Genomic DNA, 114938 nt, shown 5'->3' on the forward strand with positions numbered 1-114938 from the left:
CCACTCTATTCTTCGCTGGCCACAAACCCCCTAAGCCTTTGGGCGCGGCGGCCGCCCCCCCCGGCCCCCCTCCCCCCCGTGTTCTTTTACGGCCTCCCCTCCCCCCCTTCCCCCCCGCCTTGGCCCTGACAGTGATTAGGCGGGTACCTGGAACCCGATTTTCTTGAGGGCCTCGACGCACGCATCCTGATCCTGTTGATAGTTGCCTCCGGAGATGCCGATCCCGCCGATCAATTTCCCGTCCTCCAGAATCGGATAGCCGCCGCCGACAGCGACCATCCGGGGCCGATAGGCCAGCGGCGCCACCTTGGGATCCTTGGTCACGTAGTCGTTCCAGACATGGGTCGGGTAGCCGAACGAGGCAGAACTCCAGGCCTTGTCGATGGCAACATCAACGGTGAGGAAAGGTGCGTCGTCGGTGCGCTCGAACGCGCGCAGGTTGCCGGTGGCGTCGACGACGGCAACGGCAGCTGGGATACCTATTGAGCGTGCCGCGGCGAGCGCCGCGGCAATGAGCGCGACTGCGGTTTCGCGGTTGATGGATGCGGTAGCAATGGACTTGGCCATCTGATTTCCTTAGCCGGCGGGAGATCCGGCCGGCTCTATTGGGGTTGGAAGGATACTGGGGGGTGCTCGTCAGAATCCTTCGAGGACGATCTTGCCTATTGACGTACTACTTTCGATGAGTGCGTGAACTGTCTTCAGGTTCGCGGCATTGATCGGCGACAGTTTCCGGGTCAGCGTCGTTCGGATCTTGCCGTCATCCACCAGCACGGCCATCGCATCGAGGATCTTGCCCTGCTCATTCATGTCGGGCGTGCCATAGATCGACCTTGTGAACATCAACTCGTGGTGAATCGATACCGCCTTGCGCTTGAACAACATGATGTCGAATACCTTGGGGTCGTCGATCAGTGCGAATCGTCCTTGCGGGGCGATCAGTTCGGCGATGTCGGCGGCATGCTTCTCGGTATGCGTCGTCGAGAAGACGAAAGCGGGGGCGCCAATGCCGAGCTCGGAAATCTGGGCCGCGAGGGGTCGGGAATGGTCGATGACGTGATGTGCCCCGAGCCCCTTCACCCACGCCTGGGTGTCCGGCCGAGAGGCGGTGGCGATGACCGTGAGGTCCGTGCGTTGACGAGCGATCTGGATGGCGATCGACCCGACGCCGCCGGCGCCGCCAATGATGAGGATCGCGGCGGCGGCACCCGGAACGGGTTTCGCCACATCCAGGCGATCGAACATTGCCTCCCATGCCGTCAACGTCGTCAACGGCAGCGCCGCCGCTTCTGCCCAGTCCAGCGAAGTGGGCTTTTTACCGACAATCCGGGCGTCGACGAGATGGAACTGCGCGTTGGTGCCGCTGCGCGTGATCGATCCGGCGTAATAGACCTCGTCGCCGGCCTTGAACTGCGTCACTTCCGAGCCGACCTCGCGCACGATCCCGGCGGCATCCCATCCAAGCACCTTCCAATCACCATCCGCGGGCGGTGAGCTGCCGCGAACCTTGTAGTCAACTGGATTGACTGAGACGGCCATCACCTCAACGAGGATGTCGTGTCCCGCAGCGACAGGCCGAGGCAAGTCGATATCAACCAGCGAGGCATTCTCGGCGATGGGTCCCGGAACCTTGTAACCGACTGCTTTCATGGGTGTCTCCAGCTTGATTAAGGTGCGATTGCAGTAAGAAGAACTGTGGCGCGTTCCGAAGTAATCACGTTTATTCCCTCGGTTGCGCTTCAGGCTTATAGCCTTTCGCGCACCGAATACCCGCTTTGGACCTACGCGCCATCGCCACCTTCAATGGCCTGCGCCACGGTCGCTCCAGGGAGTGCCAGCTCCGAAAAGTGTTGTCGGATGAGATCCAGCTTGGGATCGATGTAGAGGCGGCAGAAAGGTCTGCTCGGATCGGTTCGATAGTAGTTTTGGAAACGCTCGTCCGACGCCTTGAAGCTCCTGAAAGGAATGACGAGGGTATGCACCGGCTTGCCTGACTGTTCGGCGAAACTGGAAATAGCTCGCTCGGCCTCAAGCCGCTGATGATCGTCAAAGAGGTAGATCGCGCTGCGGTACTTGCCTCGAGGGGAGCGCGCTCTCGTCGCGGAGTGCGTTCTGAGGTGCACCTCGGAAAGCGTTTCCAACTGAATGACTGTCGAATCAAAGGTGACGATCACGCCCTCTGCCCACGTATCTGCAGGCGCGTCTGACTGGACAAATCCCTGGTCAACCTGAGTGACGCCGCGCAATGATTGGAACACGCCTTCCGTGCACCAATGGCATCCCCCGCCAAAGCCAGCCTTTGCGATGGTCACAGTCCATGCCTCGGTTCAATTCGACGCGTGGCTTTGCGCAGATCATTGCTCGGACCGGTGGCAGGACGCCTGGGCGTCATCGCTTATTCCTTCTGAACTATGGCTTGCAGGGGCAGAACGCGACGCTCCGCCCAGCGACAGCAACGTTTAGACGATGGATTCATATCCATCCGAAGTCCAATAACCAACGTCTATGCCTTCTATACCCCTGGCGGTACGCGCCGCCGTGGTGCGCTGGCATCTTCATGCCGACCCGTTGGCCTAGGCGTCCTATCGCCCGTCAGGGGTCAGGACGAAACCCCAGCACGAATGCCACGACCTTTTGGGTGGACATTTCGCAGGGCTTTAGTGACGTCTGATCTGACGCAACCCGATAGAGATTGAAGCTGACAATGTCTGTCCCCGCCAACTCCCTTGCAAAGAGGCTGTTGCGACGACCATCCTCGGATCGCTTAACGGTCACGCCGAAACGGCGGCCTTCGTACGCGCCCTCGGCGTATCCCTCCGGCATCGCTTTGAAGGCGGCATCGAAATCGGCGTGCTCCATCTCAGCTCACTCGTGTTGATCGTCAGAACGCACATGGCTTCTGGGAACTCGTGGCAGCCGTAGCAGATTAAACCGGGGGCAGCCCTCCAGCCGAGAGGCAGGCGCGAAGCCCATTGCAGTCTTGCCTTGCTGCCAGACTTCCCATCCCGTCGGACTATCTCATCACCGCGGACAGCCGAATCGGTGTCGGCGAACTACTTGGCCCGGACTGCAGTAGCTTAGTCTTGAGGTGGCGGCCGCGCGAGGAGCTCGTCAAGTCCGCCCGCGGCATCAAGATCAAATAGGTCGTCGCAGCCACCGACATGAGTGCCGTTGATGAAGATCTGCGGCACGGTGCCTCGGCCCGATGCTTCGACCATGGCCTGCCGGCGGGCTGGATCCGACCCGATATCGATCGATTTCCATTGCACGCCTTTCTCCTTGAGCAGCTCCATAGCCCGTCGGCAGTACGGGCACCAGCTCTTGGTGTACACGAGAACGTCTGGTTTCACGGTACGTTTCCCTTAGTCGATAGTCGAGGCAGAGCCTGTCGCGCCCAGACCCGGGGGTTAGTCATAGACCTGCCGTGGAGTCGTCGTACGGCATCTCACAGTTCGCAGACCCAAAGTCACTCCGGGATGCCGCTAGCGGGTCGTTCGCATGTCACTTCAGCCGTTGGACCACTTTGGGCTATCCGCCAGCACGTCGGCGGTCGTCAGCATGCTGGCGCGGTCAATTTACTGATCTCCCATCCATGGGCGCTCGAGGAGTGCAACCGTGCCTTGACCGCCATCGGCGCAAATGCTGACGATCGCGCGCGAGCCAGGAGGCATGGCCCAGAGCTCCTTCACCGCCTGGCTCAGGTCACGCGCGCCGGTCGCGCCAAACGGATGCCCAATGGCGACCGAGCCTCCGTTGGGATTGACACGGTCCCAATTGAAATCGCCCATTGCCGCCTGGACGCCGGCCTTTGTGCGCACCCACTCCGGGTCGGAAATAGCCGCCACGTTCGCTAGGACCTGGGACGCGAAGGCCTCGTGGATCTCCCAGAGCCCGATGTCGGCGAAGCTCAGTCGATTCCGGGCGAGCAGGCGAGGGATCCCATACGCCGGCGCCATGAGCAGACCTTCGGTATGGAAATCCACCGCAGACACCTCGTAGTCCACGAGCCGCGCGTAGGGCGTGCCCGTGGGGAGTCGGGCCAGTCCGGCCTTGGTGGCGACCCAGCAGCCGGCAGCACCATCGGTGATCGGGGAGCTGTTGCCCGCCGTCAGGCTCCCCTTTCCACTGTCGCGATCAAAGACCGGCTTGAGTGCGGCAAGCCGTTCGGGCGACGTATCAGCCCGGGGATTCGCATCGCGCGCCAGCTCCGGCAGCGGGATCACGAGATCGTCGAAGAAGCCACGCTCCCATCCCGCCACGGCACGCTGGTGACTCTTGAGCGCCCAGTCGTCCTGCGCCTCGCGCGTGACCTGCCAGGCCTTGGCTGTCTCCTCCATATGGTCGCCCATGGTTCGGCCGGTGATCCGGTTGGCCCAGCCCTTTGTGGGCAGCAGGTAGTCACGGGGGGTAAGAGCCTGGAGGGCGCCAAGTGCGGCCGCGGGATCGCTCGCAAATAGGTCCGTGAGTCTCTTGGATGCATCAGCCGTTAATGCGATCTGAGGACGGCTCATGACTTCGGACCCGCCGACCATCGTGAGTTCCGTTCCCCCGCCCAGCATCCCCGCCGCCGCGAACGTGGCCGTCATGCTGGTAGAGCAGGCCAGGACGACCGAGAACGCCGGCACCGTGGGACTGAGCTTGGCGTCCAGCCAGGTCTCGCGGGCGATGTTGCTCCAGCCCATGTTCGGAATCACTGTTCCCCAGACGAGCAGATCTGGCTCCGCCTGGGCCGCCATCGCCTTTACAACAGGGACCGACAGGGACACGGCGTCATAGGCCGACAACGGGCCTCCACCTCGTCCGAAAGGGGTTCGAAGGCCAGCGGCTACGTAAACGGGTCCGGCAAAACGAGTCATGTGGGTCTCCTACCTTCTTGAACTTGCGGAGGGGTATGGATGTATCAGGTGCCACTGAATACCTACGAAGCGCTAACGCGCGTGCAACGGGGCCAGGGATTGTTTAGCTGCACCCTGTTTGCCCGCACCGGAGAATCTGTTTGGGCCTTTCTAGAACGGAACCGGCAAGCTGCCTTTGTCATCGGCAAGAACATTGCAGACTGAATCCTGGGCTGAACATACAGACCTAGAGGCACTGAATTTGGCCATTTCCCACTAGCCGCCGTAACGCTCGGTTCGGACACTGGAGGCATCCACGCCTGCAAGCAGAACCGCATCCGTCGCGATATTGACGAAGCCGTTGGATCCACAGACGAATACGTGTGTAGGCATTCGGTCAAGCCGAGTCAGGATCTCCTGGACCATGGCGCCGTCGATCCGTCGCCCATAGTCCAAGCCTCGGGCCGGTCGCTCCCGCGTAATTGCCAAAGCCATAAGGAATGCCGGATCGCTGGACTCGATCGAATGAAGTTCTTCCGAGAAGAGAACGTCCCTTGCGGTTCGCGCAGAGAGGAGCAACGCGGTCGGCAACGTTTGGGCAAGTGAGTGGCGCTGACGAATCATCGCCATCAACGGCACGAGGCCAGATCCTGCCCCGATCAGCAGCACGGCGTCTGCGGCAGGCTTTGGCCAAAGGAAATGGCCTCCCAGCGGACCACGAAGTTCTATTTCGTCCCCGACGGCTGCGACGTCGTGGAAAAAGGACGACACCTCACCATCGGGCAAAAGCTCAATAGCGATCTCTATGATCGAGCTTGCGTTTGCAGATGACGCGATCGAGTAGCTACGCATTGCGCTGTAGCCATCGGGCGCGGTCAGCTTGACGTCGACGTGCTGCCCTGCGATGTGCACAAATGATCTGCTCAGCCGAAGGAACAAGCTCTTGATGGTCGGCGTTCGCTGCACGATCCCGACGATCACGCACGACTGCCACGGTATCTGCTGATCGCCGTTGTCAGTCATTTTTGTACCGTTGCTCGCGCCACGGATCGCCGTAGATGTGATAGCCGCGCAGTTCCCAAAAACCGGCCTCGTCACGCGTTGTGAACTGCAGAGCATTCACCCACTTTGCTGACTTCCAGAAGTAAAGGTGCGGCACCAGAAGCCGCGCAGGCCCCCCATGGTCGCGTGGCAGTGGCTTCCCGGCGTAGCTGAGCGCAACCATCGCCTTTCCCGAAAGCAGATCCACCAACGGAACATTTGTCGAGTACCCGTCGTAGCAGTGCGCCAGTACGAAGTCCGTGGGCCGGCCAAGGCCGGCGTCCGCAAGAATGTCCTCGATCAGCACGCCTTCCCACTCGGTATCGAGTTTGGACCAAGACGTGACACAGTGAATATCCCGAGTCACCTTGGTCTTCGGCAGGGCGTTGAACTGGCTCCAGTTCCACACCTTGGCGGGCTTCGGGCCGATCTTGACGGTGAATTTCCAATCGGCAGTATCAACGAGCGGCGTGGGTCCGGCTGACAGGACCGGAAAGCCTTGCTCGAGATGCTGCCCAGGCGGAACCCGATCCGCTTGATTGCTGCCCGAACCGCGGCCAGTGAATCCTCTGGTGACCATGGCGAACCTCCTTACGTGTCACGACAGAAAGGAACCGGTTTCATCACGAACCACTGCGCATTCCCTTCGCACAGGTCGCTGCCGGACGGGCAACCGGGTGAAGGCCAGAATAGCGGATGCCAAATATCAGTAGCTACCTTCCCCCGACGCAGCGAGCCACGCGCATCGCCTGGAAACCGTAGCATCCGATCGACACCATTGCCCAATAGCGACGGGCTATGTATTCGATAGCCCAGGCAGGGATTTGTGGCCTATCCCCAGTCAGCGTCTTAACAGCCGACAGCGTCCCTTTCCTTTGGCGGTATGGAACGGGGGAATGTCGCTCATGCCGCACAGCCCCTGATGTTCCGCCCCGCCGTGGAAGCTCGGTCAATGCAGCGCCGTGCAAAGCTGAATTTCTCGATGGCGCGCCGCTGACCAAACTGCGCCGTCGCCTTGCGGCAATCAGGCATGGAGCCTATGTCGCGAAGCTATTTCAAATGTTTCGCGCTTACCTTCATAGTCTCAGGCGCGGTTCTTACGAATCCCGAGAACGCCTCGGCTTGAGTGCCGACTTGGCGGATCAAGCGTACGTGAGACAAACCGCAGGGGCCTTCGAGCGATCGGCAAGGGCTGCTCGCTCGGATACTTGCCAGGGGTCTACATCAAGGGTGGAGAATCTAATGAACGTGTCCGAACGACAAGCACCTGAGCTTCGAGTGCAGCGATGGATTGGCGCCGACGGAGAGAGAATCGCACCTCTCAAACTGTCGGATCTGGGTGCAGGACCGAAGATCCTGTTCGCATTCCAAGACTGGTGCGGTGGCTGCCATTCCCATGGGTTCCCGACACTCCAAGCGCTGCATGCCGTCTTGAGCGACCAGGGCGTCGGATTTGCTGTGATCCAAACCGTATTTGAAGGAGCGCACGAGAACACCTTCGAGAGATTGCGACCGAACCAGGTCGAGTACGCGCTTCCTGTCGCATTTGGTCACGACGAGCCCCCGGCGGGATCGACGCATCCGACGTTCATGCAGGACTACCGAACCCGAGGAACGCCATGGTTCACGGTCATCGACGCGGGTGGTCGGATTATTCTCTCGGACTTCCGCCTGGATGTGGGTCGACTCGTGAAGGCATTGGAGCAGGGATAGTCAATGCGGCGATGGCTCACCCTGACCACTACCCACCTAGCGGTGCTCGCGCTAGGTTTTGGCGGCGGCATCTATGCCCTGCCTATCCTGACAGCTCCGGAAGCACCGGATGAAGAGGTACTTGATCGGGTCGCCGCGGAAACGCTCTACGCAGGGCGCTTCGTGCGCGACCTCAAAGGCAGCAATCGACTCCACTGGGGCGAAGGCGAGGTGCGTGTATCGCGCAGTCACATTGCGCACTTTGGGCGCCTAGCCCCAGGCCCCGACTACAAGCTCTATCTCGCCCCACGCTTTGTCGACACGGAGGCGGCCTTTCTCCGCGTCAAAGACGTATCGCGCCGCGTGGGAGACGTGAGGACGTTTAACGGCTTCCTAGTGGATGTGCCGACCGACACCGATGTTCGTGACTACACCACGGTCGTTATCTGGTGCGAGTCATTCGGTCAGTTCATCAGCGCCGCTGAGTACCAGGCCTCACGTCTTACTCGAGAATGACGAGCGCGTTGTATTCCGTCAGGCCGGGGTGTAACCCCGGCCTGAACTGGCTGTCTCGCGGGAGGGCTCGCCTCGCTTTGAGCAGGCGCCAGCCAGAAGAACGGGAGTAGATCTACTCGACACTTTCTACGGTGATGTTCCGGCCGTTGAACTGCACGGTCTCTCCCGCGCGTGCGCCTTCAATGGCCTGGAAGATCGGCGCCATTGTGGAGATGCCCATAAGCTCCTGCCCATGACAGTTGAACTGGCTCGTTGACACAGCAACCACAAAGTACCGGCCGGACAACTTAACGACGGCACCCTCAACGACGGTAGACTTCGGCCCGAAATCGATTGTTTCGAGCTTTTCAATTTTATCCGCATAGTCATGGAGCTTGTCATCAAGCCCTTCGGCGAGGTCGCTCGCGATTTCCGCCTGAGCGTGCTCGTCATTCTCGATCGGCTCGCTTCGATCAAGCCGAGCAGTCGATACGTAGCCTAGATACGTGTCGCGAGCGCTCTTCAAGGCCGCCGTTTCCAACGACAGCATCGTCTCTCTGATGTGGTCTTTGTTCCAGTTCACAATCACCTCGCCTTGTATCGCTATTGGAGCCGTCTGCCCGTCAGGATCCGCCGGGGACCGCCGTGTAATTGAGCTTTGTCATCCCGCCCACGCGGCTATTCATCGCTGACAAAGTCCTCTCCTTGATAAGGAGCTCGGATCAGCCTGGGGTCTCGGATGATGCTTGTGACCAGCCAAACATAGGTTTGCTCTGCGGTATCAAATCCGAGGATGCTGAAGGCACCGCCGAAGGGACATGCGGGAAAGTCGGGGAACCCTTCCCGAAGGACATAACGCTCGGGTTCTTGTTCAAACTCGCGCTTGTAGACCTTGCGCAGACCGTGCTTGCTCGGCACATCCCGGTCCCCTGTCGGCACCGTTTCTCGATGTGCCAAAAGCTGCTCGGAAAAGTCCGCATGGCAAATCTCGTCGAACACATCGAATGCGTCGATAAGGAGTCCCCGGTGCCCCGTCTTTGGGTCCGTGATCGCGTAGATGTTTGAAGCATCCTCCGCATCGTCGCCACTCTCCAGGCGCAGCGCAGCGTCCACACGCATAGAGCAAGCATCCAGTTTCGATCCGAATTCGAGATCGACGAGATGGCCATCCTTGACACGATACTCGCGGTCGTATCCCTTGGCGACGTACGACTGCACTGCGCTTATGACATCGGTCACTTGGGTGTTCATTGAGGCGCCTTCATCTCGCGTTGAATGGAGCGTGCGCCCGCACGGGGCGTGCTGTGGACTGCCGGAGGACGGCGGAGATGTTTGGGTACAGAATTCAAAGCCACTTTGCCTTCTTGAAGCGCAAGAAGAGGATGAGGCAGGACGTCGCCATGAGCCCAATCACGACGAAGAATCCGTAGGTCGCATTCAGGCCGGGCATGTGCGTGAAGTTCATGCCATATATTCCAGCGATTGCCGCCGGAACTGCCAGTACAGCCGCCCAAACCGCGAGCTGGCGGGTGATCCTACCCATCCTTTGCGCTTCCAGAAGACTGCTGAACTCAAAGACAGATGACAGGACCTGAAGTAGTCCGTTAACCATGGTCTGCACGCGATCAACGTGGTCCGCGACATCGTTGAAGTACGGCCTCACATCGGCGCTGATGCAGGGAAAGTGCCCGCGAACCAGCTTTCTGACCAACTCGGCCATCGCTCCGAGCGTACGCTGGAAGTGGGTGAGCTCGCATCTCAGTGCAAAGATGCGGGCGACGTCTTCTCGTCCGAGAAAGTCGCCAAGTGACCGCCTTTCCATTGCCAGGACGTCATCTTCGATCATTTCAAAGATGGGCAGATACTGGTCGACAATCCGGTGCAGGATCGCGTGCAACACGTAGTCGACGCCCTTTCCCAACAGCGCCGGCGAAGCCTCGAGTTGCTTTCGAAGGGTACCTAGCTCTCCGGCGTGGCCGTGCCGTACGGTGATGAGATGATTGTGACCGGTGAAGATTGCCATCTTCCCGTAGCGAATCGTGTCGCCTACCAGCTCGGCAGTCTGGGCGACGACGTACAGCTCATCGTTGTAGACCTCGAGCTTGGGCGGGCACAGCGGGTGCATCGCATTATCGATGGCCACCGGATGGAGCTGATAGGTCGTTTGTATCGCGTGAAGCTCCTCGGCAGTGGGGTCGTGTAGCGCGATCCAACAGAAGTCCGATCGACTCTTATCCCATTGGACGTGCTCGTCGAGCGCGACGTCCCTGATTCGCTTACCTTCGTTGTAATAGCAGGCGGCAACGATGCTCATGCCGGCCTCGCAGGGATCTTCAGACCCCGCTGTACAGCTGGTCGAGCTAGCCCACGACCGAGCCAGGCTTGGATATTCGAGTATTCGCTTAGCCCGACGATGTCGCCGGCACCGTAGGTTTCGATCAGCGCGTTTACCCAGCCGAGCGTCGCGATGTCCGCGATCGAATAGTCATCGACGATCCACTCGCGCCCTTCCAGCTGCCGATCAAGCACCCCTAGGAGTCGCTTGGATTCGTCGATATAGCGCTGTTGTGGGCGTTTATCTTCATAGTCCTTCCCGCCCCAGCGCAGGAAGAAGCCTAGCTGGCCGAACATCGGCCCGATGGCCGACATCTGGAAGAACACCCACGTCAGAGTTTCGTAGCGTTTGGCGGGTGCATTTGGGATGAGCTGGCCGGTCTTCTCGGCCAGGTAGATGAGGATGGCACCGGATTCCCAAACCGCAATCGGGCTCCCGCTTGGCCCTGCAGGGTCGATGATTGCCGGTATCCGGCCGTTCGGATTCAAGGACACGAACGCCGGATCTTTTGACTCGTTTTTGGAGATATCGACCAAGTGGGGCTCGTACGGCAAGCCGGTCTCCTCCAGCATGATCGAGACCTTGACGCCATTGGGCGTGGGAGATGCATAGAGTTGGATGCGCTCGGGATGAGATGCCGGCCAGCGCTTCGTGACCGGAAAGGACGAGAGATCTGACATGGTTCTGCGATCCTGGTGATGCGATGGCTGGGGACTGGAGAACTCAACCCTATCAGCACTGGGTTCGATAACCGCGCCGAAGAATGGCGCGGTTATCGATGACTGCGAGGAGGACGGGGGCTCAGGTCGCGACCCGCGAAGACGGTTCTGCCTCAGCCCCGGCCGATGACCGCACAAGGTCCCCGTTTTAGCGCTTGGGAAGAACCCAGTTGGAACGGGGAAAGTGGCACGTATAGCCGCCCGGCCGATTCTCCAAATAGTTCTGGTGCTCCGGTTCGGCCTCCCAGAATTCGCTCACCGGCTCGACTTCGGTGACCACCTTGCCATCCCATAGTCCGGAGGCATCTACATCGGCGATTGTGTCCTCGACAACGCGTTTCTGCTCCTCGTCGACATAGTAGATGGCCGACCGATAGGAAAGCCCACGATCATTGCCCTGGCGGTTCTTGGTTGTCGGATCATGGATCTGGAAGAAGTACTCCAGGATATTCCGGTAACTGGTCACCGCCGGGTCGAAGATGATCTCGATTCCCTCGGCGTGCGTGCCGTGATTTCGGTACGTGGCATTGGGAACATCGCCACCTGTGTAACCGACACGCGTCGAAACGATGCCCGGCTGCTTGCGAATGAGATCTTGCATGCCCCAGAAGCATCCACCCGCCAGAACTGCGCGCTGATGCATGTTAAGCCTCCTTGATCTGATCGAGATACTCGCCGTATCCCTCGCCTTCCATCTCGTCACGCGGGATGAACCGAAGAGACGCAGAGTTTATGCAGTACCGAAGGCCGCCGCGGTCGGACGGACCATCCGGGAACACATGGCCAAGATGACTGTCGGCATGTACCGACCTGACTTCCGTCCGCCTCATCCCATGGGCGCCGTCCTGAACCTCGTTCACGTTGGCCTGAACGATCGGCTTGGTAAAGCTCGGCCAGCCGGTGCCAGAATCGAACTTGTCCGTCGATGCGAAGAGCGGCTCTCCAGACACGACGTCGACGTAGATGCCAGGCTTCTTGTTGTCGTTGTGTTCGCCCGTGAATGGCCTTTCGGTACCCGCGTTTTGGGTGACCCAATGCTGCTCCGGGGTGAGACGGTCCAACGCTGTCTTTGACTTTTCAAACTTCACGATAGCCTCCGTTACGCATCCAGTGGGGCAGCCAAACTGTCGTTTGTGTTCCTAGTCAGTACAACGACTATCGCAGCGCGCCTTGGATTTATCCAATACGTGCAACGTATCGCGGCGATAGCATTGAAGCACTTCGCGATCTGATTCACTTTTGTTCGCCCCAGGTCGCCAGCTGCTGATACCTTGAGTTGACTATCACAGGTTTGGCGAGCGCCCCGATGAGGCTCTTCGGGTGCCTTGGGAGCGCAACCGCCAGCCGTCTGCAGGAGGTTCGTTGGTATGGCGGAGACTAAGTTTGCGTTTGTTGGCGTGGGCGGCTCCCAGCTTTCCGGGCATCTTGAACCGCCGGAGGGAACGCCGCGTGGCTGGGCAATCTTCGCGCACTGCTTTACGTGCGGAAAGGACAGCCGCGCTGCCGTTTACATCTCCCGCGCATTGTCTCGTGCTGGTATCGGTGTCCTGCGATTTGATTTCGCCGGCATTGGAGCCGGGTCGGTAGAGCCCGTCAGCTTCGCGTCGGACGTCGAGGACATTCGTTTAGCCGCAATGGCGATGACGGAGGCGGGGATGCCGCCCTCCTTGCTTGTTGGGCACAGCCTGGGTGGAACCGCTTCGATCGTGGCCGCGGCCGAGCTGCCTGGCGTGGCGGCGGTGGCGACGATCGGCGCTCCCGCCGACCTAGAGCATATCCTCCGTTTTTTCCGGCCGATTGACCTGGATACCATCGCCAGCGAGGGCGAAGCATCAGCAGAGATTGCTGGCCGAACCTTCGTGGTTCGCCGCAGCTTCCTACAGGCGGTTGAGGCGTTTGACATCGAGAAATCCATCGCATCGCTCCGGCGTCCTGTGCTGGTCATGCATTCTCCGCTGGATCAGGTGGTCGGCATCGACCACGCGTCGCGCATCTTCGTCGCATCCAAACATCCCAAGAGCTTCTTCTCGCTCGACACAGCGGATCACCTGCTTACGAGTGCTGCCGACGCGAACTACGCCTCGGCTATGGTGGCCGCCTGGGCGAGCCGCTTCCTTCCACTTCTCAAGACTGATCTTCCGCAGGTCGAGGTTGCGAAGGGAGTTGTCGCCACCGAAACCCTTGCGGGAAAATTCCAGCTCGAGATCCGTAGCGGCGAGCATACGTTCTTCGCCGACGAGCCAGCGTCGGTCGGCGGTCTAGGAACCGGACTATCTCCCTACGAGCTTGTGTCTGCCGGCTTGGCGGCGTGTACGGTCATGACCATGCGTGTCTACGCAATTCGCAAGGGCTTTCCGCTCGAACGGGCGAGCACGACTGTGCAGCACGAGAGGGTGCCGGGCATGATGCCGCCCGACCGATTTACCCGCACCATCACCCTCGATGGCCCGCTGAACGATGATCAGCGTGCTCGGATTCTCGCGATCGCTGATCGATGCCCGGTTGATCTGACCCTAGTCCGGGGTTCTGACGTTCAGACGGAGCTTTCAAGCGGCACTGAGACTGCGGTACCCGCGCCAGACTGAAACAAGCGCCTACCGGCTGCGTCCATTAACACGGCCGTTTTACGCCAAGTGGGTTACGGATGTAGTTTGCGTCTACCGTACTTCCCTAGCTGGACCTATTTCTCAATGGGGCACGTGCGCGACTGCAATTTCACACCTCTCGACCGGCAGTAATACCTCGATCGAGCAACTCTGCGTCGACGGGACAGTCCGTACACCCCTCATGGCAGCAGAGGCGACATATCCGGTAAGAGTGTTCAAGACTCTCAAGACGAGCGCGGAGGACACGTGCAGAGAGCTGGCCCAGGATCTTCATCTCCTCGTGGGTCAGAACGGCCAGTCCCTCGGCGATGATTTGGTCCCTTGAGTTCAAGACGTCGTCGCTGACCGCCTTGCCAGCACCCGTCAGATAGAGTGCGCGTGTACGTCCGTCAGTGGGATGCTCCCGGCGCTCGATCAAGCCTTCCGTGACCAGACGGTCAACAAGTCGAACCGTTCCTGCATGGGAGAGACCCACGCCCGCGGCCAGCATGCCTACTGACAGGCCTGGCTTGTGCGCTAGCAGTGCCAGCGCCGAGGCGGTGGGGCCTGCCTCGGGCGCACGCGAAGAACTGGCGCGAATGACGTCGTCGCTGATCATCAGCGCGAACGCCCCAAAGACATTGCGATCTTGGAGTTGAGTCATGGAGACCATATATATGTCCACCGCGCATAGACTGCAAGGGAATAGTGATGCTTTTAGGGCATCCGGGAACAGGGGCTAAGCGTATGCGTCCTGTCTTTTGTGCATATAAACAGTGAGTTGGGTGACCCCGCGGAGACCAGCCCGTCCGATGCGATTGGTATTGGCAATGCCTATCAGCTATGGACTCCTGATCCACTCCAGACACTATATGCACGCCGCATATAGATTCGAACGATGACTGGACCCGTCGGAGGACGGGCGCTGGCCAGACCCCCTGCCCTCGGGAGGCCGACCACCAGGTCGGCGGATTGCGCAGCCAATTGCTAAGAGGAAGGAGGGGGCATTGCCTCCTGGACGCGGCGGAACCGGGTAACGGTTTGCTTCAGATCCGAATCAGATCAGGGCGTAGCGAGATGAGTGCGCCAAGGCGTGGCTTGTCAGGCACTTGGAAATTGCGGCGGCGCGGATGGCCTATGAGGGGCAGCGCTGAAATGAGGTCGCGCAATTATGTGCCGCTGCGCTGTCCTTAGCGTGTGAGGACTAGTGGACGCGGAGCTGCTGCCCAAGCCGCGCGTCTTGCAGGGAATCTGAACTAGCTGCCCGTTTGCCACGTAGTGACTGCCCGTTGCATCGACCAGGCGGTTGGTCAGTGACCCGTGTCTTCGCCAGCAGCGTCCGCCGTAGCGTGCGTTGTCCCGGGCTTGTGATGCGCCGGTGCGTAGATGGTGTAGAGCTGCATAGACGCTTGGCCGATATTGGAGATGTTGTGCCAGGTCCCGGCGGGCACCAGCACGCACCATCCATCGGACACCTCTTGGTCGAAGGTGAGTTCATCCTTCTGCGGCCCCATCTGGATCCGACCCCGTCCACCGTCGAGCCGGAGGAACTGATCGGTATCGGCGTGCATCTCGAGGCCAATGTCGCTTCCCGGTGGAATGGACATCAGGGTCAACTGCAGATAGCTGCCACTCCATCTCACCGAACGATAGTTCGGATTATTGATGGTCTCACTCTCGAGATCGAACGCATGGGGCGCTGGGCCCAAGTCTGGAGTCTTCACGATCTCTCGTCCCAATGAATGAAGGTGGCGCCTACTGCCCCTTTCCTTCGCAGTGCCGAAGTTTGCGGGTGCAGGAAAGATGCGCTGCGCGGAGTGCGCAGTTACCTCGCTTCCAGCAAATACGCGACAATCTCCCCTCGCTTCTTCGCGTCTTGAACTCCCCGCGGGAAAAGGCCGCCCATTCGATTTCCAGGAATAAGTTCCTTGGGCTTCTCGATATGACTGGCGAGGTTCTCTGCGGTCCAAATCACTTCGGAGCTCGACATCGCAGGGGAGTATGCGTATCCGGCTGATGTCCCGGCCTTTCGGCCCGCCACGCCTGCCAGGGAAGGGCCTATCCCGCTTTCACCTGGGGTCATTGAGTGGCAAGAGGAACAATAAATCTCGAACGTGACCTTGCCGGCTGCCACGTCGCTGTCCGTATCCTGCGCTACGCCGACGACGTCGCCGCCCGCCTCCTGGGCTCCGGCGCCGCCGTGCCTGGCGGCACCGGCTTCAGGCTCGCCGACGATGATGTCCTTTGGAGCCGTTGCCTGGGCGTTGGGGCCGAGCGCCGGGTAAGCGTAGCTATATACCCAATCCGACTGCATCGCCGGAACGTGGCAACCTTTGCAATCCGTCTGGTAATTGCTCGATATCTGCTTCTTGGTGGCTGGATCAAACTCTGCCCAACCCCAACCATCACCCCACAGCGGATTCGATGGAAAGCGTTCGTTTGCATCCTTGACCATCAGAAACCACGTTTTGGTCTCATTGGCCCAGAACGCGTTACCGGTTGTATGTTTGGAGCCAACGGCCAACGTGACTTCCTTGACCAGCACGGCGCCATCAAGGAATCTGCCGGTCTCGTTGAAGTTAACCACGTCAATGGGGCGTGCATAGACGGAGTGGATGTCTGCCACTCCGCCATCACCCGTGACCGCCCAGGACCCAATGAACACAAACCCGCTTGGGAAATTGGCCGGAAACCCGATGTCTCCCGTTTTGCTGACGAAAGACGAGTACGGGTCCAGTTCCGCCTGTACGGGGTCACTCTGTTTGCATCCCCCTGCGCAAAGCAGTGCGGCGATCGCGACAATGCTCCCCGCTGCCATCCGCGAACCGATTCTGCTCATGCGACTCGCCCCCACTTCGTTCCCGCGCGCTCCCCATCCCGCGAAGAGGGCAGTCCATAACAGCCCTCTTCGCATGGACGATGCATGTCAGTTCGCAGCGACAGGCAGAGGTAGCGGGGCGAGGATCGATTCGTAGAGTTTGACGTAGACCATGTCTTCGTCGGCGTTGGCGATGTGGCAACCAGCGCACTCACCAACCGGCTTGACGGCTGCTTCCGCAAGATACGGGGGGGGTGCGTGATTGAAGTTGAAGTAGCCCCAATTGTTTGTATCCGCGAAGCGCTTGCTGTCTTTCACGGAGACATCCAGACCATTGACCGCACCTGGGAAGTAGCCGCGACCAGAAGGCAAAACGCGCGAGCCATCGGGGAAATCGCCTTTGGGATCGTCAACCAGTTGCAGTTCCTTGATCATCATCGTGCCTTCCGGCCACTTTCCGGTTTCCCGGTATGCCTTGAACGCCGCCGGCTGGACGTAGACATTGTGGAATTCCGGGAAGTTCGATTTTCCATCATTCAGGCCATGCGGTGTCAAAGGAGCTCCGATGAAGACCATCTCCCGGAAATCCTTGGGTTGGATCAGATGCCCCTCGGGCGACCAGACCGGCGGGATATCAATCTCCGGGTAGGCTGGATCCGATCCAAGCCCCGATGCCGGAGCGGGGGCCGCAGCCGCGACCACAGGAGCGGCCGACGCCACGCTGGGCTCTGCCGCTTGATTTGTGCATCCCGCAAGTACGAGGAATGACATCGACAGCGCGATGCATCCAAGACCGTTTTGGAATCTTGAGTGGTTGATGCTCATGGAAGTACTCCCCTAGTGGGCGCGACAGAAACGAGCGCACGCTGACTACTGAGAAGCGCCATCTCTAAGTCAAATAGTGCAAACGCATTGGAACGATGCCTTTAAAACATAGTCGGCTGCTTTCCGCTTCCAAACACGATTGCTAGCTCATAAGACGCTCCTTATGCGCCCTTGCTTGAGGGCTCCCTGGACACAATTGGGCGTATGTTTCAGGCGCGATGATCTGAGGTAATGTCGGGCGTGACCCGCTCTAGGAGAGTCCAATGCATATGACTGGCAGTCCCGTCTCGCCCGAGCAAGGCGAGAGTGATCGCGACAACGTTGTCCTACGCTGCGAGCGGTATCGAGAGGCGTTCTTGTTGTTGTTGAATGCGCCCTTTGAAGATCTGGACGACAGCCTGATGCGCATGTTGGCCGTGCTGGCGACCACCCTGGACGTCGACCGTGTTGGTCTGTGGCTGTTCACCGATGCTCCTCGCGGCATCCAGTGCGCCCACCAGTGGGACCGAGAGGTGGGTGGACCAGTTGTACCTGATGTCTTTCTTGCGAAGGACTATCCCCACTATTTTTCTGCCATCTCTAGCGAACTTCTGATTACGGTGACGGATACGCGCACGGACGCACGTACAAGCGAACTGTCACAGGACTACCTCGAGCCTCTTGGAATTCTCTCGCTGCTCGACGTCCCCGTTCGTGCGTTTGGTCGTTACCTGGGCGTGTTGTGCCATGAGCACAGGGGCACGACGCGACTGTGGACGGCGGAGGAGCAACACTTCGCCTCTGGCGTCGCCAATCAGATTGCGCTGGCTCATGAAAGGCATCAAGCAAGCAAGACCCAGCGGGAACTACTTTGGCGCTGTACTCATGATGAGCAGACGCAGCTTCCCAACCGGGCTTACCTTGATGGCGCGTTGCATGCCGCCGCGTCAGAGAACACTTCCGGCGTCACCTTAATTGTTACGTCTGTCGATCAATGCAGTTACCTGTTAGGCGCTTTAGACAATAGGACCATGGCCACCGTGGCGCAGCAGATTGCACAACATTTGCTGCGCGTGGCACCCGGTGATTGGCGCGTAACCAGGACGGCCCCAAATGAATTCGCGCTTCTCACTCAGAATAGCGATGCTGTCACGCTTACTCATGCGCTCCACACCTTGTCGGCTGCACTGAAACTTACAGTACAGGTTGGCAGGCAGCGCGTTCCTCTGACATGGAGTTCGGGCTACAGCCAACGAGAGCTACTGGCGCCAGATGACGTCAACGCGTTGATCAGCGAGGCGCAGCTGGCATCCGGCGCTGCGCACATGTCCGGCGGAAATTGCTTGGTTCAGTTTGATTCCGCGATGCGATTACGCCTGGCCGCACAGCTTGAGCTCGAACAGGAAATGCGAGATGGATTGGAAGCTGCGGAGTTTAGGCTTTTCTTTCAGCCTGTATTTAAGCTCGAGTGCGGAACTTGCGTGGCGGTAGAAGCCCTTCTTCGTTGGCAGCATCCGGAGCGAGGAGTGATTTTTCCTGATGCATTTCTTCCAGTCGCGCTTTCTTCTGGTCTTATCCTTGACCTAAGCCGGTTTGTCGTTCGGGAGGCATGCCAAAGTATCTCGAAGCTTCGCCAGCAGTCGGGGCTCACCGACTTGCAGATAGCAATCAACATGTCGGCTCCAGAGATCGTGGTCCCAGGCACCGTTGAACTCTTGGCTGACGAGTTGACTCGCGCGAATGTCACACCAGAGTCCCTGACGCTTGAGATTACCGAGTCCGCCTTGATACTCGATCTGGGCCGGGCTGCAGACGTGCTGTCCAGTATTCGTAACTCTGGGATCAAGGTTAGCTTGGATGACTTTGGCACAGCCTACTCGTCACTGTCCTGGCTTCGACAGTTGCCGATCGACAACGTCAAAATCGATCGCGGCTTCGTGGCAGGCATGATCGATGACCACCGTGATAGAGCAATCGTCGAGGGCATAGCCGCTCTGACAAGGTCTTTTGGGAGAGAGGTCATCGCAGAGGGCATTGATACGGTTGAGCAGCTTGCCGCACTGCGGGCTATTGGCGTGGAGTTTGGCCAAGGCTATCTTTTCTCTCGGGCAGTGCCGCTGGAGGAGTTCGTACCGACATTGCTGCACAGCTGCGAAACACTATTCTCCCCTGCCCCCGGAGCGCCACCCGGCTAGATGCTAGGGCGTTGACGCGCCCCCTGGCTATCCGCTGCCCGCCATGGACGGCCGGCACGCTGCGCGTATGCAGCGTCTGACTTGATTGTGGGTGCTGGTCGAGGTGGACCAGGCCGCTGAAGGTGACCGCGGCCTAGCTCATGTATCTGGCTACGGTCGCCTTCGGCCATAACCGGACTGGTTGCCGCGTCGTGCACCAATTCAAGGCGCCGCGGCTGTCTTAGGTCGCGAATGGTCCGGACAGCGCCCGAACTACGGAACGTAAATGCGAGTCTCGTAATTTACGAGAATCCGCCGCCAATTCCGTGATTGGACGTAGGATATTGTCCATGAGAGATTTTCCGGCGAGATTGAGGCAGCCATCGCTCCGTTGGAGGTCCGAGCGCAGAGTCGCCTCCCGACTCGAAGTGGTCATCGGGCACACGCGACGGCTGTAACTTCGTGCCGCCCTTCAGCGGCTGTGTATTTCGGCCCGGTTGAGCAACGAATCCGTTTGACGTTGACCACAGTCGGATCAGTTGCTGGTGCTGACCGGGGCCAGGTCTTGTTTCAGGCCACATCCGCTTCCGACCCGAAGCGGACATTCTCGTGCGCTGATCGCAGTTACCATCGTTGCCGGCAGATAGAATCGACATCGACACTAAGTGCTAGGTACAGAAAGCTATGACGACCGAAGCAGAAACGCTCGCAAACATCCTTCAGTGGTCTTCTGATAGTCCGGCCTGGCAGCGCGACGCACTGCGCCGACTGGCTACGCAACAGGTTCTAGGGCCAGCCGAAACTGACGAACTGGCTTCCATCTGCAAGGGCGACAATCCGGCGGCCCCGCTGGAACCGGGCCACCTTCGAGGCCCGAGCCGAGATCAGGGGGAGGTGTATCTGCGGCAGGTGCATGGCGTCCGGCATATCAATGCTCTGGCGCCCGACCAACGGCTGACGCTGCACCGTGTTGGATTGACGATCATCTATGGCGACAACGGTTCGGGAAAATCCGGCTACGCGCGGATTCTGAAGAAGGTGTGTCGCGCCCGTACGCTTGGCCGAGCCGAGGAAATCATCCCCGGCATCTATGACGCTGAACCAGGCACGCCGTGCGCCACGATTGAGTACGCCATTAGCGGCCAGAACCGCACGTGCGCTTGGCAGCTGGGGCAGGCAGCTGATGCTGCTCTTTCAGGCATCAGCGTGTTTGATTCCCGCACCGCGAACGTCCACGTTGATGAAATGAATGACGTGGCTTACACGCCGTTCCCGCTCAGACTGTTGGGCGATCTGGCGCAGCTCTGCAAGTCGGTTAAGGACAAGCTGGCAGTCGAGATTGCGCAGATAAAGGCGCAAACGCCCGAAGCAATCAGGACGCCGGTATGCAGCCTAGACACAGCGGTGGGCAAGTTCATGGCTCGGCTCGCCGCCAATACTGCGCCGGCGACCGTCGAGGCGTTGGCCACGCTCACACAGGCAGAGCAAGACCGACTGGCGCAGCTATCAGCAGACTTGGCTGGTGATCCAGCTCGCGTGGCGCGCCAGCTTATTGCATTGAAAACCAAGATTGAGGGGCAGATTGCACGCCTGGATCGGCTGTTTGCCTCGATCAGCGAAGATAACGCCAATAGCCTGCGCCGTCTTGCTGTTGATTGCGACGCCGCTTTTCGGGCCGCAGAAGCTGCGTCCAGCGCGATTTTCCGCGACGAACCGTTGCCGCAGATTGGTTCGGAGGTTTGGCAGGCGCTATGGGTCAGCGCCCGAGCATTCTCTGAGGTGGAGGCCTATCCCGAGCTGCAATTCCCCGTGACAGAGCCCGGCAGCGTTTGCCTGCTTTGCCAGCAGGAACTGACGCCGGTAGCCGCTGATCGTCTCAATCGCTTCGAGGTCTTTGTGCGCAACGACAGCCAGAAACGCGCCGAGGCTGCCCGCATCGCTTATGACCGGGCACAGGCGACGTTCAAGGGCGAAGCTGTTCGGCTGGCCGAGCTTGAGAGCATTGTGGTGACCGTCCGCGACGAACTGCGTCAGGAGGACTTGGCGCTCGAGATCAGGGGTGCGGCCATGCGCGCCTTGTGGCGTCATCGCCAAATCAGGCGACGCCACGCAAATCCAAGCGCCGCCTTTGACGTGCCCATTACGCATTATGCGCGTCAGGCACTAGTCGATCGAGCAGCGGGCGTTGAGACGCGGGCGAATGCCCTTGCAGCAGAGGCGGGCTCCCCAGCTCATGCTGTGTTAATTGCCGAAAAGACCGAGCTTTTGGATCGGCAATGGCTTGGTGGCATCAAGGCCGATGTTATGGCCGAGATTGGACGCAAGAAGAAGATTGAAGAGCTCGAGGAGGCCCAGCGGAGCACTGCTACCAACCGCGTCACCATAAAGAGCACTGAGGTCGCTCAGGCATTGGTGACGGACGCGCTACGCGCACAGTTTGCTAGCGAGGTGGCGAGATTCGAGATTGCTGACCTCGCTGTGGAACTTCGGCAGCAAAACAGCGCTCAGGGCATTCCGCGCTTCAAGGTCGCACTTACTCGGAAGCCCACGGCCGCGGTGGGGCAAGTCTTGAGTGAGGGCGAACATCGCTGCGTTGCGTTGGCCGCGTTCATGGCCGAACTCGCCACCACCGAGAACAAGTCCGGCATCGTCTTTGATGATCCCGTTTCCTCGCTCGACCACATGCACCGGGAGGCCGTGGCTAAACGCTTAGTTGCTGAGGCTGCTCATCGCCAAGTCATTGTCTTCACGCATGACTTGGCGTTCCTGTTCGAGTTGAATAGCGCGGCTGACGATGCGCAGCCCAAGCCGATGGTTGCAATTAGCTCCATCAGCCGGGGCACTGATAAGGCGGGCTTTTGCCGCAGCGAGCCACCATTCAAAGCGCGTCGGGTCAGCGATATCACCACAAGCCTGAGAAATCAGCTAGCGGGTGAACGCTACCATTTCGAACAAGGCAGTCAAGACGAGTGGCGAAAGACTGTCAAATCCATCGCGACAACGTTACGGGATACGTGGGAGATTGCGGTCGAAGAAGCTGTCGGTCATGTTATCCGGCGACTGTCCAACAAAGTGTCGACGCCTGGCTTGGTCAAGTTGACCGCGATCACGGTTCTAGACTGCGAGGCAATGCGGGACGGCTTTGGTCGCTGTTCCGAACTACTGCATAGCGCCGCCGCTGCGTTGAATCGCCCGCTACCTAGGCCAGACGCTCTAACAGCCGAGATCGAAGCTTTGGCGACCTGGGCGGACAGCCTTCGGCAGCGCCAGGCCGCAGCGAGATTGTCTTGAGCTACTGATAGCACCCGAGAGTTAGCGATGACTCAAAGGCCAGAGCATGTCCGCTCTTGGCCGGAAGCGGAAGTCGGCGCCCTTGGCGGTACCAGTCGCCGCTGCTCCAGCGTGCCGGCTCAGTCAACACCAGAATCGCTGGTCAGCGCATCCCGGCGCAAAGTTCAAAGTCGACCAGCGCCCGCAGCGGCACCTGAAGTGCCATTTCACGTGGTAGTCGCGCCACAGAAGCGAGGCACGCGCGTGCCCCTCCTAAGGAATCCGCGTGAGTCGGCCCGCCCAGTCCGCTTCGCTCCAGAGAGGAACAAGTGAGTCGTACGCCATAGCCGCCGCGCGGCCCGATGCAATCTCGACATCGGAGGTCGCGTATTCTCCCCCAGCCACGGCTTCGTACTCAGAAATGCCGCTGAGGATACGCTGACACTTGGTGTGGTTCCGGGTAAGAATGAACTGCACTGGACATCGAAGATGTCGCAGAAACTCCAAAGGGGTCGGTGCATCGCCGGCCCATAGTCGAATGATCTCACCGCCAGGAGTTCTAATCGGCTCTTGTCCCGCGCGCATTCCGACCTGGCCAATGACCGGGAGGTGGAGAAACCGCTTGATCATCGACGAATCGGCAAATAGAACCCCGTCGACGCCGTCCGGTACCGAGTACTGAAGGTTGTTGATGACACAAGGCACAAGCAGTTTCCCGCGGGCCTCCGGCAGTTGATCATCGAGCATGTCCGGATGTTTCAGAAGCCCATCAACCAACCGGCGGACTTGCCTGGCGTGGCTGACACTTTCCTGCCGCGCATGATAGGCCAGCTGAATAACCCCGCCTGAGAGGGTGTGATTCTTGCACTCGAACAAGAAACAGAAGTTCTCCCAGACCATTAGCGCGTCGTAGTCGTATTCTTCCTTGTCGCGCTTCTTCGTGAAGTGGGCGACCTTGCGGCCGGGCCCCTGGATTTCTTTTCTAAGACGCTTCTCGAACTCGGTTCCTTTGCGTTGAACCGTTGCGCCAACCCCGTTGAGCGCCGAAACAATGATTGGGCCAAGAATCCCATTCCGTTGGCTCGGCGCGACGAACAAGTAACGGTCCTCGCCCACGCGAATGAACGGATGGTCGTAGATGTCGCTGCGTCGGCTCGTAAGGCAGCAGTGGCTGAGGAAGCGGTGAGCGGCGGTCTCGCTCAGCCCACCACGGGTCAAGTACTGAACGATCTCAGCCTCTGCCAACTGCGGGCACGGGTGGTCGGTGGCTGCAGTCACGATTTCTGCGGCGAGTCGCCGCAGGATCGCGTAGCCGCGCAGCCACTCCATGAGCGTTAGGCCGGCATATTGCTTCGTATCATTCTGCACGTCGTACGAGTAGTACTCAAATAGCGTATAGAGCCCATGCTTTTCCTCGAATGAGACAAAGGCCGCCGGCGCCAGCGGCGTGTGCTCGTCTAAACTGGGGTCAGCACCTCGGTACCCGCTCGCCAGCATCTCGAAGTACTGCTGATGGGTGCGCGCGAGTAACCGATCGTTAGCAATGTAGTCAACCAACTCCACGTCGTGGTTGGGCTCAACATCCAGGATGGACGTGATCCCGGCCGGAGTATTTTTCGGCAGCGGCGGTGGCACATATTCGAACGGGCGATGGTCAAAGCGGGCACGGACCTGTGCCCGCTCCCAGCCGCCCCATGCTGCGGCAAAGCTCAGCACCGATTGCACAGCCTCTATCTCGTCGATTGACGGACGGTGGAGCGCGCTCGGCAGCACGACCTCGCCAGCCTTGTTCAACCAGCTATTCTGGTACGCGAGGAGCAGCACCGTTGCGCCCATGGCCTTGAGAACACCGAAAAGCTCCGTGTCCGGATTGACAATGCGGCCTCCAATCGAAAAGTTGCTTTTCACCCGCAACTCGGGACCCTTGTCCATGTCCTGTTGTGCGCCTTTCTCAAGCATCTCCAGCATTTGGCACGCAAAGGCCGTGGCGGCAGCCACCTGTGTGATCGGCGGCAGGGCCGCTCCCGCCGACTTTCCCGTCTGATCGAGTATTTTTGCGAAGTTGATGTCGACGGTATTCAACAGATCCGGGAGCGCCTGCAGCGTCGCGGCCGCATCGGCATCGAGACTGGTGAGCGCCAGAGCTACATTCGCTATGAACGACTTTCGTTGCGCGGGCCAGTCTTTCTTGGTGCCATGCTTGTCGAGCAACGACTCACTCTTCCACAGCGTATCAACCACCTCTTTGGCCGTACGGCTTCCGCTTGGCTGCACGAACCCGGCCACGGCCGTGGCGTCCAGCCGACCGATGGCCTTCTCGAGTTCCGAGCCTTTTAGATCTTCCATTCACAATAGTCCTGATTTGGGTGATGTGCAGTGCTGCGACTATTTGCCAGAGAGTGCTTCGGTTATATCCATACACACGGCAGACGACCAGAATGTAGGACGTCGGAGCAGGTTAGAGATCGTCCTAGGCGGCCATACGACGACCTCAGGACTGCCACCTCGCCCAGCAAGTCCCGTTAGCGAAGGCTGCGGATGCCTAGTCCGCTATCTTCCGGAAGCGGGTGTCTGCGGCCCGGATCCGACATGCTGGTCGCCAGTACCCCCGCGGGAAGGCTCACTCAACACTAGAATCCCTGGCCCGCTATTGCCGGCGCAAAGATTGAAGTCGAGCAGCGCCTGCAATGTGTGTGAGCTCGGCGCCATTACCTGTCCAAATTGACCGTTCCCCCGGCGGGCTAGGAGGCCGCGCGACCCCCTCGGCGAGCGACTTTCTCGGGCGCGACGGCGCCTGGCAGTTAGCGCGTGGGGACTTGCGTAGCGGAGTCTGGCTTCTCTGGTCCGGCCGAATTTTAGGTCGAGCCGCAGAGGCCTCTCGGACCCCAGCGGGGGTCAGCGGCCTCTATCTGCTTATGTCCGCCCTCATTGACAGACGGACCTTTTCAACCATGCCTGTCTGTCCAAGTGTCGCGGAGCGTGACAGTGCGATTAAACACCGGCTTGCCGGCGGTGTGATCGCGGCGATCTCCAACAAAGAAGCCCAGTCGTTCGAACTGTAGCTGTGTCTCTGGACCAACAGGGGCCGCTGACGTTTCAACAAAGCCCGAGGCAACGCGTACAGACAGCGGATTGAGGAATTCGCGGTACGTCTTGCCGTCTTTGTCGTTGTCCGGATCCCGAACTGAGAAAAGTCGATCGTAGAGTCGGAACTCTGCCGGCACCCCGTGTTTTGCACTCACCCAGTGTATTGTTCCCTTCACTTTGCGGCTTGCGCCGGGCATTCCGGGGCGCGAGTCAGGGTCTAGCGTGCAGCGCAGCTCTTGGACTAGGCCGTCCGCCGTCACAACGTCGTGGCACTTGATCAGTCCTACCCCACGCAGTCGGACTTCCTTATCTCGCGCCAGCCGGTGAAAGCCTGGCGCTGGTACTTCCGCGAAGTCTTCCCTATCAATCCATATTTCTGGCGAGAAAAGGACGGTCCGCTCGCCGAACGCGGAATCCTTGGGATGATTTTGGAACGCGACCTCGCTCTCATGACCCTCATCGAGATTCGTGATGATCAGTTTTAGCGGATCAACGACCGCGAATCTTCTCGCGCAGGTGACGTCCATGATCTCGCGAATGCAGCCCTCCAGCACCGAGTAGTCAATCAGGGAGTTCTGTTTGCTGATGCCGACTCGTTCGGCCAGCAGACGCAGCGCCGCCGGCGGGCAACCGCGGCGGCGCAGACCCTGCAGGGTTGGCATGCGCGGGTCGTCCCAGCCCGATACCAGGCCGTCTTCCACCAAGGTGAGCAGCTTTCGCTTGCTCATGACGGTGTAGCTGATGTTCAAGCGCGAGGATTCGATTTGTCGCGGTTTCGCGACCGGTGCGGCCAAGCCTGCGTCGAGGACTGACTGGTAGAGCTCCGGGTTTCGCACCAGGTCCACGTTGTCCACGAACCAGTCGTACAGCGGCCGGTGGTCTTCGAACTCCAGCGTACAAAGCGAATGGGTAATGCCTTCCAGGGCATCGCTCAGGGAGTGCGCGTAGTCGTACATCGGGTAGATCGGCCAGGCGTTTCCGGTGTTCTGGTGCTCGACGTGCTTGATCCGGTAGATGGCTGGGTCGCGCAGGTTGATGTTGCCGCTGGCCATGTCGATCTTGGCGCGTAGGGTGCGGGCCCCATCGGGGAACTCACCGGCGCGCATACGGCTGAACAGGTCGACGTTCTCTTCGACGCTGCGGTCGCGGAAAGGCGAGTTGCGGCCCGGTTCGGTCAGCGTGCCGCGGTATTCGCGCACCTGCTCGGCGGTGAGGTCGCAGACGAAGGCCTTGCCGTCGCGGATTAGCTTGAGCGCGCTGAGGTAGAACACCTCGAAATAGTCCGACGCGTGGCGCAACTCGGCCCATTCAAAGCCCAGCCAGCGCACGTCCTCCTTGATGGCATCGACGTACTCGGGGTCTTCCTTGGCCGGGTTGGTGTCGTCGAAGCGCAGGTTCACCTGGCCGCCAAATTCCTGGCCGATGCCGAAGTTCAGGTAGATGGCCTTGGCGTGGCCAAGGTGCAGATAGCCGTTGGGCTCGGGCGGGAAGCGGGTGCGAACGGTGGCATGGCGACCCGTGGCCAGGTCCTCTCGGATGATCTGGCGGATGAAGTCCTTCTTTTTCAGTGAGTTGGCGTCAATGGGAACGGGAGTCGAGGTCATGCGGCCGGCCAGGTGGTTGGGTGAGAGGGGTTGGCGGGTGGTCTGCCGTCTTTCTGGCGTCCCCACCCGCCCCGGAGCCCAAAACCGAACGTCCGGGCGCCTCAGAGCAGGGTATCCGTCGCCCTGGGGCACAGCAATATGCGCCGCGCACATAGTTGCTCTATTTCAGGTATTATGTGCGTGGCGCATATATATGGCTGAATGCCGATGCGTCTTCACCTACGCGTCAGGACGCTTCGCAGCGAGGGCCAGAGGGCTATGGAACTCCATCAGATCAGCTACTTCATCCACTTGGCAGAAACGCTCAACTTCACGAACGCTGCGAAGCTGAGTGGTGTTTCCCAACCCAGCCTCACCCGGGCAATTCTCCGCCTGGAGCAGGAACTCGGGGGGGCCCTGATCTATAGAAAGGGGAAAAACAGCCGACTTACGGGATTGGGACAGCACGTCGAACTAGAGTTCCGGCGAATGCTAGTTGCGCTGGAGAGCGTGCGGCAGCACTCCGACAATTGGGCGCAGGGAAAACATCAAGTTCTTGATATCGCGGTTGCGCCGACCGTGGGGGCGACTACTTTCGTCCCATTCCTTCTCAGTGCGCTGGAACAGATTCCGTCCATCGAGTTCAAGTTGCATTCGCTCAAATCCAGCGAAGACGTCTCGGGTTTGATGTCGGGAAGGTATCACGCGTGCATATTCCCGCAGAGTTCGAGGCCTGACATTAGGTTGTCCGTTGTACCCCTGTTTCGGGAGCGCCTGGTGCTGGGCTGCGCAGCGGATCACCCATTGGCTGCATTTGACACCATCCGCGCTGAAGACTTGGTGGATTATCCGTTCATTGATCGGCTTAACTGCGAGTACCGCGGGCAGATCCAGGATCACTTCACCAGACGAGAAGTCGTTATGCGACCCCGCTTCCGGACAGACCGGGAAGATTGGGTCCAGCGCGTCGTAGCTCAGAGCAGGGCCGTCTGCATTCTCCCGGAGCGGTCCGTTGCAGTTCCTGGCATGGTCACTCGACTGATCGAAGGCCTCACGTTGGAGCATGATCTCGTCATGGCGATGGCCACAGGATCCGCTACACCCGTCGAGCTAAAGCAGTTTGCCCAGTTCGCATCCAACTACGAATGGCACTGATTGATGATCCATGTGCATAGGCGTCATGGCGTCGATGCTCGCAGTGCATGAGAACTACCCGCCAGCCGTGGGATAGGACTCAAATCCGCGTGTATCAACATTCTGCGGGGATTGAGGTGCCCGCCGCCATCGAGATCGCGGCGAGCACCAGCTCCTTGTGGATCGTTGCCCTGACCGCCAAGCTACCTGCTTCGGGTCGACACCGACCACGCGGCTCAGGCCGCTCCAATGCGGGCAATGACCTTGATCTCGAAATCGAAACCCGCGAGCCAATTGACGCCGAGGGCGGTCCAAGTCGGATAGGGCGGGGCCGAGAAGACTTCGTTCTTCACAGCAAGGACCGTGTCGAACTGCTTTTCGGGGTTGGTGTGGAAGGTGGTCACATCAACGATGTCATCCAGGGTGCAACCGCCGGCTTTCAGGGTCGCCTGAAGGTTGGCGAATGCCAATCGCACCTGCGCCTCGAAGTCGGGCTCGGGCGAACCATCGCTGTGGCTACCCACATGGCCCGAAACGAAGAGGAAATCGCCCGATCGGATGGCGGCGGAGTAAGAATGCTGGATGAAAAGCTCATTCCGGCCGGCCGGAAACACGGCTTCACGTGTGGTCATCGGGAGTTGTCCTGTGGTGGGAGAGGGATTGCGGGTACGTAGCGGTCACTCTAGGCGCTCGTAGCGACCGGATAAACGAGCCAAAGCCGGCATCACTGTTTGTAGAATCAGAACAATCCCGCCATTACCCGGAGCCGCGCATGGACCGAATAGATGCGATGCAGGCCTTCGCCCGCGTGGTGGAGACCGGCAGCTTCACCAAGGCGGCCGAAACACTGCAGACGAACAAGACCCGCGTGACCCAATTGATCCAGCAATTGGAGACGCGCCTGCGCGTGAAACTGCTCCACCGCACCACGCGAAAGGTCAACGTAACCGCCGATGGAGCCGCGTACTACGAGCGAGTCGTACGCCTACTAGCCGACTTCGACGATGCCGAGACCAGCCTCTCTGCGGAATCCGCCGTGCCGCGTGGACGACTACGCGTGGACGTGCCGGCGCCGTTCGCCAGCCTGGTGCTGGTGCCGGCCCTACCCGACTTCCACGCGCGCTACCCTGACATCCAGCTCGACCTTGGCGCCAGCGACCGCAAGGTGGACCTGATCGATGAGAACGTGGACTGCGTCCTGCGTGGTGGCGAACTCACCGAGCTGTCGCTGCGCGCCCGCCATGTCGCAGACCTACCGTTGGGTGTCTACGCAGCGCCCGCCTACCTGGCCCGGGCCGGCACGCCAGCTTCCCCGCAGGCCTTGGACGACGGCCAGCATGTCGTTATCGGCTACCGCGGCTCGCGGGCCGGCACTCCGCTGGCCCACACGCTGCACCGGGGCGATGAGCGCCTGCAGGTGCGCGGCCGCCTGGTGCTTACGGTGGATGATGGCAACGCCTACCTCGCCGCCGGCGTGGCGGGGCTGGGGGTACTGTGGTTGCCGACGTACATGGCGAGCGCTCCCCTGGCCCGCGGAGAGTTGGTTCCGCTGTTCGAAGACTGGCAGCTCGATCCGATGCCCCTCTACTTGGCCTTTCCACCGAACCGGCACGTAAGCCTGAAGCTGCGCGTGTTCATCGATTGGATCGTCGAGCTGATGGCGCGTCGCGGCCCAGGAACGATGCGCATGCCATAGCCTGGCGCTATGCCCCTTCAGGCAGGTTGGCTATGCCTTTCCAATCCGAATGTCCACGACCGACCCCAGTTTGCCACTCCGGCGTGTCCGCCCGTGAGGCCGGTCGCCGTTGGCAGTAGTTGGCAGTGCTAGCGAGCTACTTGGGGAGAGTCGCCATGAGGTTTTTGCTTTGCTGCGCCTTGTCGGCGGGGCTATTTCTCTCCGCCTGCTCGGCCACCCAACCCGTGCGTCCAGATGAAGTCGGGTCAATTGAGCCCACGCGGAACGTAGTCGTCATAAGGGGGCTCGAAGGGGATGGTGATGTCCAACGGGCACCCCCTGCCGTCGTGCGCCGCTTGGAAGTTGAGGAGCGCAACAGCCGATACCTTGGTCGCCTGCAAGCGGTAGATCCTCCCGATCTCCACGTGCGGGTTGTCGATGTCGGTCAGGGTCTTTGCGTCGTCGGCCTTACGGCGGAGGGATACACGTTTCTCGTCGACGCGGGTCACTGGAACGGAACCGCCTGTGCCGACGGGGTGGACAAGCTCCTGCCGGACATGGGTCTGTCCATGGTGGTGCTTACCCACAGCGATGGAGACCACCTTGGTAACCTGCCACTCATCTTAGAATCGAGGGAAGTAGGCACACTACTGTGGACTGGCTACACGCCGCCGCACTGCACGCACGTCGGCGCCTCCGGATGCACCACCTTCTTCAATGCACGGGAGGCAATCGGCGAGGTCGCAGAGGATCAGTCATCCGTCCTCAACCTGAAAACAACGCCGCTCGCATCTGGCCAGGTGTTTGAGCTTGGCGAAGTGGAGATCACCTTCCTGGCGGGTTGGCACGAGTTCCCGGACGTGGGGCAAATGAGCCCTTCAGAGATCTCCAATGCTGTCTCCATCATGGTTCGGATCTCGCACGGCGGCAGATCGATCCTGGTGACAGGTGACGCTATTGGCCGGCCGTTGCGTGGGTCAGACGACGAAACGTGCACAGGCTCAGAGGGATGGGCCGTCGAGAACGTGGAAGAGGATCTGCTGAGCGCCGACGTCCTGATTGCTTCCCATCACGGAGGCAACAACGGTAGCGCGAAGTGCTTCATCACCGCGGTCGCGCCAGAGTTTGTCATCTTCTCTTCGGGAGGCGGGCACGGACACCCCCATCGGGAAACCGTTGCTCGCTTTCTTGCGGCGGGAATCCCGGAAGCGCATCTCCTTCGGACCGATCGGGGCAGCAACAGCGCGAGCGACGCCGAGGAGGGGGAATGGGCCGAGACGTCCGTGCCGGCATGTGGGGATGGGTCGAAGGACGATGACATTGACATCCTCTTCGGTAGCGATGGCGGCATCACAACTTCGTATGTGGGGCCCAACCGTTGCAAGTAGCGCCGAACCCAAGCCCAATACAGGGGAGTCAGAATGAAAATCGCGAAGATCGAGGAAGCCGTCGGGATTGCAATCAAACTCATGTATGCGGAACGCGTCGGAAAACCATTCTCGTTTTCGACCACGCCAAGCAAGCCGTTGCGTAAGGGTGGGATGGGTGTGTCGTGGTCTGTTTGGCATGGCTATCTCAATGGTCTGGTTCACGACCACCTTCCCAAGGAGCCGCCATTCTCTGGCTTGGTTGTGGACACGCCATTGGTAGATGAAACCTATCGAAAGGATCTTCGAAGCCTGCGGCACCAGCTCACGAAGCGAATTGCACTGAAAGACAAGTACGGGGTGTGACATGACTCGGATTACCCGACTCCAGACGTTCGTCATGGCAGTTGCTCTCTGTATCGTTCCGCTCCATGTGTATGCCGAAGCCAGTTTGCCCAGCCCTGAACTGACAGCCGTTTTCTCTGAAGCCAATCAAGCCTACTTCTGCGACAAAGAGGGGAGCACCAAGGTTGCGCCGCTCTTCGGCCAGGTCGGCCTGGCATACCAGCTCAACTTCGCAGCGCTACCTCGCCTTCCTGATGACCAAGGCCAAACTGCCCCAATGCCTGCGGATGTGTTGGCAATGAGATGGGTGCTGCACTGGGGCCGTGTCGAGGCGGGCGACGTGGATGGTCTCGGACTCACAACTGCCCAGCAATCGGCGATCCAAAGCATCCGATACGACTTGGCCGAGCATTTGGCTTGGCTCGCCGAGAATCCGAAGAAATCGAAGTACCGACTGGACCCAGCTACTCCACTGGCGTCCATCAACACGCCAGATGCTAGAGACGCCGCGCTACGCAGGCTGTTCGCTCCTGTCTTGGGAGGTAGTGAGGCACCCCTCCGGATCCTTTGCGTCTTTCGAGATGGCACCGCTGCGCCCCCCAAACCCCCTGCCGAGCCGTCTGACGGCCGGGTAATTGTGGCCCTGAGAGGAAAGATAGACGACCTAGCCGTGGTTCGGGCTCCCGCCGGAAGTGAGAGGGACGTTGAAGCATTCAAGAAGGCGTCCGGGGCCAATCTGTCGTTCACTGACGACGACGTCAAAGGATCATCGGTTCTCACCGCTGAAGCCGTGGTCGGTGTGGGGACGCAGTTGGGACCGAACGACGCCGCCTTTCTTTTCTTGCACTACCTCGCGAGCACATCCGAGACACAAGCACCAGGTGACGACGACGATAGTAAGGATATCCGGGCGCTTAGTCCTGGGCTGATGTATCGCAGGTCCTTCGGTGACGAGGACGGCCAAGGTGCCTATGGCACCTTCACCGCGGTCGCCTACCAGACTGACGATAGGGCGAAGGACTCGACGATCCTGCGAGCTCGGGTGGGATTGGTCGACCTTGCTTACCTTCCGAGCGGCGCCAAGGCGGTCTGCGGCGCAACCCGCACTGCCGGACCGCTTGACTTTGACTGTCGCGCCGGACTCTTTGCCGAGTATGGACGCGTCCAAGACGCAGGTAGCAACACTGACTTTCAGTCCCTAGTCGATGACAACTACGCCGGCATCGGTGGAGAGCTGACCCTTCGTTTCTCTCTTCCCGGGGTCAAGCCGCTCGCGCCATTGTCGTTCTCGATCGGCTATCGCTACATGCGCATTCTCTCTGGGGATTTGGAGAACCCCGGCCGGCTCTCGATGGATCTGACATACGCAATTCCAGACTCTAGTTTCTCCATCGGCTTGTCTCAGACCAGAGGGGAGAACTTCGAAACGTTCGAAGAGGAAGACCTGACAAAGGTCGTGTTCGCATTTAAGTACTAGCGCCTGCACGTAGCAACGAGAAGACAATGCCCAGGCAACCCCGGATAGCCGGAGCACGCGCAAGCACCGGTCCGGCTCCACGTTCCATCCGGTGCATGTGCGAAAGGCGCTGCACCGCCACTCTCGGGGGCGGTGGATTCTCCAGAACGTACTGAGGTAGCCTCGGGTACTAGCACTATTTGTTCGTCTTTTTGCTTAGCGAATCAGGGCACAGGGGAAATCATGGAACCGGCAACCTGGGGGGCGATCGGCGCCCTGATCGGTACGGTGGTGGGTGCGGCCGCGAGCGTGGTGACCGCGTACATCGCCACCCGCCATGCAGCGTCCCTGCAGGCTGCGGACGATCAGGCCAGTCGGCGGGACCAGGGCCGGGCGTTCCAGCGGGAGACGTTGCTTGCGCTACAAGAAGCGCTAAGTGACTTGCTTCGTTTGGAGACTCGCTGCCACCTAGAGGATCGCCACGCTTTCCGAAGCTCGGGTATTTGGGGCAAGAACTCCGTTGGCGAGACGCTCTCCGAGGAGAATCGACTGGCGCGTCGATGGGCCATGATCCTCAAGGAGCGGGTCGCAGACGATGCGTTGCGTGTGGCTCTGGATGGTTTCTGCGGGCAGCTGACACAGGTCTCCCTGGTCGACTCGGAGGCCGAGGCGGTAACGCTGTTCGAACTCAACATGCGCCAAGCGACCCCGATGATGGAGCACATCGGCCGGACGCTCCGCGCCCAGTACGACCATTGATGTCTTCCGCAGACTAGGCGGCATACCGAGGAGGCGGAGTACATGCAGCGCGAAGAGGCGGAGAAGCTTCTAACTCAGGCGGTCGACCAGGTCATCCGCTTTGACCGCCTATTGCTCGAGCTCGATGTGACCGAGCGGGCGCTCTCCTGTCGGATTGCCCACTACATGCACGATCCGGAGCTTGTCCCGCCGCCGCTCAGTATCGACTGCGAGTACAACCGCCACTTTGGTGACCCCAAACGACTCTACTTGCCGCCACGGGACGCCTTTGACCGAGAGGTCCGGGCCACTACCGTCTTCCCAGACATCATTGTTCACGAACGGAACTCGGATGCGCGCAACCTCCTGGCCATAGAAATGAAAAAGCCTGGCGGCAGCTTGGAATACGACCGGCAGAAGTTACTCGCCTTTCGACGGGAGCTAGGTTACCTGCACACGGCCCATCTGATCTTGGGACTCGACGCCAGCGGGGACTTGGTCAATCAGGTCATCTGGGTTGATGACGTGACTTAGCAGGTGATTGCGTCCGATGCGGATGGGTCGTCGCCGCTGCCCTCATGGGGCTGGATCCGAAATGGCGTCACCTAGACATCACCACCATTGCAATGAGGGGTTGAACAATGGCCTTTTCAACTGACAAGAGACTCTGGAGATACGGCTCTAAAGTTGCCAGCAGCCTCGGCCGTGGCGTTGCTTGGGAGCTCGACTTTCTTCGAGGCATGCATCAGGGCAATGCGCTGCGATATCTGGCCCGTGAACTCAGCTCAGCGACGGGGCGAGCCATTCACTTGACATCTATTTGGCTGGATAAGCACGCCTGGGTGTCTTGGTCCCAAGGCGGCAATCGGGTAGACAAGCGAGAGTTGGCGGACCTTGCGGTCATTGTCAGAAGGCGGCACCAACGCAAAGTGGTCAGCTGGATGTGGCTCATTCAGGGCAAACGAACAAGCAAGCTACTCGATACCTATACTGGATCGAGCACCCCCTTCGAGCTCGACCTCTTGCATCGTATGCCCATGTTTTCGCTCAATGGAGTTAAAGGGGCATTCCGGCTAAAAAACGACTTCCCCCCCAGTGGCTGCACGGCCATTAGCCCTCAGTGGCCGATTGCTGTTAGCACGCCGTGGACATTCATGGACTTCCGTGCGGATTCCGCAAAGCATTGGTCGGCCAATTCTCAAACGTATTCGCCTATCGCTCCTCGCTGGCCTGGATCAAACCCGCCGCTTGGAGCCTGGGCAAAAAAGTGGCAAACGATCAATTCTTCGCCCCAAATCAGCCTCAGCTCTTACACCGAATGTCTCAGCGCGATCATCAAATGCGCGCCTCACCCGTGGACAAGTCCAATGCTTCCCGGCACCTCGTGGCCTCATTTCGTTCCAGGCGCACCTATTGATCCGGATACATTTCCAGAGTGGTCTGCCCTTTATGACGAACTGATCGCCGGGGCTCAAGGTAAAGCTATTGGCCATGCAGCCACGAACTCGAACCCTCTCGGTTCTCTGTTGCAGTTGAGTCAGGTTCTGCAGAATTGGTACTTACATAAGGCGCTCCTTACCGCCATGCCGTCGCCAAGCTCCCGATATACCTTTGGGCAGCATGGCTGGGATTGGGCAGCAGCCACTGCTGGCTTCGGTCAGCGTCCAGGTTCTTCTATTGAAGACCTAATTGAATTCCACCACCGCGTTGCCGAACAGTGGATCCCGCGAGCACCCAGCGAGCCCAAACGGCCAAGAGAGCCTGCTTTCGAGAACGATGAGCCAGGCGGCATGCTGACGCTCTTCGTGGACGTGCTCGGCGAAGCTGACATCCATCTGGGCTAGCTGCGGGCGCCGGTCGCTTGTGAACGACGGGCCGGCGGCATCTGATCACCCACGCGGGTGCTAAATGACCGGAGTCTTGCCCGCTGGGCCGCTCGGCTAGACTATTGGTGGGCGGCCCCGACCTTCACCCGAAGCTGCGGCGGCTCTGGTCGCCATCAAAGATCCAGCGAGGACTTTTCATGAAGCCTCAAACCCATCAGCCCCTGCAGACAAGGCCCGACCTTTCCAGACCCGGCCTCACCGCGTTCTTCAATATCTGCGGGAAATGGGGCCTCACTTCTGAAGAGGCCCGCGTTCTTCTGGGCCGCCCGGCACGTTCAACCTACTACCGATGGAAGCGGACTCGCACCGGAGCGCTCACCAATGATGTCCTTGAGCGCACCAGTTATGTTCTCGGCATCTACCGAGCCCTGCACATTCTCTTTGCGACCCCGACGCAGGCGGACGGATGGATCAAGCGCGCGAATGCGGCCCCGTTGTTCGCAGGAAGCAGTGCTCTGGATCGAATGATTGGGGGCCAGGTTGCCGACCTCTACGTCGTCCGCCAGTACCTGGACACCCAGCGCGGCTGGGGATAGGCCTTGGCGCGGCTAGACTTCACTCTTTCGCGATGAGGCTACGGATGATTTACGGCGCCGGCCACATCAACGCTCAGTCCAGCCCGGACACGCCCTCTCCCAAGAGCACCCTGTTCGCGGGAAGCATTCGTTCCCAGGTGGAAAGTGAGAGGGCCCGGCACAGCCCATCAAAGCTGATGGCCTGGCCGCCGGCTCGGAGCCACCGCGCGCAGCTTTGAACTTCCTGTGATGTCAGTCGGTGGGGCTGGGCCGTGGGCAGGGTATCAAGCACTTGCTGGATCCAGAATGGGATGTGCCGCCGATCCCCCATCAGTACTGACCGGCTGGAACAAGACGACCGCACGTCTTTCAGGAAGCGATCCGGCCAATCGGTCATCCACGTTGCTAGTGCGAGCAGAATCGGCCGCCGCAGTTCGATCCCCATACGCTCGAACTCTGTGTGCGTCCCAGAGAAACGTAACGTCCCGGCCCGGTCGATGATTGCGGTGTTCGCCAGGTGCTTCAAGCGCGATGACGTGAGCGTGTGCGCGAGGAACCGGTACCCGTTGAACAGCGTCAGCGAACTGACCCAGCGGCAGTTCATCCGTGCTCCGCCTCTGCCGGCCGCTGCCACGAGTCGCGCCTGCTGTCGTCGCAGTAGGCATTTTGACCCGACACTGGCATCTGGCTTGTTCAGGGTCTCGCCGCACGTCGCGCAGCCCCACCGTTGCCCGCGATCCGGGTGCATCCGGTGAAACATGAAGGGAGACGCGCACATTGGGCACCGGTCCAGAAGAGGGCGCTCATGCTCCAGGCACTCGGTCACGAACGCGTAGCGCCACTGCTTTCGAGCGTATGCGATGGGCTCCGCCAAGCATTGCGGACAGTATTGAAGTCCATGGTGCCGGCGTACCCGGTGGTAAACACCCAGGGGAAGCACCCATCGACAGACTGTCCCGGTCCGGCTTTCGCCGGTGACCTTGCCCTGGATCGTCGTCAACAGGAGTTCCGACAACCGGTACTCGGAAATGCCCGTCCATTTCGAGAGCACGGGTAGCAATGCAACGGGCATGGTCAGATCGAGGTCGCGGTTCAGCAACGGGACTGCCCCGAACATCATTGAGCACAGCGTGTGGTCCGAGCGGCCATTGGATCGGGCCAGCCGATGGAGCCAGGACGACATGAGTTCGTCGGGTTGAGGTGGCGGAACGCTGGGCCAGCGATTGCCGCGGACTCTCACGGCGTCGCGGCGCGGGCCAAGCGTTTTCGGTCTGACGGGGGCGTCCAGGCCAGGCCTCGGAGCAGGGTCTCGTCAATCCGCGGGGCGTCTGAGGCGATCGCCACACTGAGCGCCAGCTCGAGCAAGTCGTAGACTTCGCCCACGAGGCCCTCGGACAAAGTGTGGATCAGGGCCGCCATGGCTTTCTTCCCCAGCCCCGAACGCTCAGGCAGCGGCATGTGCTCCTCGAAAGAGAGCAGCAGTCGCTGAAAGTCAGCATCCAGCTTCCACGTGGGCAATGTGAGCGGCCGAAGTCGATTGATCATTTCGTCCGACGATGCCAAACCCCCGGTGCCGCGGGGTGTGCTGAAGGCCACTACGGGCACGGGAACCTGGTTGGCGATGTACCGCAATGCATCCATCACGGCTCTGCGCTGCTCGAGCCGGGCGCCAAGAATCTTCTGAAGCTCATCCAGCATCAACAACTGCAGGCCGGCGTTACGCATCGCGACGATGGCGGCCTCGCGCTTGTCGGGCACGGGATCGGTGAGCCGGTAGGGAATCCCCAATATCGAGAGAATGCGCTCGATGATCGCTGCCTCGGTCGGCGTAGGAACGACCTCCAGTAGCATCACTGGCATTTGCATCTTGTTATCGGCTTCGGAGAAGACCGGCGGGTGGAGGCCGGCAAATCGCATAGCAATCGAGGTTTTGCCGTTGTTCGATTCCGAGGTGACCAGATACCCCGGCATGCGCGCCCGTCGCGGCTTGTTCACCAGCGCTTCCAATAGCGCCAGGATGGCATCGGACGCCGGGTACTTGATCCAGAACTCGGTCTGAAACCAAGCCAAGCGCTCGGCGGCCTGCCGGCCCAGCATCGCGCGTGTTTCGGCGCTCAGATGGTCCTCAGCCACCGCGCACCACCTCGAAGGAAGAAATCTCCTCGTCGTCCTCCAGCAGGCCGTTCGTGTTGGCGGGCCTGCTGGGCGGCGCTTGCTGGCTGGCGGGGGTGGCAGCGCCTACTTGAGCGGCTTCAGCGGCTTTTTTCTTTTCGTAGGTTCGCTTCTTCTGATCACGCTTACGGGCCTCCTTGGTCTCATCGCTCGCATTATTCTTTATCCGCTGGAGCTCCTCGTAGGTATCAAACACGAGGTCCTCATCAACCTCTTCCTTGCCTTGGGCTCGCAGGTGCGCTCTGACCTCTCGCAGCTCCCACAGGTTGAGCGAAGGGTGCTCCATGCGCCGGTACGGAATTTTTAGATAGACGTCGCGGTCGGGGTCCAGAAACCAGATCGAACTCAGATCCCGGGGGTCCCGCCGAACAGTGAATCGCCGCTTCCTGCCTGTCTCCGGATCCCGGGCATGAATCCAATGATCGATGCTCGGGTCGTAGTAGGTGATGGTGTCCCAGGTGACGCCATAGGCTTGGACGGTCACTTCCTTGAATGGGAGAAAGTCCAGCCGCAGTCGCATCGGATCCTTGATCGGCGCTTGCAGGCCCGTACCTAGGGTGTGAGCATCGCCAAGAATTCCGGACTCGTACATCCGGATCGGCGGGCGGCCGATACCGTCATGCTTGCTTTGGTGATACACGCCGCACAGATACTTGGTGACATAGGTTTCTGAGTCGGAGAAGGTGAACTCGGCTTCTTCGTGCGATTTGTAGTCGCCTCGCTGGGTAGGGTTTGAGAAGGTCGTCCCGTTGATGGTGTGGATTTCCTGATTGAGCGTGCCAAGGAGCCGCTCGATGTGTCCACCCCAGTGCGGCGTCTTGACTGGCCGCCACTCCAGGTCAAACTTCTGCGCCATCGCCGCCCGAGTGACCATGTCGCATCGGAATGTCTTGTCGTTGTCAGCGTGAACCTTGATCGGCTTGCCCCAGTTGGGCCATTTGACGTCGATGCCATGCGCCGCCAGCCAGCCTTCCTTGGGCAGGATGGCGTGGACCAGGGCCATGCCAACGGAGGTCGCGTTGGGCTTGTCTAGCGAGAGGTAGAAGCCCACGACGCAGCGACTGTAGACGTCGATGACCAGGGTCAGCCACGCCCGGCCGATGTTGCGACGATAGACATCATCGACGATGCACAGATCCAGGGGCGTGTGATCGATCTGCCAGACAGAGTTCGGGTGGGTAGCTTCCTTGTAAGAGCCCGGCACGGGCCGGTGCCGCTTGCGGCCGCGCTCTCCGTCGCGGGCTTCATCCTTTGTCTTGTCAGAGAGCCAGGACACGCGAAGCCTGACGGTATTGGCATGCGGTACTTTCAGATTCGCGCGGCGGCACTTGGGCCCCAGAATCGTCATGACCTTCGAGATCCGCATTTTCTTGTCGGTCAGGTAGTGTTCTTCGATGGCCGCCCAGATGACATCGTCAAGGATGTCGTTTAGCCGCGATCTGCCACGCCCACCGCTGGGGTGTAGCGGCGCCAGCGCTGCAATGCCTTTCTGCTGCTCCCGCTTGAGCCAGCGATAGATGGTGCTGACATGCACGCCGAAGAACGTGGCCACCTCGGCGGCCAGTTTCTTTGATGGCCGCTTTGCCTCCACCAGCGTCTTGAGCTTCTCGCTTCGCGCTACCGCGATATCCCAGTCTTCTTTTGACAGGGTTTCCGTGCCGCTCGAAGACGCTGTTTCCTCGTCAGGGGTTGAGGTCGATTGGGGAGTGGCAATAGCATCTAGGATGTCGGCAATGATCAGCCGCACCTTCTGGCCGTCGCTTTCTCGACGCGCGATGAGATGGGTCAGGTCGAGATAACTGTCGACCAGGTAGGTTTCGCCACGAAGGACGAAGACTCCGCCGATAGCCAGCGGATTCTCTGGCACCGTCGAGCTACTAGTCGACGGCACGGATCGGAGACTGTGGCGTCAGTGGCTGATCCAGGTTGGCCACGATCTCACCCCTGCAGATCAGGTAGTACACAACCGGCAGTACCGCTGCCTTGTCCCACTGGCTGCCTGGCAGCGAGGCCATGTACTGGTGAATGGTCGTTTCGCCCAAGGCGCGGACCGACTCCATCACCTGGTGCTCCAGGATCCAGTCGGTATCCCGACGCGAGTAAGGGAGAAGGAACTTGGCATTGGCCAGCCGCGGGGTCCGAATCTCAACCTCGGTGAGAATCCGGAACCGCCAGCCCCGCTGGCGGGCGTAGCGGCGGCAGGCTTTGAACTTGGGCTTGAGGGTGACCCATTTCCGGAAGATTTCCTCCCGATACTTGATCTCGCACAGCTCCGCCCGCTGGGTCGGCTCGCCGTTCACGGTCTCAATCCGTTCAACCAGGACGTCCGGGTAGTACTTCTGGTTTCCCAACCGGCCAGCAGCGGGCCCGGTCACTTCGGCGGGCTGGGGATGCCAGACCGAGACCTGCTGGTCGAACTCGAGGAGGACGAAGTAGTCCCGCTCCAAGGCGGATTCGAAGGGGCCGGGACCCTCTACCTTCGCGCCGGACGTCATCATTCCGGTCAGCGACCGGCGGCCTAAACCTATCTTTCTGGCGGCTGGGAGCAAGTTTGGGAAGCCTTTCGCATCTTCTGCTGGAAAACTATAAGAAGTCGCAGCCAGTAAGGTTTGAAGTCGCTTCAACTGATGTGCGGTCTCTGGCGTCATTTCGGGCCTCCTTGGCCCGATGGTCGCGAAGACTTCTGGAAATGTCAGCGGTTCGCATCCGCGCCCCGGCGAAATCTCCCTCGCGCACAACGGCGTTCTATTTCTCGATGAACTACCGGAATGGAGTCGACATGCCTTGGAAGTGCTGCGCGAGCCACTGGAGTCCGGCACTGTCACCGTCTCCCGGGCTGCGCGCAGCATGGAGTTCCCGGCGCGCTTTCAATTGGTTGCTGCCATGAACCCTTGTCCCTGCGGCTGGGCCGGTGACAGCAGTGGCCGTTGCCGGTGTTCGGCCGAAAACATCCGTCGCTACCGCGCACGTATTTCCGGGCCGCTTCTGGACCGCATCGATCTGCATCTGCAGGTGTCGCGGCTGGCGCCGAGTGAATTGCGCGGAGATGCAACTACGGGTGAAAGCAGCGCCGAGGTGCGTGCGCGGGTAATGCGGGCACGCGCTCGGCAGCTTGAGCGAGCCGGCAAGGCCAATGCACATCTCGGGCAGGCGGAGACGGTGCGGGACTGCGTGCTGTCCACTGCGGACAGTGACCTGCTCGAGCAGGCAATGGAGCGACTGCAGCTGTCGGCAAGGTCGATGCATCGGATCTTGCGGGTGGCACGGACGATTGCTGATCTTGCCGGAGAGGCTGCGATCCAACGGGGGCATCTGACCGAGGCAATTGGCTATCGGCAGTTGGATCGGGGTGGGGTTGGGGGTGAGGAGTAGGTTGTTGTGGGCTTGGGGGCTTGCCGGAGCGACTGCAACGGCAAAGGCTTTACCCTTCCCCAGCCCTCCCCTGCGCTATGCGCAAGGGAGGGGGCAGAGCTCGGCCCCCTCCCTTTGGCGCAGCCAAGGGGAGGGTTGGGGAGAGGTAAGCTTCCAAAGCATCACATTCAAGACAAATCCCAAAAATCCGTTCACCATCGCCAGCAGCCCCCGCAGAGACCGGCCATGGAACGTATCGAACGCCCCTACTTCCCGATCATCTACGTGCGCGGCTACGCGATGACCCGCGATGAGATCGTCGAAACCACCTCCACGCCGTTCATGGGTTTCGAGGCCGGCTCCACCAAGATGCGCCAGGCGCAGGACGGCAGCATCGTCAAGTTCGTGTTCGAGTCACCGCTGGTGCGCTTGATGAAGGACTACAACTACCGCGATGTCTACGAGTTTGGCGCCGAGCGTCGCGACCGCATCTCGCCACGCTGCATCGTCATCCATCGCTACTATGACCCCGCCGATCCGGCCTTTGGCGATGGCAAAACGCCGTCGATCCCCGATGCCGCCGCCGCACTGGGCAAGCGCATCGAACAGCTGCGCGACAGCATCTGCGGCAACAACGCCGCCATGCGCAAGGAGTTCCGCGTCTATCTGGTCGCCCACTCGATGGGCGGGCTGATTTGCCGCTGCCTGCTGCAGAACCCTGACGTAGCCAGCGCCGAAGTGCGGGCAATGGTGGACAAGGCCTTCACCTATGCCACACCGCACAACGGCATCGAAGTCGGCGGCATCAACCTGCCGAATCTGCTGTCGATCAACGACATGAACAACTTCAACCGCAGCAACATGGGCAAGTATCTGAAGGTGCCCAGCGACAAGGTCAACACGCTTGGCAACTCAGGCTTCCCTCCGGAGCGGCTGTTCTGCCTGATCGGCACCAACGCCCGCGATTACGCTGCTGCGCATGGACTATCGTCGTTCGCGGTCGGCGCACTAAGCGATGGGCTGGTGCGTATCGCCAACGCCTACGTCGAGGGCTCGCCACGGGCCTTCGTCAACCGCAGCCATAGCGGCTACTTCGGCATCGTCAACTCCGAGGAGGGTTACCAGAATCTGGTGCGCTTCCTGTTCGGCGACACCTGCGCCACCGCCCAGCTCGACATCAGCGCACTGCCCTTCCCGCCCGAGATCGAAGCTGCGCGCAAGCGCGGCAAGAAGATTGAATCCTCGTATTACATCGAGGCCACCGTTGCTCCGCGCGGCGCTTACACCTATGAACTGACTTCGCGCACCCAAGCCAACCAATGCGCCATCCGCCGCGAGTACGGTGACATCTTCGACGCGCAGGGCAATATGCTGAAGGACAAACGTTCGACCGTGCTGTTCTCGGTGTTCCTGGACAGCAGCAAGATCCTGGCCGGCAGCGAAATCGCCTTCTCCATCGACCTGGCTGTCAGCAACGCCGGCTACCAGGTGGATGGCGCACTGTTCCTGAAAAACCACATTCCCGGCGAGTACCTGTTCCGCAACACGCTGGTGGTCTTCGCAAAGCCCGACGACGCAGGTGGTTGGCGCCTGCGTTATGTCTGGGGTGACGACCAATGGGCAGGAGGCCCCAAGAATGAGGCCGAGCTGGATACCGCCCGCACCAAGGCCATCGGCATCAACCAGCAGACACCGAACATCTTCGCAATACCGCTGCAGTCAGCCAAGGGCTTCAACGCCGAGTTGAAAATTTCGCTTTCGGACTGGCATTGAGATTTGACAACGCATGACCGTGCTGGGTGCTCCGCTAGCGGAAGCTCCCAGTTGGTCGTGCCGCCTTCAGGCCAGCGCCGCTGCCTGATCCACCTCCTCGCGGAGGCTGTCGATGAAAACGCTGTCATTCAAATAGGCAACGTTCAAACGCGTCCACGGCGACACCTGCTCCGAGTCAATATTGAAGAACGCACCCGGCGCCAGCACAACGCCGCGCGACAGCAAGCGTGCAGTCAGCGAGCGGGTATCATCGATGCCATCGAAACGCGCCCATAGATACAGGCTTTGCTCCGGCGTCGCATAAACCGTGGCATCCAGTCTGTTCAACACTTCCAGACCTTCAGCAGTGGCAGCGCGCACCCGATCCTGCAGACGCCCGACATGGCGCAGAAAGTTGCCTTCGCGCAGGATCGCCTCAAGCACGCGCTCGCCGTACTCGCTGCTGCCGATGTGCAACAGCATCTTCAGGTCTGCCAGCTCTTCAATGTGCGCGTTCTCGCCGGCGATGAAGCCGCTGCGCAATGCTGCCGAAACAGATTTCGAGAAGCTGCCCACATACAACGTATTCCTGAACTGCGACAACGAGGACAGACGAAACGCCGAGTTTGGCTTGAAGTCAGCCATCGCGTCATTCTCGACAATCAGCACGTTGTGCGCTGCCGCCAACTCCAGCAAGCGCTTGCCGACTTCCGGCGACACATCGGTGCCGGTCGGGTTGTGTGCGGTGGTCTGCATGAAGAAAACGCGCGCCTTGCTGGTCTGCAGCGCCGCTTCGAACTCGGCCAGGTCAGGACCATCTACACGGCGTGTGATTGCTATCGATCTTGCGCCCTGCAACTGCAGTTTGCCGAACAGCGGATAGTAGCCAGGCTGCTCCACCAACACCGTATCGCCTGGCGCGACGTAGCGCCTGATGATCAGGTCCAACGCATGGTTGGCACCAAATGTGGTTACCAACTGTCGCGGCCCAAGCTCCATGCCATGCATGGCCAAGCGTCGGATCAATTGCTGTCGCAACGGCAGGTAGCCATAGCGATTGCCGTAGCGGAACAAACTGCCGGTGCCGCTGCGCGCGACCTGCCGATGGAAGCGATCAAGTCGCATATAGGTCAGCCAATCAACAGGCGGAAAGCCTTCGGCGAGGTGTGACCGCCCTGGTTCGCGAATGGCTTGCTGGCGCATCATCCACAAGGTATCGATAACCCTGCTGTAGCCCACCGGCTCTTCATCGACATCGCGCTCTGGCGGCGCTTCGACGCCGCGCACAAAAAAGCCCTTGCCGTGCTGTGCCTCAACCAGCGCTCGCTCACCAAGCAGGTCAAACGCCGAGATCACCGTGTTCTTCGAGTAGCCATTCAATCGTGCGTACTCGCGCAACGACGGCAGCTTGTCTCCGGGCTTCAGAACACCGGCCAGGATCTGACGACCGATGTCCATGGCAACTTTTTCCGCTAGTGAAATCTTCCGTGGTTCAGAGCGCATAAAAATCCATACGAATTTCTTCGGGCGCTCACTGTATCTACGCGTCAACGCACCCTGTAAAGAGCATAAATAGACATTTTGATATGAATTGGCGGATACGCTTCAACAGAATTACTGTCGGAAAAAACTGTACCTTTCGCCAGCGCTCTTCAGAGCACATTGTTTCGCGAATTTACGCAATTCTCGACAGAAGTCGGTCGAGCGGGGCAAGCAACGTTGAACGCAACTTATGCACACTCAGTACACGCGATGTCTTCCGGATCAGTGTCAGTGGAAGCGAGCATGCTGCGCGAGTCAAACGATCTCCTTGGGCTGAACGAATCTGCAGGAACGCGATCTGTGAGCATCGACGCATCCGCCCCCTGCAGCCAACACATCTCCTCATTTCAACCAATCACCTTCGTCGATGAGCTACTGATAAACGGCAGGAATCTGCGTGTGGCAATACCGGATCTACCTCCAGGACAGGTCCGCAGCCTTCAATGCATTACCGAGCTGGCGCGCTCAACAGGCGGATTCCGGGTATTTGGCGCTGGCCCGTTGGTGCGTGCATGCATCCAGTTCGGCTCGATCCGCGATGTCTACAGCGCTCGCCTGCACGTGATGCAACTACGCAACCAGCTGATCGGCCTCGTCAACACAATGAATCCGACGCTCACCTCAGGTGGCGGCGGCTGCAAGGATATTGATGCACAGGTGTGCAATGGCAGCGCGATGGGATCGCACCTCGAGATCGCAGTGATTGTCGAACTTCCTGACCGCACCGATGTCCGGGCCGTCGATATCCTGATCGCGAAGTTTGCGCCACTGATAGAGCAGCTGACCCACGGCGCGAGGAGTGGAGCGTCGGTCAGGGATATTGCCGATCGCCAGGTGCTATGCGCACAGGTCACTTTTGACCCGGAAAGGCTCTCGCTTGCCGCCACGCCTGGCCTGGCCATGACTGGGCGCATCGTCGACCTCCACAATTTCACCTGCGTTGGCAAGGAGCGGATCAGCGCACGCAATGCAGATGTTCTCGCAACGGCGAATTCCATGCTTGGCGCTATTGCATCTGCAAGCGGTAGTGCTGATAGCAGCCGAAACGCGTGGATTGCGCACGATGACCATGGTGTACCACTGGCCATCTGGTACCGCGATCACCACGGACATCTGTCAGGAAGGATCTCCCTGCCGGTGCTGGCGGATCAGGCAGGCGCAGCCACGCGCATGACCTCCACGCAGACTGCCGCTGCTGCCACAGCCCCAAGCACGGATCTGCTCAATCCTGCTGTCGCCGCGATCGGATTGACACAGAGTCTTGCCAGCTTGCATGCACACGCTGCCACGGAAATCGCACAGCGAAATCCGGCTCAACATGCATATGACCTGGCGTTGTTGGTCGGCGCCCGCGGCAGTGAAATCGCTCAAGTAGTGAAGGCCCTGCTATCCAAGCAGAGCGTTCGCTGTGATCTCGCGATCGCTGTGCTCGACAAGCTGCGGGGACGCTGATGGACAGCCACGGCGAGCAGCACGAAGATCGCGTTCGCATCATCGAGGTTGGCGCCCATAAGGGCCTTGAGAACCAGGCCAAGGTGCTGCCGGCCGTCGTCCGCGTGAACCTGATTGAATTGCTGGAATCGGCAGGCATCAAGGAAGTCGAGCTGGGCTCGTTCACCTCGCCGCGCTGGGTGCCGCAGATGGCCGACACCGCGGCGGTGTGCGAACTACTGGGGCCGCCGCCACTCAATCGCATCCGTTCGGTGATGGTTCCCGACATGAAGGGGTTGGAGATGGCCATCGCCAACGGCTGCCGTGATATCACCATCGCATCGGCCGCATCGGACGCGTATTGCCGTGCCAATCTCAACTGCAACATAACCGAGAGCCTGCGCCGCGCCGATGAGATCACCGAGCGTGCCCTGGCCCATGGTATCCAGGTACGTGCCACACTGGCCACGATAATCCATTGCCCGTTCAGTGGAGCGGTGACGACTGCAGAGGTTACCCGCATTGTCCGCGCGTTCTACGATATGGGCTGCCGCGAGATCAGCCTATGCGATACCACCGGCAGCGGCACCCCGGCGTCGGTTGGTGTGCTGCTACGCGCCTGTGCCACCGAAGTGCCCATGCACCGCTTGGCCGCACATTTCCATGACACCTTCGGCCTGGCCATCGCCAATGTCATCGAAGCTTTGGAGCACGGCGTGCGTGCGTTCGACGGCGCCATCTCCGGGCTTGGCGGTGACAGCCATGCGCCGGGTGCGGCGGGCAGTCTCGCCACGGAAGATCTTGCCTATCTGTTCTCCGAGCTGGGAACCAACTGCAACGTCGATATCGACGGCCTGCTGCTTGCCGCTGACTACATCGACTGCGTGCTTGAGCGCAGGACCGAGTCGCGCGTGGGTCGGGCGTTGCGGGCCAGAAGAAGCCAGTGGAAGGAGACCGCCCAGGCCTGGATTGGCTGAGCGACGTCAGCGCTGTCGTCTGTCGCTCGCCGGGCATTGCGCCAGCAGCAGCCGATCCGCCCGCTGTGCACGTGCGCAGCCAGATGCATGGCGGCTTCGGCGCAGCCACCTGCGATTAGTCATCCGACAACGCCTGCGTTGCCTGTTGCAGTTCCTCCACCCTGGCGCAGGCTTACCCACGCTCCAACCATGGTTGCTGCGCGCCCGTTTGGAACACTGCCAGAGCAACCACGCAACTGACATGCCGTCGGCGATGAAAGTATGATGTGCCGGTCAGCAAGCATAGCGGCCAGCCGACTACCCCGTGCCGGCGCTGAGCGCCGTGGAGAGATCCCCATGCCGCTGCTGTCGAATCCTGGGCCATGCTGGCGGAAACAGCAGCGCCATGCGCCTGCCCTGCCCCGCACCACGCCTGCCTGCATCTCACAGTTGCATGCCGCCGTCGGCTGCCAGCACTGATGACTGCGCCCAGCTCGCGCCTGATTGATGCCTTCCTCGGCCTGTACAGCGAGTTGAGGCGGCACCTGCGGCGGCGTACTGGCGACAGCAGCCGCGCCGAGGAGGTCATGCAGGAAACCTATCTGCGCCTGCTGGAAACCGACAGCCGCCAGCAGCAGGAGCAGATCCGCGACCAGCGCGCTTTCATTTTCCGGGTCGCCGGCAACCTCGCCATCGACGTGGCGCGACGCGAACAGCGCGCTAGCGGCAGCGGCGAGCCCGATCCGCAGCAGGCTGACCCTGTCGCCAACCCGGAGCGCAACGCCATCGCCCAGGACCGTCTGCGACAGCTCGACGCTGCCTTGCGCGAGCTGCCACCCAATGCCCGCCTGGCCTTGCTGCTGTTCCGCGTCGACGGCCTGTCGCATGCACTGATCGCGCGCCGTCTTGGGGTATCGGAAAGCATGGTGGCCAAATACCTGGCGCAGGCGCTGCGGCATTGCCGCGATCGCCTGGGGCCATCCTGAGGGCGAAGCTGGAGGATGATCGCTGCGGCCACTGCAACTTCGGCCTTGGCGAAACGTCTTATAGGTAGACAACCCCTCTCTCAGCGCAGCCCCCAGCCACGCCACGATGTTCGACCGCTTCCGAATCCGCAACAACGCGCTCAACGACGAATCCATCCAGTGGGTAGTCCGTCTGGGTGCGCGTCCGTCTGCAGGCGATAGAGCCGCGTTCGAGCGCTGGTGCCAGCGTTCCCCTGCGCATGCCGAGGCCGCGCGGCAGGCGTTCGCGCTGCTCGACGACGTTGGTAACACCGCGCTTTCGGCCGAGCACCGCCATTGGGTACAGGCGCTGACGCCGGCGCCACGACGGATCAGCCGGCGCGCGGTGTTGGCCGGCGGGTTGTCGGCGGCAGCGCTGGCCGGCGTGGTCGGTACGGGCATGTTGGGCCCGGTCAGTGGCGTCTTCGCCGACCACAGCACCCGCATCGGCCAGCGCCGGCAGGCGTCGCTGGGCGACGGATCGACGGCCTGGCTCAACAGCGAGAGCGCGTTCTCGCAGACGTTTTCCAACGTGCGCCGCACCGTATCGGTGGCCGCCGGTGAACTGTTGTTCGACGTCGCGCCCGACCCGCAGCGTCCCTTCGTGATCGAAAGCCGCGATGGCAGCGTCCATTGCAGCGTCGGTCGCTTTGCCTTGCACCGCGAGCCACGCCGCAGCACCCTGACCGTAGTCTCCGGCCTGGCCGAACTACGCAACCGAGCCGGCGCCAGTATCGAAATGCTCCCCAACCAGCGCGTTGCCTTCAGCGCCGATGTACTTGGCAAGGCCGAGAACGTCGATGCGGGCGCAATGACTGCCTGGGTACGCGGCAAGCTGATCTTCAACCAGCAGAGCGTGGCTGCCATTGCAGGCGAGCTGCAGCGCTATGTGCCGGGACGTATCGTCGTGATTGGCGAGCCATTGCAGCAATTGCAGCTCACCGGTGTGTTCGAACTGGATGACATCGATGCACTGCTGCGCAACATCGCCGCACTGGCCGGGGCGGAGCTGATCCGTCTGCCGCTGCTGACCTTGATCCGCTGAGCCGCCGGCAAGTGCTGTAACCCTGCATAAGCCGCGACGCGCAGGTACACGAAGAGCCCGAAGAAGTTTTTTGCTGCTGACGCTGCAAGTTTCGCTCGCGGCAACCGTCTATAGGAATGAGACTTATTCTCATAAAGTCAACGCCGGTACATCCGGCGTCCTCTTCCTAATCGCCCGTCGGATCCATGAGCCCTTCCAGCCCTCCTCGTCGTACTTCGCGACTGCCCGCCCTGCTCGCCGTCAGCATTGCTCTGGCACTCAACGCACCGCTATATGCCGCCGCGCAGAGCAGCAGCGCCAATGGCCCCAGCCAAAGCGTCGCATTCGATCTCCCCGCACAGCCCCTGGACAGCGCATTGACGCGCCTGGCGGACCAAGGCGGCGTGCGCATCCTGTTTGTTTCCAGCGACGTCGGCGGGCTGCAGGGTGCAGCCATCAAGGGCCAACTCAGTGCAACGCAGGCACTGGATCAACTGCTGGCCGGCAGCGGACTGGCCTGGCAATGGCGCGAACCCGGCACCGCCGTGGTGACACGCAGCGGCGCCGCTGCCACAGGCGCGAATACCCCCATCGTCACCGGCACCTTGAGCGTGACCGGCCAGCAAGGCATCGAGGCCACCGGCGCACAACGTGATCTGCGTGGCCAGGACGATGTCTACGATCTTGACCTGTCCACAGCGTATCTCGGTCGCACCGAAATCGAACGCTACAAGGGCGCAACGCCCTCGGACCTGCTCAACGGCGTCGCCGGCGTGTTCAGTGGCGATGCCCGCAACAGTGGAGCGCTCGATGTGAACATCCGTGGCGTGCAGGGGCCTGGACGCGTGCCGGTCACCATCGATGGTACCGAACAGGCGGTTACCGCCTGGCGCGGCTACAACGGCATCGGCAACCGCAACTACGTTGATCCCAACCTGATCGGCGGCATGCAGATCTTCAAGGGCCCGTCGTTGACCCGCAACGTCACCACCGGCATCGGCGGCGGCGTGGTGATCAAGACACTGGACGTTGACGACGTGGTGCCGGAAGGCGAATCGTTCGGCGGCGAGTTCAAGATCGAAGGCAGCAGCAATGCGGTCGCTCCGCGCCTGCCGGGCAAGCTGTACACCGGCATGAATCACCGCGACGTGCCGGAACTGGCCACCGGCAGCCCAGCCAACGACCCGACCCTGCGCGTGCAACCGCACACCGGTGGCGGCGGTTACAACGTCTTCGATGGTGAGGACCACGCCTATCGCCTGGCCCTGGGCTGGAAGTCGGACACGCTCAGCCTGTTCGGCGCCTACGCCTACCGCGACCGTGGCAACTACTTCGCCGGCAAGCGCGGCGCCGGTTACTACTCGCAACCGGTGGAGAACATCGGTGCCGGCGACTACATCATCACCATGGCCAACCGCCTGCGTCCTGGCGACGAAGTCACCAATACCTCCAGCCAGATGGAATCGTGGCTGTTCAAGGCCACCTGGAACCCGACACCCGACCAGGTGCTGCGCTTCGGCTACCGCGACACGCTGTCGCACTACGGCGAGATCATGCCGTCACGCATCAACCGCACCGCGCTCGGCCTGCCGCAGTGGTCACTGAGCCGGATCGATTCCAAGGCCTATAACCTGGAATACAAGTGGCAGCCGCAGGACAGCCGCTGGATCGACCTGTACGCCAACCTGTGGCGCACCGATACCGACAGCAACGCGAACACAGCAGGCAGCTACCCGAATTACTGGAATGCGGTGACCCAGCCGATCGTCATGAACGGCGCGCTGGATGATTCCACCAACACCCGCAACGGCCTGACCCTGAGCAACCTGTTCCGCCTCAGCGATACGCTGGACCTGACCGTCGGCGGCGACTTCCAGCACGAGAAGCTGCGCTCGCATGACGAGTACATCGGCCCCTCGGCAGCCTGGCGCATGTTCCCGCGCGCCGGCCGCCGCGAGGAATGGAACGCCAACTTCAACTTTGAATGGCGTCCGGCAGATTTCCTCAAGATCAATGCTGGCGCCCGCTACTCCTCGTATTGGGCGTACGACGATTTCCTCGCTGACCACCCAAACAAGTTCCTGGGCTCGGTATCCGGCTATCAGGCCAGCTACCGGACCATGTCTGCGGAGCAGCGCAGCAATGCAGAGGCGCAGCTACGCAGCGGCTACCAGATCTGCGCGGCGATGCCGTTCTACTGCCAGATCTTCAATATTCCGGCGGGGATAAGCGAAGCGGACTACGTCGCCGCCAACATCAAATATGCTGCCAAAGAGAACACCATCGAATGGCGCCCTGACGCCGAAGGTAGATTCCACCGCGCAGACAACCCCTGCAGCAACGGCACGCTGGCCGGCGTAGCCGATCTGTTCGAGGGCGGGAACTGCAGGATCGGCAACACCGCCAACCCGATCGCTTCCAGGTACGCCGTGGCGAAGAAGCGTCGTGATGGCGGCTGGGCCCCGTCGCTTACCGTTACCGGCCTGTTCTCGGACTACAGCCGCGCCTACCTCAGCTATAACGAGGCACTGCGCTACCCCAATATGTTCGAGAGCGTGATCGCCTTCGGTGCCAGCGTCAGCCCGTTCCGCGACCTGAAGCCCGAACACACCTACAGCTACGAGCTGGGCTACATCCAGGAACTTGGGCATCTGCTGGGCGATGACACGATCGCCGACATCAAGCTCAGCTACTACCACCGCCGCACCGACGACCTGGTCGAACGCGATAACAACTTCCTGTTCCGCAACATCGACAAACAGCTCGTGCAGGGCGTGGAGTTCCAGGGCCGCTATGACAACGGCCGCTTCTTCACTGATCTCGCCGTGGCGCACACGCTAAAGAACGAGGTCTGCGATGAGCACACCGCCATCACCATCGACCCCAATGTCGCCGGCACGCCCACCTGCGTCGATCAGGGCTTCATCGGCAGTTGGCTGCTGACCCAGGCCTCGCCGGAGACCTCGGCCAATTGGTCGCTGGGCGGGCGCTTCCTGGACAAGCGGCTGGAGCTGGGCACGCGTGTTGTCTATTACCAGCGCCGCAAACCCAACCGTGACCTGGAGGCATTTGCCGCGGTCACCAACCAGAACCTTGCCGTGTTCAACGTGCCGTTTTCCTGGGATACAACCTGGCTGTTCGATGCCTATGCCAGCTACCGCCTCAACGACACCGTACAACTTGAACTGATCGGCACCAACCTCAGCGATCGCTACTACGCCGACCCGGCCACCCGCTCGCTGCTACCCGCCCCGGGCCGCACGCTGAAGCTGAGCGTGACCGCGCGCTTCTGATCATCCCATAGCAACAAGGAGTCCACCGCAACCCGAACCCTCACTGCAGTTCTGCTTTTTCCTTCATCACACCAAGAGAGACATGATCATGAAAATGCACAAGCGCATCTCCCAACTCGCCGTCGCCTTGACCGTGGTTTCCGTGGCGGGCACCGCCGCGGCGGCCAACATCGTCGGTACCCAGTCCACGGGGACCGGTGCGTCGTACATCACGGTCGGTGCGTCACAGGTACCGTTCGGCCCGCATACCGCCGGCATCTCCGGCGTGGGCATTTCCAGCTATGCCGGCGGCGCCAAGGTCGACTTCCAGGGCCTGACGCCTTCCAGCGCCGCCACCGCGCTGACTCCGAGCATGACCGTCTACCGCCTGCACGACCCGATCACTCCCGGCACCCCGGGCAACCCGAACGACCCGGCACACTTTGGCTTGGGTAGTTTCAGCTTCGTCAAAGTTGGCAGCGGCGATGTCTGGTTCGGCGAATGGTCGACCAATGGCAATACCGGCAGCCCCACCTACCAGAACCGTCAGGTCTATTACGTCGGTGACAAGACCGGGTATACCGCCGCCACCGGTACTGCGGTTGGCTACACACTGACCGGTCTGCACCAGTACGGTGCCAACACCCACCTGACCGGCAGCCTGACCGCCAACTTCAGCAGCCGCACCTTCCACGGTGACCTGTCGATCGGCGCAACGCAGATCCGTCTGGGCAGCAGTGGCAGCCAGATCGCGTTCGACACCAACGGTCATTTTGATGCGGCCAACGCCGGCCAATGGGTAATCCCAGGCAATGTCGTATACGCCACCGGTGCGGTGAAGGGTGACTTCTTCGGTGCGGGCGCGGCTGCCGTCGCCGGCATCGTCGATTTCGACAATCCGGCCATGAAGATCGCCTGGGGCGGCACCAAGAACTGACGGATAAGCCTTTCCGTCAACCGCTGTAATTCGACTGCTACCGGCAAGGACCAGCCAGTGTCCGCCAATCCTTGCCTCCCTCGATGGCCATTGCATGCTTTCTTGTTCTTCAACCGGTCGCCGACGCCGGCCCCTCTTCGCGCTTCCCGCCGCACTGCTGCTGGCAGGATTGTTGCTGCCCGTCGCGAGCTCCGCACAAGAGCAAGCCGATACCCGCCGCCTGCTTGACCAGCACATCGACCAACAGGCGCAGGCCCGCGAGCGCGAGCTGCTCAAGGACGAACTGGATGCCGAGCGCCCGACGCTGACCATCGATGGCGAACGCCACGTTATTGGCCACAATGTCGACGATGTCGGCCGTGCCCTGTATCTGGCGCTGCAGCAGCGGCAGTGGAACCTGGCGGCGCATTTCCTCAACGAATACCTGACCCTGCCCGACCACGACAAACTGCTGGTGCACTACGCACAGGGCGGCTTGCTGCGCATGCAAGGCAAGCAAGCACAGGCGATCGCCGAATACCGCGCCCTACTCGCCCTGCAGCCGGACTTCATGCCGGCACAACTGGAGTTGGCCCGCACTTTGTTTGAAGACCAGCAGGATCGCGAAGCCGATGTGCTGTTCGCCGACGTCGGCACCAGCATTGACGCCAATGACCCGAAAACCGAGGGCGTGCGCACCACGATCGCCAGCTTCCGCGAGGCTCTGGCCCAGCGCGAGCGCTGGAGCGGCTCCTACGCGGCCGGCCCCAGCTGGACCGACAACGCCAACCGCACCTCGGCCAGCCGCACCTGTCTATTGCTGCTGATCACCGGCGACTGCCTGATCGAGCGCAAGTTGCCCGAGGCCATCACCGCTACCGGCATCGACTACGACGCCACCCTCAACAAACGCCGCGCACTGCGCGGGCACCACGGCGTCTACCTGCGCGCAATCGCGTTCGGCCAGAACTACCGCGACAACAGCGCCTACAACGAGCTCAACGCGGCCGTGCAGACCGGCTACAGCTTCCGCAGTGCGCGCCATACGATGGCGCTGGCACCTTCGTTCGACTATTACGCACTTGGCAACAGCGCCTTGTTCGGCGCTCCAGGCGTGCATGCCGAATGGAGCTGGACGCCAGGGCGGCTATCGATGCTGAAGCTGGAGGCCGACTGGAAGGATCTTCACTATCGCCAGCGCGACTACGCGCTCAATCTCGACGGCGTGCAGCGCACCGCCTCGGCCACCTATTTCCGCAGTCTTGGCAGTCATTGGATGGCCTTCGGCGGCATCGATGCACTGGACAGCGATTCGCGCGACCGCAGCAACAACTACCGCTCGCTCGGCGCGCGCATCGGCGCATCACTGCAGTGGCCGGAAGGCTTCAGCCACACTTTGTTCGCCTCCTATCGCCGCCGCAGCTACGACCACTTCAGCCCAATGCTCGGCGTCCGCCGCGATGACGACGAACGCAACTACACGCTGATCATCAAGGCCAATCGCCTCGCCTTCGCCGGCTTCACGCCCTTGCTGAGCCTTCGTTACAACGTCGTCTCCAGCAATGTCGACTGGCTCTACAGCTATGACCGCAGCACCGCCAGCTTGAAGCTGGAACGCAGTTTCTGACCCCCACCACTTCCTGCACTACCGGGAATTGCATATGAACCAGAACAGCACCGTCATTTCACGCAGCCAGCAGCTCAAGGCCGCGACCCATAACACCCATGACAGCCTGGACAAGCGGGTCATGGCAGCGGACATCTTCGCAAGCCGCGACAGCTTCACGCGCTTCCTGCGCGTGCAGTACCGCTTCCACCGCGATATTGATGCGCTCTACTCCCATCAAGGGCTGCTGGCATTGATTCCTGACCTTGCCGAACGCCGACGCCTGCCGAAGATCGCGAGCGATCTGCAGGATCTGGGCAGCGATATTCCAGCGCACAGCACGCCACTGGTGGACGCTGACATCTCCCTGCCCAATGCCTTGGGCTGGCTATACGTCGCCGAAGGCTCCAACCTCGGTGGCACCGTGCTGTTCAAACTGGCGCGCGATCGGCTGCAGCTGCATGCCGACTTCGGTGCACGCCACCTGGCCGCGCATGCCGACGGCGCAGCTCGGCATTGGCGCAGCTTCACCGCAGCGCTGGATGCGGCGCCACTGGCAGCCGAACAGGAAGCCTTGGTGGTGGAAGGCGCACGCAAGGCGTTCCAGAGCGTACGCGGCTACGTCGAAGACGAGCTCCATGCCGACCCGGTGCCGGTGCCCTGATGCGTTGGCTATGGTTCTGCGCAGGCTGCTGGATGCTGGCACTGGGGATCATCGGCGCACTGCTGCCGGTGATGCCCACCACCATCTTCCTGATCCTGGCACTGGCCTGCTTTGCGCGCTCCTCGCCGCGGCTGGAACGCTACCTGTTGCAGCACCCACGCTACGGCCACAGCCTGCGGCTATGGCGCGAACAAGGCGCAGTCAGTACCAAGGGCAAGGCCTTTGCTGCACTCGGGATGGCCGCTGGCTATCTGATTTTCTTCTGCACGGCGCATCCCGGCTGGAAGCTGGCGCTGGGCATCGGTCTGTTCTTCATTGCCAGCGCCAGCTACGTGCTGTCGCGTCCCGCACCGCGTGCGCTCATCCACTGAGGATACCGATCATGCCCTTGACAACATCCAGCGATCTGCCGCTGCCAGCCCGCAACATCCATTCGGCGATATTGCGCGGCGCCGGCATTCGAGTGACCTCGGCACGAATTGCCACCTTGCGTCTGGCACCGCTGGTACTGGCCGCACACGGCCGTCTCAGCCCGCAGCTGTTGCATGCCGCTGCCTTGGAACAGGGCGGCATGCATGTCTCCACCAGCGCCTTCTACAACACCTTGTCGGCGTTGGGTGCAGCTGGTTTGCTGCCATCGCTCCAGCAAACAGACATACCGTCGGCAGCTGACCGCGCGACCATCCAGGAGCACGCATGACGACCAACCTGCCCAGCAATCTCAGCCCGTGGCAGATGTTTCTGCATGCCGACTGGGTGGTACAGACGGTGATGATCGGCCTGGCCATTGCCTCACTGGCAACGTGGACGGTGCTGGTGGCCAAGCGCCGGCAGCTGCAGCACGAGGCGCGCAGCATGCAGAACGCACGCAGCGCGCTCGCGTTGGCGGAGAACCTGCCTGCAGCATTGGCGACGCAGGGACAGGAAAGCAGCATCGCTTCAAGCTTGCTGGCCGAGGCACAGGACGAGTTGCAACGCTCGCCGAGCGCTGGCATTACCGATGGCATCAAGGAGCGCGTCGGCTCGCGCCTGCAGCGCATCGAGCTCGCGCATGCACGTCAGCTGCGCAGTGGCACCGGGCTGTTGGCGACCATCGGTGCCACCGCGCCCTTCGTCGGCCTGTTCGGCACGGTGTGGGGCATCATGAACAGCTTCGTCGGCATTGCCCAGGCCAACACCACCAATCTGGCCGTGGTTGCGCCGGGTATCGCCGAGGCATTGCTGGCCACGGCCCTTGGGCTGGTCGCTGCGATCCCCGCCGTGGTGATCTACAACCACCTGAGCCGACAACTGGCGGCGCTGCGTGGTGACAGCGGCGATCTATCGGCCAGTGTGCAGCAACTGGTCTCGCGCGACCTCGACCACCGCGCCGCCGTTGCGTGTGGAGCGCCATGAGATGGCGATAAAGATCGACGAGCAGGATGAACTCCCCGACGAGAACCACGAGATCAATGTCACCCCCTTCATCGACGTGATGCTGGTGCTGTTGATCATCTTCATGGTCGCCGCGCCATTGGCCACCGTGGACGTCGCCGTCGATCTGCCGGCGTCGACCGCGCAGCCGCAGCCGCCACCCGATGAACCGGTATACCTGACCGTACAGCAGGACCTGTCGCTGCGACTGAATCAGGACGCGGTCAGCGCGGCCACGCTGCCAGCAGCGCTCGACACGCTCACCGACGGCAACCACGACCAACGCATCTTCGTGCGCGCCGACAAGGGTGTCGCCTACGGCGACCTGATGGACACCTTGAACAGCCTGCGTGCTGCCGGCTATCTCAAAGTCGCGCTGGTCGGTCTGGAGCAAGCCGTGCCATGAAGCCGACATCGCGCATGCTCGATGGCCCACGCTGGGGCCGCAGCCTGTGCATCGTGCTTGGCGCGCATGCGCTGACGGTGGGCAGCGTAATTCTCTGGTCATCGCGATCTCCACCGCTGGCCCCGCCATCGCCACCAGAAGCGGTGATGGTGGACATGGCACCACTGGCGAGCGCACCACCTGCGCCACCGACCGATCTGGCGCCGGGCCCACTGCAACAGCAGCACGAGGCACAGCCAGCGCAGGCGAACTCAGCACCAACTGCCGCTGAGGTTCCGCCTTCGCCCGCCCAGGCAGTGGACGCGGCGCTGCCACCGCCGGCTCCCGACCAGCGCGAACGGACGCAAACGTCGGCAGCAAGCGCCGAAGTACAGCAAGCAAGTGCGCCACCCAGCGTGCAGGCGCCCAGCAGCAACCAGTACAGCGCCCGGCAATCGTCGTCCGGTGTGGTCAACCCGTCGCAGGCAAACTGGCAGGCGCGTGTGTTGGCGCATCTGGAGCGCCATAAGCGCTACCCGCGTGCCGCACAGCGCCGTCGCAGCGAAGGCGTAAGCCTGGTCGAGTACGCGGTAGACCGCATGGGCGGTGTGCAGTGGGCGCGGCTGGCCCGTAGCAGTGGTAATGCTTTGCTGGACGGCGAAGCACTTGCCGCCGTGCAGCGCGCCAGCCCTTTGCCGTCGCCCCCGGATGAAGTGCAAGGCGACCCCGTGCAGATCACCACGCCGGTGGAATTTTTCATTCGCAGACAATAGCTGCGTGGATGCTCCACGCAAGCCTGCTCTCCGGCTTGCTGCGTGCACGTCATCGCGTCCTTGTCGGAAATTGCTCGCAACGAAAGTTAACAAGCCCGCTCGGAGTCACTTCCGAGCGGGCTTTTTCGTTGCATGCGGCGTATTCAAACACGCCGCACTGGATCAGAACCGATAGTTGAAGCTCGCCTTCAGCGTGCGGCCCGGTGCCAGCATGGACGACCGCGTCAGCGGGTCGATGTAGTAGAGGTTGCCCAGATTGGTGCCCACCACTTCGACCGTGGCACGGTCATTGACGCGCCACGTGGCGTAGGCGTCGTAAGTGGTGATGCGACCCCATTGCAACGGTGTGTTGAGGTAATAGGAAATCGTCGCCGACTGGTTGCCGTAGTTGTCCTTGAACACACTCTCCTGCGGTGCGTGATGGACAATGCGGCTACCCAGCTCCAGCTTGCCGTCGAACAGACGCGTGCCCACTGTCCAGTTGAAGGTGTAGCGCGGGATCGCCATGGTCACCAGGTAGCCACCGACGAAGCCGGTTTCCACGCAGTTGGAGACGCCACCGGTGTTGTCCAGCAGCATCGCGGTGTGCTCATCGCAGACACGGTTTTCCAGGTTCCAGGCACCGCTGATGTCGGTGAAGAAGCGGCCGTTGTCGAAGCGACCCTGCACCTCGACGCCACGAATGGTCTGCTCGTCGATGTTGGAGAAGGTCAGCTGCGGGCTGCGCTCGATCACGTCGCGGGTGCGGTGGTGGTAGTAGGCGATCTTCAGGTCAGCGAGCGGATTGCCATCCAGCATCTGACCGAAGTCCTGCACCCACGACAACTCGGTATTGTAGGCATGCTCCGGCTTCAGGCCGTAGCTGTCCTGGATGCTGGAGAAGCCAATCGTGCTTTCAAACAGCGCCGGGAAGCGCCGCACCTGGCTGTGGCGAAGGTAGACGCGGCTGTGTTCGCTGAACTCATAGGTCGCCGCGAACGACGGCACCCAGCCTGCACCGCGTTGCCTGCGTGCGGTGTTGTCTACCGTGGCGAAGGGGATCAACTCGCCATTGACGCTCTGGCCCGGATAAGGTCCATCGGACCAGCACTTGCTGCTGCCGCTCAGCACCACGTTGCTGAAGTCGATGGCGCCGTTGATGCAGGGATTGTCGGCGCGGTTGTAACGGCCCTGACCATCGTGCTTCCACAGCATTTCGTTGTTGGCGGTGTAAGTGGTACGGCTGCGGACTTCGTCGAGCGATGGGTTCAGCACCTCCGCCACAAACTGCTCGCGCGTATAGCCGAAGAACTCCTCGTAGAAGGACCACTGGCTTTCCACCAGGCTGGTCATCTGTTCGACCGAGGTGTCGATCTCGGCCTGGGTGTAATGCTCCAGCGTGCTCCACTTCATCACCCGGCCCGAGGACTCCTGGCTGCTGGTCGGCAGCACGCCAGCCCGCTGCTGGCGGGCAAGGAATTCATCGAACGACTGCCAGTTCTGGTAACGCACGCCGGCGCTGAGCAGCAGCTTGTCGATCGGCCGCCATTCGAACAAGGCACTCAGATCGTACTCACGACGCCAGCCAGCGCGCGGCTTGCCACGCCAATAGCCGGTGATTTCCGGATCGTTGTAGGCGTCCTTGGAGCTCAGGGTTTCCTTCTGCAGGTTGCCACCGACCGTCAGGTCCAGGCTTTCGTGCAACTGCATCTTGTTGTCGAACGAGAAACCCGTACGCGCATTTTTTCCGTTGGCTATTGCGGTATTGCGGAAGTGATCTGGCGTTACATAGACCTTGTCAACATCGTTGTACCAGTTCATGCGATCGTTCGGCAGACCGCCGCTGCTATAGGTCGCGCTGTCGGTATCGGTACGCCAGAGGTTGGCGCGCAGGTCCACCCAGTCCAGGCCCGGGCGCCACTTGTATTCCAGGTTCACCGAGCGCGCATCCACCTGGCTCAGCGGCCACTGCGGGATGCCGTCGGTGACGGTGCTGGCCCACTGGATGCGAGAGGGCATGATCTCGCCATAGCGCGACTGCGTGTCACGCACGTTGAGCTGCAGCACCTGGGTGTCGCTCAAGCGCCAGGTGCCTTTGACCAACCACGATTCCATGCGGCTGGAGGAATTGAGGATTTCCGAACCAGGCACATAGACCTTGGCCAGGTAAGGAACATAGTCCCAGCTGTTGGTCGGCGCGTTGTCATAGAACGAGCTGCCATGCTTGCCGGCGAAGTGGTTGCCCTTCTCGCGGAAGGCATAGGCCGCCATCAGGTCGAAGTTGTCCTTGCGCAGGCCCAAGGCCAGGCGCCATGCCTGATCATTGCCGAAGCTGCCGCTGCCACTGGTGCGTGGATGCTGGTACAGGGTCGGGTCATAGAAATTGACCGGACTGGTCGGGAAGCCCGGCACGCTGCCCACCGGCTTGCCGGTCAACAGGGTCGGCAACTTCGGATCGATGGCGTTGTCGCTGGCCTCCAGCTTCAGCTCGCCGCCGAAGCTCTCGCCTTCCAGCAGGATGTCGTCGACGTCCAGCGTCTTGATCTGCACCGCGCCGCCCACCGAAGTGTTGGCACCACGCACCATCGCCGGACCCTTGATGACCTGCATGCCGCCGATCAGGCTGGGATCGATGTAGTTGCGATTGTTGGCGCCCATGTAGCCGCGCCAGACCGTCAGCGCCTGCTCGGTGCCGTCGATGGTCAGCGGCACCCGGCCCGGGCCCTGGATACCGCGGATGTTCGGGTCCAGCGCGCCGCTGTTGCGGGCGTCGCCGCTGTAGACGTTGACCATGCCTTTGAAGATGTCGGCCGGTGCAGCGCCTTTGTAGCGTTCGATCTGCTCTCGCCCGGCGTACACCGTGGAAAGGTCGAGATCGTACACATCGTCGTAGCCGCGCTCGTCGCGCTCGATGCCGGTGGGATCGGCCGAGCGCTCACCACCGACACGCAGCGTGCCGATCACAACGGCATCGCCGTCAGTGCTGGCCACGCGCTGGATGCTCCACGCGCCCGGGCTGACTTCGCGTGCCGTCAGGTCGGTGCCCTGCAGCAGTCGCGCAAGCGCTGCGCGCACCGTATAGCGGCCCTGCAAAGCGGGCGCGGAGCGGCCCGCGGCCAACGCCGGGTCATAGCTCAACGACACACCGGCGGCGGTCGCAGTGTCATTCAGTGCCCGCGCCAATGGCGCGGCCGGAAGATTGAAGTTCACATTGCTTTCGCCAACAGCGGTTGCGCCGTTCTGGGCAAGGGCCAGCTGTGGCAATGGCAGCGAAAGCGCGACCAGGCAGGCAAGCGCCAGCGAGGTTCGGACAGCAGGGGGACGCGGAGACATGGCGGGGTCCGTGACAGAAGGGAATTGAAAGGGTTCACTTCCTTGCCCGGCCAACCGGCAAAAAGGGACATCCCGGTCTCAGGCGGGGTCGACCATCACCCACAAGCGACTGCGGTAGCGCACCCGCAACGGAAACCCCGCCTGCAGCAGGGCGAGCACCGTATCGGTGTCGTCCAGCTGGAATAGGCCGGATACCAGCAGATTGGCGATATCCGGATCACAACGCACAACGCCGTTGCGATAACGCGCCAGCTCGCCCAGCAGTTCGCCCAGCGGCATGGCCTCGGCATGCAGCACGCCTTGTACCCAAGCCACGCTGTTGCGCTGTAGCGCGGTGACTGGGCCGATGCCCGCTGCGTTGAAGATCGCCTGCTGGCCTGCGCTCACCACTTGGGTGACATCGCCGCGATCGCCGAGGCGGATCCGCACCGCGCCCTGCTCCACTGCTACCCGCGCATGGTCATCCCACATCCGCACGGCGAAGCGCGCGCCCAGAGAAAATAGATGCGCGTTACGCAGCTGCAGCAGCAACGGTCGCGCGGGAAGGCGATCATCGGCTGCCGCTTGTAGCAGCAGTTCGCCACGCAGCAATTGCACTTGCCGCACAGTCTCATTGAAGGTGACAGCGATCCGCGTATCGGTGTTGAGCAGCAGTTCGCTGCCATCTTCAAGCCGCAAGGCGCTGCGCTCGCCGATGGCGGTGCTGCTGTCCGCGACAAGATGCTGCCAAGGCTCGCGTTGCCACGTCAGGCGTGCCAAGGGCGCACCAAGCATCATTCCTACAATTGCCGCCAACGCCGCGCGGCGGCCCTGCAGCGTACGGCGAGCTTGCTGCAAGGGCGCACTGCCTACCGCACCGGGCACATCGTCGAGCAAACCGGTCAAGCGCTCCGCGCGTTGCCAGGCACGCGCATGCATGTCATTGCTGGACAGCCAGCGCTGCCAGGCCGCACGCTCCTTGGCATCGAGGTCGCCTTCGCGGAAACGCAGCAGCCATTCGGCCGCTTCGTGCAGCACGGGTGCGGGAATGGGCGTGTCGGTCCTGGCCAATGGTTCCCGCATACGAATCAGTCCATGGCCTCGAGGCAGGCCGCCAGCGCCAGCACGATGTCGCGCTTGATGGTGCGTTCGGTGACGCCCATGCGCTCGGCGATCACCGCATAGGTAAGCCCATCCAACTGCGACAGCAGGAACGCCTCACGTGCCCGCGCCGGCAATGCATCCAGCATGCGGTCGATGCGCAGCAATGCCTCCAGCGCTATCTGTCGCTGTTCCTCATCAGGCACCAAGCACTCAGGCAGGCTTGCCAGCACCTCCAGCCATGCCCGCTCCAGCGCGCGGCGTTGCCACAGATTGATGACCAGCCCATTGGCAATACGGGTCAGGTAGGCGCGCGGCTGCTCCAACGCTGGCAACTGTGGCTTCTGCAGCAGGCGCACGAAGGTGTCCTGCGCCAGATCCGCCGCCGCCTCGTCCGCGGACATGCGTCGCCGCAGCCACTGCAGCAACCACCCATGGTGCGCGACATACAGGCCCTGCAGGGAATCAGGCGCCGATGCCGGCGAAGCGTTGACCATGGGTAAATATTGCGAATAGGAATCACTATCATCCGATAACTTGGGGGTCGCACGCAAACCCGGCTTACCGACCGGCAGCGGCAACCGACGCTCCCGACCAGCGATGCGATCCGGCGTACCGGCCATGCCTGGCTGCCTCGGGAGCTTGGCGGCAATGGTGGCGGAACGGGCGAGCAGGCTTCTTGTCGTCTCGAACCAGGCTTGCGTCCCTGAGTGCACGGCAAGACCGCGCGGACGACCTCCCCGGCAAACACCGCACCTGCGGAGTACCCCGCACCCGGTCGGGCAGCAGATTGACTCTCGCTTTTCCTTAAACGATATATTATAACATTCCAATTTCTGCGGGGATGATCCATGCGTCAACACGTACTTGCGGCCGCCGTGCTGCTCGCTGTCCAGAGCGCCTACGCCGCGGACGACACCACCCTGCCCACCGTCAAGGTCCGGGCAGACAAGGCTTCAAGGATCGACAGCATTGTTGTCGTCGAGAACTCCCAGACGCAGAACCGCACCCTGGGCGGCATGCTGGAGCACGTGCCGGGCGTGCAGAACAGCGCGTTCGGCCCGAACGCCGGCGCGCCGGTCATCCGCAGCCTGGGCGGCAACCGCGTGCAGGTGCTGGAAGATGGCCAGTCCATCCTCGGCATGAACGCACTCAGCGGCGACATCGCCATTCCATTCGATCCGTTGTTCGTACGCAGCATCAGCGTCAACAAGTCTTCGGACAGCGTCCGTCACGGCGGCAACGCGATCGGCGGCAGCGTCGATGTCGACTCCGGCATCATCTCCACCAAGATGGAGGAGCAGGATCAGGAGATGGAGCTGGTGCTCCGGCAGGGCTTCAACGCTGCCGACGCGCAGGGCTTCCGGATGAACTTCAACAACCAGCGCAACTTCTCGACCAACCTGCAGATGTCGCAACAACGGATCTCGCACTACGACATCCCCGGTAACAGCAAGGCCAGCGTCTGCGACAGCCGATTGTTTCCGGCCGGCGGCGGCGTCAACAGCGGCCTGGCCGACAGCTGCCAGAAGGAAGCCCGCATCCAGCAGGTCTACAACAAGTCCTCGCAACCCTATATCGACCAGTTCATGACCGAAAACCCGGACTGGGCGGACGGCAGCTTCTCCTTCTATACCAACCAGCCGTCATCGGTCTGGCAGGGCAAGACCTACGTGAACCCGGCAAACCCGGACTATGTGGCCGGCACGCCTTCGTATGTGCAGAACAAGATCAACCGCGACGTCACCCCCAACTATCGCGGCACCTTGGGCAATAGCTACTTCCGCAACACACACCTTGCCGCCGGTAGCACCTACTTCTTCGACCGCGGCTACGTCGGCATCAGCATCGACGCCAAGGACAGCGACTACGGTGTGCCGGGCTTCTCGATGGAGAACCTGTCCTTCGGCTCCGACCACAGCCAGGGCCGCCCAGTCGGCGTCGTACTCAAGCAGACCAAGTACGCGCTGCAGGCCAATGTGCTGGATCCGCTTCCGCTGTTTGAAAGCCTGGATATCCGCATGTCGCAGGTGAGGAATACCTCGGCCGAACAACTGGGGGCAAGCAAGGCCAACGAGTACCAGTTCGATAGCTACCAGGCCGAAGTGCTGCTGGCACAGCGCCGCGCCGGTCCACTCAGTGGCCTGCTCGGGCTGAGCCAGCGCACGCGTGATATCAGCGGCAGCGGCGCGTTGCGCTACCTGCCTGATGTGCAGAGCGTGACCAATGCGGTGTTCCTGAAGCAGAGCCTCGACTTCGATGGCGCGTCGGTCGATGCAGGGTTCCGTCACGAGCGCGTGGATCATGACATCCGCAGCAGTGCCTTCAAGACCTCACGCAACTCGGCCAACTCGAAGCTGGAGGACAGGTCGTTCACGCTCAACAGCTACAGCCTGGGCGCGCTTGTCGAGCTCGGCAGCCGACTAAGCGCCAAGGCCCGCTACTCGTCCTCGCAACGGGCGCCTGAGGTCAATGAGCTGTACGCCAGCAACGCCCACTACTCGGTCATGACCCAGGAAGAAGGAAACCAGAACCTGAAGCCCGAGCGTGCCAGAAATGCCGAATTCGCCCTGCTGTTCAACAACCGTGGCTTCGACATGTCCGTGACCGGCTATGTCATGAAGTACGAGAACTTCCTCTACCAAGGCCACTCCGGCTTGCAGACAGCCAACCGCCTGCCCTTGAAGTACTGGAAGCAGACCGACACCACGGTGAAGGGCTTTGAGATCGACGTTTCCCAAGTAGTGGAGCTCGGCCGCTACGGCACGCTGAACCTGTCCGCCTTCTCCGATCTGGTGAAGAACCGCGCAGACCATCCGGATTCGCTGCGTGCACACAACGACGGTCAATACCTGCCCAACATGCCAACCAATCGCTACGGCGCCAACATTGCCTGGCAGAAGGGCGACTGGAAGGCCGGCGTCTCCAGCACCTACTACGACAAGCAGAAGTACCTGGGAAAGAATGTCAGCGAGGAAATCCCGCTGGATGGCTTCAACATGCTGGACATGCAGGTAAGCCGCCGCTTCCAGTCGCGTGGTGGCTACATCAGCGCGATCGAGGTGTTCCTCAATGGCTCAAACCTGCTCGACGCAGAGGCACGTCCGCACAACTCACCGTTGAAGTACATCGCGCCCCTGCCAGGCCGTGCATTCCAGCTTGGGGTGCGCGTCAACCTCTGAGGGCCCGTTGCTGCGGCAACGCGCGGCATTGAAGGGCGGAAAAGCAGAAACCCCAGATCTCTCTGGGGTTTCTGACGTCTCGGTACCAGCCCGGACTTCAATCTGGCGCCCCGGAGGGATTCAAATAAATTCTACATCCATCTGATTATCATGAATTTTCAAAAATTAGAACAACCATAATGCCCCCGTGCATGCCCCCAATCGATCTCGTGACAAGGGTTGCAATCCGCAACGCATAATTGTCGCTGAACTGATCATAAGCAACGGGCATCCTTGGATCCAGCTAGCCGGCCAATACGCTGCACAGCGCCGATTTGCGCGCCTCAGGCAGCCTGCTTAGCCGACATTGATCACAATGTGTAAGAACGTCGTAAGGCGAAGACTTCACTTTTCCCACGAGCCTGTTAAACCTCAGCTAGGTAGTCGAGCTGATCGCCTCCTGGTTGGTCCGCTTGGGCACTCCCTTCCACGCCTTTCGGGGGATGATGCGAGGCCTCCAAGCCCTCGATCCTCGCCGACGTCCAACGCTTCACTGCGGGGGGGCGGAAGCGCCGAAATGTACACTCAACGAACTAGCTCCAGTTCGCGCTGACTCGATCTTCACAGAGATGAAGGAATCATCTGCGCTCCTCTAGCGGGACCGGAGGATGTCTTGAAAAAGTCAAAGGGAGATTTTCCATGGGGTCAGTCGCAATGTACCTGGAAGGGCCAGGTCAGCAACGCCGCTCGGTGAGCATTCTGTCACGCCAAAACAAGCGATTGTTTACCGGCAGTGTCGACAGCATTCGCATCAAGAATCGCTCGATCTCAGAGATCGAAGTGAAGACGTTGGTAGACGAGAATGGAAACATTGCCGTTCAGTCTGACTACGACGGATTCCGCTTCAAATACCCGGACTCTGAGATCCACTGGAGCCTGGTAATCGGCTGAACAAAAGCCCGGCTCCGGCCGGGCTTTTTCGTGATGAGAACAGCAAGTCAGGACACATCAACTTCACCCTGCATAGTGGAGCATAAGCACTCATAAGCCAGCTTTTGGAAGCTGTATGAAGACCGCGCCGCCGCATTCGCGCCGACCCTCGCTATGGTTATCTGCCTTTTGCATCGGGCTTGGTGTGACGCTGGCATCCGTCATACAAGCTGCCCTGTAAGCCCGCGTCAGCCCACTCGAAGCCGTCCGCCAAAGCCCTCTCCTTGCGCTCGCTCGAACACCTGAACAACCCGTCGCTGCAGCAATAAGAGTTGGACGCTACGCTTGTTTCCAATGGAATCGTTATCCGATCTACGCGCGCTCACTCGCGACCTCCCCCATGCCCCTGGCACCTACACTTTCCATGGCCACGGCGGAGTACCCCTCTATATAGGCAAGAGCATCCATATCCGCACTCGGGTCCTCGACCACCTGAGATCCGCGAATGATGCGCGACTGAATAGTCCGACTCTCAATTTCTCGTTCATTCGCACCGCTGGCGACATCGGTGCCAAGTTGCTTGAAGCGCAGCAAATCAAACACCACCAGCCGCTGTTCAACCATCGCATGAGGCGCAACCGGAAGCTGTGCACACTGACTTTCGGGCATGGTGAGCTCACCATCGCTAACGTCCATGAAGCAGGTGGTGCACCCAGCTATGGCCTGTTCGCCAACAGGCATGCCGCTATCGCGGGCTTGCGAGCTATCGCCGACACTCACCTGCTTTGCTACAGCCGGCTTGGAATCGAGAAGCTGCGGGTTGGACGCTCCTGCTTTCGCCACTCGATTCATCGATGCCTTGGGGTTTGTTGTGGAAAAGAGACTGATGACACTCATCGACATCGACTTCTATCAGCCCTTGTGAAACGCCAAGAACAAGCATGGCCCTAACCAGGTGCAGTAGGGATCATTGAACGCTCCAGCGACTTGGAGCAGATTCACGTGGTCCGCAATTGGTCCTATCTGGGAAGCGCGCCCGACAAGGCCGCTGCGAAGAAACTGTCAAAACCAGCCCCAGGCTTTGATCACGATGGCTACAAAATATTGGTAAGGCCACTCCTATCCAAGACCGTGAACCTCATTGAGCTCCCTTAGCCATTGGGTTGCTGTGCCTTTGGCCAGGCATGGACATGGCATTTCGCTCCCGAACGAGCAAGAGCAGCAAAGCCTTCAGCAAAAAAAGCCAGGGCATTCGATGGCGACAGACCGGCACAAAAAACTCCCACAAGAACGGTGGGGATGTGCCAATCTGGACGACAGAAATGCTGTCATCATCAGGATAAACGAATGCAATATCACGCGATTGCTTATGCGAGCACCGCAGTCGCAGGCCTGACAACAGAAGATGTTGATCGACTGTTGATCGACGCTCGCGCTAGGAACCAGATCCAAGGTGTGACCGGAGTTTTACTTTACGATGGAAGCCGATTCTTTCAGTATCTGGAAGGGCCTGACTACGGTGTGAGCAAGATCTACTCACGCATACAGGAATCCTCAAAGCATGCCCGGATCGAGGAACTCTTCAACGGTCCTGTTGAAGCAACCTATTTCCGTCAGTGGTACATGGCCTGCAGCGAAACCGACGGCAGCATCCTGCAAAAATTCTGCACGAAAGAGTGGCGTCGCGAGGCTCCGTATCTCGGTGAAGACCACAATGGGGAGCCACCAGAAGTGCTTCAAGATTTGATCCAGTTCTGGAACGAGATTTGCTCAGACTGATCTTCCACGAAGCTGGGGGCGAGCTTCAAGCTAAGAATCCACCAACGCCTCGACTTCGCCTTCGAGGGGGCGAGGCATTGGCAAACAGCCATCTGCAACCAATTTGTCCAGCCTCTACTGGAAATAGCCATGCCCAAAATTGAAATTTTCCTTCAGGGCCCGGGCGGGGAACTGCGCAAGGTAAAGTCCGCGAAACCCAGCATTTCCGAAAAAATAGAGCGATCTTCCCAGCACGCCCCAATCTCGCAAAGTATGCTGGGAATAAGTCGCGTGATCGACACGGAAGGACGCGTTGCCATCCAGGTCGACCAAGAGGGGTTTCTTTACCGATATGACGAACGGGGCCCAACCTGGGCGCTAGTTGTTCAGTAGTGATGGCCTGCTCACAAGGTCAGTACACCTGTGGTACTGCTTGCACGTATTCGATGCATTGCGCACGGGATGTATCGGCAGAGGCTGGCCGCACGACTCGCGTACCCCGTTATGCATTCGATAGACTAGGGCAAGAAGCCGGTATGGATTGAAGTCCAGAGATGTGTCAGACAGCGCACCGGTAAGATGCGGCCGCAGCACTGGCTAACCTAACGCCTTGAACAACTGTCGCCCACCCGTAAATCCGAGCCAGACATCCTGGGAAGCCTCCAGGAAGAAGTTCCAGGTCAAAGTTAACGTCCGCTGTCGGCCGAGGCTGTGTGAAAACTCTTTGCCGATGACCTTTCGGGGAGAGCGCATCCGGTTCAAGCGGTTTCGTCAAAGCAATGAACCAAGTCTCTCAGGCCGTGATCGCTCTCAGCATGCCTTGCATTCCGACAATCTTGATCATGCGCTTCATGTTGTAAGCCAGAACCGCCAGGCTGATCTCTGTTCTGACCTTCGGAAGCGTCTTCGTCAGCAGTGGCGTCGTGCCCAGCCACGCCTTGAGCGTGCCGAACACGTGCTCTACGGTTTGCTTTCGCACGATAGCGACTTGTGGCCTTGCATTGAGGCGGATCTGCATCGAGCGTGTGCAGATTCTTGTGCGAACGGAACTCAGGTTATGTATCGCCCGATGGTCTCTAGGCGGTGTATGCCCGCTTTGGGTCGCATGACGCCCTGCGGCCAGAAGCGGTCGTTCGCGTCGAAGCAGTTCACATCCGATCCATGACGCGCGTGATGTCGTGCGAATGCCGTACGCGCCAAGATGCACAACAACGCCACCGCTAAAAATGATTCCAGCAGGATGAAGGCATGGATCCTTCCGCTGATGGCGTGCAACGGTGCGTAGAGGTAGTGCCCTAGCGATAGCAGGTTGCAACCGGCATAACCCATCAGGAGCAAGGGCCCGGCTACCGGATGACCACGTTTGATCGCCAACCATCCTGCAAATGCCAGTGGCGTCATGACGAACCAGAACGCGTCGATCATGGCTCGATTGATCCACGGCGGCTCCGGGTATTCATGGGAAGAACAGCAGGTTGTCGACGTAGTGAAGGATGCTGCTTATCGCTGTTGCGAGCAGCATCAAACCCAGGCGTATCAAGTGCGCGGCCGGGAAGCTCATGCGGTCTGCCGGCTTGGCAGTGAATCAAACCTGGAGAGCTTCTCTACGGCACGCCCCTTGGGCAATGATCCAAACCAGTCCAGCATCTCGTCCCACAGTGGTTCAGCACTCTGGCGGAAATAGCCCATGTGTCCGATGGCCCGTCCCAGGCTGCGCGGGTCGATGTCACGTTTCGTCAGCGGAGCGTTGCTGTAGGCTTTCACGAACGCATCGCGCGATGCGGGCGCTGCCCACAGGTCATCGAGTGCGTTGGCCGCGATGATTGGCGTCGTGACCGTGGCGTAGGATGCCTCAATCCCGCTCATCGCCGGATCATCGAAAAAATAGTGGGGAAAACGACACCAGTGGCGCCACTGTCGGAATGCGTCCTCCGGAATGTCCTCGCCCATGCCGAGAGTCTTCCACGGCGAATAGCCCTTCCAGCGGGTCACCGGACCCAGCACGGCCCACAGCGCTCGCACCTTGATCCGCTCGCCGAGCGGCATCCAGCCATGCCAACCCGCACCGGTACCGGAGACATGGAATCCGGCGACCTTGGCATGGTTGGGAAGCAGGCCGAACGCGTGCCCGGCGTACGAGTGCCCCGCGATGAACAGCGGCACGCCATCCTCCGGCATGGCATCCACCGCTGCGGCAAGGTCTTGCCTGGCCCAGTCGAGCAGATCCATGCGAAATCCCTTCAACGAAGGAGGCCGCGACTGGCCGATGCCGCGGTAGTCGAAGGTCAGGATCTCATGGCCGCGCCGGCGGGCATGCTCGGCGAAACGCTTGTAGAAACCCTGCGGGACCGCGGTGGCACTGGCCACGATGATGCGACCACGCAACGGCCCCATCGCCGGGTAGCGGGTGGCGCCCAGCCGATAACCATCCGCCGCTGTCAGCGTGGTGGAACGCACCTCGTTCATGGCTCGATTCCGCCCTATGACACTTGTTATAGTCGAGGAGCGTAGACTATGACGACCGTCATAACAAGGTGCGCCGATGACCAAGCCCGCCCTGGATTCGCGACAGCGCATGGTGGTCGCCGCTGCCGACATGCTCGCTCGCCATGGCCTCAATGCCACCAGCATCCGCGAGTTGGCGAAGCGCGCCGATGCACCCTTGGGGTCGACCTATCATCATTTTCCCCGGGGCAAGGACCAGGTCATCGTCGAAGCAATCGCGCTTGCCGGTGCGCGCGTCGATGCCGGACTCGACCTTTACCTGCAAGCAGGCAATCCAGCAGGACTTGGTCAGTTCATTGCCAGCTGGCGAGACATTCTGGTGCGATCCAAGTTCCGGATCGGATGCCCGGTGATGGCCGCTGCCATCGACGAGCCGCTGGTTCCAGAGGGGGATGCACCACGCGAAGCGGCCGCCAAGGTTTTCGCTGGCTGGCGCCGACGCCTGGAGAAATCGTTCGCATCCGGCGGCATTGGCAAGGATGAGGCTGCGGACTTGGCGACACTCGTGATCGCGAGCCTGGAAGGCGCGGTGGTCCTTTGCCGCGCCGAGCAGAGCATCGAGCCCTTCGATCGGATCGCCAGACAAATTGAATCCCTAGCCAAAAGCCAATTACGCAAGTAAGCGAATAGCTCGCATCCACGCCAACCACCAAGGCGCTGTCGCATGACTGGCGGCTTTGGGTCGCTTAACGCCCAGTGGCCAGGTTCGGAAATGCTCACGAATGATGCCCGGCTCCAAACCGAGGCGATTCAAAATCCCGTGCACACAAAAATCCGGACACGCTCGCCATACCGGCCGTTGCATCCGCCCACCGGCCCGGCTGCCATGATCCTCCCTAGTGTGATCTTGGGTCCGCTCGGGCTGCTCGCGCTGGGCGGCGGCCAGGAAGCCATGAGGTCCAGCGTGTTGCTGGGCTCGCTCTACTGCGCCGAAGGCCCACTCATTTTCGCGTTCCTGGCGTTGTGCTTGGTGCTCACATCCGCGCTCAGCGGGTATGCAACTGCCATGGCACGGGCATCCCCTGCGCATGGATCCCGACGTGGTGCCTTGGGCTGATCTCGTGGCAAAAGGGTGGGCGAACGCATGCGGGGAAGCTATTAGCCATGCGAACCTTGCAATTCGTGGACGACTTCTATCTCAGATCATTGACGAGCAACTCGAAGCCGATTCGTCCAGGATTTCCCATCGCTGGGCTCCGCATTCACTGGTGGGGGACTAAGACCAGCATTGCCCACTTCCCCCGTCTTTACAGCAGCTCGAGCACGATCACTGTTGAACAGCTCGCTCCACCAACAATCCATTCCGGAGGTCCAAGACACCACGCGCCAAAAGTGTTTCGGCCCTAGCCACCAGAGCCGCTCGCAGCTGCGCGCTCGTCGTTCGGAAGCCCAGCCGACGCGACACGTGGAGTGCTACTTCGTCCAATGATGCCCCTAGGTTCTCGCGCACCAGTTCCAAGATCGCGACATCCATCTCCATAGGTGGAAGCAACTCGGGTCGACGCAGGCTCAGGGAATGAACGCTGCTTCTGTCCCTCACTCGAATAGCGCGACCAGGCCACAGGAGGAACTCCCCATCCTGCAACACCAGACCGTCTTCAACCGCCCGCCGAACGCCCTCATCCACCGCACTCTGGATGCGCCCTCCGGCCCGTTGCAACCCCCATAGAGAACGAATGCGAACAACGGCCTCTGACCGATGGATTGGGCCCTCGACGTGAACCAAGTCGCGCACAAAACCTGCCATCCGCATTGCTGGAACTGCATGCAACTCCTGTTGCTGGCTGGGCACCGCGAAGTTGGCTTCCACATAAGGCTCGGTGCGAGGTAACTCGTCAGAGCTAACCAGACCCACTTCGACGAAGTCGTCGTGTTCCACGCTCTCGATGTTGACTGGAACGGCGCGCGGCCGAGATACCGTCTCTGCCTCAAAGGGGTCCGGCTCCAGTTTTGAACGCTCGATGACGCGCACCAAGGCATCAAGTTCCGCGGCAGGCCTGAGGAACCATTCCGCACTCCATACCCTTTGGACTTGCCAGCCTTTATCGCGCAGCGCCTGGTCACGTAAACGGTCCCGATCACGCGCACCGTTGGACCTGCGGTAGGAGTCTCCGTCGCATTCGATACCAATGATGTAGCGCCCTGGCCTCTCCGGATCGGCGATAGCAATGTCGACGAAGAAGCCGGCCACCCCCACGTTCATGTGAAGGTCGTAGCCACGACCGATGAGCGCTTTTGCAACCTCCTGCTCAAACGTCTTTTTGCGCTGCTCTACAGCTTCGTCGGCAATATGGAGGCGCCCTGTGCGGGCATAGTGCAAGAACAGTTTGAGTGCAGCAGTGCCCTTGCCCTTGCCTCGACTGAGATCGATGTCTTCGTCAGTGATGGACGAAAAGACCTCACATCGTTGTTTGGCGCGACTGATGAGCACGTTGAGACGTCGTTCGCCGCCTTCGCTACTGACCGGACCGAAGTTCATACTCACCCCGCCGCGCGAATCTCGGCCATAGCCGATAGAAATGAAGATGACATCGCGTTCATCGCCCTGGATGTTCTCCAAGCTTTTGACGAAGAACGGCTCATGGGCGTGTGCCGTGAAGAAACCTTCGGTCTCAGGGTGTTGGCGACGCAGCAGTTCCACTTCGTCAAAGATTGCCCGTCGTTGCTGTGTCGAGAAAGCGGCAGCCCCCAAGGTAAGATGCGGTGTCGTTTGCGCGTGAGCAATGACCGCCATGGCAACCGCCTTCGCCTCACGCGCGTTGGTGCTAGTGCCACCACGATCATAAACGGCGTCGGGCAGGTGATGGAACCGCAGACCCACGCCCGCCTCACTCGTGTAGGGGCTTGGCACGATCAGTAGCTTGTTCTCGTAGAACTGACTATTGGACACCGCAATTAGAGACTGGTGGCGGCTTCGGTAGTGCCACTGGAGCATTCTGTCCGGCAGCCCCCGCGCCAGACACAGTCCCAAGATACTCTCAACGTCCGCCGGCGCTGCGGACTCATCCACGGGTGTGGACGAATCGCCCAGAGCTCTTGAGAAGAACCGCGTGGGCGGCAATTGACGCTCGTCCCCTACGATGACCAGTTGCTTGGCGCGGGCAATGGCACCCAAGGCGTCGATTGGCTGGACCTGACTTGCCTCGTCGATGACCAAAAGATCAAATTCCACCGCACCTGGCGGTAGAAATTGCGCCACCGACAGCGGGCTCATCATGAAAACCGGCTTGAGTGCCTGGATGGCAGGCGCCGCCGACACCATCAGTTGGCGAATAGGGAGGTGGCTTCTCTTCTTCGCCATCTCGCCGAGAATCACCGCCACAGGGCCCGCTGCCCCATTCTTCGACGGGATTCGCTCGCGATGCGAGCGCGAAACCTGCCGCCGAGCCAGGTCAATGCGGCTTCGGTCTAGCTCGCAGAACGACTCGACAAGCTCGGTCTGCTTTTTCCCGTCGAACGTCGCCAGCTCGGGGGCCCGCGCAACCATTGCTGACAGAACCGCCTCATAATAGGCTAGATCGAACGTGCCCCGGGCCTCATCAGGAGTTAAGACACCGGTCGCCAGCGCATCGACGAAGTTCTTCAGTCCACGTCGTTTGGCCACATTTGCTTGAGCTATGTAAGCAACCCATTGCGGAAGCCCTTCCGGATCTGCTTCCCACGCTTTGAGCTGGCCTATCGTGGCATTCACGGAGACGTCAGCGGTATTCGATGCGACCTCGTCGTTACCCGCAAATCGTAAAGCAGTGAATAGCTCAGAAAGCTCTATGCCCAGTCTTTCAGCTTCCTCAAGCTGATTTGTCGCCTGCTCAAGCGTCTGCTGGGCGTCGACGGTGCGCGAGGCCAGCATCCTCAACTCAGCATTGGTGGTCATCCAGAGACAAGCATCTTGAAGCGCAGCAGCATCCGATGCGAGGCCTAGCCACAGGTCACCGAACGCGGCTTCGCCTTGCCGGTCGAATTGAGCAAGTGCGGCAAGTGCAGCCTGAGTGCTGGTCAGAGCGTCGATGCGTTCGAGGGCCAGTGACACGGTCATCGTCTGAGCGTTGTTCAGCGAATCGCAAACCGAGATTGCCTGTCCGAACGGGGCCGTGTCGCCCAACAATCGAAGCAGCGGAACCCTTGGAAGCGAGGACTCTACCGCGCTCCACAGCATCTGCCCGCTAGTGAGCAATGATTCATGTATGGGAGACAAAAGGGCTTGGACTTCGGCCAGTCCTGGGCCAAGGCGAGCCGCCAACTCAGCCGCTAAGCCTTTATCACCAATGGTGGCGACTTGCTCGCGCGCGCCCAGCCCAAACGGGCGCATGCTACGCATCCAGGCTACAACGCCTCTTAAGAAAGCGGTATCAGAGCGATCACGCTCCCAGTTAGCGCCGAACGCTTCCTCACCCTGAGCATTGCCCTCCTCGACCCGGCGGAGCGCCGCCTGGGCGTCAAGGAGTTTGTCCAGTGCTGGCAGCAAAGAATCAGCTGGAAGCTTTGGATTTCGCAGCTGCGCGCGGACCAGCCGATTTGCGGCACGCCACTCGCCGCTTAAAAAGCGCATGAGGCTCCCGGTACGGCTAGCGATTTGCAGCCGAGCGCCCTCAAGGTTGGCAGACCACGCAGAGTCGCGGAAAACCTCACTTAGTTCACGGCGGGCCGCCTGGACCTGTTGCACCCAGTCGACCAAGTTCTGGACCGAATCAACGCCTCGCTCCCAAATACGAGCAACTAAAGCATCGCGATCAATCTGCGGCGCTGAGCTTGCACGCTCCGCAAGCGCGCAGACATGAGCCATTACCTCGAATGTTAGCGGCCGCTGCTCCCCTACCAACTGTGCTAGACGGGCTAGGTCAGACCCCATGCCTGACAGCTTCTGGTGCGCATCGCGCATCACAGACAGTTCCCTGCCGAGGAGGAAGTCACCAGGAACACTCGACAACTCTTGCCTCGTTTGCTCCCATACATGTTCAATTGCCGATTCGGCCGCGAATTCGTTACAAGTTCGGCGCAGCTCCTGCGCACGCCGAACGTCTTCGATCAGGCTATCGAGGCCCGCAGGAGTCTCCCAAGACGCGTCGGCGAGTGCATCGGGTCCGATAGCCGGCGCAGTCAGCAGAACCTTGGTTCGGCCAATTGCGGCTTGTGGCGCATCTAGGCTGTCCGAGAATGTAAGGTCGAGAGCGCTGGCCAGTTCGACAGTGCGTTGCCTCCATTCCTTCAGAGTAGTGGCGAGTTCAGCGATCTCCCCAATCAACCGGTCCCGATCGTTCGGCAGCAGCGCATCATTCCCGACACCGGCCCAGGCGTGCTGGTCGGGGATGCCCATTGTAAGGACTCGGTCGCACAGGTCCTGAAGCAGCTTCTGGTTTTCCTCTACCCTCTCCCACGTCCACTCGAGAGGCGAATCAAGCCGAATGCGAGCCGTAACATGCCCCTCCCGACGCAGCCGAACAAGGTTGCCGAACACTTCGTAGGGCGTCAGTCTCGACGGAAGCATTTCTTGGTGCAGGCGCGAGGCATGGGCGTTAAGCAAATCGCGTCGCTCAATGAGCTGACGAACGATCGGGCCGCTGTCCTCATCGGCCAGCGGGCTCAAGTTCCATGTGAGCCGAAGTTCTTCCAGTAGGGCTCGCTTGTTCGCCTTGTTGCTGTGAAGCTCAAGACAGGCGGCGCCGAGTCGAACTTGGTCCAAGCGCCTCTTCACAACTTCTAGGGCCGCCAATTTCTCCGCCACGAACAACACGCGCTTATTATCGGCAATTGCCCCCGCGATAACATTCGCGATGGTTTGGGACTTACCGGTCCCCGGCGGCCCTTGAACGACGATGCTCCGCCCCTTGAGCACGTCATGGACAACGAGGGACTGGGAGCTGTCGCTGTCCACGACATGGCGCATCTCTTCCGGGCTTACAGTGGCGTCAATGTCCTCTTCGCTTGTCGAAATAGCCGCGCCGGGGAATCCATCCGAAACTACGCCCCGAAGTGCACGGAGCGCTCCTAAGCCACCAAACTGCTCCCAGCTCACAGGGTCTAGATCCCGATACATCATGAACTTCGCAAACGAGAATAGGCCCAATACCGCATCGTCCGGCATGACTGCCCAATCAGGCTTGCCCTCAATCAGTGACGCAACCTTGGACAGGTAGTCATCGATGTCGAGGCTTTCGAACTCATCGATTTCGGGAAGCTTCATCTCAAACTGACGTTGCAGGAAGAGCTGGAGCGACAGGTTGGCGACGATCTCATCGCCCTGCCATCTGAGGTGAAATTTCTCGCCTGCGTTGCTGCGCTCCAAGGCGACGGGCACCAGCACGAGTGGCGCATATCGATCGATCTTAGGGGTTGTCGGTGCACGCCATTTTAGATAGCCAATACCGAGGTAGAGCACGTTGATGCCCTGCTCTTCTTGAAGCGTGCGGGCATCAACATAGAGATCTAAGAGTCGCTTCTGCAAGCCGGTCGGTGTCAAGCGCGTCATCAACTGGGCGTCCCAGTGGCTAACGCGACGACCCTGCTCGTCCAGCTCTAGGTTCGGCTGCGCCAGAAGTTCGAAGTCGTCCAGCTCATCCTCGACAAGCGTGAGGTCCGCTTCCGCATCAACACCCTCCACCTGGACGGCACCGACTGAGTCGGCCTGATCGCCCTCCTCGCCTACTGCATCGTCTGCGACTGTCTTTGGGTCAGCCCTACCTGCAGCGAAAGTGAAGCGCTTTCCGTCGATGACGAGCGTCTGATACATCGCCTGCGCGAGCTCATTGATCACTTCGACCGTCTTGGCGTGGCCGGACCTGGGAACGCTAAGCAACCGGTTGCGAGTCGATAGATCCAGCAGCTCGAGGCGGGCCCGATTGACCTTGTCAATCAGCGAGCCTCGCTCCCGGAGCACAGATCCGCTCTCCGGGGTGTCGACCGTCCCGTCCTCAAACGACTTATCCATGTCCCCCCCTATGGCCCGGAACTGGGCGCCAAGGCTATAGTGCCTCCAACTGGGCCGGCCTTCCAGCCGGCGAGCAAGGGTATCCATGGAAGGCCTACGCCCGACTGAAATACATTGGATCATCAGCCACTACATTGGCGTGTCGGGCGGTTACCTGGGCGATTTCACCTATCCATCCCACCGTGAGTTCTATGCCGCCTACTGCGACCTAACGGTCGATCCCGAAGCCTACCCGGGCACCACGCGGCAACGCTTCTTGGCGGTGCTCTCTTCCGCCAATTCGCAGACTCAGGCAGCGATAGTGCGAGGCGTTGCCCGACGATTTCCGGTGGGGTCAGAGGTCCAGCGGACGCAAGATGCACATTCGAAGCTGCTTACCATGGCAAAGCGATGCAGCCAAGTAGCCGCCGTAGAGCCGACGTCACCCAGGTTAGCCAGCGAGCTGGTGCGCCAAGCCTTGGCCGATGCTGCATCGCTGCTAGAGGTGCAGGGTCCAGTGAGTGCCTTGGATCGCGTTCACACGGCTCTCCATGGTTATTTGAAAACGGTATGTCGATCGGCAGGACTGGATCTGGCGTCGCTGCCAGCAGATCCTGGAGTCACTCAAGTTTTCAAACTGATGCGTGAACGCCATCCTGCGCTGCGCGATATGGGCGTCCAAGACGACGCAATGCGCAAGATTGTCTTTTCCATTGGCAACATTCTAGATTCACTTAATCCGCTCCGTAACAGAGGGAGCCTAGCTCACGCCAACGATCAGCTTGTCGAACGCGATGAGGCGCTGCTTGCCATCAATCTAACCCGCAGCATCATTCAATACCTAGATAGCAAGATAGTGGCAAATCGCAATACGTAGGACTACAGCCGACAGTCTACGGTCAGCGAGCGTATGTAGATTTCTGTGTAAACGGAACTCGGGTTATGTATCGCCCGGTTGTCTTTAGACGGTGTATGTCCGCTTTGGGTCGCATGACGTCCTTTAGCAAGGATCCTTTGTTGATCTCTACAGAACGTCTTGGGCGATTCCTCGCAACGCTTGGAATTGGACCCTGAATCCGTCGTTCAGACGCCGGCAAACCGTCGCCGCGCTCACAGAAGCCCGCAATTAACACTCGAAACCCCTTGATAGCCGCGGAAAAAGCCTCGACGAGCACATGATGATTCTTACGAGCTGAACTATCTTCCTTGCAAAAAGCACGGCTCAAGCGCAAAGTTCGCCTATCCAAGGGGGATGAGCAATGGAAAGCTCTCAGTATGTTGTTGACCGTCGGTTGTATAGCGACGACGTGGTCGCTAGAGCGGCCCATCGCTACACCGGCAAACACAAGGTGGAACTACGCATCGAGGGCGACACGATTGTGGCCTCCTTCGAATCTCCCAGTCTCCCCGAAGACATCGACGCCTCCTTTGCGCGCGATCTCTTGGACGAGCGCCTCCGGGCACAAGTACGTGCTGAGACAGCAGGACTCCAGGAGGAACTGCTCAAGGCCGCATTGGCGCAGGCCCAACCGCCGGTGACACCTGATGTCCAAGTTTAGGTCACCGCAGGCCTTCGCGCTCTCCGATTCATACAAACTGCTGCCCTTCCGATTCCGGCGCCTGCCATGGGACCACAATCGAGCTTTTGTTTCGTCCATGGGCGGAGACTGGCTCCTTATGGGCATGAAGGACCTTCAGAAGTTCGTTGCCCACGAGCTGCCGTCAGACTCTTCTTTATTTGCTGATATACAGGCGCGCCACTTGGCGGTCGCAAGCGCGGATACCAGCAGCATTGCTCCTTTACTTAGCCAAATTCGCACTAGGAAATCCTACATTCTCGGCGGACCAGCCCTGCACATCTTCGTCGTCTCGCTGCGCTGCCATCACACCTGCAGTTATTGCCAGGTATCGCGCCAAGAGACGACAGCTGCAGATTTCGACATGGAAAAGCGACATGCCGAACTTGCAGTAGAGCGCCTTTTTGAATGGCCTAGCCAAGAGCTGACAGTAGAGTTTCAAGGTGGCGAACCGCTGCTCAACTTCGAGCAGGTTATACGTCTTACGGAACTGATCGTAGAACGCAATAGATCTGCTGGGCGCAGCCTACGTTTCGTGCTTGCCTCAACTCTGCACGACCTCACCGAGGGACAACTTGAGTTCCTAGCCGAGCACCGCTTCAAGCTTTCAACGTCGCTCGACGGCCCTGAGTGGCTCCACAACGCCAACCGGCCTCGACCTGGGCGCGACAGCTATCGGCGGACTATCGACGGCATTGACTTAGGTCGCCGTTGGCTTGGCGAAGATGGTGTATCCGCACTCACAACCCTCACCAAACGAAGCCTCGAGGTGCCGGAAGCCATCATCGACGAGTATCGGAAGGTAGGTTTTCACTCCATCTCACTACGCCCCCTCAGCCCTTACGGCTTCGCCACTCGTACAGCGCCGCGAACCGGCTACACAACTAGTGACTATCTAGCCTTCTACAGGCGCGCTTTTCAGCACCTGATCTCGATCAATCGCTCGGGCTACGCCATGGATGAGTCTTACGCATCCCTGTTGCTCTCACAGCTCTTCACTTCTTTCGGGCACGGCTATGTCGATCTTCGCTCGCCTTCCGGTGCAGGGCTTGGCGCAGTGATCTACGATTACGATGGACGTGTCTACCCATCCGACGAAGCCCGGATGCTTGCCGCGATGGGCGATGACGGCTTTGCACTGGGGGACGTGTCCCAGACCGTTCCGGAGTGGCTAGTCTCACCTGCAATGGAGCGCATATTGAGTGCTGGAGTAGCGGAAGCACTTCCGACCTGCTCCGATTGTGCATTCGTTCCTATGTGCGGCGCGGACCCCATTGAGCACTATGCACGCCAAGGGGACCCAATTGGTCACCGGCCGACGAGCGACTTCTGCAGCAGGAATATGGGGCTCTTCGACTTTCTATTGGAGCAATACGAAACCACTGATCAGTGGACCCGAAGCCTGATGCGCTCCTGGGCAATGCCCAAGATTGTTAGAGAGACACCCGATGTTGCCGCTTGAGACCGGAGCCCAAATCGCGCCTTCAACCAAGGCTTCTTTACTGAAGGTCGTCGACCTGACTGAGTTCGCTCAAACGGCCCTGCCCTTCGACCGTTTAGCCCTGGACCTGCGAGAAGTCGGCTCCGAGACACTCAGCGGAGCCCTACTAGAACTCCCCTGGGGCGCCATACTTCCAGGTAAAGCCTGGGATGGGTCAGAAGCACTGCCAGTGGTTCGTTTGGAAGGTTCGCCAGACCTCTGTAAGTCAGGGGACGCGATCGAACTCAACCCTATACGTAAGAAGGTTGCGATTCGCTATCGCCGCGGTGATACAGGCAACGTCCTATTCGCCACCGAGCGCTGCAATAGCTACTGTCTGATGTGCTCTCAGCCACCTAGGGAGGTCGAAGACGCATGGCGCGTCGGACACCTCCTAGATCTAATCGACCTGATTGACGTCAGCGAGCCCTCTCTAGCGATTAGCGGTGGCGAGCCTACTCTGCTCGGCGACGGACTAGTGGAGATCGTAAAGAAGTGTGCGACATCGCTACCTGAAACGCACATTCATATTCTATCTAATGGACGCATACGGGATGCTGGGCTACATGCCAAGTTTTCTGGCGTACATCCGAACCTAAGCTGGGGAATTCCCCTCTACGGCGATCATTACGCCTTGCACGACTATGTGGTCCAGAGCTCTGGTGCGTTCTCCCAGACGCTGCGCGGCTTGTATGCCATGCAAGCAGCCAACCAACGTATCGAGATCCGTGTTGTTCTGGTGAAGCCAACCGTAGAGCGTCTAGCTGAGCTCGCTCGATACATCTGGCGCAACCTTCCTTTTGTTGAGCATGTAGCCTTGATGGGGATAGAACCCATCGGCTTTGCGAAGGCACATCACCAGGAGCTTTGGGCAGATCCCGCTGACTATTCTGAGGCACTCAGTACTGCGGTGGAGACACTTGCCGGTAGTGGGATCCCTGTGTCCTTGTACAACCTTCCACTATGCTCGCTAGACCGTTCCTTGTGGGCTTACGCGGTTCAGAGCATTTCGACATGGAAGAACGACTATCTTCCTGCCTGTAGCGCTTGCTCCGTGCGAGATCGTTGCGGCGGATTCTTCTCTTGGGTTACGCCGGCTTGGACCAGCCGTGCCATCTCCCCCGTACCGGAGCTACAAGCATGTCCAGTGCCTTAATGATCATTGGCGCAACGATTGGCGCTATTAGCACAGAGCCCTCAAAGGGGCAGTTGGATATTTCACGGCTTTCGGAAATGGATGGCAAGTATGTAACTGTGTTGAGCACCTCGCTCAATGCTGGCAGCCACAATCTGTACGCCGGCCACAGAAGTCATAGCTCGCACCGATCACATAGCTCCCATCGATCACACTCATCCGGCTCAGGCAGCTCATACCGCTCTTACACGCCGCCTGCCACGTATACGCCGCCGAGCACCTATACGCCACCCTCAACCACCAGCAGCAAGGGTAATAGTGGTAATACGTCAAACGTACAGAGCTTGCAGCCATCGACCAGCCGGCCTTCATCGACTGGCAGCAACCTCACGTTGGAGCCAAGCTCAACTACACGCCTCCCATCGCAGAGCCGGGACGCTGACACCCTGAAGCTGCTGATCATGCGCGTGCAAGCTGCGCTCTACTCAAAAGGCTACGACCCGGGTGCCATTGATGGAACTCTTTCTACGGAAACACGCCAAGCGCTGCGCATGTTCCAGCTAGCTCACGGAATTTCTGCAACAGGAACTATGACCACCCCTACGCTCGACGCTTTGGGAGTTCGACTCTGACCAATGAATTAGCGTTTAACCCAGATCAGAATCCAAACACAAGGCAATACGTGAAGCCCCCCACTGGATAGGAAAACTAGGATTTGGCACACCATCAGCAGGAAGCATCTGTCGCCGTAATGATTGATTGCGATAACGTCTCAGCCGAGATCATCGATTTTGCGCTTTTGATGGCAGCTCAGGCCGGGCGAGTGACCTTACGTCGCGGCTACGGAAACAAGTCCACTCTAACCAACAGCTGGGAAGAGGCTCTTGTTAGACAAGCCTTCACTCCTTGCCTTCAATTTCAGTACGCTGCAAAGAAGAACACCTCAGACATTGCTTTAGCGCTAGATGCGCTCGAAGCACACTTCGATCGTAGAGCAGAAACTTTCTGCCTTGTCACCAGTGACTCAGACTTCGCGTACTTGTGCCGCCGACTTCGCGAACGAGGCGCTTCAGTCTTCATTGTTGGTGAATCCAAAACTCCAGATGCGCTGCGTAACGCTTGCGATCAGTTCTTTGAGTGGACCAAGGAGGTCGTAGTCACTGCGGAGCCAGTTGCAGCTAGCTCATGCAAGCCCACAGATGTAGTCGCCGTCGAGCCACATCCGGCAGGTCCTGTAGCACCCATTAAGCGCCGACCACGTTTTGTTGTCGAAGCAGTTTCGCTGCTTGCAGCTAGTACCCCCGACGGGAAAGTCACGCTCAATGCTTTGGGCATATATCTCAAGAGAGCCGACTCTGGCTTCTCACCCAACGCCTACGGGCACTCTGGCCTATTGAACATGTTGAGGACCTACGATCTTCTTACCGTCAATCAGGAGAGCAGTGGCATCTGGACTACAAGCCTGGCGGCTGAGACCGCTTAGCCGATGTTGCCGCCAAATATTGATTTCGGGCTTTCCTTAAGTTCGCTAGTGCTTCATGTGCAGATAGCCGCCCAGTTTCTCCAAGGGACTGTCGCATCTCTGCTCGCAGCCCTTGGCCGGGTTTGTACAGATTTCGGTCTAACTTGAATACTGTTTTCACAAAAGTCTACACACGCTCCCACCAGCAGACTGACCGGGACAAGGCAGTCAACGCAGACACGTTTGCTACCTGCTTCCAAATAGGACACGGCGTAGATGCGCGCGACGAGCAGCGACACCCACGTGCGCAGGTTCTCGAATGCCAGATGGCGGATGACCGCAACCTTCTTCATGCGGTCGCCATTTCAGCACCCGCATCGTCGGGCCAGTAGTAGTGGTCGGGCAGCAAGCGCGCACCGAAGATCGCCTGCCCGACGCGTACCACCGTCGCCCCTTCTTCGATCGCGATCTCGAAGTCACCCGACATGCCCATCGACAGTTCGTCGAGTGCAATGCCAGCAGGCATCTCTTGTCGCAGCCGGTCGCGCAACCCGCGTAGCAGGCCGAAGCAGCGGCGCACGCGCTCAGCCTCACTGGAAAACAGCGCCAGGGTCATAAGGCCGCGCACACGCAACGCCGGGAACGCAGGCAGCGCCCCGAGGAAGGCTGGCACGTCATCCGGCGCAAGGCCGTACTTGCTTGCCTCACCCGAGGTGTTGACCTGCACGTAAACATCCAGCGAGCGGCCCTCGATCTGCAGCCGTCGCTCCAGCGCCTCGGCGACGCGCAGGCTGTCGAGCGCCTGGAACTCGCTGGCGAACCGCGCCACCTGCTTGGCTTTGTTGGTTTGCAGATGGCCGATGACCGACCACTGCAGATCGCTCAGATCCTGCATCGCCTCCCACTTGCGGTGCGCTTCCTGCACCTTGTTCTCGCCCAGCAGCCGGCAACCCGCGGCATACGCCAGCCGCAGGCTGGCCTCGGGTTTGGTCTTGCTGACGGGCAGCAGGCGCACCTTCGCCGGATCGCGTCCGGCGCGGTGGCAAGCGGCCTCAATGCGCGCATGCACCGCTGCCAAATTGCGCCGGAAATCCTCGACGCTGGTCGCTTCGGGATAGCGGCCGTGCCGGTCGTGGCCGGTGGGGGTGAGGTATGTAACCGGCATCAATGGGGCCTCCCATTCAAAGGCATTGCCGTGGCCACCGGCACGGTCTGCGACGATCGACCGTTGAGGATCGCGTACGCCACCAGCCCGATCACCAGACCCCAGAACGCCCCGCCAATGCCCAGCAGCTTTATGTTGGCGGCCGCAGCCAGGAACGTGATCAGAGCGGCTTCGCGGGTCTTGGCGTCGGCCAGCGCGCTGGCCAGGCTCCCCCCGATGGTGCCCAGCAATGCCAGACCAGCGAGCGTAGCGATGAATGTCGCCGGAAACGCCATGAACAGCGTCGCCAGCGTGACGCCGAACACGCCGACCAGAATGTAGAACACACCGGCGGCCACGCCGGCAACCCAGCGTCTGGAAGGCTGTTCGTGTGCCTCGCGGCCGGTGCAGATCGCCGCGGTAATGGCGGCGATGTTGAACGCGTGCGAGCCGAACGGCGCCATCAGCAACGAGCCCAATCCGGTCAGCGCCACGATGGGGCTGGCGCTGGTCTTGAAACCATCATTGCGCAGTACGAGCATGCCCGGCATGTACTGGCCGGTCAGCGTGATCAGGAACAGAGGCAACGCTACGCTAAACAGGGCATTGAAGGAGAACGCCGGCACGGTGAACACCGGTGCGGCCAATGCCAGACGCAGCTCAGCGACATCGACCCGATCCTGGAACAACAGGAACGCTAGCCCCAAAACCAGGACACCCACCACCGCATAACGCGGCGACACACGCTTGAGTACCAGATAGGCGACGATCAACAGGCCCGCCAGCAGTGGATCCAGGCTGACACCGGCAAAGGCACCGATACCGAATTGCAGCAGGATGCCGGCCAGCAGTCCGGCGGTCACACCCGGCGGAATCAGCCGAATCACGCGCTCGAACCAGCCCGACAAGCCTAATAGCACGAAGGCAGCCGCCGAGATCAGATAGGCGCCCACAGCTTCCGCGTATGGGGTCGTGGTCAGCGCGGTGACCAGAAATGCTGCAGCCGGCGTCGACCAAGCGGTGATGATCGGCTCGCGGGTCGTCCAGCTCAAGACGATGCCGGTGACACCGACTCCTATGGAGACCGCCCACACCCACGAGGCCGTCAGTTCCGGGCTTAGGCCCGCGCTCTTGGCGGCCTGGAACACCAGGATAAAGGTGCCGCCATAGTTGACGATGACAGAGATGAGCCCGGCGATAACCGGGTGAGGGAGGTCCTTCCAGTGAAGGGACGCAGATGTGGGGGCATCGGCCATGTGTAACGGGCTTCTCCTGCAGCGGCAGTGGACTTGCGGTGCCCATTTATAGGCGGACAATGGCCCGATTTCCCCCGCCACTTTCACCCTATAGAGCAGACCATTTGTTCAAACATGCCCAACTTGAATCGGTGAAGGCCGCGATCGGCGACCCTGCGCAAAGCGCCTTGCCGCTGCATCTGCGGGTGCAACGCGCCATACGCCAGCTCATCCTCGATGGCATGCTCGATGTCGGCCGGCCCCTGCCAGCGTCGCGTGCGCTGGCGAAATCGCTGGGCGTCTCGCGTGACACCATCGAGACCGCCTACGGCCAGTTGCATGCCGAGGGCTTCATTGAACGCCTCGTGGGCAGCGGCAGCTTCGTGTCCGAACACACGCAACGCCTGCCCGGACGTGGTAAAGCACGGCACACCCCACCCTGCACTTCTCCGCCGCGCCTGAGCCAGCGCGGCAGCGTGCTCGTCCAGCGCGGCGGCGTGCGCGATTTCCTGGCGCCGCGCGCATTCGCTCCCGGTGTGCCGGAGACGCGCAGCTTTCCCCTGCAGATCTGGAAACGGCTGGAACGCCAGGTCTTGAAGGAGTACGGCACCCGGGCACTGCTGCACAGCCCTGCGCAGGGCATGGCGCCACTGCGACAAGCCATTGCTGACTATGTCAACCTGGAACGCGGCGCGCGTGCCACACCCGATCGCGTGCTGATACTGACCAGCTCCCAGCAGGCACTGACGCTGTGCGCCACTCTGTTGCTAGATGCAGGAGAGCGGATTTTCATCGAGGACCCCGGCTACCACGGTGCACGCAAAGCTTTCGAAGCAGCTGGGTTGCATTGCGTGCCTGTTCCGGTCGACGCGCATGAGGTTCGGCAGGGAATCATTACGAACAAGGCCAGATTTGCGCTAAGCCATTGATATTACGCAGGCACGTAGGTGGAGACTTAGTCGTCGCTGCTAAAAGTTGACGCCGCGCCTCACAAGGTTCTAGGTGGGTGCCTAGCGGCACCCACCTATTTGCCGGTCAATGGCCAGACGATAGCGTGGCGCCCGGCGTTCGATGCTTGCCTAAGCGATCGACCAGCGTCTCACTCGCGTCGTTGAGACCATAGACCTCGACAATCGCGCCATGCTCACGCAGCTTCATTACCACCCGGTCCAGAGCGTCCACGGCGGTCAGATCCCAGAAGTGCGCATCTTTCAGATCGATGATGACGTCCTTGGGAACATCTAGATAGTTGAAGCTGCTCACGAACTGGCCAGCGGAGGCGAAGAACACCTGTCCCTTGACCACATAGACGCTTGACTCTGCGTCTACCTGGGTCATCTCGATGGTGAGCATTTTGCCAACCTTCCGGGTGAAGAACACTGCTGACAGGACGACGCCTGTCAGGACGCCCTTGGCCAGGTCGTGTGTAGCCACGGTGACTATCACGGTGCCAATCATCACCACTGACGAGCTCTTCGGATGGATGGCCAACTCACGCAGCGAGCGCCAGCTAAAGGTGCCGATGCTGACCATGATCATCACCGCCACCAATGCTGCCATCGGAATCTGACTCACCAGGCCCGAGCCGTACACCACCAGCAAAAGCAGGACCACGCCGGCGACCAGGCAGGAAAGCCGGCCCCGGCCACCCGATGTGATATTGATCACCGACTGGCCGATCATGGCGCAGCCAGCCATGCCTCCGAAGAACCCGGTGACGGTGTTGGCTAACCCTTGGCCTGCACATTCGCGATTCTTCTGGCTCGGCGTCTCGGTCATGTCTTCCACGATCTGCGCCGTCATCAGCGACTCCAGCAGGCCTACCACCGCCAACGTCGCCGACACCGGCAGCAGAATCTGCAGCGTTTCCCAGGTCAGCGGCACGTTGGGGATCAGAAATACCGGAAGGCTGTCCGGCAGTTCGCCCATGTCGCCGACGGTGCGCACCTCAAACCCGAAGTACATGGAGGCAGCTGTCAAGACGACGATGGCCACCAAGGGCGAAGGAATCGCCTTGGTCAGCAGCGGCAATAGATAGATGATTGCCAAACCCACAGCACAGATCGCGTAGACCGGCCAAGGCATTCCGATCAGCTCGGGTAGCTGTGCAAGGAAGATCAAGATAGCCAGTGCGTTGACAAAGCCGGTGACCACCGAGCGTGATACAAAGCGCATCAGCGAGCCCAGTCGCATAGCACCGGCAATCATTTGCAGCACGCCTGCCAAGATCGTCGCCGCGAACAAGTACTGGATGCCATGATCCTTGACCAGGGTGACCATCAACAAGGCCATGGCGCCGGTCGCGGCCGAGATCATGCCAGGGCGACCACCGGCGATGGCGGTGATGACTGCGATGCAGAACGAGGCATACAAGCCCACTTTGGGGTCGACGCCGGCGATGATGGAAAACGCGATGGCCTCGGGAATCAGGGCCAGTGCAACGACGATGCCGGACAGTAAGTCGCCACGGATATTGCCGAGCCATTGCTGGCGCAGGGGATAGATTGCAGACATAGAAAATGATCTCCGCGCACGGCAGTGCGCGCCAAACGAAGGAAACAGGCACCCTTTCCAGACGTTACTGTCTGGATCGCTCTTCAATCAGGCGTCAGGGTGGAGTCATCGCTGGTGGATCATCAGGTTAGAGAATCGATATTGTAAGTCTAGAGCGAAGTGTTGGCGAGCGGAGCAGAGCATAGGAAGGTGTGCGTCTCGCTCATATTTGCTACCGCTAGCGCCAGGCACGGCATATGATCCCAAGGTGTTACGCCGAGTGAACTGTCAGACCACGCGCCTTCCCTCCTGATCGATCACCACCTCACCATCTTCCTTGGTAAACGGCCTGTCCACCGCTGGAAGGATGTCGAGTACGACTTCTGATGGCCGGCAAAGACGGATACCCGCCTCCGTTTGCACGAATGGGCGATTGATCAGTATCGGGTGCGCTAGCATGGCATCGAGCAAGGCATCGTCGCTGAGTGCGGCATCGCCCAGCCCCAGCTCGTCATGCGGCGTGCCCTTCTGCCGGATCGCATCACGCACCTTCAAGCCAGCTCCGGAAATCAGCTCGATAAGACGCACTCGGCTAGGCGGGTTGGTCAGGTAATCAATCACCTCGGGCTCAATCCCGGCGTGTCGAATCAAGGCGAGAGTGTTCCGCGAGGTGCCGCACTTCGGATTGTGGTAAATGACAGCGTTCATGCGCTTTCCTCTTGGTTCAACGCGGCTTCCAGCACGCCTGCGGCGGCTGCCAGCGCCGCCGCTTCAACAGCGCCCTTGCGCTCGCTGTAGCGATCCACCAGGTAGTCGCTGCGCCCGCGCACCAGCAGAGTGAACTTGACCAGTTCCTCCATCACGTCCACCACCCGATCGTAGTACGCCGATGGCTTCATACGCCCGTCGTCATCGAACTCCTGCCAGGCTTTGGCGACCGACGATTGGTTGGGGATCGTCACCATCCGCATCCAGCGGCCGAGCACGCGCAGCGTGTTGACCACGTTGAAGGACTGCGAGCCGCCGCAGACCTGCATCACTGCCAGCGTGCGGCCTTGGGTGGGTCGAACGCTGCCTTCTTCCAGCGGCAGCCAGTCGATCTGGTTCTTGAATACAGCGGTAAGGGTGCCGTGGCGTTCGGGGCTGACCCACACGTGGCCTTCGGACCACAGTGAGGCCTGGCGCAGCTCCTGAACCTTGGGGTGGGTAGCTGGCACCGAGTCCAGCATCGGCAGCTCATGCGGGTCGAACAAGCGGGTTTCCGCTCCGAGCTGTTCCAGTAGCCGCTGCGCCTCCAGCGCCAGCTTGCGGCTGAACGACTGCGGGCGCAGCGACCCGTACAAGATCAGGATGCGCGGGCGATGCTGCTGCTCGCCCGGATCACTGAGCTTGGCGGCCGTAGGAATGTCCAAGGCGCCCGGAACCACGTTGGGAATCTGCTGCATGGGGGTTGTCCTGCCAATTCGATTCGAATATTCTAGAATCATGGAACATAAAAACGCAACCCACGCTCTTGCTGCCCTGGGCCATGCCACCCGCCTGTCGATCTTCCGCCTGCTGGTGCAGGCCGGCAGCGGCGGCAAGCTGGCCGGCGACATCGCCCAAGCGCTCGCCTTGCCTGGCGCCACACTTTCCTTCCATCTGAAGGAACTGCTGGCTGCCGGCCTGATCAGCGCCGAGCAACGTGGCCGGACCATCTGCTACCGGGCCGAGTTTGTGGCGATGAACGAGCTGCTGGCCTACCTCACCGAAAACTGCTGTGCCGACGAACAGTCCTGCGAACGCCCCGCTGGCTGCTGACCAACCCTACCTTAGAGATCGCTCAAATGACCCGTCGCGTCTTGTTCTTGTGTACCGGTAATTCCGCTCGGAGCGTGTTGGCCGAATCGACCCTGAAAAAATGGGGCGAAGGCCGCTACGAGTCCTTCAGCGCGGGCAGCCAACCAGCCGGTCGTGTCAACCCGTTCGCGATCGCCCAGCTGCAGCGCGAGGGCTTCCCGGTGGACGGCCTGCGCAGCAAGTCGTGGGACGAGTTCGCCGAAGCTGATGCCGCCCCGATGGATCTGATCGTCACCGTCTGCGACAGCGCGGCGGCCGAGGCTTGCCCGGTGGTGTTTGGCGACTTTGTGCGGGTGCATTGGGGCCTGTTCGATCCGGCCGGTGTTGAAGGCTCGGACGAACAGAAGGCCGAAGCCTTCGATCGCGCGCATCAGATCATCAAGGCGCGCCTGAAGGCTTTCCTCGACATCCCCGACAACGCATGGGACGACCGCGACGCGCTCAAGGCCCAGCTCGAGCCGATCGCGCAGATCAACTGACCGTCTTTCCGGAAAATGCCATGACCACTGATACCTCCCGCCTGTCCTTCCTGGACCGGTACCTCACGCTCTGGATCTTCGCCGCCATGGCGCTGGGCGTCGGCCTGGGGGCGTTGTTCGAGGGCGCGCCCAGCGCGTTGAACAGCCTCTCCATAGGGTCGACCAACATCCCGATCGCAATCGGCCTGATCCTGATGATGTATCCGCCGCTGGCCAAGGTGAAGTACGAAGAACTGCCGCGGGTTTTCGCTGACAAGCGCGTGTTGATGCTCTCGCTGCTGCAGAACTGGATCATCGGCCCGTTCCTGATGTTCGGCCTGGCCGTGCTGTTCCTGCGCGACTACCCCGAATACATGACCGGCCTGATCCTGATCGGGCTGGCCCGCTGCATCGCGATGGTGCTGGTGTGGAACCAACTCGCCCGTGGCGACGCCCAGTATGTTGCTGGACTGGTGGCATTCAACTCGATCTTCCAGATCGCGCTGTTCAGCCTCTACGCGTGGTTCTTCCTGTCTTGGTTGCCGCCGGTGTTCGGTCTGCAGGGCAGCGTCATCGATGTTAGTTTCTGGACCATCGCCGAGGCTGTTCTGATCTACCTTGGCATCCCGTTCCTGGCCGGTTTCCTCACCAGTCGATGGCTGAAGGCGCGTAAGGGTGTGCGCTGGTATGAAGAGAAATTCCTGCCTGCAATCAGTCCGATAACCCTTGCCGCATTGCTGTTTACTATCGTGGCGATGTTCAGTCTGAAGGGCGGCGACGTGCTGCGAATTCCGATGGACGCAGTACGCATCGCGATTCCGCTGACGCTGTACTTCATCATCCAGTTCGTCATCAGCTTCTTCATGGGCAAGCTGATCGCCAAAGACTACCCCCGCACCACCGCGATCGCGTTCACTGCAGCAGGCAACAACTTCGAACTGGCGATCGCCGTGGCCATCGCGGCTTTCGGCCTGGCCTCGCCGGTCGCATTCGCCGCTGTCATCGGCCCACTCGTGGAAGTGCCGGTGCTGATCCTGCTGGTCCACGTCGCCTTGCGGCTGGGCAAACGCTACTTTCCTGCCGATGCACGGAGCCGCTGAGCCATGAGCACCACCCGACACATTCCATTGCTGATCCTTGGTTCCGGCCCGGCCGGCTGGACCGCCGCCGTCTACGCCGCCCGCGCCAACCTCAAGCCGGTGGTGATCACCGGCCTGCAACAGGGGGGGCAGCTGATGACCACCACGGAAGTGGACAACTGGCCGGGTGATGCCCATGGGCTGATGGGCCCGGACCTGATGACTCGCATGCAGGCGCATGCCGAGCGCTTCAAGACCGAGGTCATCTTCGACCACATCCACACTGCCGACCTGTCCCAGCGCCCGTTCAGGCTGATCGGCGACAGCGCCGAGTACACCTGCGACGCGCTGATCATCGCCACTGGCGCCACCGCCAAGTACCTGGGCATCCCGACCGAAGATCAATTCAAGGGCCGCGGCGTTTCCGCCTGCGCCACCTGCGACGGCTTCTTCTACCGTGACCAGGACGTGGTAGTGGTGGGCGGCGGCAACACCGCCGTGGAAGAAGCGCTGTACCTGTCCAACATCGCCCGCAAGGTCTACCTGATCCATCGCCGCGACACCCTGAAGGCGGAAAAGATCATGCAGGACAAGCTATTCGCCAAGGTTGAAGCCGGCAAGATCGAAACCGTCTGGCACCACCAGGTGGAGGAAGTGCTGGGCAACGAGGCCGGCGTGACCGGCGTGCGCGTGAAGTCGACCCTAGACGGCAGTACCCGCGACCTCGATGCACACGGGTTCTTCGTGGCCATCGGCCACCACCCGAACACCCAGCTGTTCGACGGCCAGTTGGCGATGAACAACGGCTACCTGGACATCCGCTCGGGCCTTGGCGGCAATGCGACCCAGACCTCGGTGGAAGGCGTGTTCGCCGCCGGCGATGTGGCCGACCAGCACTACCGCCAAGCGATCACCTCGGCCGGCTTCGGCTGCATGGCCGCGCTGGACGCCGAGCGTTACTTGGATGCACTCAATATCTCCGACCAGCAGCACAAGAACGCCGCCTGAGTGCTGCAGCGCGAGGAAGTCCAGATGGACAGCATCGATGTGGTGGTAATTGGAGGCGGTCAGGCCGGGCTGGCGGCCGGTTACTTCCTGCGTCGCAGCGGGCTGTCCTATGTGATTCTTGATGCCGAAACGTCTCCTGGCGGGGCGTGGCAGCATGCGTGGGAATCCTTGCATCTGTTCTCGCCGGCGGGCTGGAGCTCGATTCCCGGTTGGCCGATGCCTGCCACTCGGGAACCGTACCCGTCGCAGGCGGAAGTACTGGACTACCTCGCGTGCTACGAGCACAAATATGCGCTGCCGGTCATCCGTCCCGTGCAGGTGGAACGCATCAGCCGTTCGGGGAAACGGCTGCTGGTGGAAGCAGATGACGGCCGACAGTGGCACACACGCGCAGTGATTAGCGCCACAGGTACCTGGCGGCGTCCCTACACGCCCGGCTATGAAGGTTTGGACGCATTCGGCGGTGTGCAGCTGCACTCGGCCCACTACAGCCATCCCGAACCCTTCGCCGGAACGCGCGTGGCCATCATCGGTGGCGGCAACTCAGGCGCACAGATTCTGGCCGAGGTATCCAAGGTGGCCGAGACCACCTGGATCACCCAGCGGGAGCCAGCCTTTCTCGCCGACGATGTGGACGGGCGCGTTCTATTCGCACGCGCAACCGAGAAGTGGAGGGCTCAGCAGGAAGGACGCGAGCCGGATGTTCCAGAGGGTGGTTTTGGCGACATCGTCATGGTGCCGCCGGTGGTGGACGCACGGCGCCGCGGTGTACTGGTTTCCATGACGCCACCCGTCCGTTTCACCGCCACCGGCATGCAGTGGGCAGATGGCAGCGAACGCAACTTCGACGCGGTGATCTGGTGCACCGGCTTCCGGCCGGCCTTGTCGCACCTGGAAGGACTGGGTCTGGTCAACGCCCAAGGTCGGATCGACGTGGATGACACCAAGGTTCGTTCGATCGCAGAGCCATCGGTCTGGCTGCTGGGCTATGGCGACTGGAATGGTGCCGCGTCAGCCACGCTGATCGGCGTGACCCGTTATGCGCGGGAGGTAGTGAGACAAGTTACAGCCTGTTGCGCAGCTGCGTGTGGCTAGTCGGCAAAGAACATCCGCTGGGGTGCCAGTATCCCAACAAAGTCCCGCTCTGGCGGGACTTTTGCTTTGGAGGCCTCTTGAATCGTCATCTGAATAGCCACCTGTCATCAGGTTGTCATACAGAAGGGGGAGCATCTCAATCTGTCGACATATCTCGACATATCGACATATGCAACGGGAGAATCTCCATGGCCCAACCCCAACGTGTTCTGGACTTCGATTACTTCGAGCGACGCTCCTTGAGCGCGTCGATGTCCATCGACCACGCATTGGATGCCCTTTCGGCACTCAGCAATGGGGCGCGCCTGGTGATTTTCCGCACGCTGGTGAACCACGAGCCGGAAGGCCTCACGGCCGGAGTCCTGACCGACATGATGGGGATGCGCCACAACACGCTTTCCAACCACTTAGCAGTGCTTAGTCGCGGCGGGTTGATCTGCGGAACCCGCGAAGGGCGGTTCGTGCGCTACCGCGCCTGCCTGGACGGAATGCATGGGCTGTTGGGATTCCTGCTCGACGACTGCTGCGGCGGACGGTCTGAGCTGTGCCTTCAGCCGCACCCGACCGATCCTGCCTGCGACTGTGTGGCGGAGGTGCCGGCTCCGCCCAGACTTTTCAAATAGTCCTGCCCCATCCAGCTGGGGAGCTCGGTGGGCAAATACCAATAGCACCCAAGAACATCCGAACATAGGAGATTCTCAATGTATCTGCGTCTCACCCTTCTTGCGGCAGCCACGCTCTCCATCGTCGCGTGCTCGCCCTCCAATACGCCGGCCGCTTCGGAGCAGAACGGCAATTCCGCGGCGGGCAAAACAGCCGAGATCAGCGGCATGGTGAGCACGGACGGTTCGTCGACCGTGTTTCCCGTCACCGAAGCGATGGCCGAAGAGTTCCAGAAAGAAAATGCCGGCATCAACGTAACGGTCGGCATGTCAGGAACCGGTGGCGGCTTCAAGAAGTTCTGTCGCGGTGAAACCGACATCTCCAATGCGTCGCGCCCGATCAAGGGTGAGGAGAAGGAAGCCTGCAAGGCCGCTGGCGTGGAGTACATCGAGCTTCCAGTCGCGATAGACGCTTTGACAGTCGTGGTCAACCCACAGAACACCTGGGCCAATGACCTCACCGTCGACGAACTGAAGGCCATGTGGGTGCCTGAAGCACAGGGCAAGATCACCAACTGGAACCAGATTCGTCCGAGCTTCCCGGACAAGCCGCTGGTCCTCTACGGTGCAGGTACCGATTCGGGAACCTACGACTATTTCACCGCCGCCATCGTTGGCAAGGAGCACTCCAGTCGCGGCGATTACACGGCCTCCGAGGACGACAACGTGCTGGTGCAGGGAGTCTCGGGTGATGCCAATGCACTGGGGTTCTTCGGTTTGGCCTATTACGAAGAAAACGCCGACAAGCTCAAGGCAGTAGGCATCAAGACCAACGCCGCCGCCCAGGCGGTCGCGCCCAGCGTCGAAACCGCGCGCTCCGGCCAGTATCAGCCTCTGTCGCGCCCGATCTTCATCTACGTAAGCAAGAAGGCCGCCGAAACCAAGCCCGAAGTCGCGCGCTTTGTCGAGTTCTATCTGGACTCCAAGCACTCCGAAGGATTGGTGCAGGAGGTGGGCTATGTACCGCTGCCGGAGAACGCATTGGCCGCAATGCGCGAGCGCTTTGCAAAGCGGGAGATTGGCACCGGCTTCACTGGCTCGAAGATTGGCGTTTCCATCGACGAGCTGCTGAAAGAGAAGCTGGTTTACTGACAATCATGGTCGGCGCGCACAGCGATGTGCGCGCTGGCTGAGGCCGTCTGATGAAAAGTAGTGGTTCCTTCCTCGATGTGGGTCCTGTCCCGCTTCAGCCAAGCGACGCATTTCTGCGCCGCCGCCATGCCATCGACACAGGCATTCGCCTGGTACTGTTCGTCGCAGCGGCGCTATCAGTTCTGGTCACCTTCGGCATCCTCTACGTCCTACTCAGTGAGAGCTTGAAGTTCTTCACTCAGGTGTCCATCGTGGACTTCCTGACCGATACGCAGTGGACGCCCGTCTTCGAAGAGAAGCACTTCGGGATCATGACACTACTGTCGGGTACGCTGATGACCACGGCCATTGCCTTGGTTGTTGCCGTGCCTGCCGGCACGATTCTCGCGTTGTATCTCAGCGAGTTCGCCAAGCCCAGACTCCGCGAAGTGGTAAAGCCGTTCCTCGAGCTCATTGCAGGCGTACCAACGGTCGCTTTTGGGTACTTCGCTCTGCTGTTCTTGACGCCCATCTTTCAATCCTTCATCCCGGGTCTGGCACGCTTCAACCTGCTCGTGTCTGGGGTGGTCATCGGCATCATGATCTTGCCCTACATCGTATCCATGAGCGAAGACGCTATGCGCGCCGTGCCTGATTCGCTGCGTGAGGGGGCATACGCACTCGGATTCACCCGCCTTCAGACCGGATTGAAGGTGGTGACGCCAGCTGCGCTCTCGGGCGTCACCGCCGCTTACCTGCTCGGAATGTCGCGCGCGGTCGGCGAGACTATGGTAGTGGCTATCGCTGCCGGCCAGCAGGCCAGGATAGCGACCAATCCGCTCGAGGGTGCAGCAACTATCACCTCATACATCGTGCAGTTGAGCATGGGCGATCTTCCACATGAGTCGATTGCCTATCAGACCATCTTCGCCGCCGGACTGACGCTTTTCGCACTTACGTTCAGTTTCAACCTCTTCGCCTTCTGGCTCCGCAAGCGCTACCGGGAGGCCTACTGATGCGCGACCACATCGAGCCCATGGGCCTTGACGATGCTGCAATTACACGGCGCGCACGAGTTTCAGACTTGTGCTTCACCGTGCTCGGGCTGCTGGTACTGTTCCTGACCCTGACCATTCTGATGGCGCTTGTAGCCGACTTCGTAGTCGACGGCGCGGCCAGACTCACTCCAGACTTTTTCACCAACTTCCCCTCTCGCCGACCTGAGTCGGCCGGTATTCTCTCGGCTTGGATCGGTACTTGCCTTGTCATGCTGGTGACCGGGGTCCTTGCCGTGCCGGTGGGGGTCGCCGCAGGCGTCTATCTTGAGGAATACGCCCCGAAGCACTGGGTCACCGACTTTATTGAGGTCAATGTCACCAACCTTGCTGGCGTTCCTTCGATCATTTTCGGACTGCTGGCACTGGGCCTCTTCGTCCAAATGTTCGGGCTCGGCCAAACGATCCTGGTCGCGGGCATGACGCTTGCTCTGCTGATCCTGCCCATCATCATTGTCGCGACCCGCGAGTCACTGCGCGCCATTCCTCAAGACATCCGCGAGGCTGCTTTCGGGCTGGGGGCAGATCAGTGGCAGACCGTCAGCATCTTTCTACTTCCCGCCGCGCGTCCGGGAATCCTGACTGGCGCCATCGTGGGCATGTCGCGGGCCATTGGCGAAACCGCGCCGATCATCACCATCGGCGCACTGACCTTCATTGCCTTCCTGCCGCCATCACCAATCCAGGCATCTGCTCCCTTCATCAGTTTTGAATGGCTCAGCTCCCCCTTCACCGTGATGCCCATCCAGATGTTCAACTGGGTGTCGCGACCGCAGGCTGGCTTTCACGTGAATGCAGCTGCCGCCGGGCTGGTGCTGCTGGGTATGACCCTGCTGATGAACGGCTTTGCAATCTGGCTGCGTTACCGCCTTCGCCGCCGCCTGCGGTGATCCACGGAGACAACATGAATCACTCGACCATCTCAATTCCGGTTCCCGTGGCCGAACGCACCTCAACCCCCGCGCACGATGCGACGGTGCGTGCTGAGGTTCGTGGGCTTGACTTCCATTACGACAAGTTCCACGCGCTGAAGGACATCAACCTGTCGATCGGCAGCAATCAGGTCACTGCGCTGATCGGCCCCTCGGGCTGCGGCAAAAGTACGCTACTGCGCTGCTTCAACCGGATGCATGACCTGTATCCGAACAACCGGTACTCCGGCGCGATCACCCTCATGCCGGAGAACCTGAATATCGTAGGGCCGGATGTGGACCCGATGCGCGTGAGGCTGCGCATTGGCATGGTTTTTCAGAAGCCAAATCCGTTCCCGAAATCGATCTTTGACAACGTGGCCTCAGGGATCATGATTCGCGGTGTGCGCAACAAATCAGTTGTCACTGAGCATGTCGAACGCGCATTGCGCGGAGCGGCCCTCTGGGATGAGGTGAAGGACAGGCTGGGTAAGTCAGCATTCGAGTTGTCCGGCGGTCAGCAGCAGCGTCTGTGCATAGCCAGGGCGCTGGCGCCCAACCCCGAGATCATTCTCTTTGATGAACCCACATCTGCACTCGATCCCATTGCAACTGCGCGGATTGAAGAGCTGATCGACGAGTTGCGTGCGCAGTACACCATCGTCATTGTTACCCACAACATGCAGCAGGCTGCGCGGATCTCGGACAGGACGGCATTCATGCACATGGGACAGCTCATTGAGAGTGGCCCTACGGCGGAGTTTTTTACTAATCCGAAAGAGCAGAAGACCCACGAGTACATCACCGGCCGTTTCGGCTGAGGAGCAAAGGTCATGACCGACCATATTGTCCAGTCTTTCGATGTCGAGCTGCGGGGGCTTACTTCACACATCCTTGAGCTCGGCATCCTTGCCGAACAGCAGCTTACGGATGCCGTCTGGTCGCTACGGCGTGGCAACGAGCAAATGGCCAAGGAAGTGGCAGAGCGTGAGGAGCGACTGAACCGGCTTGCGGCGCAGATTGATAGCGACGCTGTGAGCATGATCGCGCGTAGACAGCCGCTAGCGATCGACCTTCGCCATGTGATGGCAGCAATCCGAATTAGTTCAAACCTGGAGCGCGTGGGCGATCTTGCTTACAACATTGCCAAACGCTCGATGGCAATGAGCGAGGCTCCGATACCAGCAGAGCTTGCGGAGCCTATGCAGCGTATGGCCGAGCTCACGCTATTGCAGCTGAAATCAGCGCGGGAGTCCTTTGCCACGATGGACATTCATTCGGCTTACCGCGTTTGGGAGGAAGATGCAGTAATTGACGCGATGCACACGATCTTGTTCAAGGATATCGTGCAGTGCATGGCCGACGACCGCGCCTCCGCATTTGACTTGGCTCACCTGCTGTTCGTAGTGAAGAACATCGAGCGGGTTGGTGACCACGCAACCAACATAGCCGAGGACGTCGTATACATGGTCAGCGGGGCGTTACCTATCGGCAAGCGCCCGAAGATGGATGAGAGCACCCTGCCTAGGGCGGGAAGTGACAACCTAGGCAACAGCTAATAAACCCACTATCCCCGCATAGTGGCCGCTGCGCCCAATGGCGACGAGGTCGGAGGGGCGTTTTGTAACGACGGGACTACTTCCTTTCAGGGTATAGAGGCTCTGCGTGCTTTGATGCTTTGGGCGGATTGGGTATGCTTGCGCCATGAGCCACATCTGCCAGCTCGACCACCGAATACCGGCGTGATCGCATTGATCGATCACGCCCCTGTTGCTCATGTTGGTCAGAGCGCCGGCCTTATACTCCGGTGAGAGCACGCGCCAGATAAGCGCGTACACGTCGGTTCGATTCCGACCGGGGGCACCACCGTCAACGGCAGAAGAACGCTTCTACTTGCGCGCCATGGCAGCGCTTGTACTTGCTGCCGCTGCCACACAGGCACGGCGTATGCTCGCGCAGTCCCGCACCGAGTGATTGGCCCAAAAAATCCCTAGCGTGCAGAAGGGGCTGGATTTCATGGGCGGGAACGCTCACCTCTCCATATTGGGATGCTCGCTCGCCGCGGTTCATCACCCGGACTATCGCTTCAGACATCTGGATGAAGTGCTTGATCAGCAGGTCATCGCGTAACGGCATGCGGACGTTGTCGATGGCCAGGCCCTCGTAGCGTCTGCGCGGATCCGGCACAAAGAGAATGCGTGTCTCACCTTCAGGCTTTGGCGTGATGTCGACCATTTCACCCTCGGGGCTGACCCACACGGCATGGAATTCTGCCTCCACCAGCACGTGCGACCATTCCCACAGCTGCCAACCGCACCGCATCTGGCCGCCGTCCCGCGTGATCTTCGCTTGCACGTTGGGAAAGCACTCATGCACGATCGCATCGGCTTCCGGCTGCACAGGCAGATAGACGGGCTCTGCGCCGCGCACGACGGAATCGGTCAGGCGCCGCACGGCGCGGGTGATCTCCGGGGGTGTGGTGGTTACTACGCTCATGCCAAAGCTCCTTGCGATCGTTGTGCCTAGTGTCTTTATCTAGGCTATGGCGACGGCGTCTCTTCCGATGAGATCCGCTTGGAGCCTTTACCGCTGTTACTTGCCGGCTGCAGCTGGGCCAAAAGTGGCTCCAAGGTGCCCAGGCGCACTGTGGCGCGCAGCGTCTCCGCCTCGGCGTGCTCGCGTCGTTCGCGCTCCTGGGCCAACGCGGTCCGGGCTTGCACAAGCTCTTGTCGAAGGGCGTCCAAACTCTGCGTATCTTGACCCCAGCGCACCTGCAACGCTTGGTGTTCGGCCGCAGTCAGGCGCAGCGTATCGAGCTCGCCCTGTTGCGTCTGGATGGTCTGGCGCAGCTGCGCCACCTCCTTTTCCAGTCGGGTGTGACGCTCCAGCCACTGGCCGTTTTCCCGGTTGAGCTGTACCAAGTCGTGGTTTTTGGCGGTCAACGCTTCGTTGGCCTGGCGCAGGGCGACCTGCAGTTCCTGGACCTGGTGCTCGTGCCGGCGTTGCTCCTGCTCGCGCTGATCCTTGACCGAGGTGCGGTAGTGCTCAAGGGATTCCCTGGCATGCTCATGCTTCTGCTCCAAGGAGCGCGCGTGGCTTTCGTGCTCCGCCAGCCGCGCCGTGAGGCCCGCAATGCGCTCCTCCAGTTGGGCCAGGTCAGTGGCACGGCTGGCCATCTCCCGCCTGAGCGCTTCGCCCGTGCCGCGTTCAGCCTGCAGCACTGTTTCGGTGCGCTGAAGCTGCGCACTGAGATTGCCGGCCTCTTGCCGGGCCTGCTCCAGCGCTTGGTTGCGCTCGTGTAGCGCGACCTGGAACCGCTCTTGTGCCTGGGCAACCACCGCCTCGGCCTCGGTGTGCAGCCGCTCGGCCAGACGAGCGACCAGATCCTGCAAGGCGTCGCTGACCGCGATCTTGGCGCCTACGCCTTGCCCTTCCTCCTCGTCCAGCTCCTTCAGGTAGCGGTGGATGGTGGTTTTGGACCCCGTGTTGCCCAGCGCCACGCGGACGGCGTCTACCGAGGGGTTCTTGCCTTCGGCCCGGAGGCTGTCCCGGGCACGCTGCACATCGCTTTTGTACAAGCCAGACCGAGCCATGCGTCCTCTCCGTTTATTTCGTAATGTATTACATACCATGTAATTACGTACTACTCAACGGGTGGATAGATCGGCATGTCGGTCCTAATTTCAGGCGGGATAATATTGAATTATCCCGCGTAACCAGCGTTTCGGCCATTTCAAGTCGTCAAAACAGTACGAAACCGCCCAAGGCTGGCGATCCCTGGGTAGTTTGGCCCAGAGCGGAAAGGAGGCCAGCCGGGGTGCAAGCAGGCGCCGCCACCGAACTCGTTGGCCATCAAAGGACTGTGCATGCCGATCGAACGTATCGTCATCGACAATTTCAAGTCGTTTCGCCATCTGGACCTGCCCCTCAACGCCCACATGAACCTGGTGGTGGGCGACAACGAGGTCGGTAAGTCCACCCTGCTGGAGGCCATCCACGTGGTGGTCACCGGGCAACTGCATGGGCGCAATCTCGCCTACGAGCTCACGCCCTACCTGTTCCACCAGCCCGCGGTGCAGGAATATCTGGCGACCCTTGCTGCAGGCACGCCGGCTTCGCCGCCACGGATCTCCATCGAAGCCTATCTGGGCGCAGATGTCGCGCTGGCGTCGTTGCGCGGCACCAACAACTCCCTGCGCTTGGATACCGCCGGCATCCGGCTGCTGGTCGAGCTCAACGACGACTACCGCGAGGAGTTCAACGCCTACCTGCAGCAGCACCAGGGTGCGGTCAGCCTGCCGGTGGAGTACTACACGGTGCGCTGGTATTCCTTCGCCAACAATGGCGTCACCGCTCGCAGCATTCCGTTCGATTCGACCATCATCGACACTCACGGCATCAAGACCTTGTCCGGTGCCGATCGCTATATCGCCGGCATCATCGATCAGGCACTGACGCCTGCGCAGCGCGTCTCGCTGTCGTTGAGCTTCCGCCGCATGCGGCAGAGTTTTTCCGAAGAGGCGGACGTGGCGGCCATCAATGCGTACCTGACCGAGCACACCGGGGACATCAGCCACCGGGCGCTGACGGTGGGTGTGGACACATCGCCGCGCTCAACATGGGAAACCAGCTTGTCACCTTACCTGGATGAGCTCCCGTTCACCCAGGCCGGCAAGGGTGAGCAAAGCGCGGTGAAGATGAAGCTGGCGATGCACGCGGCCGGCGCTGCCCACGTGCTGCTGATCGAGGAGCCGGAGAACCATCTGTCCTATTCCAGCATGACCCAGCTGATCGACAAGATTGCGGCCCTCTCCACCGCCCAGCAGGTGATCATCGCCACCCACAGCAGCTTCGTGTTGAATAAGCTGGGCGTGGACAACGTGATCCTGTTCAGCGCGCAGGGCCAGATGAAGCTGGACCAGCTGCCGAGCGATACCCATGACTATTTCATGAAGCTGCCGGGCCACGACACGCTGCGATTGATCCTGGCCAAGCAGGCGATCCTGGTGGAAGGCCCTTCCGACGAGCTGATCGTGCAGCGCGCCTACAGCGACCACCATGGCGTGGCGCCGATGGCTCGCGGCGTAGACATCATTTCGGTCAAGTCGCTGGCATTCAAGCGCTTCTTGCAGATTGCAGATCGGCTGAAAATCCAGGCCAAGGTGATCACCGACAATGATGGCGATATCGCCGTTGTGCAGGAGCGCTATGCCGAACACATCAACGCGATCTATTACGATTCCGACGAAAGCGCCCCATCGCTGGAAGAGCAGCTGATCAAAGCCAACTCGCTGGCCGAACTCAATACCGTGCTGGGCAAGACGTTTGCCGATGAGGTGGCGCTGCTCAAGTACATGAAGGGCCATAAGACCGATACGGCCCTGGCGATCTTCAACAGCCCGCACTCGATCAGGTTCCCGGACTATGTCCAGCGCGCCATCACCTAACCGGGTCCTGCTTTCGGCGGCCGGCTCGGGCAAGACCACCTTGCTGGTCCGGCAGGCCCTGGAGCGGCCTGGGCGTCGCATCGCGATTGTCACCTACACGCTGGAGAATCTAGAAGAGATCCGGCGCTCGTTTGAGGTCCACGCCGGTGCGGTCCCCGTGCATGTCACTTTGCACAGCTGGTATGGCTTCCTGCTGTGCCAGTGCATCCGCCCGTACCAGGCAGCGCTTTGCCCTGAGCCTCGCATCGAGACCATCCTGTTCGTAGAAGGTGTCACCAATAACAGGGCCCCACGCACCCAGGTGGCGCGCCACTACTTGGCAGGCAACCGGATGTATTCGGACCGGGCGGCCGATTTCGCTGTGCGCTGCGATGAGCTCACCCAAGGTCAGGTCATGGCACGCCTGGCGGCCATGTACGACGAGCTCTACATCGACGAAGTTCAGGACCTCGCCGGCTTTGATCTGGATCTGGTCGAGCGGCTGTTGAAGAGCGGCATTGCCATCACGTTGGTGGGTGATACGCGGCAGGCGACGTATGCCACCAACTATGCTCAAAGGCACAGCCAGTATCGTGGACCCAATCTGGCAGCGCTGTTTCAGATTTGGGAGGCGGACGGCTTATGCCAGCTGGATCACCGCCTCATCAGCCTTCGCTGCGTCCAGGCCCTGTGCGATATGGCGGACACGCTCTATCCGCAGATGCCGCGAACCCAATCAGGCAATGGCGAGGTCACCGGGCACGATGGCATCTACCTCGTCGCTCCAGCGGATGTTGAAGCGTACATGCAGGAGTTTGCGCCCACCGTGCTCCGGCATGACCGGCGGCAAGCGTGCGACGGACTACCGGCCGTGAACTTTGGGCAGTGCAAGGGCCGCACCTACAGCCGGGTCCTCATCTTTCCGAACGGCCCGCTGACACAGTACCTGCGCACGGCAGATGCAGCGCGTATCACCGCCCCACCAAAGTACTACGTGGCCTTCACCCGGGCGCGGCAAAGCGTGGCCTTTGTGTATGCCGGCGCGTGCGCGTTGCCGGGTTATCAGCTCTATGCGCCCGCCAACGCAGACGCATAGAGCCACGGGCGATCACATTTTCTTCAAGGGCGCCGCTGTGGGCTGTGGTGGCACCGGACCCGGGTCGTTGAAGCACAGCATGACCTGATCGATGTCAAATTGATCGGCCAGCACGCGGGCGATCACCGCATGCACCAGGTCCAGGTCGACCGAGGGCGCAGCGACGGTGATGGTGGCCGCGATCGCACGACCGCGCTCTTTGGCGGGGACTAGGCGCAGGTCATCCACCGCTTTCACGCCGGGGTCGGTAAACATCGCCGTACGCACTTGTTCCAGCTCGGCTTCATTCATGTTGGCGGTGACTCCAGGGAATGTGATTGTCAGGCGGGATAGGTCTGAATCTTGCAATCAAAAAACACCGGCCTTGCCAGCAAGGTTGGTAGGCGGGGGACAGGCTCCGGCCGATGACGACTGTCGCCAGCGACCGCTGCAACCCTGAGCGCGCATCTTTGAGGCTCCGGTGGGCTTCGGGCGCATTGAAACCAGAAGTCGCCACCACGGACCTACCTCGGGGTATTGCTTCCGGCCGGTAGAAGACCTCCACAAACGTGATCTCGATGCGCCACCTCTCACAGAGCGAGACTGACGACGGGTGGTCCCATCCGCCCTTGCGTCATATTTGTCGCGCTCGCAGTTGTCAAGAATTAGCCTCCATGATTTGGATTGGTTGATCGGATCCTATTTCCTGCGAGGCTTGGACCGAAGCCCCGGTGGTCTGCGTTGCTTAATAGGTTGCTTCAATCTCCACCGGCTCCATTCACTAGTAGATCCTTCAGCTATGAAGGTGACCAGAACCCACTTCAGTAAGGGAGAGAACCCCACCTCAGCATCACGAAGCAGGTTGGCCCAATACCTTCCGACTAGGAAGGAGAATAGACTCATGGCAGTGACAGACGATGCGAACCACGGCCAACTGATGTCACTGACGTTCGCTTGGATGCCTTTCTTGTACATGTAAACTGCAAACACCAGAGCAGCGCACTGCATCGAGATCACAACCGCGGTCGGCGTCGCCCGGGCTCTGTGGAGGGCGGCGGCGAAGAGAGTCTCCGCAAACGAGAAGCCGATCAGCAATAGAGCTGCACTCAGCATCGCTGGACCGAACTCCGCAATTCCGGCGAGTGACAGCACGATTGGAAGGAATGCAAAGGGGAGTGGCTCCAAGCAGAGGGTTGGATAGAATTTCACGAACAGTGGCCATCTCTTTACCGCGACCAGAATGATGTCTTGCATCATCGCAACTACCAATGCAGCAGCCGCACTCGTTAGCGCAATCGACACCGGTATCCAAAACATCATCTCTTCTGATGCCGGCGCGAAGGGCACCATGGCCGCTGCGCCCCAAATCGCTGCGGCCAAGAACGCGCCAATTGGGAGTGCGGCTGGCTTCCACATGGTCATACTCTGATCAGAATACGTGGCCAAATAGTCAGGCGCTCAAGGTCTGCACTGACGGCTCTGCAGCCATGTCTACGCCTCACCGTCATAGGGCCTCCCTTCCCCGGGGGGGGCATAGGCCTTGATGGCGGTATCAGTCGATACCCAACCCGCGGCAGCGTCTGGATCATCTTTTCCTCAAACGGACCATCAATGCTTCGCCGCAGGCTGGACATCTGTGATCGCAGAAGATCCCCGTCGGGCAGGTCGTCACCCCAGAGAGTGTGCTCAAGCTGCCGCCTGGTCACAGCGGCAGGACTTGCCCGCATCAGCGCTTCAAGGAGCTTCCTGCAAGCTGGGTACAGATGCAGTCGTTTTCCAGCCCGTGTGGCCTCCAACGTACTCAGGTCCAACGTGAGCTCTCCGATCAGCAGCCGCCTCCTTGTTACGCGTCCCTCCGTACGGGAAACCAACGCCTCTAGGCGAACTTCGAGCTCCGGGAGCTCAAAAGGCTTGGTCACATAGTCATCTGCACCGGAGCGGAAAGCGATGATTTTGTCCGAGAGCGCAACCTTTGCAGCCAACATCACAACAGGAACTGAAACACCGTGATTCAACCGCAGCCTTCTCAGAACCTCCGGGCCTTCCATGCGAGGAAGCATCCAATCAAGAATGACTGCGTCGTAACCATTGGACGCCGCAAAGTGAAGGCCGGCGATGCCGTCCCCGATGGTATCAAGCTGATGCCCTCGGGCCTCGAAGTAGGCCAGAATCTTCAAAGCGACTTCTCGATCGCGCTCAATCACTAGAATTCGCATGTCACGACTGACGGAAGCCAAGGAGCCTCAGCGCATTGAATACAACCAACAAGGTTGAACCTTCATGCACTGCCACAGCCGGTCCAATGCCAAGACCTAGGATGGTCGCAGGAACCAACAACGCTACGACGCCCAGGCTCACATACACGTTCTGACGGATCACCCGTTTCGTGCGTCGACTAAGCGCTACAGAGAATGCAACCTGTCTCAAATCCTCAGACATAAGCGCGACGTCGGCAGTCTCCAGCGCTACGTCCGAAGAGGCGGCACCCATTGCAATTCCGACGCTGGCACTAGCCATTGCGGGTGCGTCATTCACACCGTCGCCGACCATTGCCACTCGCTCCGTCTCCTTCAACTGACGTATTGCCTTCACCTTGTCGTCAGGCATGAGATTTCCCCATGCCTCGTTTAGACCCACGTCCGTTGCCACGGCTTGAGCTACAGTCTGGTGGTCGCCAGAGATCATGATCATTCGTTGGATGCCCAAGCGCCTTAGCTTGTCCAGGGCTTCACGCGCCTCTGGCCGGGGCGTATCCATAAGGCCGATGACACCTAGGTCGCGATCACCTAGGCGAACGGCCATCGTGGTTCTGCCGGCGTTACGGAGCTCCTCAATGGCAGACTCCGCACCCGCGGATAGAGCGCCAATGCCGTCGTTACCGAACATTTCTGCCTTTCCTATCCACACGTCAATGCCGTTCACCTTCGCCTGAACGCCTCTTCCAGCGAAGTTAGCGAGGTCTGTCGCTACCATGACCGGTCCATCGCCCAGGCGAGTATTACCATCTCGAACGATAGCTGCGGCCAAAGGGTGGTCACTTAAAGCCTCGACGGCGACGGCAACGTGAAGCAGTTCCTGCTCTGTCGTTCCCTGCATCACTTTGATGTCGGTAATTCGCGGCTTGCCTTCAGTGAGCGTTCCAGTCTTGTCGAACGCGATGGCACGGACCATGCCCAGCTCCTCCAGTGGTGCGCCACCCTTGATGAGTACGCCACCTCGCGCAGCTCGCGCAATTCCCGCTAGAACCGCGCTTGGAGTCGCGATTGCCAGTGCGCAAGGGCTTGCCGCTACAAGTACCGCCATCGCTCGATAGAAGCTGTCGCGGAATGGCTCATCGATCACGATCCATGAGAAAAGTAACAGCACGGCCAAGATCAGAACAGCGGGAACGAATACCCTCTCAAACTTGTCTGTGAAGCGCTGCGTTGGCGATTTCCTGGTTTCGGCTTCGCTCACCATCTTGACGACGCGGGCCAGTGCCGATTCGCCTGATCGACGCGTGACTTCAACCTCCAGGGCGCCGGAGCCATTGATAGTGCCGGCGAAAACACGTGACTCCATTACCACCGAATCAGGTCGATCCCGTGCTAGAGCAGCGTCATTGACTGCCAGCTTATCAACCGGGATGCTTTCCCCGGTGACAGGGGCTTGGTCAACGCTGCTAGCCCCTTTGATAACGAATCCGTCCGCCGGCATCCGGTCATTGGGACGTACGACCACCACATCTCCAGGTATCAACGATTCAACCTGGACTTCCACGACCTGCCCATTCCTCAGCACCCTGGCAGTTTCTGGGGCAAGCTTGGCGAGAGCTTCTATCGCACGTTTAGCCCGGCCCATCGCGTAGTGTTCAAGGGCGTGACCGAGACTGAAGAGGAACAGAAGCAAGGCGCCTTCGGCCCATGCGCCGAGCGCGGCTGCGCCTGCCGCTGCAACCAGCATCAGCGTATCGATCTCAAAGCGCTTCAGCTTGATGTTCCCGATCGCCTCGCCAAGCGTGAACCAGCCGCCAAAGACGTAGGCTGCTACGTAAAACGCTGTGGGGATCCAGGGCGTTTGGGTCAACCCAAGCTTTTCAATCGCAAATCCCACGATCAGGAGCAGGCCGCAAGCAAGTGAGAAGATCAGCTCACTATTGCCACCTAGCGTGCCCCCGTGGGAATGACCGGGGTCCTGTCGGTCCTTGTGATCGTGTCCTTCGTGCTGATCCTTCAAATCTCCCCTCGGACTCGGTGGCTCTTGCGCTACACCCAGCGCCTCAAGCTTCGCTCTCAGCTCCGCCTCGCCTGTCTTGGCTCTCTCGTACTCGATGCTTATGCCACCAGCTGGGCTGGTGGTGGCTTCAATGACGCCTGGTACGGCCTGCACTTGCGCCGCAATTGTCCTTGCCTTTCGTGCGTGAACGGCCGAACCAAGCTCCAAGAAAAGGTGGCCATACCGATCACCCAACTCAATGCCCACGGATGCCGCCACCTCTCGCACTCGCTGAAGCGAGACGATCTCGGGGTCGTAATGAATGCAGAGCGTTCCGAGAGCTTCGTCGCTACCCTCGCGAATGTGCACGCGCGATACTCCCTCCATGTCCTGAAGACCAGCGACCAGCCTCTGGACGCAGCTGTCGTCCCGAGAGACACCTGGGAGTATTACTGGCAGTTCGAGTTCTGTGGTCAGGTTCATTTGTTCCCTCCAACGTCATAAAAATGGAACGGGAAGTCCGGCAGGCAGATGCTCTGCCGGGCCCAAACACTCCATCATTCAGTGGACAGTTTCCGGTTGCCCTTTCGGGCCTGCCTTGGCCAAGCGTCCCGCAAATGTCGGCAGCACAAGAAGTGTTAGCACTGTTGCGGTCAACAGGCCGCCAATGACCACCGTGGCGAGAGGCTTCTGCACCTCAGCACCAGATCCACTCGCAATAGCCATTGGAATGAAGCCAACGATCGCCACCAGCGCGGTGGTCACCACCGCGCGAATTCGGCTGCCGGCACCGTTCATTGCAGCGATCAATGGACTGTCACCTGCATCAAGCCTCTCTCTGATGGCTTGCATGAGCACCAATCCATTCAGGGTCGCAACACCCGATACCGCGATGAATCCGACGGCGGCAGATACCGAGAACGGCATACCACGCACCAGCAACGCGAGAATTCCGCCAACCAGGGCCAGTGGGACGCAGGTGAACACCAGGCCCGCCTCCTTTGCGCTGCCCAATGCCATGAACAGCAGGCTGCCGATCAATAGGAAGACAATCGGAACAACTGTCATGAGTCGCTTTTCAGCCCGCTGCAAGTTCTCGAACTGACCTCCCCACGTCATGTGGGCGCCCGGCGGAAGCTGTACGTCCTTCACCGCCGCCTGGGCCTCTCCAACAAACCCGCCCAAGTCACGACCGCGAACATTTGCCTGCACCACCACACGACGGCTTCCATTGTTTCGACTGATCTGGTTCGGCCCCTCGCTGATCTCAATGCGTGCGACAGAGGAGAGCGGCACGATGCCCCCAGTTGGAGTTGCAATCGGCAGTGACGCGAGCTGATCGGGGTCATTGCGTGCATCGTCGCCGAGGCGCACAACAACATCGAACCGGCGGTCGCCCTCGAAGATCTTGCCTGCCGCAGCGCCGCCAATACCGGTTGAAAGCGCGTCGCTCACGTCCGCTGCCGTGAGGCCATACTGCGCAGCTGCAAGATGATCGATTGCCACATTGAGCGTGGGCAGGCCGGAAATCTGTTCAACACGGACATCCGCTGAGCCCTGGACATTCCTCAGCTTCAGCGCGACCTGATCGGCAACAGCTTGCAGTTGCTCGAAGTTGTCGCCGTAGATCATGACGGCCAGGTCCGTACGCACGCCTGAGATCAGCTCATTGAAGCGCAGCTCGATGGGCTGGCTGAATTCAAAGCTGTTGCCTATCTGCGAGGCGGCGATCTTCTCAAACCTTGCAATCAGATCCTCCTTGCTCAGGGAAGAGTCTGGCCACTCCTTTCTCGGTTTAAGTACGATCACACTGTCGGAGATGTTGGTCGGCATGGGGTCGATAGCTGCTTCTGCAGTACCGGTCCGCGAGAAGACCGTCACAACCTCTGGTTCAGCAGCAATGGCCTTCTCCAGCGCCAATTGCATAGCCAACGATTGCTCAAGCGACGTCGATGGCACACGCAACGCTTGCATAGCGAGATTTCCCTCATCAAGCGTTGGCATGAACTCTCGACCCAGCATCGTAAAGCCGACCACGCCCATCGCGAGCATCAAAATGGCGCCAGCGAACACTGCCTTGGGCCTACGAATCGCCGCTTGGATCGCCGGTTCAATACGGCCGCGCAGGACGCGGATGATGGCAGTCTCATGTTCTTCGTCTTGGTCGCTCTCGTGCCCCTCCTTGTTCGCGTGGAGCTTGGGCTCCCTGACCAACAGGGCAGCCATCGCCGGTACAAAGGTGAACGAGAAGATAAACGCGCCAACGAGGGCGAGCATGAAGGTGGCGGCCATCGGTTGGAACGTCTTGCCCTCCACACCTTCCAGCGTAAGGATCGGTGCGAACACCAACAGGATGATCACCTGGCCGAAGGCTGCAGGGCGCGCCATTTTCCTCGCCGAGTCGGCGGCCACACGCAGTCGCTCCATGGCATTGAGGGGTCGGCCGAGTTCCGCACGCCGCTTGCCAAGCATCAGCAGGGTGGACTCGATCACAATTACCGCGCCATCCACAAGGATGCCGAAGTCCAGCGCACCCAAACTCATGAGGTTGCCGCTGATGCCGAACTTGTTCATGCCGATAACAGCGAACAGGAACGACAGCGGAATGACCAATGCGGTGATGGCTGCCGCACGCAGGTTGCCCAGGAGCAGGAACAGCACAACTACGACCAGCAGGGCACCTTCGGTCAGGTTCTTGGCGACAGTCTTGACAGTGGAGTTAACCAGCACACTACGGTCCAGCACTGGCTCTGCGAAGATATCGGCGGGCAGAGATTCATTGACCTGTGCCAGGCGCTCAGCTGCAGCTTGAGCGACGGTGCGGCTGTTGCCGCCGGCGATCATCAGTGCCGTGCCCAGTACCGCCTCATGACCATTTCGGCTAGCTGCACCAAGCCGTGGGGCGCGCCCCATACCGACCTCGGCAACATCGGCCACCCGGATGACCACACCGTCCTTGGTGGCCACCGGCGACTGAGCCAAGTCGTCGGTCGTCAGGGCAAGGCCGTCTGCCCTAACGACCAGGCCTTCGCCCGCACGCTGGACGAAACCCGCGCCAGCCTGGACGTTGGAGCGTTCCAGTGCTTGGACCAGATCGGCCAGACCCAAGTTGTATGCCGCCAGTCGAGCGCTGTCGGGGTAGATGCCGTATTCCTTGACGTACCCACCCACCGTATCAACACCGGCCAGGCCGGGGCTGGAGCGCATCTGTGGTGCGATGATCCAGTCCTGGACAGTACGCAGGTACGTTGCGCGCTCCTGGGCGGTTCCAAGACGATCGCCCTCTGGTGTCAGGTAGACCTCACCCTCTTGCCAGCCAGCCTGGCCGGGCTTGGCCAGCTTCTTGGGGTCGAATGGCTTGAAGTCCACCGTCCACATGAGAACCTCGCCCAGCCCGGTTGTAACCGGGGAGAGCATGGGGGACACGCCCTCGGGCAGATCTCCGGCAGCCTCCCGCATCCGCTCTGCCACCTGCTGGCGGGCGAAATAGATGTCGGTCTGATCAGTGAAGATCGCGGTGACCTGAGAGAAGCCATTGCGTGATAGGGAGCGAGTGGTGTTCAGACCTGGGATGCCGGCCAAGGCCGTCTCCAGAGGATAGGTGACCTGGCGTTCAATCTGCTCCGGAGTAAGGGCAGGTGCGATGGTATTGATCTGAACCTGGCGGTTGGTGATATCTGGTACAGCATCGACTGGCAGCTTGCTCAGTTGGAACAAGCCAAAGCAGGCAATCGAAGCAGCCAGAAACACCACGAGCCAACGGAACTTGACCGCTGCTTCAATGATGATCTTGAACATGGTGTATGAGTTCCCTTAGTGGCCGTGCTCGGCTTCGCCCTTGGCCAGTTCGGCTTTGAGCAGGAAGGCATTGGCGCCTACGAGGCGCTCACTACCTGTCAGGCCGTTAAGGATTTCGATTCGATTACCTGCACGACGACCAGCGAGTACCGGCGTAGCCTGGAAACCACCCTGGACGGCAACGAAGACAACACTTCTGCCATCAACGCTTTGGACCGCATCCGCCGGCACACTCATACCTTCAGCGGCACTATCGGCGATGATGACGGCCGAAACGGGGGAGCCGGCCGGTGGCAACTTCTCCGAAATTGGTTTGGCGCGAATGGTCGCGGTGCCTCCCTGCTGCATCACATTCGCAGCGGCGGCAATCACCTCAGCTTCGAAGCTTCCGCCCGGGCCAGTCACTTCCAGCTTCATTCCGGGCACCGCGAGAGTGGCCAGTGCTGGCGGTGCAGTGAATACGAGTTCATTCATGTCCGGATTGGAAACCTCCGCAACAAGCGTTCCAGCTGAGACGACACCACCGGGCGTCACTTGGACGTTGCCAACCACGCCAGCGACAGGACTGGAGATTGTCACCCGGCCGGAACTGTCCGGAGATCCACTGGCCGCTACCTGTGCACGTGCAGCACTAGCGGCGGCATCAGCGGCCAAAGAGCGCGCGCGCGAGGCCTCCAGCTCCTGGCGAGCCACTACGCCCTGCTCGACAAGAGACTTGTCGCGGCCGTAGGCCAGGCGAATGGCTTCGGCCTCCGCCGCAGCGGCAGTGGCGGCGGCTTTGAAGGTCGCAGCTTCTCCACTGACAATGATCACCAGGGGCTGGTTGCTCTTGACGGCTGTACCCGGCGCAACAAGCACGCGCTCAACGCGGCCGGTGACCGTTGAGGCGATGGCAGCACGCCCCCCGATGGCCGGCTCGACGCGACCTGCAAGGCGGGTCGATGCGCCACCGCCGCGGCCGACAGCCACCACGCCGATGCCAGATGCCTTGATCTGGTCAGGCGTCAGCTTGACTACACCTTCCTCGGACTCCTCTTCGCCATGTTCGCCATCACCATCACCTTCACTGTGCGCCTCGGCGGAGCCCGGCTTTGCGTCAGCTGCGTGATCGTCGTGACCATCATCCTTTCCAGCCGGCTTTTCTGCCTCCGTACCGGTGGATTTGGCATCCTCCTGCGCCCCGCCACTGCATGAGGTCAGCGCGCCGGTCATCATCAAGGTAGCCAGCAGCGTCGCTCCGATGAGCGTCTTGTTTCCGTACTTGTTCATTTTGCCTCCACAAACGGTGCGCGCCCTTCAAGGCGGGCGAGGTCGATTTCTGCTGCCACCCGGCTAAGACGGGCATCCACAGCACTGCCACGCGCAGCGATCAGGGTTGATCGCGTGCTGCGCAGCTCCAATTGCGATATACGACCTGCCTCAAATCCGATGCGGGCCAGCCGATAGGCTTCATCTGCGGCCTGTACGCTTTCATCCGCTGCTCGTGCGCGGCTGTTGGATGCCTTGAGACTCGCTACCGCTCCCAAACGGGCCGCCTCACTGTCACGCCTCTGAGCCTCCAGAACCGCTTCGGCAGCACGTTGTTCCGCATAGGCCGCCTGGATCGCACCGCGGTTACGATCGAATAGGGGGATCGAAAGGCTGATGCCCACGTTGTAAGCTTGGTCGCCCGCTTGGCGGAAGCGCGTCTGAGCCACGGATGCACTCAGTTGTGGCAACGCACGCTTGCGCTCAACATCGATAAGGCGGCCGGAGGCGTCCGCTTCGGCTTGGGCGATACGAACGGCAAGCGGGGCGGCCTCATTGTCAATTGGGTGAGAGGGCACTCGGTCAAGCAGGCTTTCGCCGATGTCGGTCAGCGGGCTGTCCACTAAGGACACCCCGGCTAGGCGAGCAAGCGCCGCATCCCGGTAGGCCTCGGCCTCATCTAGGCTGGCCTTTGCATTGGCGACCTCGCTCCGTGCCTGCACACCGCGCAGGTTGGGCTCACGTCCCTCGCTGACCATCGCAGCTACCGCCTTGGCGTCCTGTTCAATCAAGGCCAATGCCTCGCTGGCCAACTCATATCGGCGCAGCGCAGCCTCTGCTTCGGCGTATGTCGCAGCCAGGCGACCCGCTGCGTCACTGCGCATCAGATCACCCCGCAAGCCTGCAGCCCCAGCCTCCGCACGCGCGGCGCGCACTCGGGCCCCTCGTTGACCCCAAATCTCCAGCGGCTGGGAGAGGGTGACAATGCTGTCAGCGTTTGAGAAACCTTTGTAGGGACCAGTGCCGTA

Annotated in this window: 98 protein-coding genes, 1 tRNA gene and 4 pseudogenes (1 of these 103 running past the window's edge); 54 read left to right on the forward strand and 49 right to left on the reverse strand. The window is 60.5% G+C overall.

The window, feature by feature from the left end:
* Positions 1-135: 135 nt before the first annotated feature.
* The 8 genes from ACVOLZ_RS01220 to ACVOLZ_RS01255 all read right to left on the reverse strand — a co-directional run bounded on the left by ACVOLZ_RS01220 (position 136) and on the right by ACVOLZ_RS01255 (position 6456).
* Positions 136-567, reverse strand: a complete 432-nt coding sequence (locus ACVOLZ_RS01220) for a GlcG/HbpS family heme-binding protein (RefSeq protein WP_481514792.1) — start codon at positions 565-567, stop codon at positions 136-138.
* A gap of 69 nt (positions 568-636) precedes the next feature.
* A complete protein-coding gene (locus ACVOLZ_RS01225; RefSeq protein ID WP_481514793.1) occupies positions 637-1650 on the reverse strand; it encodes a zinc-binding alcohol dehydrogenase family protein in 1014 nt (337 codons plus the stop codon).
* A 131-nt stretch (positions 1651-1781) separates the two neighbouring features.
* A complete protein-coding gene (locus ACVOLZ_RS01230; RefSeq protein ID WP_481514794.1) occupies positions 1782-2312 on the reverse strand; it encodes a peptide-methionine (S)-S-oxide reductase in 531 nt (176 codons plus the stop codon).
* 280 nt (positions 2313-2592) lie between these two features.
* Positions 2593-2859: a hypothetical protein gene (locus ACVOLZ_RS01235; RefSeq protein WP_481514795.1), complete on the reverse strand. Its 267-nt coding sequence runs from the start codon at positions 2857-2859 to the stop codon at positions 2593-2595.
* Between the two features lie 218 nt (positions 2860-3077).
* Positions 3078-3350, reverse strand: a complete 273-nt coding sequence (gene grxC / locus ACVOLZ_RS01240; RefSeq protein ID WP_279704292.1) for a glutaredoxin 3 — start codon at positions 3348-3350, stop codon at positions 3078-3080.
* 225 nt (positions 3351-3575) lie between these two features.
* Complete coding sequence (locus ACVOLZ_RS01245) at positions 3576-4856, reverse strand: thiolase family protein (RefSeq protein ID WP_481509477.1); 1281 nt, start codon at positions 4854-4856, stop codon at positions 3576-3578.
* Positions 4857-5111: 255 nt separating this feature from the next.
* A complete protein-coding gene (locus tag ACVOLZ_RS01250) occupies positions 5112-5858 on the reverse strand; it encodes an FAD-binding oxidoreductase (protein WP_481514796.1) in 747 nt (248 codons plus the stop codon).
* Positions 5851-6456, reverse strand: coding sequence for a sulfite oxidase-like oxidoreductase (locus ACVOLZ_RS01255; protein ID WP_481514797.1), 606 nt, complete (start codon positions 6454-6456; stop codon positions 5851-5853). Before ACVOLZ_RS01255 ends, ACVOLZ_RS01250 begins: the two co-directional genes overlap by 8 nt.
* A gap of 662 nt (positions 6457-7118) precedes the next feature.
* Between ACVOLZ_RS01255 and ACVOLZ_RS01260 the strand changes: the two genes are divergently transcribed.
* Positions 7119-7589, forward strand: a complete 471-nt coding sequence (locus tag ACVOLZ_RS01260) for a peroxiredoxin family protein (protein WP_481514798.1) — start codon at positions 7119-7121, stop codon at positions 7587-7589.
* A gap of 3 nt (positions 7590-7592) precedes the next feature.
* Positions 7593-8084: a DM13 domain-containing protein gene (locus ACVOLZ_RS01265; protein WP_481514799.1), complete on the forward strand. Its 492-nt coding sequence runs from the start codon at positions 7593-7595 to the stop codon at positions 8082-8084.
* A gap of 112 nt (positions 8085-8196) precedes the next feature.
* Here ACVOLZ_RS01265 and ACVOLZ_RS01270 read toward each other — a convergent pair whose 3' ends face one another.
* The 6 genes from ACVOLZ_RS01270 to msrB all read right to left on the reverse strand — a co-directional run bounded on the left by ACVOLZ_RS01270 (position 8197) and on the right by msrB (position 12205).
* Positions 8197-8646: a hypothetical protein gene (locus ACVOLZ_RS01270; protein ID WP_200909198.1), complete on the reverse strand. Its 450-nt coding sequence runs from the start codon at positions 8644-8646 to the stop codon at positions 8197-8199.
* Positions 8647-8741: 95 nt separating this feature from the next.
* Positions 8742-9314, reverse strand: a complete 573-nt coding sequence (locus ACVOLZ_RS01275; RefSeq protein WP_054662472.1) for a hypothetical protein — start codon at positions 9312-9314, stop codon at positions 8742-8744.
* Between the two features lie 94 nt (positions 9315-9408).
* Positions 9409-10377, reverse strand: coding sequence for a magnesium and cobalt transport protein CorA (locus tag ACVOLZ_RS01280; protein ID WP_481514800.1), 969 nt, complete (start codon positions 10375-10377; stop codon positions 9409-9411).
* On the reverse strand, positions 10374-11078 hold the full coding sequence (locus tag ACVOLZ_RS01285) for a glutathione S-transferase N-terminal domain-containing protein (RefSeq protein ID WP_054662466.1): 705 nt from the start codon (positions 11076-11078) through the stop codon (positions 10374-10376). Before ACVOLZ_RS01285 ends, ACVOLZ_RS01280 begins: the two co-directional genes overlap by 4 nt.
* A gap of 187 nt (positions 11079-11265) precedes the next feature.
* Positions 11266-11760, reverse strand: a complete 495-nt coding sequence (gene msrA / locus ACVOLZ_RS01290; protein ID WP_028876941.1) for a peptide-methionine (S)-S-oxide reductase MsrA — start codon at positions 11758-11760, stop codon at positions 11266-11268.
* A gap of 1 nt (position 11761) precedes the next feature.
* On the reverse strand, positions 11762-12205 hold the full coding sequence (gene msrB, locus ACVOLZ_RS01295; RefSeq protein WP_028876940.1) for a peptide-methionine (R)-S-oxide reductase MsrB: 444 nt from the start codon (positions 12203-12205) through the stop codon (positions 11762-11764).
* Between the two features lie 279 nt (positions 12206-12484).
* Here msrB and ACVOLZ_RS01300 point away from each other — a divergent pair, with 279 nt between their 5' ends.
* Complete coding sequence (locus ACVOLZ_RS01300; protein ID WP_279704282.1) at positions 12485-13702, forward strand: bifunctional alpha/beta hydrolase/OsmC family protein; 1218 nt, start codon at positions 12485-12487, stop codon at positions 13700-13702.
* Between the two features lie 130 nt (positions 13703-13832).
* Here the strand turns inward: ACVOLZ_RS01300 and ACVOLZ_RS01305 are convergent, their stop codons facing one another.
* From ACVOLZ_RS01305 to ACVOLZ_RS01320, 4 genes are all read right to left on the reverse strand, one after another.
* Positions 13833-14366: a MarR family winged helix-turn-helix transcriptional regulator gene (locus ACVOLZ_RS01305; RefSeq protein ID WP_481514801.1), complete on the reverse strand. Its 534-nt coding sequence runs from the start codon at positions 14364-14366 to the stop codon at positions 13833-13835.
* 646 nt (positions 14367-15012) lie between these two features.
* A complete protein-coding gene (locus ACVOLZ_RS01310) occupies positions 15013-15426 on the reverse strand; it encodes a cupin domain-containing protein (RefSeq protein ID WP_279704280.1) in 414 nt (137 codons plus the stop codon).
* 101 nt (positions 15427-15527) lie between these two features.
* Complete coding sequence (locus ACVOLZ_RS01315; protein WP_481514802.1) at positions 15528-16541, reverse strand: cytochrome P460 family protein; 1014 nt, start codon at positions 16539-16541, stop codon at positions 15528-15530.
* Positions 16542-16628: 87 nt separating this feature from the next.
* Positions 16629-17345: a cytochrome P460 family protein gene (locus ACVOLZ_RS01320; RefSeq protein ID WP_481514803.1), complete on the reverse strand. Its 717-nt coding sequence runs from the start codon at positions 17343-17345 to the stop codon at positions 16629-16631.
* Between the two features lie 263 nt (positions 17346-17608).
* On the opposite strand from ACVOLZ_RS01320, the gene ACVOLZ_RS01325 reads away from it, so the two are divergent.
* Both ACVOLZ_RS01325 and ACVOLZ_RS01330 read left to right on the forward strand, forming a co-directional pair.
* On the forward strand, positions 17609-19519 hold the full coding sequence (locus ACVOLZ_RS01325) for a putative bifunctional diguanylate cyclase/phosphodiesterase (RefSeq protein WP_481514804.1): 1911 nt from the start codon (positions 17609-17611) through the stop codon (positions 19517-19519).
* Positions 19520-20182: 663 nt separating this feature from the next.
* Entirely contained in the window at positions 20183-22789 is a 2607-nt protein-coding gene (locus ACVOLZ_RS01330) for an AAA family ATPase (protein ID WP_481514805.1), read from the forward strand.
* 252 nt (positions 22790-23041) lie between these two features.
* On the opposite strand, the gene ACVOLZ_RS01335 is transcribed toward ACVOLZ_RS01330, so the two are convergent.
* Both ACVOLZ_RS01335 and ACVOLZ_RS01340 read right to left on the reverse strand, forming a co-directional pair.
* On the reverse strand, positions 23042-25114 hold the full coding sequence (locus ACVOLZ_RS01335) for a hypothetical protein (protein ID WP_481514806.1): 2073 nt from the start codon (positions 25112-25114) through the stop codon (positions 23042-23044).
* Between the two features lie 599 nt (positions 25115-25713).
* A complete protein-coding gene (locus tag ACVOLZ_RS01340; protein WP_481514807.1) occupies positions 25714-27459 on the reverse strand; it encodes a glutamine--tRNA ligase/YqeY domain fusion protein in 1746 nt (581 codons plus the stop codon).
* A gap of 258 nt (positions 27460-27717) precedes the next feature.
* Here ACVOLZ_RS01340 and ACVOLZ_RS01345 point away from each other — a divergent pair, with 258 nt between their 5' ends.
* Positions 27718-28593, forward strand: coding sequence for a LysR family transcriptional regulator (locus tag ACVOLZ_RS01345; RefSeq protein ID WP_481514808.1), 876 nt, complete (start codon positions 27718-27720; stop codon positions 28591-28593).
* A 215-nt stretch (positions 28594-28808) separates the two neighbouring features.
* Here the strand turns inward: ACVOLZ_RS01345 and ACVOLZ_RS01350 are convergent, their stop codons facing one another.
* Complete coding sequence (locus ACVOLZ_RS01350; RefSeq protein ID WP_005411430.1) at positions 28809-29204, reverse strand: RidA family protein; 396 nt, start codon at positions 29202-29204, stop codon at positions 28809-28811.
* A 140-nt stretch (positions 29205-29344) separates the two neighbouring features.
* Between ACVOLZ_RS01350 and ACVOLZ_RS01355 the strand changes: the two genes are divergently transcribed.
* The 8 genes from ACVOLZ_RS01355 to ACVOLZ_RS01390 all read left to right on the forward strand — a co-directional run bounded on the left by ACVOLZ_RS01355 (position 29345) and on the right by ACVOLZ_RS01390 (position 36575).
* A complete protein-coding gene (locus ACVOLZ_RS01355; RefSeq protein ID WP_005411431.1) occupies positions 29345-30268 on the forward strand; it encodes a LysR family transcriptional regulator in 924 nt (307 codons plus the stop codon).
* A 155-nt stretch (positions 30269-30423) separates the two neighbouring features.
* Complete coding sequence (locus ACVOLZ_RS01360; RefSeq protein WP_005411432.1) at positions 30424-31635, forward strand: ComEC/Rec2 family competence protein; 1212 nt, start codon at positions 30424-30426, stop codon at positions 31633-31635.
* A gap of 33 nt (positions 31636-31668) precedes the next feature.
* Positions 31669-31980 (forward strand): hypothetical protein, encoded by a 312-nt coding sequence (locus tag ACVOLZ_RS01365; protein ID WP_005411433.1) that lies wholly within the window; start codon positions 31669-31671, stop codon positions 31978-31980.
* A 1-nt stretch (position 31981) separates the two neighbouring features.
* Entirely contained in the window at positions 31982-33436 is a 1455-nt protein-coding gene (locus tag ACVOLZ_RS01370) for a hypothetical protein (protein WP_032966093.1), read from the forward strand.
* A 222-nt stretch (positions 33437-33658) separates the two neighbouring features.
* Positions 33659-34174: a hypothetical protein gene (locus ACVOLZ_RS01375; RefSeq protein WP_005411435.1), complete on the forward strand. Its 516-nt coding sequence runs from the start codon at positions 33659-33661 to the stop codon at positions 34172-34174.
* Positions 34175-34216: 42 nt separating this feature from the next.
* A complete protein-coding gene (locus ACVOLZ_RS01380; protein ID WP_005411436.1) occupies positions 34217-34687 on the forward strand; it encodes a hypothetical protein in 471 nt (156 codons plus the stop codon).
* 107 nt (positions 34688-34794) lie between these two features.
* Positions 34795-35997 (forward strand): hypothetical protein, encoded by a 1203-nt coding sequence (locus tag ACVOLZ_RS01385; RefSeq protein ID WP_005411437.1) that lies wholly within the window; start codon positions 34795-34797, stop codon positions 35995-35997.
* A gap of 179 nt (positions 35998-36176) precedes the next feature.
* Positions 36177-36575 (forward strand): antitoxin Xre-like helix-turn-helix domain-containing protein, encoded by a 399-nt coding sequence (locus ACVOLZ_RS01390; protein WP_005411438.1) that lies wholly within the window; start codon positions 36177-36179, stop codon positions 36573-36575.
* Positions 36576-36648: 73 nt separating this feature from the next.
* On the opposite strand, the gene ACVOLZ_RS01395 is transcribed toward ACVOLZ_RS01390, so the two are convergent.
* The 5 genes and pseudogenes from ACVOLZ_RS01395 to ACVOLZ_RS01415 all read right to left on the reverse strand — a co-directional run bounded on the left by ACVOLZ_RS01395 (position 36649) and on the right by ACVOLZ_RS01415 (position 41374).
* On the reverse strand, positions 36649-37158 hold the full coding sequence (locus ACVOLZ_RS01395) for a hypothetical protein (protein ID WP_232282075.1): 510 nt from the start codon (positions 37156-37158) through the stop codon (positions 36649-36651).
* A gap of 201 nt (positions 37159-37359) precedes the next feature.
* Positions 37360-37794, reverse strand: a pseudogene (locus tag ACVOLZ_RS01400) (TniQ family protein); the annotation flags it as partial.
* Positions 37791-38687 (reverse strand): TniB family NTP-binding protein, encoded by an 897-nt coding sequence (locus ACVOLZ_RS01405; protein WP_005411440.1) that lies wholly within the window; start codon positions 38685-38687, stop codon positions 37791-37793. The pseudogene ACVOLZ_RS01400 and the gene ACVOLZ_RS01405, both read right to left, overlap by 4 nt.
* Positions 38680-40593 carry a transposase gene (locus ACVOLZ_RS01410; RefSeq protein ID WP_481514809.1) on the reverse strand — a complete coding sequence of 638 codons (1914 nt, stop codon included), beginning with the start codon at positions 40591-40593 and terminating at the stop codon, positions 38680-38682. The genes ACVOLZ_RS01405 and ACVOLZ_RS01410 overlap by 8 nt, the downstream gene beginning before the upstream one ends.
* 10 nt (positions 40594-40603) lie before the next feature.
* Entirely contained in the window at positions 40604-41374 is a 771-nt protein-coding gene (locus ACVOLZ_RS01415; protein ID WP_481514810.1) for a TnsA endonuclease N-terminal domain-containing protein, read from the reverse strand.
* Positions 41375-41423: 49 nt separating this feature from the next.
* Here ACVOLZ_RS01415 and ACVOLZ_RS01420 point away from each other — a divergent pair.
* Both ACVOLZ_RS01420 and ACVOLZ_RS01425 read left to right on the forward strand, forming a co-directional pair.
* Positions 41424-42098 (forward strand): annotated as a pseudogene (locus ACVOLZ_RS01420) (ATP-binding protein); the annotation flags it as partial.
* A gap of 225 nt (positions 42099-42323) precedes the next feature.
* Positions 42324-43850 carry an esterase/lipase family protein gene (locus ACVOLZ_RS01425; protein WP_481514811.1) on the forward strand — a complete coding sequence of 509 codons (1527 nt, stop codon included), beginning with the start codon at positions 42324-42326 and terminating at the stop codon, positions 43848-43850.
* Between the two features lie 66 nt (positions 43851-43916).
* Here the strand turns inward: ACVOLZ_RS01425 and ACVOLZ_RS01430 are convergent, their stop codons facing one another.
* Complete coding sequence (locus tag ACVOLZ_RS01430) at positions 43917-45332, reverse strand: aminotransferase-like domain-containing protein (RefSeq protein ID WP_481514812.1); 1416 nt, start codon at positions 45330-45332, stop codon at positions 43917-43919.
* A gap of 282 nt (positions 45333-45614) precedes the next feature.
* Here ACVOLZ_RS01430 and ACVOLZ_RS01435 point away from each other — a divergent pair, with 282 nt between their 5' ends.
* The 13 genes from ACVOLZ_RS01435 to ACVOLZ_RS01495 all read left to right on the forward strand — a co-directional run bounded on the left by ACVOLZ_RS01435 (position 45615) and on the right by ACVOLZ_RS01495 (position 58815).
* A complete protein-coding gene (locus ACVOLZ_RS01435; protein WP_481514813.1) occupies positions 45615-46823 on the forward strand; it encodes a hypothetical protein in 1209 nt (402 codons plus the stop codon).
* Positions 46823-47779: a hydroxymethylglutaryl-CoA lyase gene (locus ACVOLZ_RS01440; protein ID WP_481514814.1), complete on the forward strand. Its 957-nt coding sequence runs from the start codon at positions 46823-46825 to the stop codon at positions 47777-47779. Before ACVOLZ_RS01435 ends, ACVOLZ_RS01440 begins: the two co-directional genes overlap by 1 nt.
* Before the next feature lie 458 nt (positions 47780-48237).
* On the forward strand, positions 48238-48744 hold the full coding sequence (locus ACVOLZ_RS01445) for an RNA polymerase sigma factor (RefSeq protein WP_481514815.1): 507 nt from the start codon (positions 48238-48240) through the stop codon (positions 48742-48744).
* A 106-nt stretch (positions 48745-48850) separates the two neighbouring features.
* Positions 48851-49807, forward strand: coding sequence for a FecR family protein (locus ACVOLZ_RS01450; protein WP_481514816.1), 957 nt, complete (start codon positions 48851-48853; stop codon positions 49805-49807).
* Positions 49808-49992: 185 nt separating this feature from the next.
* Positions 49993-53079 carry a TonB-dependent receptor gene (locus tag ACVOLZ_RS01455; RefSeq protein ID WP_481514817.1) on the forward strand — a complete coding sequence of 1029 codons (3087 nt, stop codon included), beginning with the start codon at positions 49993-49995 and terminating at the stop codon, positions 53077-53079.
* Between the two features lie 88 nt (positions 53080-53167).
* On the forward strand, positions 53168-53995 hold the full coding sequence (locus tag ACVOLZ_RS01460) for a HupA family protein (protein WP_481514818.1): 828 nt from the start codon (positions 53168-53170) through the stop codon (positions 53993-53995).
* 169 nt (positions 53996-54164) lie between these two features.
* The gene (locus tag ACVOLZ_RS01465) at positions 54165-55601 is read left to right on the forward strand and encodes a surface lipoprotein assembly modifier (RefSeq protein WP_481514819.1); all 1437 of its coding nucleotides are present in this window, start codon (positions 54165-54167) and stop codon (positions 55599-55601) included.
* Between the two features lie 34 nt (positions 55602-55635).
* A complete protein-coding gene (locus ACVOLZ_RS01470) occupies positions 55636-56244 on the forward strand; it encodes a biliverdin-producing heme oxygenase (protein WP_481514820.1) in 609 nt (202 codons plus the stop codon).
* Entirely contained in the window at positions 56244-56615 is a 372-nt protein-coding gene (locus ACVOLZ_RS01475; RefSeq protein ID WP_481514821.1) for a YbaN family protein, read from the forward strand. Before ACVOLZ_RS01470 ends, ACVOLZ_RS01475 begins: the two co-directional genes overlap by 1 nt.
* An 11-nt stretch (positions 56616-56626) precedes the next feature.
* A complete protein-coding gene (locus ACVOLZ_RS01480; protein ID WP_481514822.1) occupies positions 56627-56944 on the forward strand; it encodes a hypothetical protein in 318 nt (105 codons plus the stop codon).
* On the forward strand, positions 56941-57639 hold the full coding sequence (gene exbB, locus ACVOLZ_RS01485) for a tonB-system energizer ExbB (RefSeq protein WP_481514823.1): 699 nt from the start codon (positions 56941-56943) through the stop codon (positions 57637-57639). The genes ACVOLZ_RS01480 and exbB overlap by 4 nt, the downstream gene beginning before the upstream one ends.
* A gap of 1 nt (position 57640) precedes the next feature.
* On the forward strand, positions 57641-58063 hold the full coding sequence (gene exbD, locus ACVOLZ_RS01490; protein ID WP_481514824.1) for a TonB system transport protein ExbD: 423 nt from the start codon (positions 57641-57643) through the stop codon (positions 58061-58063).
* Entirely contained in the window at positions 58060-58815 is a 756-nt protein-coding gene (locus ACVOLZ_RS01495) for an energy transducer TonB family protein (RefSeq protein WP_481514825.1), read from the forward strand. Before exbD ends, ACVOLZ_RS01495 begins: the two co-directional genes overlap by 4 nt.
* A gap of 162 nt (positions 58816-58977) precedes the next feature.
* Here ACVOLZ_RS01495 and ACVOLZ_RS01500 read toward each other — a convergent pair whose 3' ends face one another.
* The 3 genes from ACVOLZ_RS01500 to ACVOLZ_RS01510 all read right to left on the reverse strand — a co-directional run bounded on the left by ACVOLZ_RS01500 (position 58978) and on the right by ACVOLZ_RS01510 (position 63704).
* A complete protein-coding gene (locus ACVOLZ_RS01500) occupies positions 58978-62127 on the reverse strand; it encodes a TonB-dependent receptor (protein WP_481514826.1) in 3150 nt (1049 codons plus the stop codon).
* Between the two features lie 78 nt (positions 62128-62205).
* On the reverse strand, positions 62206-63189 hold the full coding sequence (locus ACVOLZ_RS01505; RefSeq protein WP_481514827.1) for a FecR domain-containing protein: 984 nt from the start codon (positions 63187-63189) through the stop codon (positions 62206-62208).
* Positions 63190-63194: 5 nt separating this feature from the next.
* A complete protein-coding gene (locus tag ACVOLZ_RS01510; RefSeq protein ID WP_481514828.1) occupies positions 63195-63704 on the reverse strand; it encodes a sigma-70 family RNA polymerase sigma factor in 510 nt (169 codons plus the stop codon).
* Positions 63705-64058: 354 nt separating this feature from the next.
* On the opposite strand from ACVOLZ_RS01510, the gene ACVOLZ_RS01515 reads away from it, so the two are divergent.
* Positions 64059-66389 (forward strand): TonB-dependent receptor, encoded by a 2331-nt coding sequence (locus ACVOLZ_RS01515; RefSeq protein WP_481514829.1) that lies wholly within the window; start codon positions 64059-64061, stop codon positions 66387-66389.
* Positions 66390-67067: 678 nt separating this feature from the next.
* Entirely contained in the window at positions 67068-67319 is a 252-nt protein-coding gene (locus ACVOLZ_RS01520) for a hypothetical protein (RefSeq protein ID WP_065868077.1), read from the forward strand.
* 351 nt (positions 67320-67670) lie between these two features.
* On the opposite strand, the gene ACVOLZ_RS01525 is transcribed toward ACVOLZ_RS01520, so the two are convergent.
* Positions 67671-68201: a hypothetical protein gene (locus tag ACVOLZ_RS01525; protein ID WP_062167428.1), complete on the reverse strand. Its 531-nt coding sequence runs from the start codon at positions 68199-68201 to the stop codon at positions 67671-67673.
* Between the two features lie 444 nt (positions 68202-68645).
* Here ACVOLZ_RS01525 and ACVOLZ_RS01530 point away from each other — a divergent pair, with 444 nt between their 5' ends.
* Positions 68646-69077: a BLUF domain-containing protein gene (locus ACVOLZ_RS01530; RefSeq protein ID WP_062167430.1), complete on the forward strand. Its 432-nt coding sequence runs from the start codon at positions 68646-68648 to the stop codon at positions 69075-69077.
* A gap of 772 nt (positions 69078-69849) precedes the next feature.
* Here the strand turns inward: ACVOLZ_RS01530 and ACVOLZ_RS01535 are convergent.
* The 3 genes and pseudogenes from ACVOLZ_RS01535 to ACVOLZ_RS01545 all read right to left on the reverse strand — a co-directional run.
* Positions 69850-70077 (reverse strand): annotated as a pseudogene (locus tag ACVOLZ_RS01535) (IS5/IS1182 family transposase); the annotation flags it as partial.
* A gap of 29 nt (positions 70078-70106) precedes the next feature.
* Entirely contained in the window at positions 70107-70481 is a 375-nt protein-coding gene (locus ACVOLZ_RS01540; protein WP_062167436.1) for a hypothetical protein, read from the reverse strand.
* Between the two features lie 132 nt (positions 70482-70613).
* The gene (locus tag ACVOLZ_RS01545) at positions 70614-71522 is read right to left on the reverse strand and encodes an alpha/beta hydrolase family protein (RefSeq protein ID WP_062167438.1); all 909 of its coding nucleotides are present in this window, start codon (positions 71520-71522) and stop codon (positions 70614-70616) included.
* 76 nt (positions 71523-71598) lie between these two features.
* Here ACVOLZ_RS01545 and ACVOLZ_RS01550 point away from each other — a divergent pair, with 76 nt between their 5' ends.
* Positions 71599-72183, forward strand: coding sequence for a TetR/AcrR family transcriptional regulator (locus ACVOLZ_RS01550; RefSeq protein ID WP_062167440.1), 585 nt, complete (start codon positions 71599-71601; stop codon positions 72181-72183).
* A 645-nt stretch (positions 72184-72828) separates the two neighbouring features.
* On the opposite strand, the gene ACVOLZ_RS01555 is transcribed toward ACVOLZ_RS01550, so the two are convergent.
* Positions 72829-78486, reverse strand: coding sequence for a DUF3320 domain-containing protein (locus ACVOLZ_RS01555; protein WP_062171530.1), 5658 nt, complete (start codon positions 78484-78486; stop codon positions 72829-72831).
* 85 nt (positions 78487-78571) lie between these two features.
* Here ACVOLZ_RS01555 and ACVOLZ_RS01560 point away from each other — a divergent pair, with 85 nt between their 5' ends.
* From ACVOLZ_RS01560 to ACVOLZ_RS01585, 6 genes are all read left to right on the forward strand, one after another.
* Positions 78572-79342: an abortive infection family protein gene (locus ACVOLZ_RS01560; RefSeq protein WP_062167444.1), complete on the forward strand. Its 771-nt coding sequence runs from the start codon at positions 78572-78574 to the stop codon at positions 79340-79342.
* Between the two features lie 382 nt (positions 79343-79724).
* The gene (locus tag ACVOLZ_RS01565; protein ID WP_062167446.1) at positions 79725-80024 is read left to right on the forward strand and encodes a hypothetical protein; all 300 of its coding nucleotides are present in this window, start codon (positions 79725-79727) and stop codon (positions 80022-80024) included.
* A complete protein-coding gene (gene hxsB, locus ACVOLZ_RS01570; protein WP_062167448.1) occupies positions 80011-81504 on the forward strand; it encodes a His-Xaa-Ser system radical SAM maturase HxsB in 1494 nt (497 codons plus the stop codon). The genes ACVOLZ_RS01565 and hxsB overlap by 14 nt, the downstream gene beginning before the upstream one ends.
* A complete protein-coding gene (gene hxsC / locus ACVOLZ_RS01575) occupies positions 81491-82678 on the forward strand; it encodes a His-Xaa-Ser system radical SAM maturase HxsC (RefSeq protein ID WP_062167450.1) in 1188 nt (395 codons plus the stop codon). The genes hxsB and hxsC overlap by 14 nt, the downstream gene beginning before the upstream one ends.
* Positions 82679-82755: 77 nt before the next feature.
* Entirely contained in the window at positions 82756-83289 is a 534-nt protein-coding gene (hxsA, locus tag ACVOLZ_RS01580) for a His-Xaa-Ser repeat protein HxsA (RefSeq protein ID WP_231732491.1), read from the forward strand.
* Between the two features lie 119 nt (positions 83290-83408).
* Complete coding sequence (locus ACVOLZ_RS01585; RefSeq protein ID WP_082746535.1) at positions 83409-84140, forward strand: NYN domain-containing protein; 732 nt, start codon at positions 83409-83411, stop codon at positions 84138-84140.
* A 328-nt stretch (positions 84141-84468) separates the two neighbouring features.
* Here the strand turns inward: ACVOLZ_RS01585 and ACVOLZ_RS01590 are convergent, their stop codons facing one another.
* Both ACVOLZ_RS01590 and ACVOLZ_RS01595 read right to left on the reverse strand, forming a co-directional pair.
* Entirely contained in the window at positions 84469-85284 is an 816-nt protein-coding gene (locus ACVOLZ_RS01590) for a YggS family pyridoxal phosphate-dependent enzyme (protein WP_062167452.1), read from the reverse strand.
* Complete coding sequence (locus tag ACVOLZ_RS01595) at positions 85284-86519, reverse strand: benzoate/H(+) symporter BenE family transporter (RefSeq protein ID WP_062167454.1); 1236 nt, start codon at positions 86517-86519, stop codon at positions 85284-85286. Before ACVOLZ_RS01595 ends, ACVOLZ_RS01590 begins: the two co-directional genes overlap by 1 nt.
* 131 nt (positions 86520-86650) lie before the next feature.
* Here ACVOLZ_RS01595 and ACVOLZ_RS01600 point away from each other — a divergent pair, with 131 nt between their 5' ends.
* Entirely contained in the window at positions 86651-87427 is a 777-nt protein-coding gene (locus ACVOLZ_RS01600; protein ID WP_481514830.1) for an aminotransferase class I/II-fold pyridoxal phosphate-dependent enzyme, read from the forward strand.
* Between the two features lie 106 nt (positions 87428-87533).
* Here the strand turns inward: ACVOLZ_RS01600 and ACVOLZ_RS01605 are convergent, their stop codons facing one another.
* The 3 genes from ACVOLZ_RS01605 to arsH form a co-directional block, all read right to left on the reverse strand.
* Positions 87534-89012, reverse strand: coding sequence for a SulP family inorganic anion transporter (locus ACVOLZ_RS01605; RefSeq protein ID WP_062167456.1), 1479 nt, complete (start codon positions 89010-89012; stop codon positions 87534-87536).
* A gap of 267 nt (positions 89013-89279) precedes the next feature.
* Positions 89280-89699, reverse strand: coding sequence for an arsenate reductase (glutaredoxin) (arsC, locus tag ACVOLZ_RS01610; protein ID WP_054658164.1), 420 nt, complete (start codon positions 89697-89699; stop codon positions 89280-89282).
* A complete protein-coding gene (arsH, locus tag ACVOLZ_RS01615; protein WP_057506595.1) occupies positions 89696-90436 on the reverse strand; it encodes an arsenical resistance protein ArsH in 741 nt (246 codons plus the stop codon). The genes arsC and arsH overlap by 4 nt, the downstream gene beginning before the upstream one ends.
* A gap of 40 nt (positions 90437-90476) precedes the next feature.
* Between arsH and ACVOLZ_RS01620 the strand changes: the two genes are divergently transcribed.
* The 12 genes from ACVOLZ_RS01620 to ACVOLZ_RS01675 all read left to right on the forward strand — a co-directional run bounded on the left by ACVOLZ_RS01620 (position 90477) and on the right by ACVOLZ_RS01675 (position 100035).
* Positions 90477-90791, forward strand: coding sequence for an ArsR/SmtB family transcription factor (locus ACVOLZ_RS01620; protein ID WP_054658162.1), 315 nt, complete (start codon positions 90477-90479; stop codon positions 90789-90791).
* A gap of 26 nt (positions 90792-90817) precedes the next feature.
* Positions 90818-91309: an arsenate reductase ArsC gene (locus ACVOLZ_RS01625; protein ID WP_057506594.1), complete on the forward strand. Its 492-nt coding sequence runs from the start codon at positions 90818-90820 to the stop codon at positions 91307-91309.
* A gap of 20 nt (positions 91310-91329) precedes the next feature.
* The gene (arsB, locus tag ACVOLZ_RS01630; protein WP_054658160.1) at positions 91330-92388 is read left to right on the forward strand and encodes an ACR3 family arsenite efflux transporter; all 1059 of its coding nucleotides are present in this window, start codon (positions 91330-91332) and stop codon (positions 92386-92388) included.
* 3 nt (positions 92389-92391) lie between these two features.
* Entirely contained in the window at positions 92392-93375 is a 984-nt protein-coding gene (gene trxB / locus ACVOLZ_RS01635; protein WP_054658158.1) for a thioredoxin-disulfide reductase, read from the forward strand.
* 24 nt (positions 93376-93399) lie between these two features.
* Complete coding sequence (locus ACVOLZ_RS01640; protein WP_062171532.1) at positions 93400-94470, forward strand: ArsO family NAD(P)H-dependent flavin-containing monooxygenase; 1071 nt, start codon at positions 93400-93402, stop codon at positions 94468-94470.
* Positions 94471-94658: 188 nt separating this feature from the next.
* Positions 94659-95093, forward strand: coding sequence for an ArsR/SmtB family transcription factor (locus ACVOLZ_RS01645; protein ID WP_089153137.1), 435 nt, complete (start codon positions 94659-94661; stop codon positions 95091-95093).
* Between the two features lie 78 nt (positions 95094-95171).
* The gene (locus tag ACVOLZ_RS01650) at positions 95172-96224 is read left to right on the forward strand and encodes a PstS family phosphate ABC transporter substrate-binding protein (protein WP_062167458.1); all 1053 of its coding nucleotides are present in this window, start codon (positions 95172-95174) and stop codon (positions 96222-96224) included.
* A gap of 50 nt (positions 96225-96274) precedes the next feature.
* Positions 96275-97219 carry a phosphate ABC transporter permease subunit PstC gene (pstC, locus tag ACVOLZ_RS01655; protein WP_172837734.1) on the forward strand — a complete coding sequence of 315 codons (945 nt, stop codon included), beginning with the start codon at positions 96275-96277 and terminating at the stop codon, positions 97217-97219.
* A complete protein-coding gene (gene pstA, locus ACVOLZ_RS01660) occupies positions 97219-98148 on the forward strand; it encodes a phosphate ABC transporter permease PstA (protein ID WP_082332067.1) in 930 nt (309 codons plus the stop codon). The genes pstC and pstA overlap by 1 nt, the downstream gene beginning before the upstream one ends.
* Positions 98149-98162: 14 nt before the next feature.
* Positions 98163-98990, forward strand: coding sequence for a phosphate ABC transporter ATP-binding protein PstB (pstB, locus tag ACVOLZ_RS01665; RefSeq protein WP_074038423.1), 828 nt, complete (start codon positions 98163-98165; stop codon positions 98988-98990).
* A gap of 12 nt (positions 98991-99002) precedes the next feature.
* The gene (gene phoU, locus ACVOLZ_RS01670) at positions 99003-99728 is read left to right on the forward strand and encodes a phosphate signaling complex protein PhoU (protein ID WP_019184709.1); all 726 of its coding nucleotides are present in this window, start codon (positions 99003-99005) and stop codon (positions 99726-99728) included.
* 204 nt (positions 99729-99932) lie between these two features.
* Positions 99933-100035: transfer RNA gene (locus tag ACVOLZ_RS01675), tRNA-Ile, on the forward strand.
* Between the two features lie 3 nt (positions 100036-100038).
* Here the strand turns inward: ACVOLZ_RS01675 and ACVOLZ_RS01680 are convergent.
* Positions 100039-100665, reverse strand: a complete 627-nt coding sequence (locus ACVOLZ_RS01680) for an SEC-C domain-containing protein (RefSeq protein WP_062167460.1) — start codon at positions 100663-100665, stop codon at positions 100039-100041.
* Between the two features lie 44 nt (positions 100666-100709).
* Positions 100710-101762, reverse strand: coding sequence for a DNA-binding protein (locus ACVOLZ_RS01685; RefSeq protein WP_062167462.1), 1053 nt, complete (start codon positions 101760-101762; stop codon positions 100710-100712).
* A 273-nt stretch (positions 101763-102035) separates the two neighbouring features.
* On the opposite strand from ACVOLZ_RS01685, the gene ACVOLZ_RS01690 reads away from it, so the two are divergent.
* Positions 102036-103616 carry an ATP-dependent nuclease gene (locus ACVOLZ_RS01690; protein WP_017354989.1) on the forward strand — a complete coding sequence of 527 codons (1581 nt, stop codon included), beginning with the start codon at positions 102036-102038 and terminating at the stop codon, positions 103614-103616.
* Positions 103594-104691, forward strand: a complete 1098-nt coding sequence (locus ACVOLZ_RS01695) for a UvrD-helicase domain-containing protein (protein ID WP_017354990.1) — start codon at positions 103594-103596, stop codon at positions 104689-104691. Before ACVOLZ_RS01690 ends, ACVOLZ_RS01695 begins: the two co-directional genes overlap by 23 nt.
* Positions 104692-104703: 12 nt before the next feature.
* Here the strand turns inward: ACVOLZ_RS01695 and ACVOLZ_RS01700 are convergent, their stop codons facing one another.
* The 7 genes and pseudogenes from ACVOLZ_RS01700 to ACVOLZ_RS01730 all read right to left on the reverse strand — a co-directional run.
* A complete protein-coding gene (locus ACVOLZ_RS01700) occupies positions 104704-104982 on the reverse strand; it encodes a hypothetical protein (RefSeq protein WP_027080079.1) in 279 nt (92 codons plus the stop codon).
* Positions 104983-105369: 387 nt separating this feature from the next.
* Positions 105370-106092, reverse strand: coding sequence for a hypothetical protein (locus ACVOLZ_RS01705; RefSeq protein WP_017354992.1), 723 nt, complete (start codon positions 106090-106092; stop codon positions 105370-105372).
* Positions 106093-106223: 131 nt separating this feature from the next.
* Positions 106224-106886 (reverse strand): annotated as a pseudogene (locus tag ACVOLZ_RS01710) (response regulator transcription factor); the annotation flags it as partial.
* Between the two features lies 1 nt (position 106887).
* Positions 106888-109347, reverse strand: a complete 2460-nt coding sequence (locus tag ACVOLZ_RS01715; RefSeq protein ID WP_027080080.1) for a heavy metal translocating P-type ATPase — start codon at positions 109345-109347, stop codon at positions 106888-106890.
* Between the two features lie 78 nt (positions 109348-109425).
* Positions 109426-112662, reverse strand: coding sequence for an efflux RND transporter permease subunit (locus ACVOLZ_RS01720; protein WP_027080081.1), 3237 nt, complete (start codon positions 112660-112662; stop codon positions 109426-109428).
* Between the two features lie 15 nt (positions 112663-112677).
* Positions 112678-113931: an efflux RND transporter periplasmic adaptor subunit gene (locus ACVOLZ_RS01725; protein ID WP_062171269.1), complete on the reverse strand. Its 1254-nt coding sequence runs from the start codon at positions 113929-113931 to the stop codon at positions 112678-112680.
* A protein-coding gene (locus tag ACVOLZ_RS01730) for a TolC family protein (protein WP_062167469.1) crosses the window boundary here: on the reverse strand, positions 113928-114938 show its 3' portion. Its footprint extends 243 nt past the window's final position; 1011 of the gene's 1254 nt are visible here — the last part of the coding sequence; the start codon falls outside the window, past its right edge — the gene reads right to left on this strand; its stop codon occupies positions 113928-113930. The genes ACVOLZ_RS01725 and ACVOLZ_RS01730 overlap by 4 nt, the downstream gene beginning before the upstream one ends.

It is taken from the genome of Stenotrophomonas sp. STEN020, from assembly GCF_056760195.1.

Coding starts and splice junctions, on each gene's coding strand:
- ACVOLZ_RS01220 (WP_481514792.1), bottom strand. CDS start 567: ATGGCCAAGTCCATTGCTACCGCATCCATCAACCGCGAAACCGCAGTC.
- ACVOLZ_RS01225 (WP_481514793.1), bottom strand. CDS start 1,650: ATGAAAGCAGTCGGTTACAAGGTTCCGGGACCCATCGCCGAGAATGCC.
- ACVOLZ_RS01235 (WP_481514795.1), bottom strand. CDS start 2,859: ATGGAGCACGCCGATTTCGATGCCGCCTTCAAAGCGATGCCGGAGGGA.
- ACVOLZ_RS01245 (WP_481509477.1), bottom strand. CDS start 4,856: ATGACTCGTTTTGCCGGACCCGTTTACGTAGCCGCTGGCCTTCGAACC.
- ACVOLZ_RS01250 (WP_481514796.1), bottom strand. CDS start 5,858: ATGACTGACAACGGCGATCAGCAGATACCGTGGCAGTCGTGCGTGATC.
- ACVOLZ_RS01255 (WP_481514797.1), bottom strand. CDS start 6,456: ATGGTCACCAGAGGATTCACTGGCCGCGGTTCGGGCAGCAATCAAGCG.
- ACVOLZ_RS01260 (WP_481514798.1), top strand. CDS start 7,119: ATGAACGTGTCCGAACGACAAGCACCTGAGCTTCGAGTGCAGCGATGG.
- ACVOLZ_RS01265 (WP_481514799.1), top strand. CDS start 7,593: ATGCGGCGATGGCTCACCCTGACCACTACCCACCTAGCGGTGCTCGCG.
- ACVOLZ_RS01275 (WP_054662472.1), bottom strand. CDS start 9,314: ATGAACACCCAAGTGACCGATGTCATAAGCGCAGTGCAGTCGTACGTC.
- ACVOLZ_RS01280 (WP_481514800.1), bottom strand. CDS start 10,377: ATGAGCATCGTTGCCGCCTGCTATTACAACGAAGGTAAGCGAATCAGG.
- ACVOLZ_RS01285 (WP_054662466.1), bottom strand. CDS start 11,078: ATGTCAGATCTCTCGTCCTTTCCGGTCACGAAGCGCTGGCCGGCATCT.
- msrA (WP_028876941.1), bottom strand. CDS start 11,760: ATGCATCAGCGCGCAGTTCTGGCGGGTGGATGCTTCTGGGGCATGCAA.
- ACVOLZ_RS01300 (WP_279704282.1), top strand. CDS start 12,485: ATGGCGGAGACTAAGTTTGCGTTTGTTGGCGTGGGCGGCTCCCAGCTT.
- ACVOLZ_RS01305 (WP_481514801.1), bottom strand. CDS start 14,366: ATGACTCAACTCCAAGATCGCAATGTCTTTGGGGCGTTCGCGCTGATG.
- ACVOLZ_RS01315 (WP_481514802.1), bottom strand. CDS start 16,541: ATGAGCAGAATCGGTTCGCGGATGGCAGCGGGGAGCATTGTCGCGATC.
- ACVOLZ_RS01320 (WP_481514803.1), bottom strand. CDS start 17,345: ATGAGCATCAACCACTCAAGATTCCAAAACGGTCTTGGATGCATCGCG.
- ACVOLZ_RS01325 (WP_481514804.1), top strand. CDS start 17,609: ATGCATATGACTGGCAGTCCCGTCTCGCCCGAGCAAGGCGAGAGTGAT.
- ACVOLZ_RS01330 (WP_481514805.1), top strand. CDS start 20,183: ATGACGACCGAAGCAGAAACGCTCGCAAACATCCTTCAGTGGTCTTCT.
- ACVOLZ_RS01335 (WP_481514806.1), bottom strand. CDS start 25,114: ATGGAAGATCTAAAAGGCTCGGAACTCGAGAAGGCCATCGGTCGGCTG.
- ACVOLZ_RS01340 (WP_481514807.1), bottom strand. CDS start 27,459: ATGACCTCGACTCCCGTTCCCATTGACGCCAACTCACTGAAAAAGAAG.
- ACVOLZ_RS01345 (WP_481514808.1), top strand. CDS start 27,718: ATGGAACTCCATCAGATCAGCTACTTCATCCACTTGGCAGAAACGCTC.
- ACVOLZ_RS01350 (WP_005411430.1), bottom strand. CDS start 29,204: ATGACCACACGTGAAGCCGTGTTTCCGGCCGGCCGGAATGAGCTTTTC.
- ACVOLZ_RS01355 (WP_005411431.1), top strand. CDS start 29,345: ATGGACCGAATAGATGCGATGCAGGCCTTCGCCCGCGTGGTGGAGACC.
- ACVOLZ_RS01360 (WP_005411432.1), top strand. CDS start 30,424: ATGAGGTTTTTGCTTTGCTGCGCCTTGTCGGCGGGGCTATTTCTCTCC.
- ACVOLZ_RS01365 (WP_005411433.1), top strand. CDS start 31,669: ATGAAAATCGCGAAGATCGAGGAAGCCGTCGGGATTGCAATCAAACTC.
- ACVOLZ_RS01370 (WP_032966093.1), top strand. CDS start 31,982: ATGACTCGGATTACCCGACTCCAGACGTTCGTCATGGCAGTTGCTCTC.
- ACVOLZ_RS01375 (WP_005411435.1), top strand. CDS start 33,659: ATGGAACCGGCAACCTGGGGGGCGATCGGCGCCCTGATCGGTACGGTG.
- ACVOLZ_RS01380 (WP_005411436.1), top strand. CDS start 34,217: ATGCAGCGCGAAGAGGCGGAGAAGCTTCTAACTCAGGCGGTCGACCAG.
- ACVOLZ_RS01385 (WP_005411437.1), top strand. CDS start 34,795: ATGGCCTTTTCAACTGACAAGAGACTCTGGAGATACGGCTCTAAAGTT.
- ACVOLZ_RS01390 (WP_005411438.1), top strand. CDS start 36,177: ATGAAGCCTCAAACCCATCAGCCCCTGCAGACAAGGCCCGACCTTTCC.
- ACVOLZ_RS01395 (WP_232282075.1), bottom strand. CDS start 37,158: ATGAACTGCCGCTGGGTCAGTTCGCTGACGCTGTTCAACGGGTACCGG.
- ACVOLZ_RS01415 (WP_481514810.1), bottom strand. CDS start 41,374: ATGACGCCAGAGACCGCACATCAGTTGAAGCGACTTCAAACCTTACTG.
- ACVOLZ_RS01425 (WP_481514811.1), top strand. CDS start 42,324: ATGGAACGTATCGAACGCCCCTACTTCCCGATCATCTACGTGCGCGGC.
- ACVOLZ_RS01430 (WP_481514812.1), bottom strand. CDS start 45,332: ATGCGCTCTGAACCACGGAAGATTTCACTAGCGGAAAAAGTTGCCATG.
- ACVOLZ_RS01435 (WP_481514813.1), top strand. CDS start 45,615: ATGCTGCGCGAGTCAAACGATCTCCTTGGGCTGAACGAATCTGCAGGA.
- ACVOLZ_RS01440 (WP_481514814.1), top strand. CDS start 46,823: ATGGACAGCCACGGCGAGCAGCACGAAGATCGCGTTCGCATCATCGAG.
- ACVOLZ_RS01445 (WP_481514815.1), top strand. CDS start 48,238: ATGACTGCGCCCAGCTCGCGCCTGATTGATGCCTTCCTCGGCCTGTAC.
- ACVOLZ_RS01450 (WP_481514816.1), top strand. CDS start 48,851: ATGTTCGACCGCTTCCGAATCCGCAACAACGCGCTCAACGACGAATCC.
- ACVOLZ_RS01455 (WP_481514817.1), top strand. CDS start 49,993: ATGAGCCCTTCCAGCCCTCCTCGTCGTACTTCGCGACTGCCCGCCCTG.
- ACVOLZ_RS01460 (WP_481514818.1), top strand. CDS start 53,168: ATGAAAATGCACAAGCGCATCTCCCAACTCGCCGTCGCCTTGACCGTG.
- ACVOLZ_RS01470 (WP_481514820.1), top strand. CDS start 55,636: ATGAACCAGAACAGCACCGTCATTTCACGCAGCCAGCAGCTCAAGGCC.
- ACVOLZ_RS01475 (WP_481514821.1), top strand. CDS start 56,244: ATGCGTTGGCTATGGTTCTGCGCAGGCTGCTGGATGCTGGCACTGGGG.
- ACVOLZ_RS01480 (WP_481514822.1), top strand. CDS start 56,627: ATGCCCTTGACAACATCCAGCGATCTGCCGCTGCCAGCCCGCAACATC.
- exbB (WP_481514823.1), top strand. CDS start 56,941: ATGACGACCAACCTGCCCAGCAATCTCAGCCCGTGGCAGATGTTTCTG.
- exbD (WP_481514824.1), top strand. CDS start 57,641: ATGGCGATAAAGATCGACGAGCAGGATGAACTCCCCGACGAGAACCAC.
- ACVOLZ_RS01495 (WP_481514825.1), top strand. CDS start 58,060: ATGAAGCCGACATCGCGCATGCTCGATGGCCCACGCTGGGGCCGCAGC.
- ACVOLZ_RS01500 (WP_481514826.1), bottom strand. CDS start 62,127: ATGTCTCCGCGTCCCCCTGCTGTCCGAACCTCGCTGGCGCTTGCCTGC.
- ACVOLZ_RS01505 (WP_481514827.1), bottom strand. CDS start 63,189: ATGCGGGAACCATTGGCCAGGACCGACACGCCCATTCCCGCACCCGTG.
- ACVOLZ_RS01510 (WP_481514828.1), bottom strand. CDS start 63,704: ATGGTCAACGCTTCGCCGGCATCGGCGCCTGATTCCCTGCAGGGCCTG.
- ACVOLZ_RS01515 (WP_481514829.1), top strand. CDS start 64,059: ATGCGTCAACACGTACTTGCGGCCGCCGTGCTGCTCGCTGTCCAGAGC.
- ACVOLZ_RS01520 (WP_065868077.1), top strand. CDS start 67,068: ATGGGGTCAGTCGCAATGTACCTGGAAGGGCCAGGTCAGCAACGCCGC.
- ACVOLZ_RS01525 (WP_062167428.1), bottom strand. CDS start 68,201: ATGTCGATGAGTGTCATCAGTCTCTTTTCCACAACAAACCCCAAGGCA.
- ACVOLZ_RS01530 (WP_062167430.1), top strand. CDS start 68,646: ATGCAATATCACGCGATTGCTTATGCGAGCACCGCAGTCGCAGGCCTG.
- ACVOLZ_RS01540 (WP_062167436.1), bottom strand. CDS start 70,481: ATGATCGACGCGTTCTGGTTCGTCATGACGCCACTGGCATTTGCAGGA.
- ACVOLZ_RS01545 (WP_062167438.1), bottom strand. CDS start 71,522: ATGAACGAGGTGCGTTCCACCACGCTGACAGCGGCGGATGGTTATCGG.
- ACVOLZ_RS01550 (WP_062167440.1), top strand. CDS start 71,599: ATGACCAAGCCCGCCCTGGATTCGCGACAGCGCATGGTGGTCGCCGCT.
- ACVOLZ_RS01555 (WP_062171530.1), bottom strand. CDS start 78,486: ATGGATAAGTCGTTTGAGGACGGGACGGTCGACACCCCGGAGAGCGGA.
- ACVOLZ_RS01560 (WP_062167444.1), top strand. CDS start 78,572: ATGGAAGGCCTACGCCCGACTGAAATACATTGGATCATCAGCCACTAC.
- ACVOLZ_RS01565 (WP_062167446.1), top strand. CDS start 79,725: ATGGAAAGCTCTCAGTATGTTGTTGACCGTCGGTTGTATAGCGACGAC.
- hxsB (WP_062167448.1), top strand. CDS start 80,011: ATGTCCAAGTTTAGGTCACCGCAGGCCTTCGCGCTCTCCGATTCATAC.
- hxsC (WP_062167450.1), top strand. CDS start 81,491: ATGTTGCCGCTTGAGACCGGAGCCCAAATCGCGCCTTCAACCAAGGCT.
- hxsA (WP_231732491.1), top strand. CDS start 82,756: ATGGATGGCAAGTATGTAACTGTGTTGAGCACCTCGCTCAATGCTGGC.
- ACVOLZ_RS01585 (WP_082746535.1), top strand. CDS start 83,409: ATGATTGATTGCGATAACGTCTCAGCCGAGATCATCGATTTTGCGCTT.
- ACVOLZ_RS01590 (WP_062167452.1), bottom strand. CDS start 85,284: ATGCCGGTTACATACCTCACCCCCACCGGCCACGACCGGCACGGCCGC.
- ACVOLZ_RS01595 (WP_062167454.1), bottom strand. CDS start 86,519: ATGGCCGATGCCCCCACATCTGCGTCCCTTCACTGGAAGGACCTCCCT.
- ACVOLZ_RS01605 (WP_062167456.1), bottom strand. CDS start 89,012: ATGTCTGCAATCTATCCCCTGCGCCAGCAATGGCTCGGCAATATCCGT.
- arsC (WP_054658164.1), bottom strand. CDS start 89,699: ATGAACGCTGTCATTTACCACAATCCGAAGTGCGGCACCTCGCGGAAC.
- arsH (WP_057506595.1), bottom strand. CDS start 90,436: ATGCAGCAGATTCCCAACGTGGTTCCGGGCGCCTTGGACATTCCTACG.
- ACVOLZ_RS01620 (WP_054658162.1), top strand. CDS start 90,477: ATGGAACATAAAAACGCAACCCACGCTCTTGCTGCCCTGGGCCATGCC.
- ACVOLZ_RS01625 (WP_057506594.1), top strand. CDS start 90,818: ATGACCCGTCGCGTCTTGTTCTTGTGTACCGGTAATTCCGCTCGGAGC.
- arsB (WP_054658160.1), top strand. CDS start 91,330: ATGACCACTGATACCTCCCGCCTGTCCTTCCTGGACCGGTACCTCACG.
- trxB (WP_054658158.1), top strand. CDS start 92,392: ATGAGCACCACCCGACACATTCCATTGCTGATCCTTGGTTCCGGCCCG.
- ACVOLZ_RS01640 (WP_062171532.1), top strand. CDS start 93,400: ATGGACAGCATCGATGTGGTGGTAATTGGAGGCGGTCAGGCCGGGCTG.
- ACVOLZ_RS01645 (WP_089153137.1), top strand. CDS start 94,659: ATGGCCCAACCCCAACGTGTTCTGGACTTCGATTACTTCGAGCGACGC.
- ACVOLZ_RS01650 (WP_062167458.1), top strand. CDS start 95,172: ATGTATCTGCGTCTCACCCTTCTTGCGGCAGCCACGCTCTCCATCGTC.
- pstC (WP_172837734.1), top strand. CDS start 96,275: ATGAAAAGTAGTGGTTCCTTCCTCGATGTGGGTCCTGTCCCGCTTCAG.
- pstA (WP_082332067.1), top strand. CDS start 97,219: ATGCGCGACCACATCGAGCCCATGGGCCTTGACGATGCTGCAATTACA.
- pstB (WP_074038423.1), top strand. CDS start 98,163: ATGAATCACTCGACCATCTCAATTCCGGTTCCCGTGGCCGAACGCACC.
- phoU (WP_019184709.1), top strand. CDS start 99,003: ATGACCGACCATATTGTCCAGTCTTTCGATGTCGAGCTGCGGGGGCTT.
- ACVOLZ_RS01680 (WP_062167460.1), bottom strand. CDS start 100,665: ATGAGCGTAGTAACCACCACACCCCCGGAGATCACCCGCGCCGTGCGG.
- ACVOLZ_RS01685 (WP_062167462.1), bottom strand. CDS start 101,762: ATGGCTCGGTCTGGCTTGTACAAAAGCGATGTGCAGCGTGCCCGGGAC.
- ACVOLZ_RS01690 (WP_017354989.1), top strand. CDS start 102,036: ATGCCGATCGAACGTATCGTCATCGACAATTTCAAGTCGTTTCGCCAT.
- ACVOLZ_RS01695 (WP_017354990.1), top strand. CDS start 103,594: ATGTCCAGCGCGCCATCACCTAACCGGGTCCTGCTTTCGGCGGCCGGC.
- ACVOLZ_RS01700 (WP_027080079.1), bottom strand. CDS start 104,982: ATGAATGAAGCCGAGCTGGAACAAGTGCGTACGGCGATGTTTACCGAC.
- ACVOLZ_RS01705 (WP_017354992.1), bottom strand. CDS start 106,092: ATGACCATGTGGAAGCCAGCCGCACTCCCAATTGGCGCGTTCTTGGCC.
- ACVOLZ_RS01715 (WP_027080080.1), bottom strand. CDS start 109,347: ATGAACCTGACCACAGAACTCGAACTGCCAGTAATACTCCCAGGTGTC.
- ACVOLZ_RS01720 (WP_027080081.1), bottom strand. CDS start 112,662: ATGTTCAAGATCATCATTGAAGCAGCGGTCAAGTTCCGTTGGCTCGTG.
- ACVOLZ_RS01725 (WP_062171269.1), bottom strand. CDS start 113,931: ATGAACAAGTACGGAAACAAGACGCTCATCGGAGCGACGCTGCTGGCT.